The organism is Proteiniphilum sp. X52 (assembly GCF_003712195.1).
Classification (GTDB): Bacteria; Bacteroidota; Bacteroidia; order Bacteroidales; family Dysgonomonadaceae; genus Proteiniphilum.
Genome location: NZ_RDSD01000007.1, coordinates 1 through 115,343, shown reverse-complemented (window position 1 = coordinate 115,343; position 115,343 = coordinate 1). Strand labels below are relative to the sequence as shown.

At 46.2% G+C, this 115,343-nt stretch carries 95 protein-coding genes (1 of these 95 running past the window's edge); 67 read left to right on the top strand and 28 right to left on the bottom strand.

Going from position 1 to position 115,343, the window contains the following annotated elements; genetic code table 11:
- From ald to gcvP, 8 genes are all read left to right on the top strand, one after another.
- Positions 1–314, top strand: partial view of an alanine dehydrogenase gene (gene ald / locus D7D25_RS07720; protein WP_122968398.1) — the end only. 796 nt of this gene lie to the left of the window's left edge; 314 of the gene's 1,110 nt are visible here — the last part of the coding sequence; its start codon lies off the left edge, out of view; the stop codon is at positions 312–314.
- Between the two features lie 301 nt (positions 315–615).
- On the top strand, positions 616–924 hold the full coding sequence (locus D7D25_RS07715) for a DUF3467 domain-containing protein (protein ID WP_122968397.1): 309 nt from the start codon (positions 616–618) through the stop codon (positions 922–924).
- Positions 925–1,001: 77 nt separating this feature from the next.
- On the top strand, positions 1,002–2,564 hold the full coding sequence (locus tag D7D25_RS07710; protein WP_122968396.1) for a cytochrome ubiquinol oxidase subunit I: 1,563 nt from the start codon (positions 1,002–1,004) through the stop codon (positions 2,562–2,564).
- Positions 2,565–2,601: 37 nt separating this feature from the next.
- Complete coding sequence (gene cydB / locus D7D25_RS07705; RefSeq protein WP_122968395.1) at positions 2,602–3,756, top strand: cytochrome d ubiquinol oxidase subunit II; 1,155 nt, start codon at positions 2,602–2,604, stop codon at positions 3,754–3,756.
- Between the two features lie 151 nt (positions 3,757–3,907).
- Positions 3,908–4,813 carry an RsiV family protein gene (locus D7D25_RS07700; RefSeq protein ID WP_148038882.1) on the top strand — a complete coding sequence of 302 codons (906 nt, stop codon included), beginning with the start codon at positions 3,908–3,910 and terminating at the stop codon, positions 4,811–4,813.
- Positions 4,813–5,436: a 16S rRNA (guanine(527)-N(7))-methyltransferase RsmG gene (rsmG, locus tag D7D25_RS07695; protein WP_122968393.1), complete on the top strand. Its 624-nt coding sequence runs from the start codon at positions 4,813–4,815 to the stop codon at positions 5,434–5,436. The genes D7D25_RS07700 and rsmG overlap by 1 nt, the downstream gene beginning before the upstream one ends.
- Before the next feature lie 179 nt (positions 5,437–5,615).
- Positions 5,616–6,263: an MBL fold metallo-hydrolase gene (locus tag D7D25_RS07690; RefSeq protein ID WP_122968392.1), complete on the top strand. Its 648-nt coding sequence runs from the start codon at positions 5,616–5,618 to the stop codon at positions 6,261–6,263.
- 117 nt (positions 6,264–6,380) lie between these two features.
- Positions 6,381–9,230, top strand: coding sequence for an aminomethyl-transferring glycine dehydrogenase (gene gcvP, locus D7D25_RS07685; protein ID WP_122968450.1), 2,850 nt, complete (start codon positions 6,381–6,383; stop codon positions 9,228–9,230).
- 141 nt (positions 9,231–9,371) lie between these two features.
- On the opposite strand, the gene D7D25_RS07680 is transcribed toward gcvP, so the two are convergent.
- Positions 9,372–12,287, bottom strand: coding sequence for a pitrilysin family protein (locus D7D25_RS07680; RefSeq protein ID WP_122968391.1), 2,916 nt, complete (start codon positions 12,285–12,287; stop codon positions 9,372–9,374).
- A 190-nt stretch (positions 12,288–12,477) separates the two neighbouring features.
- On the bottom strand, positions 12,478–13,080 hold the full coding sequence (locus tag D7D25_RS07675; protein WP_122968390.1) for a hypothetical protein: 603 nt from the start codon (positions 13,078–13,080) through the stop codon (positions 12,478–12,480).
- Positions 13,081–13,403: 323 nt separating this feature from the next.
- Here D7D25_RS07675 and D7D25_RS07670 point away from each other — a divergent pair, with 323 nt between their 5' ends.
- The 6 genes from D7D25_RS07670 to panB all read left to right on the top strand — a co-directional run bounded on the left by D7D25_RS07670 (position 13,404) and on the right by panB (position 20,065).
- Positions 13,404–14,249: a DUF4382 domain-containing protein gene (locus tag D7D25_RS07670; RefSeq protein WP_122968389.1), complete on the top strand. Its 846-nt coding sequence runs from the start codon at positions 13,404–13,406 to the stop codon at positions 14,247–14,249.
- A 215-nt stretch (positions 14,250–14,464) separates the two neighbouring features.
- A complete protein-coding gene (locus D7D25_RS07665; protein ID WP_122968388.1) occupies positions 14,465–14,977 on the top strand; it encodes an SPOR domain-containing protein in 513 nt (170 codons plus the stop codon).
- Between the two features lie 114 nt (positions 14,978–15,091).
- Positions 15,092–15,850, top strand: coding sequence for an MBL fold metallo-hydrolase (locus D7D25_RS07660; RefSeq protein WP_122968387.1), 759 nt, complete (start codon positions 15,092–15,094; stop codon positions 15,848–15,850).
- A gap of 222 nt (positions 15,851–16,072) precedes the next feature.
- The gene (locus tag D7D25_RS07655) at positions 16,073–17,428 is read left to right on the top strand and encodes a hypothetical protein (protein WP_148038881.1); all 1,356 of its coding nucleotides are present in this window, start codon (positions 16,073–16,075) and stop codon (positions 17,426–17,428) included.
- A 30-nt stretch (positions 17,429–17,458) separates the two neighbouring features.
- Positions 17,459–19,036, top strand: a complete 1,578-nt coding sequence (locus D7D25_RS07650) for an OmpP1/FadL family transporter (protein WP_122968385.1) — start codon at positions 17,459–17,461, stop codon at positions 19,034–19,036.
- A gap of 192 nt (positions 19,037–19,228) precedes the next feature.
- On the top strand, positions 19,229–20,065 hold the full coding sequence (panB, locus tag D7D25_RS07645; RefSeq protein WP_122968384.1) for a 3-methyl-2-oxobutanoate hydroxymethyltransferase: 837 nt from the start codon (positions 19,229–19,231) through the stop codon (positions 20,063–20,065).
- Between the two features lie 48 nt (positions 20,066–20,113).
- On the opposite strand, the gene D7D25_RS07640 is transcribed toward panB, so the two are convergent.
- Positions 20,114–20,566, bottom strand: a complete 453-nt coding sequence (locus tag D7D25_RS07640) for a type I restriction enzyme HsdR N-terminal domain-containing protein (RefSeq protein WP_122968383.1) — start codon at positions 20,564–20,566, stop codon at positions 20,114–20,116.
- Positions 20,567–20,631: 65 nt separating this feature from the next.
- On the opposite strand from D7D25_RS07640, the gene D7D25_RS07635 reads away from it, so the two are divergent.
- Positions 20,632–21,408: an AMP nucleosidase gene (locus D7D25_RS07635; RefSeq protein ID WP_122968382.1), complete on the top strand. Its 777-nt coding sequence runs from the start codon at positions 20,632–20,634 to the stop codon at positions 21,406–21,408.
- A 173-nt stretch (positions 21,409–21,581) separates the two neighbouring features.
- Positions 21,582–22,604, top strand: coding sequence for a DNA polymerase III subunit delta (gene holA, locus D7D25_RS07630; RefSeq protein ID WP_122968381.1), 1,023 nt, complete (start codon positions 21,582–21,584; stop codon positions 22,602–22,604).
- Here holA and D7D25_RS07625 read toward each other — a convergent pair.
- Entirely contained in the window at positions 22,601–23,098 is a 498-nt protein-coding gene (locus D7D25_RS07625) for a glutathione peroxidase (RefSeq protein ID WP_185140236.1), read from the bottom strand. The two genes, holA and D7D25_RS07625, sit on opposite strands and share 4 nt — an antisense overlap.
- A gap of 960 nt (positions 23,099–24,058) precedes the next feature.
- Between D7D25_RS07625 and D7D25_RS07620 the strand changes: the two genes are divergently transcribed.
- The 7 genes from D7D25_RS07620 (at position 24,059) to ung (ending at position 30,855) form a co-directional block, all read left to right on the top strand.
- On the top strand, positions 24,059–24,514 hold the full coding sequence (locus tag D7D25_RS07620) for a helix-turn-helix transcriptional regulator (RefSeq protein WP_122968379.1): 456 nt from the start codon (positions 24,059–24,061) through the stop codon (positions 24,512–24,514).
- A gap of 264 nt (positions 24,515–24,778) precedes the next feature.
- Positions 24,779–26,116 (top strand): APC family permease, encoded by a 1,338-nt coding sequence (locus tag D7D25_RS07615; protein WP_122968378.1) that lies wholly within the window; start codon positions 24,779–24,781, stop codon positions 26,114–26,116.
- Between the two features lie 45 nt (positions 26,117–26,161).
- Positions 26,162–26,695 carry a cyclopropane-fatty-acyl-phospholipid synthase family protein gene (locus D7D25_RS07610; RefSeq protein ID WP_122968377.1) on the top strand — a complete coding sequence of 178 codons (534 nt, stop codon included), beginning with the start codon at positions 26,162–26,164 and terminating at the stop codon, positions 26,693–26,695.
- A gap of 424 nt (positions 26,696–27,119) precedes the next feature.
- Positions 27,120–27,887 carry a dihydroorotate dehydrogenase electron transfer subunit gene (locus D7D25_RS07605; protein ID WP_122968376.1) on the top strand — a complete coding sequence of 256 codons (768 nt, stop codon included), beginning with the start codon at positions 27,120–27,122 and terminating at the stop codon, positions 27,885–27,887.
- A gap of 92 nt (positions 27,888–27,979) precedes the next feature.
- A complete protein-coding gene (locus tag D7D25_RS07600; RefSeq protein WP_122968375.1) occupies positions 27,980–28,891 on the top strand; it encodes a dihydroorotate dehydrogenase in 912 nt (303 codons plus the stop codon).
- 136 nt (positions 28,892–29,027) lie between these two features.
- Positions 29,028–30,065 carry an aspartate--ammonia ligase gene (asnA, locus tag D7D25_RS07595; RefSeq protein ID WP_122968449.1) on the top strand — a complete coding sequence of 346 codons (1,038 nt, stop codon included), beginning with the start codon at positions 29,028–29,030 and terminating at the stop codon, positions 30,063–30,065.
- Positions 30,066–30,192: 127 nt separating this feature from the next.
- Positions 30,193–30,855, top strand: coding sequence for a uracil-DNA glycosylase (gene ung / locus D7D25_RS07590; protein WP_122968374.1), 663 nt, complete (start codon positions 30,193–30,195; stop codon positions 30,853–30,855).
- A 34-nt stretch (positions 30,856–30,889) separates the two neighbouring features.
- Here ung and sufB read toward each other — a convergent pair whose 3' ends face one another.
- Positions 30,890–32,341 carry a Fe-S cluster assembly protein SufB gene (sufB, locus tag D7D25_RS07585; protein WP_122968373.1) on the bottom strand — a complete coding sequence of 484 codons (1,452 nt, stop codon included), beginning with the start codon at positions 32,339–32,341 and terminating at the stop codon, positions 30,890–30,892.
- A gap of 301 nt (positions 32,342–32,642) precedes the next feature.
- Between sufB and D7D25_RS07580 the strand changes: the two genes are divergently transcribed.
- Positions 32,643–33,212: a YceI family protein gene (locus D7D25_RS07580; RefSeq protein WP_122968372.1), complete on the top strand. Its 570-nt coding sequence runs from the start codon at positions 32,643–32,645 to the stop codon at positions 33,210–33,212.
- Positions 33,213–33,395: 183 nt separating this feature from the next.
- On the opposite strand, the gene D7D25_RS07575 is transcribed toward D7D25_RS07580, so the two are convergent.
- The 3 genes from D7D25_RS07575 to pheS all read right to left on the bottom strand — a co-directional run bounded on the left by D7D25_RS07575 (position 33,396) and on the right by pheS (position 36,846).
- Positions 33,396–34,265, bottom strand: a complete 870-nt coding sequence (locus tag D7D25_RS07575; RefSeq protein ID WP_122968371.1) for a DUF3298 and DUF4163 domain-containing protein — start codon at positions 34,263–34,265, stop codon at positions 33,396–33,398.
- 81 nt (positions 34,266–34,346) lie between these two features.
- Complete coding sequence (locus D7D25_RS07570) at positions 34,347–35,426, bottom strand: DUF4831 family protein (protein ID WP_122968370.1); 1,080 nt, start codon at positions 35,424–35,426, stop codon at positions 34,347–34,349.
- 400 nt (positions 35,427–35,826) lie between these two features.
- Positions 35,827–36,846 carry a phenylalanine--tRNA ligase subunit alpha gene (pheS, locus tag D7D25_RS07565; RefSeq protein ID WP_122968448.1) on the bottom strand — a complete coding sequence of 340 codons (1,020 nt, stop codon included), beginning with the start codon at positions 36,844–36,846 and terminating at the stop codon, positions 35,827–35,829.
- Between the two features lie 147 nt (positions 36,847–36,993).
- Between pheS and tilS the strand changes: the two genes are divergently transcribed.
- Both tilS and D7D25_RS07555 read left to right on the top strand, forming a co-directional pair.
- Positions 36,994–38,331: a tRNA lysidine(34) synthetase TilS gene (gene tilS, locus D7D25_RS07560; protein ID WP_122968369.1), complete on the top strand. Its 1,338-nt coding sequence runs from the start codon at positions 36,994–36,996 to the stop codon at positions 38,329–38,331.
- A 293-nt stretch (positions 38,332–38,624) separates the two neighbouring features.
- Entirely contained in the window at positions 38,625–39,413 is a 789-nt protein-coding gene (locus tag D7D25_RS07555) for a family 16 glycosylhydrolase (RefSeq protein WP_122968368.1), read from the top strand.
- Here the strand turns inward: D7D25_RS07555 and queF are convergent.
- Both queF and queC read right to left on the bottom strand, forming a co-directional pair.
- The gene (queF, locus tag D7D25_RS07550; RefSeq protein ID WP_122968367.1) at positions 39,370–39,849 is read right to left on the bottom strand and encodes a preQ(1) synthase; all 480 of its coding nucleotides are present in this window, start codon (positions 39,847–39,849) and stop codon (positions 39,370–39,372) included. The two genes, D7D25_RS07555 and queF, sit on opposite strands and share 44 nt — an antisense overlap.
- Positions 39,850–39,930: 81 nt before the next feature.
- On the bottom strand, positions 39,931–40,605 hold the full coding sequence (gene queC / locus D7D25_RS07545) for a 7-cyano-7-deazaguanine synthase QueC (RefSeq protein ID WP_122968366.1): 675 nt from the start codon (positions 40,603–40,605) through the stop codon (positions 39,931–39,933).
- Positions 40,606–41,015: 410 nt separating this feature from the next.
- On the opposite strand from queC, the gene D7D25_RS07540 reads away from it, so the two are divergent.
- A complete protein-coding gene (locus tag D7D25_RS07540; protein WP_122968365.1) occupies positions 41,016–41,717 on the top strand; it encodes a response regulator transcription factor in 702 nt (233 codons plus the stop codon).
- 117 nt (positions 41,718–41,834) lie between these two features.
- Positions 41,835–43,592, top strand: coding sequence for an ATP-binding protein (locus D7D25_RS07535; RefSeq protein WP_122968364.1), 1,758 nt, complete (start codon positions 41,835–41,837; stop codon positions 43,590–43,592).
- Between the two features lie 204 nt (positions 43,593–43,796).
- On the opposite strand, the gene D7D25_RS07530 is transcribed toward D7D25_RS07535, so the two are convergent.
- The 6 genes from D7D25_RS07530 to D7D25_RS07505 all read right to left on the bottom strand — a co-directional run bounded on the left by D7D25_RS07530 (position 43,797) and on the right by D7D25_RS07505 (position 53,369).
- A complete protein-coding gene (locus tag D7D25_RS07530) occupies positions 43,797–45,347 on the bottom strand; it encodes a hypothetical protein (protein WP_122968363.1) in 1,551 nt (516 codons plus the stop codon).
- A gap of 91 nt (positions 45,348–45,438) precedes the next feature.
- On the bottom strand, positions 45,439–46,206 hold the full coding sequence (locus D7D25_RS07525; protein ID WP_122968362.1) for a hypothetical protein: 768 nt from the start codon (positions 46,204–46,206) through the stop codon (positions 45,439–45,441).
- A gap of 9 nt (positions 46,207–46,215) precedes the next feature.
- A complete protein-coding gene (locus tag D7D25_RS07520; RefSeq protein WP_255417231.1) occupies positions 46,216–46,989 on the bottom strand; it encodes an endonuclease/exonuclease/phosphatase family protein in 774 nt (257 codons plus the stop codon).
- Positions 46,990–47,012: 23 nt separating this feature from the next.
- Positions 47,013–48,788: a RagB/SusD family nutrient uptake outer membrane protein gene (locus D7D25_RS07515; RefSeq protein WP_122968360.1), complete on the bottom strand. Its 1,776-nt coding sequence runs from the start codon at positions 48,786–48,788 to the stop codon at positions 47,013–47,015.
- A gap of 162 nt (positions 48,789–48,950) precedes the next feature.
- Positions 48,951–52,331, bottom strand: a complete 3,381-nt coding sequence (locus D7D25_RS07510) for a TonB-dependent receptor (protein ID WP_122968359.1) — start codon at positions 52,329–52,331, stop codon at positions 48,951–48,953.
- Between the two features lie 9 nt (positions 52,332–52,340).
- Positions 52,341–53,369, bottom strand: a complete 1,029-nt coding sequence (locus D7D25_RS07505; protein ID WP_158602571.1) for a FecR family protein — start codon at positions 53,367–53,369, stop codon at positions 52,341–52,343.
- 292 nt (positions 53,370–53,661) lie between these two features.
- Between D7D25_RS07505 and D7D25_RS07500 the strand changes: the two genes are divergently transcribed.
- Both D7D25_RS07500 and nfo read left to right on the top strand, forming a co-directional pair.
- On the top strand, positions 53,662–54,258 hold the full coding sequence (locus tag D7D25_RS07500) for an RNA polymerase sigma factor (RefSeq protein ID WP_158602570.1): 597 nt from the start codon (positions 53,662–53,664) through the stop codon (positions 54,256–54,258).
- Positions 54,259–54,320: 62 nt separating this feature from the next.
- Complete coding sequence (gene nfo, locus D7D25_RS07495; RefSeq protein ID WP_122968356.1) at positions 54,321–55,163, top strand: deoxyribonuclease IV; 843 nt, start codon at positions 54,321–54,323, stop codon at positions 55,161–55,163.
- Between the two features lie 20 nt (positions 55,164–55,183).
- Here the strand turns inward: nfo and D7D25_RS07490 are convergent, their stop codons facing one another.
- On the bottom strand, positions 55,184–55,831 hold the full coding sequence (locus D7D25_RS07490) for a hypothetical protein (protein WP_122968355.1): 648 nt from the start codon (positions 55,829–55,831) through the stop codon (positions 55,184–55,186).
- Between the two features lie 398 nt (positions 55,832–56,229).
- The gene (locus D7D25_RS07485) at positions 56,230–56,985 is read right to left on the bottom strand and encodes a copper homeostasis protein CutC (protein WP_122968354.1); all 756 of its coding nucleotides are present in this window, start codon (positions 56,983–56,985) and stop codon (positions 56,230–56,232) included.
- 219 nt (positions 56,986–57,204) lie between these two features.
- Here D7D25_RS07485 and D7D25_RS07480 point away from each other — a divergent pair, with 219 nt between their 5' ends.
- The 10 genes from D7D25_RS07480 to D7D25_RS07435 all read left to right on the top strand — a co-directional run bounded on the left by D7D25_RS07480 (position 57,205) and on the right by D7D25_RS07435 (position 68,936).
- Positions 57,205–58,113: a glycerophosphodiester phosphodiesterase family protein gene (locus tag D7D25_RS07480; protein WP_122968447.1), complete on the top strand. Its 909-nt coding sequence runs from the start codon at positions 57,205–57,207 to the stop codon at positions 58,111–58,113.
- A gap of 256 nt (positions 58,114–58,369) precedes the next feature.
- Complete coding sequence (locus D7D25_RS07475) at positions 58,370–60,355, top strand: urocanate hydratase (RefSeq protein WP_122968353.1); 1,986 nt, start codon at positions 58,370–58,372, stop codon at positions 60,353–60,355.
- The gene (locus D7D25_RS07470) at positions 60,356–61,039 is read left to right on the top strand and encodes a hypothetical protein (protein WP_122968352.1); all 684 of its coding nucleotides are present in this window, start codon (positions 60,356–60,358) and stop codon (positions 61,037–61,039) included.
- Between the two features lie 24 nt (positions 61,040–61,063).
- Positions 61,064–61,960: a glutamate formimidoyltransferase gene (gene ftcD, locus D7D25_RS07465; RefSeq protein WP_185140235.1), complete on the top strand. Its 897-nt coding sequence runs from the start codon at positions 61,064–61,066 to the stop codon at positions 61,958–61,960.
- Positions 61,961–62,062: 102 nt separating this feature from the next.
- Complete coding sequence (gene hutI / locus D7D25_RS07460; RefSeq protein ID WP_122968351.1) at positions 62,063–63,307, top strand: imidazolonepropionase; 1,245 nt, start codon at positions 62,063–62,065, stop codon at positions 63,305–63,307.
- Positions 63,308–63,493: 186 nt separating this feature from the next.
- On the top strand, positions 63,494–64,645 hold the full coding sequence (locus D7D25_RS07455; protein WP_122968350.1) for an integrase core domain-containing protein: 1,152 nt from the start codon (positions 63,494–63,496) through the stop codon (positions 64,643–64,645).
- A gap of 157 nt (positions 64,646–64,802) precedes the next feature.
- A complete protein-coding gene (locus D7D25_RS07450) occupies positions 64,803–65,162 on the top strand; it encodes a four helix bundle protein (protein WP_122968349.1) in 360 nt (119 codons plus the stop codon).
- 130 nt (positions 65,163–65,292) lie between these two features.
- Positions 65,293–65,919, top strand: a complete 627-nt coding sequence (locus tag D7D25_RS07445; protein ID WP_122968348.1) for a cyclodeaminase/cyclohydrolase family protein — start codon at positions 65,293–65,295, stop codon at positions 65,917–65,919.
- A gap of 6 nt (positions 65,920–65,925) precedes the next feature.
- Positions 65,926–67,425, top strand: a complete 1,500-nt coding sequence (gene hutH, locus D7D25_RS07440) for a histidine ammonia-lyase (protein WP_122968347.1) — start codon at positions 65,926–65,928, stop codon at positions 67,423–67,425.
- A 107-nt stretch (positions 67,426–67,532) separates the two neighbouring features.
- Positions 67,533–68,936: an MFS transporter gene (locus D7D25_RS07435; RefSeq protein WP_370453847.1), complete on the top strand. Its 1,404-nt coding sequence runs from the start codon at positions 67,533–67,535 to the stop codon at positions 68,934–68,936.
- Between the two features lie 56 nt (positions 68,937–68,992).
- Here D7D25_RS07435 and D7D25_RS18255 read toward each other — a convergent pair whose 3' ends face one another.
- Complete coding sequence (locus tag D7D25_RS18255) at positions 68,993–69,220, bottom strand: aldo/keto reductase (RefSeq protein ID WP_221407978.1); 228 nt, start codon at positions 69,218–69,220, stop codon at positions 68,993–68,995.
- A 353-nt stretch (positions 69,221–69,573) separates the two neighbouring features.
- Here D7D25_RS18255 and clpB point away from each other — a divergent pair, with 353 nt between their 5' ends.
- Positions 69,574–72,162, top strand: a complete 2,589-nt coding sequence (clpB, locus tag D7D25_RS07425) for an ATP-dependent chaperone ClpB (RefSeq protein ID WP_122968346.1) — start codon at positions 69,574–69,576, stop codon at positions 72,160–72,162.
- Between the two features lie 63 nt (positions 72,163–72,225).
- Here the strand turns inward: clpB and D7D25_RS07420 are convergent, their stop codons facing one another.
- The 7 genes from D7D25_RS07420 to tig all read right to left on the bottom strand — a co-directional run bounded on the left by D7D25_RS07420 (position 72,226) and on the right by tig (position 83,236).
- The gene (locus D7D25_RS07420; RefSeq protein ID WP_122968345.1) at positions 72,226–73,692 is read right to left on the bottom strand and encodes a TrkH family potassium uptake protein; all 1,467 of its coding nucleotides are present in this window, start codon (positions 73,690–73,692) and stop codon (positions 72,226–72,228) included.
- A 62-nt stretch (positions 73,693–73,754) separates the two neighbouring features.
- Positions 73,755–75,092: a Trk system potassium transporter TrkA gene (trkA, locus tag D7D25_RS07415; protein WP_122968344.1), complete on the bottom strand. Its 1,338-nt coding sequence runs from the start codon at positions 75,090–75,092 to the stop codon at positions 73,755–73,757.
- Positions 75,093–75,122: 30 nt separating this feature from the next.
- On the bottom strand, positions 75,123–77,084 hold the full coding sequence (gene dxs / locus D7D25_RS07410; protein WP_122968343.1) for a 1-deoxy-D-xylulose-5-phosphate synthase: 1,962 nt from the start codon (positions 77,082–77,084) through the stop codon (positions 75,123–75,125).
- Positions 77,085–77,141: 57 nt separating this feature from the next.
- Positions 77,142–79,340 carry a DNA helicase RecQ gene (recQ, locus tag D7D25_RS07405; protein WP_122968342.1) on the bottom strand — a complete coding sequence of 733 codons (2,199 nt, stop codon included), beginning with the start codon at positions 79,338–79,340 and terminating at the stop codon, positions 77,142–77,144.
- A gap of 262 nt (positions 79,341–79,602) precedes the next feature.
- Positions 79,603–80,847 (bottom strand): ATP-dependent Clp protease ATP-binding subunit ClpX, encoded by a 1,245-nt coding sequence (gene clpX / locus D7D25_RS07400; protein ID WP_122968341.1) that lies wholly within the window; start codon positions 80,845–80,847, stop codon positions 79,603–79,605.
- A gap of 3 nt (positions 80,848–80,850) precedes the next feature.
- Positions 80,851–81,525 (bottom strand): ATP-dependent Clp endopeptidase proteolytic subunit ClpP, encoded by a 675-nt coding sequence (gene clpP / locus D7D25_RS07395; RefSeq protein WP_122968340.1) that lies wholly within the window; start codon positions 81,523–81,525, stop codon positions 80,851–80,853.
- A gap of 178 nt (positions 81,526–81,703) precedes the next feature.
- Positions 81,704–83,236: a trigger factor gene (gene tig / locus D7D25_RS07390; RefSeq protein WP_122968339.1), complete on the bottom strand. Its 1,533-nt coding sequence runs from the start codon at positions 83,234–83,236 to the stop codon at positions 81,704–81,706.
- Positions 83,237–83,421: 185 nt separating this feature from the next.
- On the opposite strand from tig, the gene D7D25_RS07385 reads away from it, so the two are divergent.
- The 5 genes from D7D25_RS07385 (at position 83,422) to D7D25_RS07365 (ending at position 87,231) form a co-directional block, all read left to right on the top strand.
- Complete coding sequence (locus tag D7D25_RS07385) at positions 83,422–84,342, top strand: CPBP family intramembrane glutamic endopeptidase (protein ID WP_158602569.1); 921 nt, start codon at positions 83,422–83,424, stop codon at positions 84,340–84,342.
- 53 nt (positions 84,343–84,395) lie between these two features.
- A complete protein-coding gene (locus D7D25_RS07380; protein ID WP_122968337.1) occupies positions 84,396–84,974 on the top strand; it encodes a DUF3109 family protein in 579 nt (192 codons plus the stop codon).
- 195 nt (positions 84,975–85,169) lie between these two features.
- Complete coding sequence (locus D7D25_RS07375; RefSeq protein ID WP_122968336.1) at positions 85,170–85,772, top strand: TetR/AcrR family transcriptional regulator; 603 nt, start codon at positions 85,170–85,172, stop codon at positions 85,770–85,772.
- A gap of 39 nt (positions 85,773–85,811) precedes the next feature.
- On the top strand, positions 85,812–86,558 hold the full coding sequence (gene fabG / locus D7D25_RS07370; protein WP_122968335.1) for a 3-oxoacyl-[acyl-carrier-protein] reductase: 747 nt from the start codon (positions 85,812–85,814) through the stop codon (positions 86,556–86,558).
- A 4-nt stretch (positions 86,559–86,562) separates the two neighbouring features.
- On the top strand, positions 86,563–87,231 hold the full coding sequence (locus tag D7D25_RS07365; protein ID WP_122968334.1) for an RluA family pseudouridine synthase: 669 nt from the start codon (positions 86,563–86,565) through the stop codon (positions 87,229–87,231).
- Positions 87,232–87,311: 80 nt separating this feature from the next.
- Here the strand turns inward: D7D25_RS07365 and D7D25_RS17970 are convergent, their stop codons facing one another.
- Positions 87,312–87,458, bottom strand: a complete 147-nt coding sequence (locus tag D7D25_RS17970; protein WP_158602568.1) for a hypothetical protein — start codon at positions 87,456–87,458, stop codon at positions 87,312–87,314.
- A gap of 373 nt (positions 87,459–87,831) precedes the next feature.
- On the opposite strand from D7D25_RS17970, the gene D7D25_RS07360 reads away from it, so the two are divergent.
- The 16 genes from D7D25_RS07360 to carB all read left to right on the top strand — a co-directional run bounded on the left by D7D25_RS07360 (position 87,832) and on the right by carB (position 107,688).
- Positions 87,832–87,987: a glycosyltransferase gene (locus tag D7D25_RS07360; RefSeq protein WP_122968333.1), complete on the top strand. Its 156-nt coding sequence runs from the start codon at positions 87,832–87,834 to the stop codon at positions 87,985–87,987.
- Between the two features lie 26 nt (positions 87,988–88,013).
- Entirely contained in the window at positions 88,014–88,496 is a 483-nt protein-coding gene (locus tag D7D25_RS07355) for a hypothetical protein (RefSeq protein ID WP_122968332.1), read from the top strand.
- A 55-nt stretch (positions 88,497–88,551) separates the two neighbouring features.
- Positions 88,552–89,385, top strand: a complete 834-nt coding sequence (locus D7D25_RS07350; protein WP_122968331.1) for a hypothetical protein — start codon at positions 88,552–88,554, stop codon at positions 89,383–89,385.
- Between the two features lie 23 nt (positions 89,386–89,408).
- On the top strand, positions 89,409–89,897 hold the full coding sequence (locus tag D7D25_RS07345) for a hypothetical protein (RefSeq protein WP_122968330.1): 489 nt from the start codon (positions 89,409–89,411) through the stop codon (positions 89,895–89,897).
- Between the two features lie 1,055 nt (positions 89,898–90,952).
- Complete coding sequence (locus tag D7D25_RS07335) at positions 90,953–91,855, top strand: sugar phosphate nucleotidyltransferase (RefSeq protein ID WP_122968329.1); 903 nt, start codon at positions 90,953–90,955, stop codon at positions 91,853–91,855.
- A gap of 23 nt (positions 91,856–91,878) precedes the next feature.
- Positions 91,879–93,192: a hemolysin family protein gene (locus D7D25_RS07330; RefSeq protein WP_122968328.1), complete on the top strand. Its 1,314-nt coding sequence runs from the start codon at positions 91,879–91,881 to the stop codon at positions 93,190–93,192.
- 129 nt (positions 93,193–93,321) lie between these two features.
- Positions 93,322–94,407 carry an aldose epimerase family protein gene (locus tag D7D25_RS07325; protein WP_122968327.1) on the top strand — a complete coding sequence of 362 codons (1,086 nt, stop codon included), beginning with the start codon at positions 93,322–93,324 and terminating at the stop codon, positions 94,405–94,407.
- Between the two features lie 61 nt (positions 94,408–94,468).
- The gene (locus tag D7D25_RS07320) at positions 94,469–95,809 is read left to right on the top strand and encodes an MFS transporter (protein WP_122968326.1); all 1,341 of its coding nucleotides are present in this window, start codon (positions 94,469–94,471) and stop codon (positions 95,807–95,809) included.
- A gap of 25 nt (positions 95,810–95,834) precedes the next feature.
- Positions 95,835–96,983, top strand: coding sequence for a galactokinase (gene galK, locus D7D25_RS07315; RefSeq protein ID WP_122968325.1), 1,149 nt, complete (start codon positions 95,835–95,837; stop codon positions 96,981–96,983).
- 392 nt (positions 96,984–97,375) lie between these two features.
- Positions 97,376–98,746 (top strand): TolC family protein, encoded by a 1,371-nt coding sequence (locus D7D25_RS07310; protein WP_122968324.1) that lies wholly within the window; start codon positions 97,376–97,378, stop codon positions 98,744–98,746.
- 131 nt (positions 98,747–98,877) lie between these two features.
- A complete protein-coding gene (locus D7D25_RS07305; RefSeq protein ID WP_122968444.1) occupies positions 98,878–100,074 on the top strand; it encodes an efflux RND transporter periplasmic adaptor subunit in 1,197 nt (398 codons plus the stop codon).
- Between the two features lie 32 nt (positions 100,075–100,106).
- Positions 100,107–100,856, top strand: coding sequence for an ABC transporter ATP-binding protein (locus D7D25_RS07300; RefSeq protein WP_122968443.1), 750 nt, complete (start codon positions 100,107–100,109; stop codon positions 100,854–100,856).
- Positions 100,857–100,959: 103 nt separating this feature from the next.
- Complete coding sequence (locus D7D25_RS07295) at positions 100,960–102,183, top strand: ABC transporter permease (RefSeq protein WP_122968323.1); 1,224 nt, start codon at positions 100,960–100,962, stop codon at positions 102,181–102,183.
- Positions 102,176–103,360: a sensor histidine kinase gene (locus D7D25_RS07290; RefSeq protein WP_255417230.1), complete on the top strand. Its 1,185-nt coding sequence runs from the start codon at positions 102,176–102,178 to the stop codon at positions 103,358–103,360. Before D7D25_RS07295 ends, D7D25_RS07290 begins: the two co-directional genes overlap by 8 nt.
- A 12-nt stretch (positions 103,361–103,372) precedes the next feature.
- Positions 103,373–104,095: a LytTR family DNA-binding domain-containing protein gene (locus D7D25_RS07285; protein ID WP_122968322.1), complete on the top strand. Its 723-nt coding sequence runs from the start codon at positions 103,373–103,375 to the stop codon at positions 104,093–104,095.
- Positions 104,096–104,475: 380 nt separating this feature from the next.
- Positions 104,476–107,688 (top strand): carbamoyl-phosphate synthase (glutamine-hydrolyzing) large subunit, encoded by a 3,213-nt coding sequence (gene carB / locus D7D25_RS07275; RefSeq protein ID WP_122968320.1) that lies wholly within the window; start codon positions 104,476–104,478, stop codon positions 107,686–107,688.
- A gap of 11 nt (positions 107,689–107,699) precedes the next feature.
- On the opposite strand, the gene D7D25_RS07270 is transcribed toward carB, so the two are convergent.
- Positions 107,700–109,352 (bottom strand): AMP-binding protein, encoded by a 1,653-nt coding sequence (locus D7D25_RS07270; RefSeq protein ID WP_122968441.1) that lies wholly within the window; start codon positions 109,350–109,352, stop codon positions 107,700–107,702.
- Between the two features lie 240 nt (positions 109,353–109,592).
- Here D7D25_RS07270 and D7D25_RS07265 point away from each other — a divergent pair, with 240 nt between their 5' ends.
- The 5 genes from D7D25_RS07265 to D7D25_RS07245 form a co-directional block, all read left to right on the top strand.
- Positions 109,593–110,072 (top strand): DoxX family protein, encoded by a 480-nt coding sequence (locus D7D25_RS07265; RefSeq protein ID WP_122968319.1) that lies wholly within the window; start codon positions 109,593–109,595, stop codon positions 110,070–110,072.
- A gap of 12 nt (positions 110,073–110,084) precedes the next feature.
- A complete protein-coding gene (locus tag D7D25_RS07260; RefSeq protein ID WP_122968318.1) occupies positions 110,085–111,752 on the top strand; it encodes a Gfo/Idh/MocA family protein in 1,668 nt (555 codons plus the stop codon).
- A 234-nt stretch (positions 111,753–111,986) separates the two neighbouring features.
- Entirely contained in the window at positions 111,987–113,456 is a 1,470-nt protein-coding gene (locus D7D25_RS07255; RefSeq protein ID WP_122968317.1) for a Gfo/Idh/MocA family protein, read from the top strand.
- Positions 113,457–113,571: 115 nt separating this feature from the next.
- Complete coding sequence (locus D7D25_RS07250) at positions 113,572–114,456, top strand: DUF1080 domain-containing protein (RefSeq protein ID WP_122968440.1); 885 nt, start codon at positions 113,572–113,574, stop codon at positions 114,454–114,456.
- 73 nt (positions 114,457–114,529) lie between these two features.
- On the top strand, positions 114,530–115,343 hold an 814-nt coding region (locus D7D25_RS07245), incomplete at its 3' end, for a sugar phosphate isomerase/epimerase (RefSeq protein WP_148038879.1).

Genomic DNA, 115,343 nt, shown 5'->3' with positions numbered 1-115,343 from the left:
TGGATGTTTCCGTAGATCAGGGCGGATGTTTCGAAACTACACATCCTACCACACATGCCGATCCAGTTTTTGAGGTGGATGGCATTGTTCACTATTGTGTCGCCAATATGCCCGGAGCCGTTCCTGTCACCTCCACACGCGCGCTTACCAATGCCACGCTGCCTTATGTGGTAAAGCTGGTTGAGATGGGATGGGAGGGAGCTTGCAGGCAATATCAGGATTTACGCCACGGATTGAATATCGTAAAAGGGGACGTAGTGTTTAAAAATGTGGCCGACTCGCTGGATTTGCCTTACACTCCATGGGAATTGTAAGCGATACAGAATATCTTCTCCCCGGAAAATAGAAAATTAGTCCGCTGATTCTTGACTGTGACATTTGGCTCATCGGTAGTTGATGAACGGAGAATGCAAAAAGCAAAGAATTTTCTTCTTTTCTTTTGTAGATTGGAGAAAATTAGTTTTCTTTGTTTAAACTATTTTAATAGTTCACCGGGATTTTTCATGCCTGATAAAAAGAAAAGCGCTGTTTGTTTGATAATCAGGCATACACTGCATTTCTACGTATCCAAACGGTGATATTATGTGCCGGAGTTATTAAATTCACAGTCAAACAATGGAAAATTTCAATAAGAACAACGAAATACAGATAGAATTGAGTGATGAAATCGCACAGGGGATTTACTCCAACCTGGCAATCATATCGCATTCCTCATCGGAATTCGTTGTGGATTTTGTCCGTATTGTCCCGGGCGTGCCCAAGGCGAAAGTCAAATCGAGAATCATACTCACGCCTGAGCATGCGAAGCGGTTGCTGATGGCGTTGAAAGATAATATCGATAAATTTGAACAGCAGAATGGGGCGATCAGGATGCAGAACGATCCCGGTTTTCTGCCACCCATAGGGGGGATAGGGCAGGCGTAGGTGCGTATGGCGCTGTGTGGTGAACGCTACCAGCAGGCGCTGTCAATGGAATAACCAAGATTAAATATTCAAAATTTATGGATCTGTTAAGTGTGTCTACAGTCAATTGGTCGAGGGCACAATTTGCTCTCACTGCCGGCTATCACTGGATATTTGTCCCGCTCACTATTGGGCTGGCGCTTATTATGGCCCTCATGGAAACCATGTACGTGAGGACGGGAGATGTAAAATGGAAAAATGTCACCAAGTTCTGGCAAAAGATCTTCGGTATCAATTTCGTGATCGGTGTCGCCACAGGTATTATCCTGGAGTTTCAGTTCGGCACCAACTGGTCGAACTACAGTTGGTTCGTGGGTGATATTTTCGGTGCTCCCCTCGCCATTGAAGGGATCGTTGCATTTTTTTTGGAAGCCACATTTATTTCCATCATGTTTTTCGGATGGAACAGGGTGAGCAAGAAAGCGCACCTTGCCTCTACCTGGTTGGTGTTTGCCGGTGCTACTTTATCTGCCTTCTGGATCCTGGTCGCCAACGCCTGGATGCAATACCCCGTCGGGATGGAGTTCAACCCCGAGACGGTACGGAATGAAATGGTCGATTTCTGGGCTGTGGTGCTTTCCCCTGTGGCATATAATAAATTCCTGCATGCCATCTATTCCAGCTGGGCTATCGCAGCCGGTTTCGTGGTGGGTGTCTCTGCCTGGTACCTGCTGAAAAGGAGACATATCGATTTTGCCCTGAAAAGTGTAAAGGTCGCTGCCATAATAGGGCTGGTTGCTTTTGTGATGCTGGCGGTTACCGGTGACGGTTCGGCCTATCAGGTGTCACAGAAACAACCCATGAAACTGGCTGCAATGGAAGGCTTCTATGAAGGTAAAGAGGGTGCCGGATTGGTGGCGATAGGGATGCTGAACCCGGCCAAACAGGTCCATGACGATGACGTGGATCCCTTTGTCTTTAAGCTGGAGATACCCAAACTGTTGTCGTTCCTGGGATACAGGAACATGAACGCGTTCGTGCCGGGAATCATGGACCTTGTGAATGGAGGTTATACGCTTCATGACGGCGCCACCGCCCTCTCCTTTGAAGAGAGGAAAGCCCGCGGGAAGATTGCCATCCAGGCGCTGGCCGATTACCAGACGGCAAAGGCGGAAGGACGCGACGCCGATGCCGCCAATCACGAAGCCATCCTTAAGGAAAATTACGCACATTTCGGCTACGGTTATCTTGAAACCGGGGAAGAGCTGATCCCGGACGTGCCCCTTACTTTCTATAGTTTCCGCATTATGGTGATAATAGGGTTCTATTCTATTTTATTTTTTGCAATAGTGCTCTATTTCATTTATAAAAAAGATTTGCGCGACACGAAATGGCTGCTATATGGGGCCCTGTGGAGCATACCCTTGCCCATTATCGCCGGTCAGGCAGGATGGATAGTGGCTGAAGTGGGACGACAGCCATGGACTATCCAGGATATTCTCCCGGTAGAGATGGCTGCATCCGCGATATCCGCCGGCAATATTGTCACTACGTTTGTCATTTTCACGGTATTGTTTACGGGAATGTTGATCGCGGAGGTGGCCATTATGGTAAAACAGATCAAAAAAGGGCCGGATACTGTTGCCGGAGAAGAAACCTGATCTTATACATGGTTAAACAGACAAAAAGAAAAAAATAATGATAACTTACGACTTTCTACAGAAATACTGGTGGCTTGTAATGTCGCTTCTTGGCGGAATACTGGTGTTCCTGCTTTTTGTGCAGGGGGGTCAGTCCATGTTGAACTCTCTCGCGAGGAAAGAAGATGAGAAGAAACTTCTTGTCAACGCGCTCGGACGCAAATGGGAATATACCTTTACCACGCTGGTTGTTTTCGGAGGCGCCTTCTTTGCGTCGTTTCCCCTGTTTTACTCGACCAGCTTCGGGGGAGCTTACTGGGCATGGATGATTTTGCTGTTCTGTTTTGTATTGCAAGCCATATCCTACGAATACCAGTCCAAGCCGGGGAATATTTTCGGTCCGAAAACCTATCGCGCGTTCCTGTTTCTCAATGGTGTGCTGGCTACCTTCCTGTTGGGCGTGGTGGTAGCCTCTTTTTTTACCGGATCGGAATTTACTGTCGCCAAAGGGAATATTGCCGGGCTGGGGGCTTCAGGCTTTACCATCAGCCAGTGGCAGAACCCGCTCCACGGGCTTGAGTTGTTGGCAAATGTGAGAAATCTGAGTCTCGGCTTGGCGATACTCTTCCTTGCCCGTACCCTGGCAAGCCTCTTCTTTGTGAACCGGCTCGATCACGAGGTGCTCGAAAACAGATCCCGTAAATTTACCCTGTATAACGGAATACCTTTTGTGGTTTTCTTCCTCGTCTTTTTGATCTGGACGCTGGTCGCTGAAGGCTATGCGGTGAATCCTGAAACAAAAGTGATATATATGGAAAAGATGAAATACCTTCATAATTTCATCGATATGCCGATGATACTGGTACTCTTTGTGCTGGGAGTATTGGCCGTTTTGTATGGTATTTTCAATACGGTTTTCAATGCGGGCTTTAAAAAAGGAATCTGGTTCGCCGGCGCGGGTACTATTGCGACCGTGACCATGCTCCTGCTCGTAGCCGGTTATAACAATACCGCCTATTATCCTTCCTTGGTGGATCCGCAGAGTTCACTCACCCTGCAAAACTCCTCATCGAGCTATTTTACGCTTTCGGCCATGGCGATAGTTTCGCTCCTCGTGCCCTTCGTGATTGCCTACATATTCTATGCATGGAGAGCGCTGGAGAAAAAGAAACTGAGCCTGGACGATCTGGAATCCGACGGACACACTTATTGATAGTCGAAATTCCCAGGATTGACGAATTTCTGACCGATAAACGAGGATGCGGGTTGACCGTATCCTCATCTATTTGTAAAAAGTGGAAGACGGCAAGGCTATTCCCGATAAAATATGTATTTTTGTGCCTGTTATTTTAAAGTCTTTCGTTATGGGGATGTATCATAGAATGTGGGCTGTCTTGCCATCCCTGGTGGCATTGCTGTTTTTCATCTCCTGCAACCAGCAGGGAGGCAGGAGCATGTTCAGAGCGGAGAATGACGTTGACTTCGATACTGTCAACCTGGTTGCCCGGCACCATCTCGACGGGGATACGGCAAATCCTTATTGTAACATAGAGGTGGATTTCATTTATCCCGTCAGCAGCGGTAAAATGAATCTTGACATGTTACAGCAATTCTTTATCCGCAATACGTTCGGTGCGCCGTATGATACTTTGGCGCCGCCTGATGCCATACAGGCTTATGTGCGGAATTACATCGAAAACTACACCGCCGATGCACAAACATACCGGGAAAGTGCGGATGAAATCCGTGAACTTAACAATCTCATCACAGGTGTCGATGTCGCCGACAGTGAGCATTATACCCAAGCTTTTTTCTATTCCTACTATGAAAGTCTCTCCGATTCCATTGTGTACAATTATCACGGAGTCCTCGCGTTCCAGGTGAAACAATCCAATAACAAGGGTGGGGCGGCATCTTACGACTCCTACCGCAATTATGTGTTGAACCTGAATACAGGCAGACAAGTCACCGAGAATGATATCTTTAATGCCGGATACGATACCGCTCTTCAGCGTCTTATTATCGCGTCTCTACTGCAACAGAGTGGCGCAGAAAGCGTGGAAGAACTGGAAGATCTCGGTTTCTTCGGCGTGCGTGAGATTGTGCCTAACCAGAACTTTTTACTGACCGATAAAGGGATTGTTTATACCTATAACAAGGGTGAATATTCGGCTTACCAATTGGACGCGCCGCAGGTCTTTATCCCTTACGAGATGATATTCCCCCTGTTGAGGGAAAACAGTATTGCCGTTAAATTAGCCGATTTATAGTGAAGAGCATTGAAACCTATTTTCCGTCGCTTACCGCTCAGCAGAAGCAGCAGTTCGAAGCACTGTCCGATCTCTATGCCGGCTGGAATGCCAAAATCAATGTGATCTCCCGGAAGGATATCCATAATCTCTATCCGCATCACGTGCTGCACTCTCTGGCTATTGCACGGTATGTCCGCTTTACTCCGGGTACCACCATTATGGATGTGGGCACGGGAGGTGGATTTCCGGGTATCCCGCTGGCCATTTTTTTCCCTGATGTGCGGTTTGTGCTGCTTGACAGTGTCGGCAAGAAAGTGATGGTTGCGAAAGAGATCTCCGACGCGGTGGGGTTGAAGAATATAGAAGCAGTGCACGCGCGTGTGGAGGCTGAAAAAAGGAAATTCCATTTTATTGTCAGCCGGGCGGTGATGCCGCTGCCCCAACTGGTCAGGATCGCAAGTAAAAATATTTCCTCGGAACAGATGAACGCCTTGCCTAATGGACTTATCTGCCTGAAAGGGGGAGACCTTACGGCGGAGTTGCATCCTTTCCGACGGGTCGCCGAGTTGGTTTCTTTGTCGGATTACTTCTCCGAACCCTTCTTCCAGACAAAAAAACTGGTGTATGTCCCGTTAAGTTGAATTGCACTTTGGCATGTGGAAATTAACAATCGGGGAGTGAAGGCGACTCAAAACGACGAATGTAATATAGAATGATTCCTCCCTATTTTCTGTAAATCCAAAAGAAAGCGTTATTTTTGTGCTAAATGAAAATACCACGGGAAAAGGTATGGATTCTTTCCCTATAAGAATGTGGCAAGATGAATATAAAAACATTTGAATTCAATCCGTTGGGAGTAAACACATACGTGTTGTCTGACGAGACCAGGGAGTGTGTCGTAATTGACCCCGCCTCTTTTTATCCCGATGAAAAAGAGTTGTTACTCAGTTATTTGATCGACAATAACTTTAAGGTGAGGCATCTGTTGAATACTCATCTGCATTTTGATCATATATTTGGGATCAATCTGCTCGCCTCTGAATTCGGGCTTAAGGTGCAATGCCATCGCGACGACCTCTTCCTGTTGGAGGATATAGCGGCACAGATGCAGCTGTTCGGGTTGCCGGGCGGTAACGCCGATTTCAGGCCGGAGATCGGTAATTATTTGAACCAAGGCGATATGATCACTTTCGGGAACCAATCGCTCAAAGTGTTTCATACTCCCGGACATTCGCCCGGCAGTGTGGTATTCTATCACGAAGCGGAGGGTTGTGTTTTCAGCGGCGACCTGCTCTTTTATGCCGGCGTGGGAAGGACAGACCTGCCGCGGGGAAGCTACGAGGATCTGGTAAACAGTATTGAAACCAAGATGTTTACCCTTCCCGACAGTACGTTGGTCTATTCCGGACACGGCCCTGCCACCACCATCGGATTTGAAAAAAAGAATAACCCTTTCGTCGGGAAATAAAAATATAGGCGGTGGAGGCAATTATCCCCCGGCCGATTTTTTCACGTGCAATTTTTTCACGTGTCCTGAAGAGAAAAAAGATTAATAATAAGAAATTTACCCTTAGCGCGTGTTATGATAAAAATGGAACAATTTAAAAACCGGCATATCGGTATTACCGAGGCCGATAAACAGAAAATGCTCGAAGCCATCGACCTCTCGTCAATGGATGAACTCATCGATCAGACAATCCCTTCAGATATCCGTTTGACGGAACCTCTTTCTTTACCCAGGGCATTGTCGGAACACGAGTATGCTGAAGAGATTGCTCATATTGCATCGCTGAATCAGATCCACACTTCTTATATCGGTATGGGTTGGTATGATACCGTCACTCCCGCGGTGATTTACCGGAACGTGTTTGAAAATCCGGTATGGTACACCTCTTATACACCCTATCAGGCTGAGATATCGCAGGGACGGCTGGAGGCACTGCTTAACTTTCAAACGGTAGTAAGCGAACTTACCGCATTGCCGCTGGCTAACAGTTCGCTGTTGGATGAAGCGACCGCCGCTGCCGAAGCAGCCACGATGATGTACGGGTTGCGCGGCCGTGAGCAGGTGAAAAACGGGGTGGAAACGCTGTTTGTGGATGAGAACATCTTTCCTCAAACATTAGCAGTGCTTAAGACGCGGATGTATTATGCGGGAATAGAGGTGGTTGTCGGTGATTATAAAACTGTCACTTTCGATAAACCCTTTTTTGGCGCTATCATTCAATATCCCAATAGCGACGGAAATGTGGAGGATTATACCGACTTCACTGAAAGGGCGTGCAAGGTTGAGTGCAAGGTGGCTGTGGCCACCGATCTGATGGCGCTCACATTGCTTGTCCCTCCGGGTGAATGGGGTGCCGACATAGCTTTCGGAAGCAGCCAGCGTTTCGGTATCCCCATGTTTTACGGGGGGCCGTCCGCCGCGTTCTTTGCCACCCGCGATGAGTACAAACGCTTCATGCCCGGGCGTATCATCGGCATCTCCAAAGATGCCTACGGCAGGGAGGCGCTTCGCATGGCGCTACAGACGCGCGAACAACATATCAAACGTGAAAAAGCCACTTCCAACATCTGTACGGCGCAGGCTTTGCTGGCTACTATGTCTTCCTTCTACGCCGTCTACCATGGACCGGAAGGTCTCAAAAATATTGCCCGCCGCATTCACTCCATCGCCTCCCATGTAAGTGAGGAATTGAAGGAGATGGGTTATAAGCAATTGAACAGCAGCTATTTTGACACGCTCAAGATCCGTCTGCCCGAGGGCATATCGGTACAGGATATCCGTGATAATGCCGAAATACGCAGTATCAACCTGCGTTACTTCGAAAGTGGCGAGGTAGGGATCAGTATCGATGAAACTACCAATCCTTACCGGGTACATGAACTGCTGGCAGCATTCGCGATGGCGGCAGGCAGTTCGAAGGTTTACCTGCTCGAAGAGTTACCCGCGAAGAGCACCTTGAAAGAGTCACAACTCAGGAAATCTGATTTCCTTGCTCATCCCACTTTCAACAGTTATCACACCGAGACGGAACTGATGCGTTATATCAAGCGGCTCGAACGGAAAGATATCTCGCTGGCACATTCCATGATCTCACTCGGCTCATGTACCATGAAGCTGAATGCGGCCTCTGAATTGTTGCCGTTGGGACTTGCCGGCTTTCAGCGCATCCATCCCTTCGCACCGTTGGAACAGGTGGCAGGATATACGCAGATGATCAGTGAACTGGAAGAGATGCTGGCTCAGATCACAGGATTCGCCGCCACCAGCCTTCAACCCAATTCGGGAGCGGCAGGTGAATATGCCGGACTGATCACCATTGCCGGCTATCTCGAAAGCAATGGCGAAGGACATCGCAAGGTGGTGCTGATCCCCGCGTCGGCGCATGGAACCAATCCCGCCAGCGCGGTACAGGCCGGATTTAAGCCGGTGACGGTTGCCAGCGATGCCAACGGCAATGTGGATATGGATGATCTGCGGGCCAAAGTAGATCAGTACAAAAACGACCTGGCAGCCTATATGATCACCTATCCGTCGACGCATGGCATCTTCGAGACGGAAATCAGGGAGATGTGCCGTCTGATCCACGAAGCGGGCGGACAGGTTTATATGGACGGCGCCAATATGAACGCGCAGGTGGGATTGACCAATCCCGGCACTATCGGTGCCGATGTGTGCCATCTCAACCTGCATAAAACATTCGCCATTCCGCATGGAGGAGGAGGACCCGGTGTGGGGCCTATCTGCGTGGCCGAACACCTTGTGCCTTTCCTGCCCGGACATCCGGTGACTATGTCGACCGACAAGAACACTGTTTCGGGTGCAGCTTACGGTAGTGCGGGCGTGACAGAAATCACCTATGCCTATATCCGTATGATGGGAGCTGAAGGTCTGAAAGAAGCTACTGAAGCCGCTATCCTTAACGCGAATTATGTGGCGGAGAAGCTGAAGGACTCTTACGGTATTGTATATCGGGGTGCCAGAGGCAGGGTGGGGCATGAGCTGATTCTTGAGTGCCGCGGCCTGAAGGAGGTGTCGGGCATCACCGAAACCGATATTGCCAAACGCTTGATTGACTACGGTTACCACGCCCCCACGCTCTCTTTCCCAGTGCATGGCACGCTTATGGTGGAACCCACGGAAAGTGAAAGTTTGGCCGAACTGGATCGTTTTGTGGAAGTGATGAACCAGATCCACGAAGAGATCATAGAGGTTTCGCGGGGTGAATACCCGGCGCAGGATAATGTGCTGGTGAATGCGCCGCACCCCCAATATGAGATCACTGCCGACGAGTGGAAGCATGCTTATCCTCGTAGTAAAGCTGCTTACCCGCTGCCGTTCGTGGCCGACAACAAGTTCTGGGTCAATGTAGCCCGTGTGGACAATGCCTATGGCGACCGGAATCTGGTCTCTTGTCTCTGTCGGCAATGAATATCTTGCAGCGAGAAGTGAAAATTGTCCCTCCATGATACCCGGCCGCTTTGTCAACACTTTGTCATAAACCCGAAGACAGAAGGGGCTGCCCGTAGGGACAGCCTCCTGTTTTATCTGCACGTAAACCGTGGCGGTATGTCAAAAGCCGAAAATATCCTCCTGTGAGAGCCGTATGAGAGGACCATAGGTCTCGAGTTGTTGCAGGTCGAGTTCTTCCTCGTTGCCCAGGATGCAGTAAGCATAGGTGCGGTTCTTGACCCATTTTTCCTGGAATGCTTTCACATTGGACAGTGTCATGCTTTGTGCTTGTTGATATAGTTCTTTCCGCCTGTCGGTATTTAATCCGAGATCCTGCGCGTTGACATAAGCCCAGAGTATATTTTCCTTGGTGATGCGATCGGTACGCAGCCGGGTGATCAGGCCCTCTTTTGCCAGATTAAAGGCATTTTCCGATTCGGGCATCTCATCCAGTATCTGGTGGAATGCTTTCAGCGCATCGTCCATCTTATCGTTCTGCGTGGCAATAAAAGCCCGTAAGATATAGGGGCGATTCAGTTTCGAGGGAGACATCAGGTAGGCATAGGCCGAATAGGCAAGGCCGCGCGATTCCCGCATCTCCTGAAATACAATGGAGTTCATGTTGCCGCTGAAGTATTCATTGTACATCTCCCGGATAGGCTCGATGGCCGGATCGTATACAATCCCGTCATTGGCCACCATTGCCATATATATCTGTTTGGCGTCGTATTTGGCGAGGTATACCTTCTTCTCCCTTATCGGCTCCTGTTTGAAGCGGTCGTCTTTCGGTACGGGAGTCAGGGTATCGGGAACACGGTGCAATTTATCGAGAGTGCTAAGGAATTGGCTCTCGCTGTCCGGCCCGTAATAGAGGATGCGATGTTCAAAATGATTGAGTCGCCTGATCCTTGCCACCAGTTCTTCGGGATCCATGGTATTGAGCTCTGCCTCGGAAAGGACATTCTTGTCGGGTGAATCCGGCCCCCAGATGGCGTAGTGCAATAATTTGTTGAAGTTCTGACCCTGATTCAGTTTTGCATCGTTACGCTTTTTAAGGATATCTTCAGTCAGGTTGGCATAGGCCTCGGGATTCACCTGGGCGTCGGCCAGCAGTTCTTCAAAGAGGTCCAACGCTTGGTTCATGTTTTCAGCCAAACCGCTGAGCATAACATATACCCGTTCACTGCCGGGATATACTCCGAAAGAACATGCCAGGTTGTAAAATGCCGTTTTGATCTCTTCGGGCGATTTGGTCGAAGTGCCGAGATATCTCATGTATTCGAACGCCGTACCGATGGCTTTATCGGTATTATTCCCCATGTCGAAGACATAGATCAGGCTGAAAAGGCCGTTGTTCACATTTTGTTTATACAGTACGGGGATATCTGATCTGGCTTCCAGCTTCTTCAGGTCTTTTTCAAAATCGAGAAATACCGGTTCGATGGGTTTCACTTCCGACTGTTGTACCCCGAGTAGGAATTGACTGCGGGCATCGCGGTTCATCACGATAGGGGTGATCTGCGGCTTGGCGATCTTCAGCTCGTTGGGATCCTTGCCTTCGCGTTTGTAGATCACAGCGTAATTCTCTTTAAAATAGGCATTGGCAAAATTAACCACATCTTGTTTTGTGATCCGTGCGAGGCGGTCTAAACGGTCGACTTGGTCTTTCCAGTCCAGTCGGTTGATAAAAGTGCTCACGAACCAGTTGGCACGCCCCGCATTACTCTCTATCCGTCGCATCTGGCTTAATTTCAGGTTGTTGACCGATGCGGAGATAAGTTCTTCCGAAAATTCCCCCTTCTTCAGTTTATCGATCTGTCCTAACAGTAAATCGCGGGCTTCCTCCAGCGTTTGTCCCTGTTTGGGATGGGCACCCATGACGAATGCGCAGTAATCGCTCATGCTGTAAAGCCCGGCATAAGCCGAGAGCACTTTTTGTTGCTGGATCAGGTTCAGGTCGACAAGGCCTGCCTGTCCGTTGTTCATGATCAGGCTGATGATGTCGAGCAGGTCTTTCTCCTGGCTTGCCGATCCGGGGAAGCGCCAACCCAGCGAAACGTTGGCCGCTTCCAAGCCGAGCACTTCAACCGAGACCGGTTCCGTAGCTTCTTGTGCATGAGTGACAGGCAGAGGTGGCAGGTTCCTGTTGGGTTTCATGCCGCCGAAATGGGTGTCGATGATCCTGATCATCTCATCAGGATCGAAATCACCGGCAAGGCAGACAGCCATATTATTGGGTACATAATAGGTTTTGTAATACTCCTTGATGTTGGTGATGGAAGGATTTTTCAAGTGCTCCTGCGACCCCAGCACTGTTTGGGTGCCATAGGGGTGGTGGGGAAAGAGCGTGGCCAGCATTTTTTCATAGACTTTGCGACCGTCTTGCGTGAGCGACATGTTTTTCTCTTCATACACGGTTTCGAGCTCGGTATGGAATCCCCGGATCACACTGTTCTGAAAACGTTCCGCCTGTATCTTCGCCCAGTTCTCCACCTGGTTCGATGGAATGTCGTCTGTGTAGACGGTCATGTCGAAACCGGTGTAGGCATTGGTTCCCGTGGCCCCGATAGCCGACATCAGTTTATCATACTCGTTGGGAATAGCCAGTTTCGACGCTTCGTACGAAACACTGTCTATCTGCTGGTAAATAGCTCTACGTGCATCTTCATCCGTGGTGTTGCGATATACTTCGAAGAGACGTTCGATTTCGTCGAGCAGCGGCTTTTCCCTCTCATAATCCAGTGTGCCGAATTTATCGGTTCCTTTAAACATGAGATGTTCAAAATAATGTGCCAGCCCGGTTGTCTCGGCAGGGTCATTTTTACCCCCTACGCGGACAGCAATAAAGGTTTGTATGCGAGGTGTTTCCCGGTTCACACTCATATACACTTTCAGTCCGTTGTCCAGCGTATAAATACGCGTGTTGATCGGATCATTGGGAACGCTTTCGTAGCTGTACGATACGTTCTGCGCCAAAAGAGTTGTAGCGAAAAAAAGCGCAACAACCGACGCGAAGAGTTTTGCTGATTTTTTCATTGGCTTAAATTTTTAATGAATTCTCTAATAGATTTTCTTCCCTGTTATTTTTTGAAAGAAATACGATTGTGTCGTACAAAGATAGATGAAGTTTTTGCTGAATGTATAAATATTACGAAATAAAAAGACAGTTATATAGGAGATCGATCTGATTGTTTTGATGTTGCTGAAATTTTCAGGCTATACTTTTTCACATTAAATCCGGCAGATTTCCCTGTTCGAAAATCACCAGGGGAGAGTTCACCACGTCTTTCTGGAACAGCCGGATGGTTGTATCGTCAACTTTCGTGAGGAGCACTTTCACCCGATTTTCCATCACGTCGGGATAGGCACCGGCAAAACGGCTCATCAGTGGATGATCTTCAGGGATAGTGTTGTTCATCAGAAAAGCGTCGATACGATCCATCACCCGCATCATCTGGCGGTAGGAATATTCTACGGTCTCCACCTTAAAGTTGTCCGTTCCGAGGATCTCCGACAGACGTTTTTTGTGTTCCTCCCGGTTGCCGGTTACCGCAACCACAAACATGCCGTTGTTATTGATAAAAGCCCCACCGTAATATTCCGGATAGAGAGTGGGATCGGCTTCCCTTTCCATCCAATCGTCGCCGAAGGAAGCCAACAGGCGGTCGAACAATTCTTCGGGGGATTGCTGCGGTGGAATACTTGAATTCTCGGTTTCAGATTGGGAAACGTTGTTCCCGTCATTCTTTTTACGCTGTTGATCGCATGCCGTCATAAAAAAAATCACCAGAAAAGAAATAAAAAAGAGGAATGTGTCAGTTTTCTTCATAAGATTGTTGAACTTGGAACTTGGAACTTGGAACTTAGAACTTAGAACTTAGAACTTGAAATTTAGAATTTAGAATTTAGAATTTAGAACTTGGAACTGGAAAGTGAAGAAATTTAAAAGTCTTGGTTCTTGGCTCTTGAATCTTGGTTCTAATATTTACTTTCACTTTTAGATTCCCACTTTTCCACTTTCCCCATTCATATAACAGATATGAAAAAGATTTGTTTTTGGGAAATTCATGAAAATTAATTGTTTTTTGTGGCCTCGGGATGGGGATTTGTGTAATTTTGTGGTTCAAGTATCATTAAAAAGGAGTTGACAATATGCGCCACAGGCCTTTTCGATATATTCTGCTCACCACAGTGCTTTTATTTTCATTTTCATGGCAGGCATGTGAGAGTGACGATCCCAGCGCCAATGCTTCCCGCCTGCGTCTCAAATTGACGGATGCTGCTTCACTGGTAATAAAGGAATTTTACGTGGATATCAGGGAGGTGTCAGTTTTTCTGGTGGATACTGCCAGTCAGGAAGGGAAGTGGGTCTCCCTTAAGTTTTCCGGAAGCAGATATGATGTTCTTAAGCTAAGGAATGGGAAAACAGTGCAATTGGTAGATCAATATGTCCCCGCAGGTACGGAATTACAGCAAATCAAATTGGTATTTGGAAATGACAATCTGCTAAGAACCAATACCGACTCGATCATACCGTTGCATATCCCCTCTGAACTGGAAGAAGGAGTGATTATTGATGCTGTGAAAATGGAAATGCGGCTCAACACTATCTCCAGTATGGTGATCGACCTCAATGCCGCCCTTTCCGTGGTGAAGACGGAAAAGGGTGACAATTATCTCTATCCGGTGGCAAGAGCTTTTCCCGAGGTCTTTGGTGGAAAATTGCGGGGGTATGTGGCCCCTCTTGAAGCCAATCCATACGTGAAAGTCATACAGGAAAAGGATACTTTTCTCTCCCTTCCCGAGAGGGAAAATCTCGGCGACCAAATGCTCATGTTCCAGTTTATGGGGTTAAAAGAGGGCGATTGGGAAGTACACTTTGTTCCCGATCCGCAGGCGAACTTCAGCGATACGGTAGTCGTCGTCACCGTTAAACAGGGAGAGACCTTCAACATCCCTACCAAACCGATCCGGTTAAAGCGTCTGTCAGGGGAGTGATTTAATTTATTTTCACACAGACAAAGGTGCAATCATAGGCATCTTTATTATCTTTGTTGCAAGATTTCGTGATAATACAAAATTATACACGAATAGCGAGTTGATTTGAGAAATGAACTATTTCGTTAAGCAACGGCGGAAACAAAGTTTGCTTTGATTATGCGATCACAGAAATAGTCTAAAGGTAATTGAACAATTTAATAAAGCGAACAGGCATGAAAAAAATCCATTACGCATTGGTTTTAGTAACCCTGCTGCTTCTCGGGGTATCCTGCAAACCCAAGCAAAGCGCTTATAAACAAGTGTATGAAGCAGCCAAAGAAAGAGAAATGCAACAAACTGCGTCTCAGCCCACCACAGTGGTAAAAGATGCCAGTCCCCTTCCTCCTGTAGAGGTTTCGGTAAGAAAAGAGAAGGTGGAACCGGTTTATCCGACCGATGCCGCGGGATTGAAGAAATTTAGTGTGGTGATCGCCTCACTGAGTGTGAAGTTGAACGCCGAGTCATTGAAAAATCGCATGGAGAATGAAGGACATTCGGTAATCCTGGCACAGAATGAACAAGGGATGTACCGCGTGATCGTTGCCAGCTATGATGACAAGGCACAAGCGGCAGCCAGACGCGATGAGATATACCGCGCTTACTCGGCCAAAGGAGATACGGAATACCTGAAAAGAACCTACGGAGTGCCTTTCAACGATCTTTGGATTTTGGAAAGAGAATATTGATCTTTTGGCTTTACACTTTATATTCACTCCTGCTTTGTATTGAATTGATATAATATACAAACCGAAAGCTGCCCATTTCAGAGAATGAGGCGGCTTTTTTCTTAAACTTGTCATATGAAAGTGAGATTTCTGGGTACGGGTACCTCCACCGGTGTCCCGCAAATCGGATGCGGATGTGAAGTCTGCCATTCAGCTGACCCGAGGGACAGGCGACTCCGCACATCGGTGAGGATCGAGATTGATCACAAAATGCTGATGATCGACTGCTCACCCGACTTCAGACAGCAGATGCTACCCTTCCCGCTCGAAAAAATAGATGGGATCCTCCTCACGCATGAGCATTATGATCACGTGGGAGGAATTGATGATTTACGTCCGTTCTCCGTTTTCGGGCCGGTGGACCTCTATATGGAGCGACGTCTGGAGAAGGCTCTCAGAGAGAGATTACCCTACTGTTTTGCGGAATATAAATACAGTGGAGTGCCCAACCTTACCGTCAGGCCGATCAGTGCCGACAAGGATTTTCAGATAGGAACAGTTACTGTGACCCCTATCCGGGTCATGCATTACAACTTGCCTATCCTGGGATTCCGGATACGGAATTTCGCATACCTGACTGATATGAAGTCGATGGAGGAAACTGAACTGAGGAAACTGGAAGATGTGGATACGCTGGTGGTGAGCGCACTCAGGAAAACAGAACATATTTCACACCAAACTTTGGATCAGGCATTGAAAATGATAGACAAGATAAAACCGAAAACCGCTTATCTGACACATATGAGCCATGAAATCGGCACCCATGCCAAAGTGGAGGAGGAACTCCCGCCACAGGTCTTTCTGGCATATGATGGTTTGGAAATATCAGTCTGATCAAACTGGCAGTTTTGTTTTTTTAACCTAAACGGGTGCAGCGTTTTTTTACCGTATACATCTTTATTGCGAGACATTTGCTATATTTGTGTATCAGTGTGCTTCGGAAGGGACCGAATAGACTTATTTGAGCGCACCTGTTTTTAAACTTTTCCGAAGTTTCTGAGTCATAGATGATGACAGATAAAATTATTTACAAACAAATATAAAGAGGGAGAAACGATGAAAACTATAAAAAACTTACTAACGGTTTTGCTGGTTGCTGTACCATTGTTCGGTTTCGCCCAGGAATGGGATGATATTTATGCTGATCCTACTCAAAAAGAACCGGTAACGGTTCAGAAGAAAGCCGAAGAACCGCAAAAGAAAAAAGTGGTGATCGTGCAGGGTGACGCGTCGCGCATGGAAGTGAGGGCCAACGGCAGGGATATCGATGAGTATAATCGTCGAGGTCGCGGCAACGTGTTAGCAACCGATACTGTCGATGAACAGGATCAGGATAATTATGAAGAGTATGCATACACCGACCGGATCGTCCGGTTCCATGATCCGGAATCGAGCATCAAGATCACCGGCGCGGATGAGGTGATTGTCTATGTGGGCGATGATCTCTATCGGAATTATAACCACCGCGGATGGAATACCCATATATACTATGGTATGGGATGGGGTTCCTCTTATTATCCTTGGTATGACCCATGGTACGATCCCTGGTATTATGGTTATGGCGGCTGGTACGGCTGGGGTAGTCCCTGGTATTATAGCAGATGGTACTCACCCTGGTATTACGGCTGGCATAGCCCGTGGTACTACAGCAGATGGTACTCACCGTGGTATTATGGCGGTTGGTATGATCCCTGGTATTATGGCGGATATTGGGGCGGCGGTTACCATCACGGCTTTTATGACGGATATTACAGCAGCCTGACCCATAACCGTACCGGAAGAAGTACCGGTACTTACAGAGGGAGTGCCGCGACCAATAGAAATGCCTCAATGGCAAATGTCTCGGGCAGGTCGTCAAGAAGTGGTACCCGTAGCGCTGTGTCAGGAAGAAATACTACGACCGCATCTTCTAGAAGTGCGGTTTCCGGAAGAAGTAGCGCCGGCGTGGGCAGAAGCAACGCTACTACTCCAAGAACAAGAATCGTCGATAGCTCAGGCAGAGTATATGATTCCAGAAATGGACAGGTAATCAACCGTTCGGCTACTACCGGCTCCAGGTCAAGTTCGATCGACCGGAATACCCAATCTACCCGCTCGTCAGATACATATAACAGCGGCCGAAGCTCATCGAGGAGTTACGAAAGAAATGCGGTTACTCCTTCAAGAAGCAGTTCGACTTATCAAAGAAGTACGACAACACCGTCGCGTTCCTCTTATCAAAGCACTCCCAGCCGGAGCAATGACAACTATTCAACCCCGTCGACAAGCAGTTCGACGACCCGGAGTTCTTCCACCTATTCCACGCCCAGCAGGAGCAGTTCTTCTTCCGGTTCCTTTGGAGGCGGTAGCAGTAGCGGGCGCAGTTCCAGTGGGAGTAGTGGAAGTAGCGGACGTAGTGGAGGTCGCAGATAAAATGGTGAAATAATTAAATGCTAAATCATTATGAAGAAGATCACTTATATTCTTTTTTCATTATTCGTGTTCACGGCACCCCTGTTTGCCCAGAGTGAGATCGACGCCTTGCGATTTTCACGGGAAGATCTCCACGGGACCGCCCGCGCTATGTCGATGGGGGGAGCCTTCGGCGCCTTGGGGGGCGACATGACCGGTGTCTCCGTTAATCCTGCCGGCATAGCAGTGTACCGTAGCTCCGAAGTGACGGGTACGATGAATCTGATGAAAGAGGGTTCGGTTGTGGGAGACCAGAAAGCCAATAGAACCGATTTCAACATAGATAATATCGGATTTGTGGGTTACTTCCCGTTGAGAAACGACGTGATGCCGCTGATCAACTTCGGATTCTCTTACAATAAGTTGAAATCGTTCGATAAAAAGGTTTCAGCGAGGGGAGACTCCCGGGGTACCCTGCTCGATTATATTTACAATGACTACCAGGGAAAATTGAATGATGGGATTATCAAGAGTCCGGATGACCTGAAATGGATTGAAAATGAGTATGACCCGTTCTTGTCACAGCCATGGTTGCCGGTGCTTGGACGTAATGCGTTCCTTCTTAATCCCGATCAGGGTGGGAGAAATCTTATTCCGTTGAATATGAAGGGAGAGAGAGCGTTCGCCGGGATCGACACGCGTGAAAGAGGTTATATAGATAATTATGATTTCACCGTGGGAACTACTATCAATCATGTGCTGAACCTCGGTGTGTCGCTTTCTATCAAGGACATATTTTATAGTCTCGATTCGCGTTTTGATGAAGATTTTAACGATGGTGGATACACCTTGAACAATTGGATGACTGTCAAAGGTGCGGGAGTGGGTGCCAAGGTGGGAGCGATCTACCGGCCGGTGCACTCTTTGCGGTTCGGCCTGGCTTGGCATACACCTACCTGGTATGCCTTGTCGGAGACTTATCAGGCCGAAATGCTGGAAAATATCGAATCATATCTCCCCTCTTATGACGTGGGTTATGAAGAAGGGGGTATCCATTCAGCCAACTTTTATAACGATTACGATTTGAAGACCCCCGGAAAGATAGTAGCCAGCGTGGCAACCGTCTTGGGTAATAATTTTATTGCCAGCCTGGATTATGAATTGGTGGATTACAGTAAGATGAAATTGAAGCTTCCTTCCAACTCTTCGAACGATCCTGCCTGGTATGATGGCGATAACGAAATCATTTCGAAGGATCACAAGATGGCATCGACCGTGAAAGCGGGGATGGAATACCGTATTACTCCCCAATTCTCCGGCCGGTTGGGATATGCATGGATGCAAAACCCTTATGATGCTGATCTGGTGAGACTCGGTGATGCGCTCATTGCCGGTTCAAATACTATACACCGTATAGAAGGCGACACTCATTACTTTACCGGAGGATTGGGATACCGTTTCAACAGGAATTTCTATCTTGATATGGCGATTGTCTATAAAACGCAAAAAGACGATCTCTATCCTTTCCCCAACTATTATATCAATGACGCGCTTGAAGTGGATGCGGCTCCCTTCTCCCTGAAAAACAATTCTATCAGAGGATTGCTTACTTTAGGGTACAGGTTTTAATAAATAATGAATTTCTGTCAAAAGAGGCCGGGACAATATTCAGTCTCGGCTTTTTTTGTCGCAGGTTAAAAGCATGGATGGATCCGCACATTTTGAAAACAGGTGGAAAATGTGAAAAGAATCTGTAAAAGCACTACCTTTGCCATAGAAAACGTGAGGCTCATTTTCAAGTAAACCATTAAAACTGTAAAGATGTCAGAAGATAAAAAAGGGTATCTTACCACTTCCAACCAAAAGAAAGTAACTACATACCGTTTGCGGGAGATGAAGCAACAGGGCGAAAAAATATCGATGCTCACAGCCTATGACTATTCCATGGCATCAGTGATCGATCAGGCCGGTGTGGATGTGATCTTGGTAGGGGATTCGGCTTCTAACGTGATGGCGGGAAACGTTACCACCTTGCCGATGACGGTAGAGCAGATGATTTATCATGGAAAGTCGGTGATGAACGCGGTAAAGCGGGCAATGGTAGTCGTGGATATGCCTTTCGGCAGTTATCAGGGAGATCCTTACCAGGCGGTTGGCAACGCGGTGAAGATCATGAAGGAGACGCAGGTCGATTGCCTGAAGTTGGAGGGAGGGAAAGAGATCCTTGAATCGATCAAGGCCATCCTGAATGCCGGTATTCCGGTAATGGGTCACCTGGGGCTGATGCCGCAATCGATTAACAAATACGGAACCTATGCCGTACGCGCCAAAGAAGAAGAGGAAGCCGCCAAGCTGATGGAGGATGCCCGTCTCTTACAGGAAATAGGATGCTGCTCCATCGTGTTGGAGAAAATTCCGGCAGGACTGGCAGGCAAAGTCACGGCCGAACTGGCTATCCCGACCATAGGGATTGGAGCAGGGGCTCAAGTGGACGGGCAGGTACTGGTGATGCATGATATGCTGGGATTGAATAAAGGTTTCTCACCCCGTTTCCTGCGCCGCTACGCCAATCTCTTTGATGAGATCACCGCTGCTGTCCAGCAATACATAAGCGATGTCAAATCAAGCGATTTTCCTTCGGTAGAAGAGAGTTATTGATCGGCGAAGGTGGATTTTCTTCACTTTTCACTCTTCATTCTTCATTCTTCACTTTAATTCCTGGTAAGTGGGGATTTCTGTAAGGTACCGATAAGACCGCTGTTCATAGTCCATGTGGCAACAATGGTGTACTAACCCATTCGACACAACGATATAGGGAACTTTTAATACGCTGTTGTATCGTGTGATCTGGTCGAATACCTCTTGTGTTATGATTACGTCCGGCCTTTTGTATTCCACGATCATTAGGGGTTCAAGCTTACGGTTGTAGACCACCGTGTCACATCTTTTTGAAAGCGAGTTCAGTTTGATTCCCGCCTCGTTGGCTATCAGCGAGCCGGGAAATTGTTTCTCAGAGATCAGATACTGGACAAAATGCTGGCGTACCCACTCTTCAGGAGTCAACCTCACATATTTTTTCCGTAAAGGATCGAAGATCTCCAGTCCCTCGCCCTTTTTACGGATTTTTGTATCGAAAGATGGCAAATTTAAATCGCACATTTGTATCTTTGTTTGCAGAATAACGGCATAGCCCGCACAAAATTACCTTTTTTATGTGAGATGGTATGAAAACAAAACAGGAAATTGTGGAGAATTGGCTCCCCAGATATACGAAAAGGTCACTTGACGAATTCACCAAATTTGTTTTGTTGACTAACTTTCAAAAGTATGTCGAGATTTTCGCCGATCATTTCAATGCTCCCATAGTCGGTTTAGACGCCAATATGCCCAATGCCTCTGCCAACGGTATCACCATCATCAATTTCGGGATGGGTAGTGCCAATGCCGCCACCATCATGGATCTGCTGAGCGCGGTATCGCCTTCGGCAGTGCTCTTCCTGGGAAAATGCGGCGCATTGAAGTCGAGGAGCGAACTGGGTGATTATATTCTGCCTATAGCCGCTATTCGTGGCGAAGGCACATCAAATGACTATTTCCCGCCCGAAGTGCCCTCTCTACCGGCGTTCAGCCTCCTGAGGGCGGTTTCTTCCAATGTGCGGGACTTTCACCGTGACTACTGGACAGGTACGGTCTATACCACCAATCGCCGCGTGTGGGAATATGACGATGATTTTAAGAATTACCTGAGGCAGATACGTGCCATGGCGGTAGATATGGAAACGGCTACCCTTTTTACCTGCGGCTTCGCGAATCGCATCCCTACGGGAGCACTACTGCTCGTGTCTGACCAGCCGCTGATCTCTACCGGTGTGAAAACCGAAAAGAGCGACCAGCATATTACCGAGAATTTTGTGGAAGAGCATGTGAAAATAGGGATCAAATCGCTTTCATCCATTATGAACAGAGGCTCTACCATCAAACATTTGCGCTTCGACTGGTAATAATGAGCGGCTAATGAAGAATGAAGAATGAAGAATGAAGAATGAAGAATGAAGAATGAAGAATGAAGAGTTAAGAGTTAAGAGTTAAGAGTTAAGAGTTAAGAGTTAAGAGTTAAGAGTTAAGAGTTAAGAGTTAAGAGTTACACCAATTAGCATATTCATCACATCAACCAATGGCTGCATCCACACAATCATCTTTTCATGCTATTCGCAACGCTATTCTGCAACGTCGGTTCAAACCGATTTATCTCTTTATGGGGGATGAATCCTATTTCATAGATGTGCTGACCGATTTGCTGTGCGATACGGTACTGACTGAAACGGAGAAAGATTTCAATATGCTTACTTTCTACGGAGTGGATACCGATGTCAACCTTATCATCTCCTCGGCACGCCGTTTCCCCATGATGGCCGAGTATCAGCTTATTATTGTGAAAGAGGCCCAGAATCTCGACAAATTCGACTTGCTCGATCTCTATGCCAAGAATCCGATGCCTTCCACTATCCTGGTAATCAATTATAAGCACGGCACGGTCGATAAGCGGAAAGGGATAGTGAAAAGCATACTTAAAACGGGGGAGCTATTTGAATCCAAGAAATTGTATGAAAACCAGATACCGGCATTTATCCAGTCCTGGCTGAAAGAGAAAGGAATAGCTATCGATGAAAAGTCGGCACAGATGCTGACTGATTTTGTGGGAAACGACATCAGCAAGTTAATCCCTCAGCTTCAGAAATTGGAGGTCTCCCTTCCCGAAGGGGAACGGCGTATTACATCCGCATTGATAGAGAAAAATGTGGGTATCAGTAAGGATTACAACAATTTTGAACTACAAAAAGCCATTATCTCCAAAAATGTAGTGGCAGCCAACCGGATCGTGGATTACTTCGACAAGAATCCAAAAGAGAACCCGATGATGGCCACCATCGCCGTGTTGTTCAATTATTTCAGTAATCTGCTGGAATGCTTCTGGTTGCCGCGTAAAGATGAACAAAGCATTATGAACGCACTGAATATGAGGTCAGCCTATTTTGCGCGTGATTATATGACAGGCCTGCATAACTACACCGCTCAAAAAGTGATGGAAATCATTTCAGACCTGCGTACATTCGACGCCCGCTCGAAAGGTGTGGATAATGTGTCGGCTTCGCAGGGAGACCTATTAAAAGAGCTGGTATACAGGATTATGCACTAATCCTGACTGCCGGTGATCCAATTCAGTATCTTGTCGCTCATAGGGCTTTCCTTCGGCATCACCACATCCACCAGATGTCCCTCTTCATCGATCAAGAACTTCTGAAAATTCCAAGTTACCTCTTGATCCATCACTCCATTCTCTGATTTCTTCGTAAGCCACTGGTACAAAGGTGCCTGATCCTTACCTTTCACACTGATCTTTTCCATCATGGGAAAGGTCACGCCGTAATTGACGGTGCAAAATTCTTTGATTTCAAGATTGGAACCCGGTTCCTGTCCCATAAAATTGTTGGCCGGAAAACCGATAATTACAAAATTCAGATGGCGGTATTTCTCATAAAGCTCCTGCAGTTGTTCATATTGGGGAGTCAGTCCGCATTTTGAAGCTACATTTACCACCAGCACTTTTTTCCCTTTCAGGGAGGCCAGGCTGAAATCGTTCCCATCTATGTCCTTTACGGTGAAATCGTGTGACGTTTTTCTCGCTTCCATACGCTGATTATTTCCCGCGTTTTCCGCTGTTTGCAGGGTTTTGTTTTGTCTTCCCTGAGCGTTACAGTGTATAGCGGTAAAAGTTAATATTAAGACGATCCAAAATTTTGTGGTAGAGAATTGCATGTTCGATCTGTTGAATAATTACATTGGACATTTTCTATGCTCGCTATAGTCAAATAAGTTTTTTTTCCGTGTTTATTTATCGATATTACCCCATTATTAAACAAGGATGGACACCAAACAGTTCATCCCTTTCAATATTTTTTTCAGAAGTAAATTATATACACGAAAAATAGGATTGAATTATCTATTTGTCAAATAGATATACAATTTTAAAGTATCCAGGAGCAGTCCCTTTTGCCTTTTGCCGCAATTCCGTACGGATTTATACGATTCTCACGGAAAATAGCTTTGTGAATTCAGCAGATAATAATTTTTAACAAACAATTGTGTACTGTGAATGATCAGGTGTGGTTTACAAAAGTAAATAACGATGACCGGAACATTTGTTCGTTTCATAGATTGTTCATAACTAAATTGCGATTACATTTCTATATTTTGAGGATTAACTATTCAATGTTGGATTATATAATCAAGATATGTGCCTATGAAAAAGATAATTATGAATGATTCATGAACTTAAAAAATAGATGCGTTCGCAATATGCAGCCATTCAGCTCATATTAATGTTAAAAACAAAAATAATTTTATGATTATATATATAAATATGAGTTTATTATAAATATAAAATGAATAAATAGTTTAATTCTTTCTCTGGGTGTTTCAAGAATCAATTCATTGTTGGAGTATAATTGTAAACTGTTGCATGAACATTTGTAATTTACAATTATATCGCAAAACAATTTTCATTTGTGAATGATTTGTTATACATTTGTATCGTTGATTTTGTGATAAAATAAACTGCCATCGTTTTAATAATACCTAAAAGATGATTGTATGAAGGATCGTATCAAACTGATCATGGAAAAAGAAAACCTGACACCTGCAAAATTTGCAGACAGGTTACAGATCAACCGGGCTATCATTTCTCATATCCTCAATGGTAGAAATAACCCCAGCCTCGATGTTGTCACGAAGATCCTGAGTGAAATGAACTATATCAACACCGAATGGCTGATCAATGGTACCGGCAATATGTACAAAGAAGGATTGAATGCTACCTCTCCTTTGGCCGGGCCGGATTTATTCAACCAGGATGGACGGAATGCGGCCATAGTGCCGGAAACTATCGAAAAATCGAAAGAAATAGGGTTTAAACAGGTTGATAATGGGAATCAATCATCAGAAAACAAACCTGTTGCGCCTTTAAAAAGCAATGATCGAAAAATTACACAGATAATTATCTATTACGATGACAACACTTTTGAGGTTTTCGGACCTCATCTGAAATAGGGATATCTGTCCTTTAATGGAATAGGATGAGAAGACAAATAGACTCGTAGTTTCTTTTCGAAATTGCTTCATAAAAAAGTTAAACATTTAAAAAGGATACTTTTCTTTGCTGTGAATATTCATATCTTTGATTTTCCGGTATTTGTATACTGGGCATATTGCTCTCGATGAAGAAAGGCGAACCGTTTCCTGTTTTTGACAGGGCATGTGCAGGAAGCCTTTCGTTTATGTAACCACCGGACATACTTTACAATGTGTTGCCCGATGAAAGAAAAAGATCGACTTACAGACCTGGCCGCGCCAGCACCCGCGTTGCGACTGATTGATGCTATAGTCCTTATTGTGGGAATTGTGATTGGTGCGGGAATTTTCCGGACTCCTTCGGTCGTCGCGGCCAACTCCCCCGATCAATACTGGTTTGTTGCCGCGTGGTTACTGGGAGGTGCCATTTCTCTGACCGGCGCCCTTTGTTACTCCGAACTGAGTTCAGTTTTCCCCAATGCCGGCGGCGATTATCACTTTCTGAAAACCGCCTTTGGAAAGAGATTCTCTTTTTTGTTTGCCTGGTCCCGCGTTACGGTCACGCAAACAGGATCCATTGCCCTGCTGGCCTATATCGCGGGTGACTACCTGGCCGAAGTTCTCCCCTTGGGAGCCTATTCTTCCGCCTTTTACGCCGCGGGCATTGTCGTTTCCCTCACATTGGTGAATATATTGGGCATCCGTTTTGGTACAGGTTTCCAGAAGCTATTCATGGCATTACAGATTGTCGGGATTCTGATCATTGTCCTGACCGGATTTTTAGTAGAACCAACCACAGCGGTGCCCTCCCCAACGCCGTCTGTGGATACCGGTATCTCATCCAACGCATCGACAGGTCTCGCGCTTATCTTTGTACTGTTGACATTCGGCGGTTGGAATGAAGCGGCATACATTTCCGCCGAATTGAAGACCGGCAGTCGGAAGATGGCGCTCGTGCTGATTGTCAGTGTTTTAATTGTCACGCTGATCTATCTGCTGATGAATCTTGCCTTTTTGAATGTGCTGGGGTTAAGCGCAATGGCAGCTTCAGAGGCGGTGGCAGTGGATATGATGCGGGCTACGCTGGGTGAAAAGGGGGTGATATTGATCGGCCTGCTGGTCTCCCTTTTTGCCCTTACCTCTCTTAACACGACCATCTTTACAGGGGCCAGATCCAACTATGCGTTGGGAAAGGATTTCTCTCCTCTGGCATTCCTGGGAAAATGGAACAAAGAAAAATCATCACCTGTCAATGCATTGATATCGCAGGGAGTGATCGCTGTGGTACTGATCGTTTTTGGCGCGTTTACCCGCAACGGTTTTGAAGCTATGGTCGATTTTACCGCACCCGTCTTTTGGTTCTTCTTTCTTTGTACCGGTGTGAGCCTGTTCGTCCTGAGGAAAAAACATCCGGATGTTCCGCGCCCTTTTAAGGTACCGTTATACCCGGTTATCCCCTTTCTGTTCGTCGCCCTTTGTGCCTATATGCTCTATTCCAGCCTTTCTGTCACCGGAACAGGCGCGCTGGTGGGAGTAGCCGTCTTATGGGTCGGATGGGGCGTCTCTTTCTTTCAAAAATAAAAGGCGGAAACGCCCTGATATGTGAAATTTTAAAAGTCAAAACCTATGAAATCAATGAATTATCTCATCACATTGCTATTCCTGTGCGGCGCAATGCGGCTGAACGCGCAACAAATTGAGCTGGATGTGCCTTACGTACCCACACCACAGAATGTGGTGGATGGTATGCTCGACCTTGCCAATGTGGGCAAGGGAGATGTGGTTTACGATCTGGGATGCGGAGATGGCCGCATTGTAATCACTGCGGCAAAGAAATACGGTGCCACCGGGATTGGAGTAGACCTTAATCCGGAAAGGATTAAAGAGGCCAATGAAAATGCCCGGGAGGCAGCCGTGGAAGACAAGGTGACATTCCATGAGGGCAATCTTTTTGATTTTGACTTCAGTAAAGCTTCGGTGTTGACACTTTATCTGCTGCCGGATGTGAATCTGAAGTTGATGCCGAAGATTCTGTCTGAGATGAAGCCCGGTAGCCGCGTGGTTTCTCATGCTTTTGGTATGGGTGACTGGAAACCGGATGGACAAATTTCGGTGGATGGTAAATCTGTTTTCCTCTGGATAGTTCCGGAAAGAGAATAACCGGTTTATAAAAGTAATTGTGACCACCCCCAAAAGTTTTTCGTTTGACTTTTGGGGGTCAAATGTTATCAATTGTCATACAGCCTTGGCGTTGAAAATAAGAAGCTGTTTTGAATTTTTCATCCATTGTTTTTCAGCCATTTTTTGATGGATTTGGATTTTCATTGATTGAAATGTGGCGGGCCACTTAAAAGAAATGAAAGTTCAAAGGCGCGAAAAAGAATATGAAAGAGTGGAAAAATAAGGGTGAAATAATTACTCGTAAAATTCAAAACAGTTTCTAAATATTGTTGTATGAAAATTAAGATGTATTTTTGTGCTTAATAAAGGAAATTATCCCGAGTAAGGGGTGTCCCTATCCGTCGTGTCAGTGGAAGGATCACTTTTGATGTTATGGATTTAGAGAAAGGATTAAACAATTCACATGCAACTACTTGATTTTACCGTTCGCTCCAACGAAGCCCTGAACGACCAGAATCATCTGATAAAGGTAGCACCTTCTGGCAACGAAATATTGCCTGAGATGCAACCCGGACAGTTTGTGCAGATACTGGTCGATAATTCACCCCATGTCTTTTTAAGGAGGCCCATATCGGTCAATTTTGTCGATAAGGAAAAAAACGAGATATGGCTTTTGATCCGGAAAATAGGTGAAGGGACGGAGAAGATCTGTAGCATTCATCAAGGAGAGATTATGAACCTGATCTATCCGCTCGGCAACTCGTTTACCCTGCCTGAAAGGAATGGCAAATACCTGTTGATAGGCGGAGGAGTGGGGACTGCCCCGATGCTTTTTCTGGGTAAGAAAATCAAAGAGGGCGGTATCGAGCCCGAATTTCTGTTAGGCGGACGATCGGCAAAAGATATCCTGCAACGGACCGATTTCGAACGGTACGGTAGGCTCTATTGTACTACCGAAGACGGTTCGTTCGGCGAGAAAGGGTTTGTCACCCATCATTCCGTGCTGAAAGAAAAAAAATATGATTTTATTTATACCTGCGGTCCGAAACCAATGATGGTCGCCGTGGCAAACTATGCCCATGAGCATGGCATCGAATGCGAGGCTTCACTCGAGAATCTGATGGCATGTGGTTTTGGCGCCTGCCTCTGCTGTGTGGAGAAAACAGTCCGGGGAAATATCTGCACCTGTACGGAAGGACCTGTTTTTAACATTAAAGAACTATTTTGGTAAGTTGAATGACCAAAGGAGCTGCGAGGGTATGCCATGACCGGAAGTGAAAATCGAGGAGCGAAGGCGACTCAAATAGTGAAAATCAAACTAATATGACTGGATTAGAAGTATATATAGGAGATTTAAGACTGAAAAACCCGGTGATGACCGCTTCCGGCACATTCGGATACGGCACGGAATATGCCGATTTCATTGATTTGGGACGCCTGGGAGGCATTTTCGTGAAGGGTACCACTCTTGCTCCCCGGCAGGGGAACGATTATCCCAGAATGGCTGAAACGGCGTCCGGAATGCTCAACGCGGTCGGCCTTCAGAACAAAGGGGTAGATTATTTTGTGGAGCACCTCTACCCCGTCATAAAGGACTACGATACCCATATGATCGTGAATGTCTCGGGATCTACTGTGGAGGATTATGTCGCTTGTGCGGAAAAACTGGCGGATCTTGACAAGATGCCGGCTATTGAGCTGAATATCTCCTGTCCTAATGTGAAGGAAGGCGGCATGGCATTTGGTACTTCCTGTCAATCGGCAGCACAGGTCACAAGGGAAGTGCGTAAAGTATTTCCCAAGACGTTGATTGTGAAGTTATCACCCAACGTGACCGATGTCACTGAAATTGCCCGTGGCGTCGAGGACGAGGGAGCGGATGCCGTATCGCTTGTCAACACCTTCCTGGGGATGGCTATTGATGTGGAGAGCAGAAGACCGAAACTTTCCACCATCACGGGAGGACTCTCAGGCCCTTGTATCAAGCCGATTGCCGTCCGCATGGTATGGGAAGTGTTCCATGCCGTGAAGATCCCTGTCATCGGAATGGGAGGGATATGTAACTGGCAGGATGCCATAGAATTCATTCTGGCAGGTGCCACGGCAGTACAGGTGGGCACATACAATTTTATCGACCCGACGGCATCGGTGAAGATGGTGGAGGGTATTCACGACTATCTCGCGCGGCATCATATCGCCTCGGTAAAAGATATTGTGGGGAAAATGATTGTTTAACGGGTGATTTTTGTGATAATTGCTCCCTTTTTAACCGGAAATCTGTCATAATGATGTTTTTATGCGGTTTTTATTTGACAAAATGAATAAAAATCATATCTTTGTGGATTCAAAATCGAAATCACATTCAAGTAATATGTCAAAACTGCAAATTCCTGCCGGTTACGCACCGCTTCTGAACCTGAAGCAGACGGAACTGGGAATTAAGAATATCAAAGATTTTTTTCAGGTCAACCTCTCATCCGAATTGCGGCTTCGTCGTGTCACCGCGCCTCTGTTCGTGGAGAGTGGAACGGGTATTAATGACGACCTGAATGGTGTGGAGCGGCCGGTACGGTTTCCGATCAAAGATATGGGTGACCGGAGTGCGGAAATAGTGCATTCGCTGGCAAAGTGGAAACGGTTGACGCTGGCCGATTACGAGATAGAGGAGGGTTTTGGCATATATACCGATATGAATGCCATCCGTGCCGACGAGGAATTGGACAATCTTCACTCGCTCTATGTGGATCAATGGGACTGGGAATTAGTTATCGGAGAGAAAGACAGGACAATAGAGTTCCTGAAGCAGGTGGTCAGACGGATCTATGCCGCCATGCTCCGCACCGAGTATCTTGTGTATGAGTTATTTCCCGTGATAAAACCACAACTGCCCTCCCAGATATCATTCATTCATTCCGAAGAGTTATTGCGGAAATATCCGGGCTTGGACGCCAAACAGAGGGAAGATGCTGTCACACGGGAGTATGGCGCTGTCTTTGTGTTAGGTATTGGCGCGCCATTGTCCGGCGGGGAACCGCATGACGGACGGGCGCCCGATTACGATGACTGGAGTACCCCGAACAGTGACGGCTATTTAGGGTTAAACGGTGATCTGCTGGTCTGGAACCCGGTGTTGGCGAAGTCGGTAGAGTTATCTTCCATGGGTATCCGTGTGGACCCTGTGGCGCTGAAACGGCAATTGGCGTTGTGCGGCAAGGAAGACCGCCTGTCGCTCTATTTCCATCGACGATTGATGAATGGGGAATTACCCCTGTCCATCGGGGGGGGGATAGGACAATCCAGGCTGTGTATGTATTATCTTCGCAAAGCACATATCGGAGAGATCCAGGCCAGTCTCTGGCCGCGTGAAATGAAAGACGAAGCCAGAAGACAGGGCGTTTTCCTTATCTGATGGCTTCCCCTCTTGGTTGTATTCTTCCATTCCCTTTTCTTTACTTTTAAATTCTTATTACCTTAGCACTCTCATTCTGATACAAACGGAATGGGCGAGATCACTCAAGTCAATCAAAAAACAGCATATGGATGTAAAAATAGAGGAAAGCTGGAAGGTGCACCTTCAGCAGGAGTTTGAAAAACCTTATTTCAGCACATTGACCCATTTCGTGCGGGAAGAGTATATGGCCAAAACCGTATATCCGCCGGCAAGGCTGATTTTCAACGCATTCAACAGTTGTCCCTTCGACAAGGTGAAGGTGGTGATAGTGGGACAGGATCCCTATCATGAGCCGGGACAGGCGCATGGGTTGTGCTTCTCCGTGAACGATGGAGTACAGATCCCCCCTTCATTGGTTAATATCTTCAAGGAGATAGAGGATGATTTGGGAATCCCCGCGCCCCGCTCCGGAAATCTGACGAGGTGGGCGGAACAGGGAGTGCTTCTGCTGAATGCCACCCTGACGGTGCGGGCGCATCGGGCGGGATCACACCAGGGAAGAGGATGGGAAGAATTCACCGATGCCGCCATCAGGTGTTTGGCTGAAAAGCGCGATCATCTGGTTTTTATCCTTTGGGGGGCTTATGCCCAGCGAAAAGGGGCAAATATCGACACGAACAGGCATCTTGTGCTCAAGTCGCCGCACCCTTCGCCACTGTCAGCCCACCGGGGATTCTTTGGTAATAAGCACTTTAGCAAAGCCAATGAATACCTTTCGGCTCATAACATGGAGCCGATCCACTGGTAGGGTCGGGGAGGGTGTCGGATAACCTGTCAAGGAGCTATCCGACGCTTCCTTCCAGACTGATCTGAAGTAATTTTTGCGCCTCCACGGCAAATTCCATTGGCAGCTTATTCACCACTTCCTTCACATATCCGTTTACGATCAGCCCGATGGCTTCTTCTTCCCCTAAACCGCGTTGGTTACAGTAGAAAATCTGGTCTTCACTGATCTTGGAGGTGGTCGCCTCATGCTCAAGTACCGCCGTAGGATTGTGGATATCGGTGTAAGGGAAAGTGTGTGCCCCACAATGGTCGGTCAGCAGCAGGCTGTCGCATTGCGAGTGGTTACGCGCGTTTTCCGCTTTTTGGGTTACCTTCACCAATCCCCGGTAGCTGTTCTGGCTATTGCCCGCGGAGATCCCTTTGGAGACGATGCGGCTGCGGGTGTTTTTCCCTATATGGATCATCTTGGTGCCGGTGTCGGCCTGTTGATAGTGGTTGGTCACCGCGACGGAGTAAAATTCACCTACCGAGTAGTCTCCCGCCAGAATACAGGAGGGGTATTTCCATGTGATGGCCGATCCGGTCTCCACCTGTGTCCAAGCGATTTTGGAGTGGATCCCTTTACAAATACCCCGCTTGGTGACGAAATTATAGACACCCCCTTTTCCTTCTTTATCGCCCGGGTACCAGTTCTGTACCGTGGAGTACTTCACTTCGGCATGATCGAGAGCGATGATTTCCACGATCGCCGCATGCAATTGGTTCTCGTCACGGATGGGAGCGGTACACCCTTCCAGGTAGCTCACGTAAGCATTGTTTTCTGCCACGATAAGTGTGCGTTCAAACTGGCCGGTATTGGCCGCGTTGATACGGAAGTAGGTGGAAAGTTCCATCGGACAGCGCACACCTTCCGGAATATATACGAATGAACCGTCACTGAACACGGCTGAGTTCAGCGCTGCATAATAGTTATCCTTATAGGGGACAACCGTTCCCAAATATTTCCTTACCAGATCAGGGTGATGCCTTACCGCTTCACTGAACGAGCAGAAGATAATCCCTTTCTCGGCAAGCACCTCCTTGAAAGTGGTTTTGATGGAAACACTATCCATCACGGCGTCTACCGCGACACCTGTAAGCTGCTTCTGTTCTTCAAGCGGGATTCCCAGACGTTCAAAAGTCCTCAATAATTCCGGATCCACCTCGTCCAGGCTTTTCGGACTTTTCTTCTTGGTGGGATCGGCATAATAGATGATGTCCTGATAATCGATCTCGGGGATTTTCAGATGCGGCCAATCCGGCATTTCCATCGTCAACCAGTGGCGATAAGATTTCAACCGGAATTCGAGCAACCAGTCAGGTTCCCCCTTCTTTGCCGAAATCAACCGGATGACATCCTCATTCAGTCCTTTCTCAATCACTTCAGTTTCCACATCGGTGGTGAAACCGAATTTATAATCCTGAGTAGTTAACTCGCTTAATATTTGATCTTGGTCTAATTCCTGCATAACTCATTATATTTATTTGTATTGGACTTTTCCCGCGATAAACGAACAGGGTGACGAAAAAAGCCCATTTCCGGCCGGTCAGGCCCGATTCATCACGGGAGACAAAGCCTCCGGCTTTTACTAACAACCCAGCCGACGCTTTTGTTGTACAAAGATAGTGGTTTTTCTCCAATTCCTTTGAATGGGTCACCTGGGTAAAGATTGAACAATCATTCCTTTCCGTATGTTAATCAGTATATCAATTCAATGAATACCCCCGCCGCGAGCGGTAGGAGTATCATGGAGGATTTAAAAATAACGTATGAAGAGAGGATTATTTTTTTCGATCATCTTTACCGCCTGTTTTGGCGTAATGGCGCAATCCAATTATAAAGTGGATCCGGCACACGCTTCGGTGAATTTCAAGGTGAAACATAACGGTATCACGTTTGTCCAGGGCCGATTCGACCAATTCGACGGTGCCATTATTGGTAGTCCGGGCCAGTTGGAGTCGGCAAGGGTCTTTTTCAATGTGGAGGTGGAAAGTATCAATACCGGCATACCCATGCGTGACGACCATTTACGGAGCGCTGATTTTTTTGAAGTGGAACGGTTCCCTATCATGTCATTTGAAAGTACGGGTATCGAAAAGGTGGAAGACAACAACTACAAGTTACATGGTAAGCTCCAGATCAAGGATGTTGCCAAAGATGTCACCTTTGACGTGGTCTACGGTGGCGCCGTGAAAGGGGAAGACGGAACGGAGGTGGTCGGTTTTACCGCCAAGCACCAGATCAACCGCCTGGATTACAACATCGCTTTTGACCCTGACGGGGCAGCTATCGGCAAAGAGGTATTTATTACCCTTTTCCTTGAATTCAAGAGCAATTGATTCCTGAATAAAGTGGAACTGAATATCTGAAAAATGGAAAATCAAGTCCCAGAATTGAAGATTTGAGATTATTTCAGAACAGGGAAGTATCTAAAGGGAGGGTGCACCGCATTGTGATGCACCCTTATCAATATTATCATGTTCAATGAGAAGTATAAGTGAAATCAGGGAAAAATCTCCAGTTTATTTTTTCAGAAAATACTTTGAAATAGCACCATCCGGCAATAATATATCCGACAGTTGGGTATAGGGTAGCGATACATCAATAACTCCCATAGCATAAGGAGCGATCTCATACTGGTTGTAGGAGTAATGAATATTTTCGGCATCGAGCCAGAAGTTGTTGTTAGGCACAATATCTTCAAGCGTGAAGAACCCCCTCATGAGAAGGGAGTCAGGGACATCCGCGTCGTAATTCCTCATCAACTGGGCCACAATTTTTTCCGTAAGCGGCTTGAAATAGCCCGGCACGAACAGATCCTCTTCCGTGAGGGTGACCAGCTCATTCAGGTCGACATTGGTATAGGTGATCCGGTAGGAGCCATGCGCGCCTCCCTCATAGTCACTGTACTCGACGGCATAACTCAACAGCGAATCGTGTTGGAACAGTATTTTATTGCTGTTATTCATGATGTACCAGTACCATGAGGGCATCTTTCCTTCTATGCGTGCTTTGTCTTCGTAATAGTGGTTCGACAATGATTGATACCGGTCTGTGTAATCCTTAAGATATTGATCTACCGATTCTTGTGGAGAGAAAGAGTCGTAATTGCTGTCGCCGAAGAATGTCCCCTGGAATATTTGTCGTAGACGCGCCAAGCTTTCACTATCCCTGAATTTCACAGGGTAAGTATAAGAAATATTCACATCCGCATAGGGCAGGGTGGTATCGTTCTCCTGCAACAGCGGGATATGCCGTGCCACCACAATACTGTCAAAATCTATCCTGGATGATTTTTCACCTCCTCTTCCGGTACAGTTGGTAAATAATCCCAATCCGAGGGAAAGAAAAATAATAGTCACAGATAAGGCCGATTTAGTCTTGATTGTCATAAAATTCAGTTTTAGTCTTTAATTATATACAGATTTATTGAACGTTTTCGTTGAGCGCGGGCGACTCAAAACGACTCACCTCTATTGAATAATCTGCTTGATAGCACCTAACTCCGGGTAGAAATATACTTTGATCGGCTGCTTGGCGTTGTCGAACATCCTCCTTACAAGGACATCCTGGGTACCGTATTGTGCCACGTCTACCTCTTTGTTTGCCAGTGTCGTGTTTTTGAATTCAATGGTCAAGGTGGCTTTTCCCGGAACATTGTAGACAATCCCGTCACTGAGTTTATTTTCTAATCGTTTCAAATCGCGCTCGGATAATGGCATCTCCACCTTTGGGGTTTTATTCACCAGAGAGAGGTAAATGGGTTCTCCGGCAAGGTTATCTGCATCCACAGGTCCCAGTTTCTCGGAAAAACGGCCTATCACCCTGCGATCAATATCTCTCTCATCGGGAACAACCGTATAGCTGTGAGTAAAGTACTCGACCTTTTCGCTGCCTGCAAATAACTCCGTCAGTGTTTTCTCCTGCAGATTGATTTCATCCATCACTACCTTGTATGCATTCCCGTCAGGAGGCATGTTTTCCGCTTCTCCGGTCAATATGTCTGTTCTGCTGGCGCGTAGCCCGAATATCTGCCGGGCCACCAACTCGGCCTGCTTTGCCGTAGAGCCGGCCATCAGGGCTTCCTGGGAAAGATAGTTGCGCGGATTACCCGACGGGACCTTTCCTTCGGGAATTGCTAAAGCCTGGGTAGCCTCAGGATCGGGATCAGCATTGATGGTGACGATCACTCCGTCTTCCCGGAGATGGACGAAAGGTTCTAACGAGTTGGCACGGAATGCTACCATAAAAGAGTTATTCTTGTCGGCTATCCCCTTATTCATTATGGAGATATCTTCCAATGTGTGCACAATTTTGTCCTCAGTGACAGGGTTTTCTATCCCCAGGTAACGTTGTGCGTAGGGGTAGAACTCCCCTTTCCGGTAAGTCGTTTTCTTCACTAATAACGTTACCTCGAACGAGGTCTTTGGCAATGAATAAATGACACCGTAGTTATTGGCCTTGATAGCATTTACCCGGGTTGTCTTCTGTGCGGATACACCGAAGGCGATCGTAAGAAAAGACGCCAGAATCAAATATTTTACTCTCATCATTGTTCAATAGTTATGCAATTGTTGTTCGATTGTTATTCAGTAGTTGTTCAAATTTACTCCGTCAATTTAGAAACTGTTTTGAATTTTTTGATCCATATATCGAAATAAAAAATAAAATAATCATATGAAAGAGTGGAAAAATAAGCGTGAAATAATTACTCGTAAAATTCAAAACAGTTTCTTAGATCTTTTCTTCGCCCGCTAGAGTGAAAAACTCGTTTTCACCATGCGCGCATTTATCGAAAACCTCCGGCTGTTGTTAATAATCAAGTTTCGCATGTAAGTTTGAAATGTATGCACTAAAAGTCTCCGCTTTAGTTGCAATCATGTCACTTGCGGAAGTTGAGTGAATAACAAGAAGTGAACAACCGCGTAAGCCGAATAACGTGCGTGGCACGGGTCAGTGGGCTGATTGAAATTGTTCCAAAAAGCGGACGTCATTCTCAGAGAACATCCTCAGGTCTTTCACCTGATATTTGAGATTGGTGATGCGTTCAATCCCCATCCCCAACGCGTAACCGGAATAGACTTTACTGTCGATACCGCAGTTTTCGAGCACGTTGGGATCTACCATGCCACATCCCAGTATCTCCACCCATCCGGTGTTTTTACAGAACGGGCAGCCCTTCCCACCGCAGATATTACAGGAGATATCCATCTCCGCGCTGGGTTCGGTAAAGGGGAAATAGGAGGGACGCAACCGTATTTTTGTTTGCTCTCCGAACATCTCCCTGGCAAAGAAAAGCAGCGCTTGCTTCAGATCGGCAAACGACACATCCTTATCGATATAAAGCGCCTCCACCTGATGGAAGAAGCAGTGGGCACGGTAGGAGATCGCCTCGTTCCTGTACACGCGTCCCGGGCAGATGATCCGGATCGGGGGATCTGACTTTTCCATCACACGGGTCTGTACGGAAGAGGTGTGTGTACGCAATACGACTTGTGGATCGCTCTGAATGAAGAAGGTGTCCTGCATGTCGCGCGCGGGATGATCGTCTGCGAAATTCAAAGATGAAAACACATGCCAGTCATCCTCCACCTCCGGACCTTCGGCAATGGAAAAACCGAGCCGTTTGAAGATATCACAAATCTCCTCTTTGACGATCGAAAGAGGATGACGTGTGCCCAAAGGTATGGGATAAGCCGTGCGCGACAGGTCAATATCACTGTTGGCCGCACCGCTGTTTTCGAATTGCTTCCTCAATAATTCTATTTTTTCGGTCGCTTTCTGTTTCAGCTCATTCAGCCGCATACCTACTTCGCGTTTCTGTTGCGGGGGAACAGTGCGAAAATCATCCATCAGGGAAGATATGCTCCCCTTTTTACCCAGGTATTTTACACGTGCCGTCTCTGCCTGTTCCGGGGAAGAGACCGTCAATTGCTTTATTTCAGAGAGCAGAGCTTCTATCTTTTCTATCATTCTGTTGAATCTTATAAACCTGTTATACACTACAAAAATAGACATTTTATTACTATTTACGCCAGTTTTCAGTGAAAGATTTGTTTGAAATGGCAATAGGATAAAGGTTAAATTAGTAATTTTGCCGGATAAACCATTTTCAGGAAAATGATCGACAGGGTACACAGATTCATTGAAAAAGAGAAACTACTGACGCCCGACGCCACAGTGGTGGTGGGGTTGAGCGGCGGGATGGATTCGATGGTGCTGCTCGATCTGCTTACCTTGCTGGGATATCAGTGTGTGGCCGCTCATTGTAATTTCCATTTGCGCGGCGAGGAATCAAACCGTGACGCGGAATTTGTGAAAAGGTGGTGCAAAGGCATCGACATACCCTTTACATCCATCGATTTCGATACTACCCAATATGCGGGCGACAAAAAGATATCCATTGAAATGGCGGCTCGGGAGTTGCGTTACCACTGGTTTGAAATTATCCGCCGCCAGTATGATGCAGAGGCTGTGGCCGTAGCGCATCACAAGGACGATTCGGTGGAAACTGTCTTGCTGAACCTGATCCGGGGTACCGGCATCAAAGGGTTGACAGGCATCATGCCCAGAAACAGGCATGTGGTGCGCCCCCTCCTGTGTGTGACACGTGCCCAGATTGAAGAATATATCATTGGGCGGGATATGCCTTACGTGTTCGACAGCACTAACGATGACGATATTTATCTGCGGAATTCGCTCAGGTTGAATATTATTCCTCAACTCGAGAAACTGAATCCGTCGGTGAAAGATGCTATTTGGCGTACTTGCCGTAACCTTTCCGAAGCGGAAAAGATTTACGCTGCTTCTATGCGGGACATGATAAGGGAACTGTTCCGCGAAGATAAAATCGATATCGCAATGCTTCGCAAGACCCCCTCGCCCCGGTCGGTACTGTTTGAAATTCTCTCACCCCTGGGTTTTGGCGCGCCGGTTATCGATGATATTTACCTTGGTATGGAGAGCGCTCCCGGAAAAGTTTTCCATTCAAAGGCTTATCGTTTGATAAAGGATCGTGATTTTTTTATCCTCGACCGGATAGCGGATGCTGGTGCCGGAGAAGAGGCTGTTTATATCGATTCGCGGACGGAAGAGATCATCGAACCCCTTCATCTGAAAATCCGGAAAGAAAAGATGCCTCTCACCATAGAGAAAGACCGGCGCTTTTTGTATGCCGATGCCGGCAAGTTGTTGTTTCCTCTGATATTGAGGAGGTGGAAAGAGGGTGACTGGTTTATCCCTTTCGGGATGAAGGGCAGGAAGAAAGTGAGTGATTATTTCACCGACCGTAAATACAACCTCAAGGAGAAAGAAAACGCATGGATACTGCTTTCGGGGGATGAGATCGTATGGATCGTGGGAGAACGTCCCGATGAACGTTATAAGGTGACGGAAGAAAGCGGGGACGTATTTATAGCGGAAATGATAGATCATGACCATGCAATTCAAAAAAAGTGAAAATTTTTCAGGATTGATGCAACCTTTTTCTCGTTTTTGCATCTATAATATTAAGAGTGAAGAATGAAGAGTGAAGAATGAAGAGTGAAGAATGAAGAATGAAGAATGAAGAGTGAAGAATGAAGAGTGAAGAATGAAGAGTGAAGAATGAAGAATGAAGGATAAAGGACAAAGGGCGCTTTACAGACTTTTTGAATGATTAACACTTATATTGTGGCCGGATAAACCATATGAAAAGGATTATACCTAAGTTTGTGCCTTGAAATTAAAAAAAGAGAAAAGAAAAAAGAAAAATGACACGTAACACGATCTTAGTAGCGATTTTAGCACTCGCGGCCGGATTCGTCGCTTGTACGGGACAAAAAAGTGATCCGGATAAGTTCAGAAAAGGATGGGCGCTGGCTTGGGAGGATGATTTTGATGGTAAAACCGGACTGGATGCCTGGTCGAAGATACCCAGAGGGAAACAACCCTTGAGCCGCCATATGAGTGACAACGAGGCGCTCTATGTCTTGGAAGACGGACTACTTGTACTCCGGGGGGTGGAGAATGTGGCGGATGGCGCGGAGATACCGTTCCTCACGGGAGGTATAAGACGGCAAGGGGTGAAAAAGAACAGTCTGGGCAGGGTTGAAGTAAGGGCTCGCATGAATCCGGTAGCAGGAGCTGTGCCGTTCATTTCATTGCTCCCTTCGGATGGAACCGCAAATATCGCTATCGATATCATGGAGCGGTATGGTCATGACGAGTTCATCTACCAGTCAATCACCTCACGATATACCACCACGGAGGGGATGCCGGATAATCCGCCTTCCAGCGCCTTGGTCGGCGTAAATCCCAATCAATTCCACACTTATGGAGTGGAGACCTATCCCGACAGTATCGTGTTTTTTGTGGATAACAACCGTACTAAAAAATACCCGCGTATCTTGACTGATATGCCGGGACAGTTCCCCTTCAATGACATGGATCTTGATCTGTTTATTGGGATCCGGCTCAATAAAGATGCTGACTCTACTGAATTGCCGGTAGATATGTTTATCGACTGGGTACGCTATTACGAACCGGAAACGAATAATTAAAAAGTCGCTCTTCGGCTAGTTTTTCGTACTTGGTACCCTTCCGCCCGTAATTGGCATACGGATAGATACTGATGCCTCCACGGGGAGTGAAGATACCTCTCACCTCAATATATTTGGGATCCATCAACCGGATCAGGTCTTTCATGATGATGTTCACACAATCTTCATGAAAGGCGCCGTGATTGCGGAAACTGAAAAGATAGAGCTTGAGGCTTTTGCTTTCCACCATTTTTATGTCGGGTATGTAGTCGATGCGGATGATGGCAAAATCGGGTTGGCCTGTGATAGGACAGAGGCTGGTGAATTCCGGGCAGTCGAATGTAACCCAATAGTCGTTTTCCGGATGTTTATTGTCGAATGCTTCCAGCATTTCCGGCGCGTAATCTTGCTTGTATTCTGTCTTGCCACCCAGGTGGCTGAGTCCTTTGTGTTGCATAACCGTTGTTGTTTCTCGAAAAATCGAATGTAATTTAAAAAGATAGGATTTAGGGTCGGCAGTGTATATCCTTCCAGGTAATCACAGGTTGTTTCCCCGTTCTGCCAAATATTCCTGTAAACCCTTGTTCCGTAACCGGCAAGCGGGACAATGACCGCATCCTTCGGCCAGAATTCCGTTATAGCAGGTAAGGGTTTCATTTTTTACAATGTCGAAAACATCCAGCTCATCAGCCAATCGCCATACCTCTTTCTTATTGCGCCACATAAGCGGCGTATGGATCACAAACTGGTTATCCATCGCCAGGTTGAGTGTGGCATTGGCTGAGCGGATGAAAGTGTCGCGACAATCGGGATAACCGCTGTAATCGGCTTCTGACACCCCTGTCACTAAATGTTTGACTCCCTGTGCATAGGCGAGGGTGGCCGCAAAAGTGAGGAACAACAGGTTTCTGCCCGGAACAAAAGTATTAGGGTAAGAGCCGGCCGGTTTCCCTTCATCCATCTCCACGGAGAAATCGGTCAGTGAATTCGGTGCCAATCGGGAGATGATACCCGCATCCAATACTTGAAACGGAGTGCGGGCCATGTCAGCGATCCGTCGCGCATTTTCCACTTCCTGGGAGTGACGCTGTCCGTAGATGAAACAGAGCGCGTAGGTGTTTCTGAATTGTCGTTTTGCCCAATAGAGGCAGGTCGTGGAGTCCTGTCCGCCCGAGAAGAGCACAAGGGCATCCTGTTCTTGGTAATCTTTCATTGTTCTTTGTTTTTTAGGTGGTACCTAAGCTACACGGAAAAGCGTTGCTTTTCATTGCAAAGGTACGAACGTTTTCGTTAAGTAAGCGCGGAACAAAATTTATTTGACTTTGTGTTTTTCCTTCGCGCCTCACCAAGACTCAAACAAGTTTCGCAGTCAAGCGGCGAATCCCTGAACTGCAATCTTAATAATTTTGTAACATTTTTGTGACGGCATTGTCACATCCATGTCGTATTTTTGTGCAAAATATCCGCAGGAGGACAATTTTATTGATGCGACGATTTCCAGACGATTTCCAGTTGATTTCGGAAATTGTACCGACACAGATAAAACCGCCTTCTGATCTGGTGCGGGGATAATCGTAACATCAAAAAACCGGCAGCCGGTGAAAAATCAGGAGATGAAGACAGATGATAGATAGAATTTTAATCGTTGACGACGAAAAGGACATCTGCGATATCCTGCAATTCAATCTGGAGAACGAGGGATATATCGTAGATGTAGCCCATTCAGGAGAGGACGCATTGGAGATGATCACTGGGGGGCATGGGGTTGTTATCCTTGATGTGATGATGGGTGGAATCTCCGGGTTCAAAGTGGCCGAGAAATTACGAAAATCGGGAAATTTCGTGCCGATTGTTTTCCTGACGGCCAAGAATACGGAGAACGATATGCTCACCGGATTTTCATTGGGGGGAGATGATTATATAGCCAAACCATTCTCGGTGAAAGAAGTGCTTGTCCGTGTAAAAGCATTGCTCAAACGTAGCGCGCTCGCTAAAATGGCGCCGGCCGAGGCTGTGCCGACCGACTGGAGCTATAAAAGATTGAATATTGATCTGCAGGGCAACCGTGTGACCGTCGACGGAAATGAGGTGTCACTCACTAAAAAAGAGTTTGAAATCCTTTCTCTGCTGGCACGGACGTCGCCTAACCTGCTTACCCGTGCCGAAATACTCAACAGCGTATGGAGTGAGAACGAGTTTGTGCTCGACCGTACTGTCGACGTGCATATCACCCGCCTGAGAAAGAAGCTGGGAGATTACGCGGGTATTATTGTAAACCGCTCCGGATTCGGGTATTATCTGAATGTCGACGCTAAAGAAGACTGATTCAATGATTTGATAATTAACCCATGTGCGAATGTCCCAATATCAATTTGGATAATTAGTAATTAGTAATTTGTAATTTGTAATTGGTAATTTGTCCCGGCTCTAATTTTTAGTCGTATGAGACGAAAAGTATCTTTTAAAACTCGTATCTTACTTGACTTCTCAGTGATGATAGGGCTTTTCACTGTGGGGGTTATCCTTTTTGAACAGCAACAGTTCAAAACGGAACGCACACTCAGTCTGGAACGTACACTTGAGAATAATGCCGATATTGTGTGCCGGTATCTCAACCAGAATGGCATTGATGTGCAAAAGGAGCCGGAGCGGATGGGGGAACTGTTACGCTATATGCCCTCTGAAGCGCGTTTTACCATTATAAACCGGGAGGGACGAGTGCTCTATGACAACTTTTTGGATGTTGGCAAGATGGAGAACCATCTGAGACGTCCCGAAGTACGGAAATCGATTAGTTTCGGACATGGGTCGAATATCCGTGTATCGGATAGTGATAATATCAAATATCTCTATTATTCAAAAAAATACGATGAAGGTTGTTTTATCCGGTTGGCGGTTCCGTATAATGTGCAACTGCAATCATTTATCAATTCCGGAAGTTCGTTTATCATCTATATCCTTCTCTTTTTCGTGGCGTGTATATTGATGATGCTCTATTTCTCCAACCGATTTTCCAGATCGTTGAGAGAGTTAAGAGAATTTTCGATGAACCTGAGAAATGATGTCAAGATACCGGCCAGTTTTGTTTTTGCCGATGATGAGGTGGGAGAGGTGAGTGCCGATATAGTGGAAAACTACAACCTGTTGCAGGAAAATCGACGTAAATTGGCGGCTGAGCGTGAGAAACTGCTGCAGCATTTTCAACTTTCCGAAGAGGGAATCGCCATTTTTTCAAAAGATCGGAGAGAGATCTATGCCAATTCCCATTTCCTGCAGTTCCTGAATATTATTCTCGACAATCCCACATTGGAGCCCGAACTGCTTTTCGATGATCCTGTTTTTGGAGAGTTTGTCGATTTTATCGATGTGCATCCGAGGGAAGGAAACATGTTCTCGAAACGGATTGAGAAGAGCGGCAGACAATTCAATGTGCGGATCATCATTTTCGAGGATGAGAGTTTCGAATTTTATATCAGTGATATCACCAAATCGGAGAAAACACGTCTGCTCAAGCAGGAAATGACCAATAATATAGCGCATGAGTTACGTACCCCGGTCACCAGTATCCGCGGTTATCTGGAAACCATTCTCAATCTTTATGATTATGATGGGGACAACAGTGAACGTATTGGTGGATTTCTCGACAGGGCTTATACACAGACTATCCGCCTTTCGGAATTGATACAGGATATCAGTATGCTGACCAAGATCGAAGAGGTACCCGACCGGTTCGAACTGGAACAGGTGCGGATGAGTGAGTTGTTGAACGAGTTGTCGAATGATCTGGCTGACAAGCTGAAGGAGAATAAGGATAATTTCCTGGTGAATGTAAACGATACCGTGGTGATCTACGGTAGCCGTACGCTCCTCTATTCCATCTTCCGGAATCTGATCGAAAATGCCATCTCCTATGGCGGGGAAAATATCGATATCGTGGTGCGTTGCTATAACGAAAATGAGAATACTTACTTCTTTGAATTTTACGATACCGGTATCGGTGTTGATGAAAAACACCTTGTACGTATCTTCGAACGCTTTTACCGGGTGAACGAGGGGAGAACCCGTAAGACCGGCGGCTCGGGACTGGGACTTTCCCTCGTAAAGAATGCCGTATTATTCCATAAGGGGAGCATTGGGGCAAAGAACCGTCCCGATGGAGGACTGCACTTCCTGATGACTTTTCCGAAACTCATGAGATAAACCTAAAAAGTAATTATTCGGATTAAGTAAACCTGTGCAAGTTGTATAATGTATTCGACGGGGGAGGGGGCTCATAATAAAGTAATCGTGCGGATATCAATAAACCCCAAAAGTTAGAAAAACTCTTGAGGTTTATTTCAATATTATTCCTGCTGTTTTGAATTGATAGCTTTTCGGGAACAATATGTTATCTATAACATTGCATTATTGCTGTACAATTATTTTCAATTTAGTGGTTCTGCCGTAGAGTTTGGTTACTCCTTCGTATACAAATCCCGGCAGATTAGGGCCTGTGTAATGGGCAGAGGCTCCGGGAGTAGTACCTCCGGTGATTGGATCGGCTATCTTGCAACCGTCATTATCGGTTGCATCCGTGTCGTCCGCGGCCTCAATAACTTTCATGATACCCAGTTTATCCTCCGATCCTTTAACTACCCGTCTGAAAGCAATGTATGTACCGGAGGTGATTTCCAGGCTGCAATTTCCGCTGGCTCCGGCATTAGTCCGCTGTCTCAATACTCTATTGGCATCATTGTTGGCCATAGCAGGAGTAACATAACTATCCAAAGCGGATAAAGCTTCGAATGTTTCCCAGTTTCCGGTGGTTGTTTCAAAGAAATTATCCAGATCAAGGGTCGCAGCTTCTTCCTGGGAAAGGATTCTAAATCCAATGGCATTTTTTGTCATGCCGCCGAGCCAATCCGTATCAACCTGTCGTCCTACCGGGCCTCCACTTAAACGAGCAGCACTGACGTATGCGAAGCCCCTGCTGCCAACCGGTACCCGACTGGAATTTCTCCAGATATTGACAAAAGCAAAGTCAATACTTCCGGAAGGAGCATCCACTGCTTCTTTCAGTGTCACTACATTTTTTATCTGATTACCTACTTGAATTCCTTCTATTGAGAACAGGTAAGGCTGTGTAGGGATTACTCCGGCGTTAGACATAATTTCCCATTCAGGAGCCATTTCAAAATCCTCAAATATAAACGCCCTGCCTTCCGGTATGCCGGTGATTGATTTGATGTCTGTATACGCCGTTGTTTTAAATCCCTCTTTATCGGTCACAACCACACTGATAGCATCTGCCCTCTCATCGTCCACCGTGATATCGAAACTGAAGCTCTTCTCTGTTTCAGAGGAACCAACTTCAATTATCCCGGGTGTAGACAGTTCCAGATAAGGGGTTTTCCTAACCAATGCATAGGTAATGGATGCCAGATCTTCGGCGGATGAAGCGGTTCCTTCGATAGTTAGGGACTCATTAAGTTCAATCTGGTCGATTTCCGATGGGTTGAGAGTAACCCTTGGCGGTATTCCTTTGAGTTTTTCTATCACGATAGGAGTAATGGTGGTTTTTGTATAAATATCGGTAGCAAATACGCCTATCGCTGTTGTCGACGCATCGGAGAGAGATATATTCAGAGAGAAATCCAATTCATGGGGAAAACTATCGAGTATTTGAAAGACCCTGTTATTTCTGCTTATTTCTTCATATCCCACATCAGCATTGCCTTTGAGCAATGTAATATAGATGTCGCGTAATCCATTGCGGGATTCAATACTCCCTGTCACCCGCTGGGTTTGTTGGAATAAGGCTTCTTCCAATGATGTGGGAGAGGTAATATTTACTGCCGGCGGCGGGTAAGCATTATCGTCGGTATAATCCACAGCGACCTCCCCATCGCTACAGGTGGCAAATATAGCCAGACTCAATGCCAATAGCGTATAAATTATCTGTTTACACCTTTTCATATATGTTTGTTTTTAAATTGTTTATATTCTACTATTGTAAGGCTTGGATAACCATGATCCGATTTGTATTATCCTATTGATGGTTTTTACATTATAGGAACTCCACCTGTAACAGAAAGTGTTTTATATTTCCGCTGACCGACCCCTCGGTGAAATCCCGGAACTTCCATTTCATGGAGCCGAACAGATAAATAGCATATTCACTATTCTTGGCGGAATTCTCTATTATTTCCAGTGTATATGTGCCGTCGGTCAGTGTGGAAATTAGGGATTCCAGAGTAGGCACGAGGTTTCTCCTGATCGTACCGGTCACCAAGGTCGAAGATGTTTGGGCCGATCTGAAAAGGTTCGCAGAAACTGATATCTGATTTTCGGAGTCAAAAGAGAGGAGCGCCGTACGAACTGTAAGACCTTGCTTAATTTCAACAGTAATCGGTATCATTCTGCATGCATCTGCGACAATTGTTTGTTCCATTTCTGGGACAGGTTTCTCATATAATAGAACGCTCCCTCTGTATTCCGTTTCTGTTGTTGAAACAGGAACGAAAATAGGAAATCGTTCAGCTAAAACGGCAATATTGGCTCCCGGGTTAATCCGTGGCGTTCCATAAGTTACATTGGCCCTGTCCAGTATAACAACATGGCTGTCGTTTCCTTTTATTGCCGAACTCACTGCATTGTAATTGTGGGCAGTAAAAGGATTATTTCCCGTTAAATCGGAAACAAACGACACTCTTGCCGTTCGCGTTTTATCCCATTCTGTCCCGGGCTCCGGCTCTTCATTATCGTTTCCTGAGCAACCGGATATTAGAAAACAGAAGAATGATGCAATCAGGTATAAATTGATTTGTTTCTTCATAACATTTCCTTATTGAAGTTCAACCTCTGCTAACAGGGCACAATGGTCTGTTATTGCCGCGCTATTGGATAATACCTGGTATGATTTTACATTCCATTTATCGGTTGGTTGGGCGAAGATGTAATCTATCTTACGGGACGGATTGGAAGCCGGAAATGTAGCGAAATTATTACATACCCTTTTCCATGATGCCATCCCGGTACTTATTGCCGTCTCACTGGGAAATGCGTTGAAATCACCTGCCAGTAAAGTGGGAAAAGAACTTCCGATAGCCCCATTCAATTGCTGCACCATAGATTGTCTTACACCGTCGGTCGAGTGATCCAGGTGGGTTACTGCCATACGTATTTTCTCACCTGTATCGGGTAGGATTACATCAATAAACAAGACAGTGCGCATTTCTTTCATTTCGCTGGCGTTGCCGGTCAGTTGTGTATTGGATATTTTTTCAATAGGGTATTTGGAGAGGATGGCTACTCCATATTCTCCCTGGGAATATGCGATTGCGCGTCCAAAAGCTGAAAAATATCCAGTTTCCGCTGCCAGTTCCGTCGTAAAATCACGGAATCCGTTTCGTGCTGTTTTGTAATCTATTTCCTGTAACATCACGAAATCAGGGTTATACTGTTCAATATAATCTGCAAAGGGGGCAGCATTGTATCCGACCATTTGTCCGGACATGCGGGTATTGATGTTCAATACCCGGATAGTGGTTTGCGATGTCAATGTCCCAGATGCTAGTAATAACAATAAGGAACACACTATATATTTTAATTTATTCATTATCGAGTGCTATTTTTGTTTGATTAGTCCTCCCATCCAGGGTTATTTGGCCGCAGATTCGGATTCAGTTCCATTTGTCTGTAGGGAAGGGAGAATAGGTAATTTTTAGGATTTTCAAAAACACGGGAATCATCAAAAATAAGAAATCCATTCTTGTCGAATTTCTTGCTGGATGTAAATACTGACTGATCATAGGCATAATCCTTGCGGATACCTTTCAAAATTCCCATTTCCTGCCGCTCTGGAGTTTGAGATTTGTCCACTCCCAATTCATATCCTTGTTCCCATCTTACCAGATCGAACCAGCGATGCCCTTCCATGAAAAGTTCCACACGGCGTTCACGTTGTAATTCCGTTTTCAGATCCAAGCCATTGGCATCCAGTTCGCTCAGTACCATTTTTTTCATACCCACTCTGTCTCTAAGGAGATTGATGGTTTCGTCTATTACGCTTTGATTAAGGCTCCCCAGATTATACATAGCCTCCGCATAATTCAGAAGTACTTCTCCGTAACGAATGAGAATAATATCATTATCATCCTGATTGTAAATCGAAACTCTTGAAGGCTCACAATATTTCAGGCAGTAATATCCTGTGTTAGTTACGGCACCTCTACCGTCGTTATTGAATTTGGGAGATCTGAAAATGTTCGTTCTGGAAGCGTTTTCGTCAGGATTGGTTGTGCCTCTACCGTCCACTTTTCCGTACCATTTGTCGTAGCCGGGATATACGATGGATTGTTTGAGTCTTGGATCACGGTTTACAAATACACTGTCGTAAGCGCTGTAGGCCGGTGTATAGGTGCCGTTTCCTTTATATAATGGCGATTTGTCGATCGGTAATCCGTCAATACACAAGTAGCTGTCGACAAGAGATTTTGTCGGATTGAAACGAATGATCTGATCGGGTACCTGTAGTTCCCTACTTAAATTATGCCGGGTTGGGTTGGAGAGTTCAAAATTATATACATACGACAAAATGGCTTCTTTGTTGTTCGCATTTCTGGAGGCCCTTCCTATAAACGTAAACAGATCAAAATAGTCCTGGTTCGGACGACCTGTGGAATAAAGTTGATGATAGGCGAATCGCCCGCCGGGCATCAATTCTTTGGCGGCATCCCTTGCTCTTTCCCAGCGTTTGTTTTGTAATGCCACACGCGACTCAAATGCCTTTGCTGCGGCACCAGAGATACGCCCGAAGTCGGTAGTTGCAGGGTTGATATGTGGGGGTAAACTTTCGGCTGCTTCTTTTAACTCATCCAACATAAAGTCGACGATGGTTTCCCTCGATGTCCGAGGAGCCATCATGGCGTCATCTCCAGCATTTACAGGTTCTGTCACAAAAGGAACATCTCCCCAGAAACTGGTAAGATAGAAATAGATGAAAGCCCTTAGAAAACGGACTTCCCCGGCATAACTCTCTAATATTGCGGGATCTACCGTGGTAGCTCTCGTGTAATTTTTAAGGAAGTGGTTACATCTTCTTAGCTGCTTGTAAGAATCCCGGAAACGGGTATTCAACGTACTGAAATCGGATCCGTACAATCCACTACCAACTTGTCGCCACCCACTCATCGTATACCAGGGAGCATTGTCACTCAGCCCTTCCGACATGTTGATGGGCAAGTCCTTTCCTGACAAAGCCCAATAACAGGCATTAGCGGCATTCTTTACCTGTAGTTCCGATTCCCAGAAGTTTTCGTCAGAGAGTTCATCCAAAGGAGCTCTTTCCAGAAAACTGTCGTTACAGGAAAAAAGAAACGGGAATAGAACCAGTATTAATAATGTATTCTTTTTCATACGATATTCATTTTATTTTTTCATTATTTTTTCATTATGGTGTATAGAACCCGAACGAATAATTAATTTAACGATTTATTTGTCTATTGATAATTACCGAATTGTCACATTGTAACATCATCAAATTGATTTATGCTTATTCCATATTGAGGTTTATTTGGTTTAGTGAAGTGTTATATTCACACCGAACACAAATGTCTTGATTTGCGGATAGTTTCCTCCGCCCTGCACTGGTCTTTCGGGATCGGCCGAAGAAAAATAATTTGTAAGCGTGAGTAAATTGTCTGCAGATGTATATATCCGGCACCGATCGACATTGATTTTCTGAGTTAGTTTGGTAGGAAGCGTATATCCTAATTGTAAATTCTTTAACCGGAGATAGGCGGCATTTTCCATCCAGAAAGTAGAAAAGCGCTGGTTGTAGTTCTGATTGTATGTGAAACGCGGATAAGCTGCATTGGGATTGGGATTGGATGACTGATACCGATCGGCATGGAACCATTGTGGATAGGTTGACTGATCGGTGAACGCATGGCGGGCAGGCCCGTAAATATATCCGTCTACTTTTCCTACTCCCTGAAACAGGAAGCTGAGATCGAATCCCTTGTACCCCATGTTCCCTTTAAAAGAGTAAGTACAGCGGGGAATGGAACTACCTACCACTTTCCGGTCATTATCAAGATCAATGACACCGTCACCATCCAGGTCCTTATACTTTATATCACCTGGTTGTACCAATCCGGCGTCTCCCGACATGATGGGGAATTTCGGATTTTCATATTTCCCTGAGACAGGATTGTATTTTTCAAAATCGGTGGGCACGGCAATTCCGTCGGCAACCAATCCGTAAAGAGCCTTATCGGGATAACCGACCATAGTGATATTATCAGATCCGATAATGGCACCTTCCCATTCGGTGATTTTATTTTTCACATCTGCCAGCATAAATGTGGCTCCGTAGGTGAAATCGGTTCCTATACGGTCTTGCCAGCCAATCTCAAGTTCCCAGCCTTTGTTTTGCATTTCTCCTCCGTTTTCATCCATGACCGAAGGAAATCCACCTACGGCGGGCAACTCTCTCTGGTATATCATTCGCCGGGTTTTACGTATATAGTAATCTCCGGTAAAAGATAAACGGTTGTTCAAGAAGTTGGCGTCAATCCCGATATTGGTTGTATGCAGCATTTCCCATAACAGATTGGGATTGCCGATATAGGTTTCGGCGTACCCGTCGTTGGCCACACCTCCTATGGTGGGAACAGTGACACTGGCGATACGGGACATGTATGGGTAATTGTCGGATCCGGTCGAGAATTGGTTCCCCAATATACCCCATGAGGCACGGACTTTCAATTGATCTAGATAATCCTTTGTAGAGCTCATAAACTCTTCTTCGGAAATACGCCACGCCCCCGAGAATGAAGGAAACCATTCCGCCCTGTTCCTTTTGATGAAGCGGGAGGTAAGATCATACCGCAGGTTGGCTTCCAATAAATAACGTTCCTTGAAATTGTAATTGATCCGTCCAAATCCGGAACGCATTGCCCAATGGTTCGCGGTTGCGCTGTTAGCTTGAGAATCAGGTGAACCAAAGTCAAGGATTGGGTCTTTTTCCGTGATCAGGTTTCTTCTGAGAGCATTGAACTGGTCGGCTCTCTGCCATTCCTGTTGAAACCCAAGCATCGCGTTGAGAGAGTGATCGCCGATATTTAATTTATAATCGGTTTGCGCGAACAGGGTTTGACTAAGGGTCCGATAATCTTTGTTTTCTATTGAGTTAGGGGTGTTCGTTGTGTACCATATATCGTTCGTTTCCGGATAATAGAAATGGATAGTCTTACTTAACAGGTTCCTGAAACTGTTTGACTGGCGTGTAATATAATTGGCAGAAGCCGTCCATCCTTCGAGAATATCCATCTTTACAGAGAAATTGCCCGTAAATTCCTGTGAGGAAAACTGCTGTCCACCTCCGTCGGTAAGATAAGCCACCTGATTGGTTTGTCCGCCCCCGTAACCCCATCGACCATCAGTAAAACGTACTGGTACGGTGGGTCTTGTCCGCATAGCGTTATACAACGCACCTCCGGTAAGGTCGAAAGACGCATTAGGTGCAGAGAATTGGCGGTCAATATAGCCCATATTCGCTGTAATGTCGAAACGGTTGGCTACTCTTGTATTGAGTTTTAACCTGATATTGTGCCGGTTTGTATGTGTAGATTTGCCCACGGTCAAACCATCCTGATTCAGATAGCCGTAAGAAAGCAGGTACCCCATATTTCGTGCTTTGCCGTCGACACTGGCATTCAGGTTGTATTGCGGAGCTGACGATAAGAATGTTGCGTCAATCCAATTGGTGTTAGCATAATAGTTGGGATCTGTTCCGTCAATGGCTTTCTGAATATCCTCCGGTGTATAATTCTGAATGCCTCCCACATTTGCCTGAGCCTCATTTTCCCATGCCATGAATGTAGGGCTGTCAGCCATTTTGGGGAGCTTGGTGGGTGTTTGCACGGCATAATATGTGTCAATGCTGATACGTGGCGCGCGTTCGTTCCCCGATATGTTTTTTGTGGTAATCAGGATAACTCCGTTGGCGGCCCTGTTCCCATAGATGGCTGCAGAAGCAGCATCCTTTAATACTGAGATGCTTTCGATATCATTCGGATTGATGATGTTCATATCTCCTTCCGCGCCATCGATCAATACAAGGGGATTATTGTTGCCTCTTGAGCCAACACCCCGGATTTGTATAGTAGCATTGGATTGCCCCGGTAATCCTCCGTTTGCATTGGCTGTAACAGTCATCCCCGGAACAAGTCCCTGTAAACCGGTAGACACATTGGCTATCGGTCTCTTTATCAGGTCTTCAGATGAGATCACACCTACAGACCCCGTCAAATTAACTTTGCGTTGTGTACCATAGCCAACCACAACCACTTCATCGAGCAATTCGGAATCTTCATTCAATACGACGTCTATCGTGCTCCGCCCGTCACGAGGTATTTCTCGGGCAGTGTATCCAATATAAGAAAACAAGATCACCGCATCGGCAGGAACCGATAAAGAGTACCGCCCCTCTATATCGGTCACGGTCCCGTTGGAAGTCCCTTTTTCCACAATATTTACGCCGATAAGAGGCTCGTTTTGCATGTCCGTCACACGTCCGGAGAGAACCGACACCGGCTGTGTTTGTTCCGGTTCAGGCTCCGCCTGCTTGTTTCGAACAACGAGGTAATGGTTATTATTCCTCTTCTCATATGTGAATTCCGATTCGCTCAGTGATTTGTACAACCACTCTTCCATATTGTTGGTTTCAGCATCAAATGCGGGAGCTTCTTCATTCTGAATCTCGGTAGCGTTGTATGACACGGATTGCCCTGTAGTCTTTCCAATTTCATTGAGTCGCTCCAACCTGTGTATCATCGACTCGGCAGGAAAACTACTTGCATTCTGCACGGTAGCGGACAAACTCCCAAGGCCCACCCAGCATAATAGGGCGACTGAGAGAGTGATCCTGCGCATTCCATCCATTTTAATTCCCATAATTTTTTCTTATTTAATCAATTCAACTCTGTTATTATTTCTCTTATAATGCACATTATATAATTTACATATTGTGGTAAGTATTTCTTCCTGTGGCGTGTTTAAAGTGAATGATGTCACTATCCTTTGGTTGTCATTCACAGCATGATCGTAGATCAGGGTAATATTAAATGTCTGTTTCAGCCTGAAAGCCACTTCCCTGATGGTCGCCTGTTCCAGCATGATGGTTCCCGACCGCCATGCGGCCATGTTTCCGGCATCTGTTTTACCACCTACAAACTCGTTATTCCCGTTTTTGACAGAGACTTTATAATCCGGATCCAGGATGATTTTATTCTCTTTTTCATCGTATACCTGTACACGGCCCGTATTGACCGAGATCACCTGTTCTTCGAGTTGGGCATACGCCCTTATATTGAAAGAAGTGCCTAATACCTGTGTACGGATCCCATTGGGAGTATGAACGATAAACGGCCGGCTTGCCTCTTTTTTTACATCGAAGAATGCTTCTCCCTCATCCAGCCATATTTCACGGGTATGAGCGTTGAATTTTCCCTGTCGCAGGCTGATAGTCGTCCCCTGATTGAGGAAAATGGTAGAGCCGTCGGCCAGTACGATCTTTTTCATATCGTTGCCGGTTGTGAATTGTTTCTCAATCGCGGGAAATTCCGACGATATTGCTGTTGTGCCTGTAAGAGAGGTATCTTTGGTGAACGGGAATGTCAATAAGATAAGAAGCAAGGCTATTGCGGCGGCGCTGCTTCCTATAAATAGAGGAATCCGCCGTATAGTCTTTCCTTTGGAATATCGGGGGGACCCGATCCTTTTCATGATTTCTCTCCGGTTCCTTGTGATAGCTTGCTTTAACTCCTTGTCGGTTAGCCTTCTCGTTCCCCGAGCCGGCTCATAAGACTGCTTTAATAATTCTATGACATTTTTCTCCTTTTGAGTGGTTTCGTTGTTATGAATGCGCCGAAGAAAATATTTTAATAAAAATTTTTCTTCATTATTTTTTTCAGGCAAATTATCTTTATCCATATTCATTTTCGGTTCTTTCTTATATATATTACGGAATGAAGGGATTGTTTTTCCCTGACTTTTTGGTTAATAAAGCTTAATGCGCTTTTTGGTCTATCTTAGAATGTTTATTATTGTGACGTTTGTGAAGCGACCATTTTTCGATGAATAAAAAAAAGTAACATTTTTGTAATTTTTTCGCAGTAAAAACTTAATTTGGCTTATGGGCCTTTTTATGGATGAAATAATGTTTCTTTGTAGTGAAATCAGATGCAGTTAAGGAGACCGTATGATTAAAAAGTCGGATTATTTTTTGCTTGGGTTAATTTCGGAAAAAGATCGGAAAGCTTTTGCTTTGCTTTATGACCGTTATATCAAACTAGTCTATAAGTTTGTTTACCAGGCATTGAACGATCAGGAGCGGACAGACGATCTTATTCAGGAGTTCTGGATGAAGGTGTGGGAAGATCCCTCTTTCCTGAAATGCAACGAGCAGGGTTCAGTACAATCCTATATGTTGAGATACCTTCGTTTCAGAGTGTTGGATGTATATAGGGAAACATTGAAGGATATGGTCTCCATAGATCAATTGGAAGAAACCATGGCGTTCAACTATCAGGATATTACTGCTGCACTGGATGAAAAAGAGTTATTACTGGTAATCCGTGAAGCATTGGATAAACAGCCCTATGTGGTGCGGAAAACATTCTGGTTGCGGATTAATGACTGGTCGGTGGAAGAAACCGCGAAAGTGTTGTCCGTGAGCAAAAAAACAGTATATAATAAATATTCGGAATCACTGTCGATTGTCAGGTCGCATCTGAAAAACAATCATCCTGAACTGATCGAAGATTTTAATTCGGCCTTAAACGGTAAAAAGATATTTTCATTGCGTACCCTCTTTTTCTGACGGTTGCTCTTTTGCTTTGAACCTTTATCGTCGTATCTTTGTCCATTAAAATATAAATAATCATGAAATTTATCGGAGCTCATATCAGCGCGTCGGGCGGTGTGGAAAACGCCCCCCTTAACGCGTATGCCATCGGGGCAAAAGCGTTTGCCTTCTTTACCAAGAATCAACGACAGTGGTTTGCCTCACCCTATACCCAACAGAATATCGACCTTTTCAAATCACGTTGTGAAGAATGCGGTTACTCCCCCAATCATATACTGCCTCACAGCAGTTACCTGATCAACCTGGGACATCCCGAAGAGGAGGGACTCAACAAATCGAGAGCCGCTTTTAATGATGAGATGAGGCGATGTGAACAGTTGGGAATCAACCGGCTTAACTTTCATCCGGGAAGCCACCTGAACAAGATGCCGATCGACGCCTGCCTCGACAGGATTGCCGAGTCGATCAATATAGCGCTTGAAAAGACTCATGGAGTGACAGCGGTCATCGAGAATACCGCCGGGCAGGGAACCAACCTGGGATACACATTTGACCAGATTGCCCATATTATTGATAAGGTGGAAGACAAAACTAGGGTAGGGGTTTGCCTTGATACCGCGCATACACTGGCCGCCGGTTACGAGATCAGAACCAGGGACGGTTATGACATGACAATCCATCTGTTCGACCAGATAGTGGGTTGGCATTATTTAAAAGGGATGCATATCAACGACTCGAAGAAAGAACTGGCTTCGCGCGTGGATCGGCACGACAGCCTCGGAAAAGGCTTGATGACCATGGATCTGTTCTCATTTATCGTGAACGACCCCAGGCTCGACGACCTGCCGTTGATCCTTGAAACCCCCGATGAATCGCTTTGGGCAGAAGAGATAAAATTGCTTTATTCGCTTCAGAAATAATTTTGAAATGAGAATATTGCCTATGGTTTTTTGAAATAAGTCTCTTTTTTCACATATACCAAAGTGTCATTTGCTTTCAGTTCGCCTTTAAGATAATCGAGATCGAGGTAATTGGCGTCTGTGCTGCCCCTTGTAATAGTTGAAGATTTGATGAAAATATTATAGGTGGATAGGAAAAATCCTCCTTCGATGAGTTTACCTTGCAAAGTGGCATGAAGATCCGCTTCTTTTCCGCTTACAACAGCAAGTCCCATTTCGGTATAGGGGGCAAATTTCACCACCTCGCTCAGATTTTTCGGTATTAAAAAGAGGCTGTCGTTTTTCACATTTATTTGCATGGAGGTGTCCAGGCAAGTTGGGCAAACAACTCTGGCCGTATTTCCTTTTCCCAGAAGAATGGTGGTAAATCGTATGGTGGGTTCTCTCAGCACATCTACCCTGGGTTCCATGTCTACAATATAAATATTGCCCATCTTACCGGCAGGGCCGGTTATTTTTATTGAACTTCCGTCAATTTCCTTGTTATCTGTAAAAGCATAAATGTCTGAAATGACCTGTTTATAAGGTTTGTATATTCCAGGCTCATAAGCGGGATTCGAATGCTCCTCGCTACAGGAAGATATTATCACTGCAACCAAGATTATAAAAACAAAATGTATATTCTTCATATGATTAAGACTTAAAAACTGTTTTGAATTTTACGAGTAATTATTTCACGCTTGTTTTTCCACTCTTTCCTATTGTTTTTTGCCCTTTTTCGCGCCTTTGAACTTTCATTTCTTTTAAGTGGCCCGCCACATTTCAATCAATGAAAATCCAAATCCATCAAAAAATGGCTAAAAAACAATGGATGAAAAAATTCAAAACAGCTTCTTAATTATTTTCGATGTGATCCATGATCTGTGAAAAATAATATTCGACCTGAAAAATGTATCATGGTACAAATATAATAATAACATCTAACACTATGAACTATATGTATGTGTTTTTTATCTGTTAGACCTCAATATTTTACAGAAAACGGTTACATTAGCCGTTCCCCGAGTTTACTGTGGTAAGACCGGCATTATTGTTTCAGCTTTTCCAATGCAGCCACTGTTTTGCGGACCAATTCGGAATGGGTGACCTGTTGTTCGTATTCCTCGATCATCACCATGGTACCCCCCATTTTAATATTGGGATTGCGGTAGATCATGCCACTTTCCACCGGCTTTCTTGCCGAAAGATGAAATTCTTTAGCGCCGGTCTCCCTTGCAATAGCGGCTATATTATCCATATTGATGCCACTGCCGGGCATAATGATGATACGATCTCCCGCATGTTGTACCAACTCTTTCAGCAGCGGGATACCTTGCTCCGCCCGTGGCCGTTGTCCCGAAGTGAGTATCCTGTGACATCCTAACGAGATAATTTTCTCCAGACTGTCGAATGGATCGCGGCACATGTCGAATGCGCGGTGAAAGGTGACACTCATGCCATCGGCAGCTTCGATCAACTCCCGGTTACGCCCCATGTCTACGTCCCCCTCTGCCGTCAGACAGCCGACCACTACACCGTCCACCCCTAATTGGCGGGCTATCTCGATATCTTTCAACATGATTTTATGTTCCAAGGACGAATAAAGAAAGTCGCCGCTTCGAGGACGGATGATCACGTTGAGTTTGATATCCAATAACTCTCTGGCCATGGCCATGTCGCCATAGGAAGGGGTCGTTCCCCCCTCGGGGATGGCTGCGCAAAGTTCCACACGATAAGCGCCCCCCCTTTGTGCTTCCAAACAACTGGCGACAGAGTTGGCGCAGATTTCCAATTTATAATTCATATTTCAAAGACTTTTATCCCGGTGTTATCGGATTGTTTGGTAAACATTCTATTGACATATATAAAACATTTCAAAGATACAAAATTAACGGGAGCCCGGCGATTGTGTTTCCCACAATACGGCAAAAAACATACTCTATTCCGCTGTGCGTATTATTATTTTTTCTACCTTTATGTTGTCCTTTTGGGAAATGAATACTTTATTAAGATAATCTATAAAATGGCTGCTATAAAAATCAACATCAACCTGTTTTTTGTAATTTCTCTTTTATTGGTTTCAGCGCCTTTCTTGCACGGTTGTAAGACCAAGGAGGGTGAGGAGAATTATATTAAATTTAAAAAGCTTGGGGATACGCGTCAATATTTTGCTTACAAAGGAGACAGTTCAATACTCTTAAGTGGGCACAGAGGCGGGCGTGAGGCCGGATATCCGGAAAATAGCATTGAAGGATTCCAGCATGTGTTGAACCAAATGCCTGCTTTCTTCGAGGTCGACCCCCGCCTGACCAAAGATAGTGTTATTGTACTTATGCATGACGCCACACTGGACAGGACTACTGATGCAACCGGCAATCTCTCCGATTACACCTTTTCCGAGTTACAATCGGTAAGGTTGAAAGATCATGAAGGAAATGTCACTTCCGCCAAAATACCCACCCTCGAAGAGGTGATCAAATGGAGTAAAGGCAAGACCGTTGTCAATCTTGATAAGAAAGATGTACCGCTTCATATGATTGTGGAGTTAATCAAGAAGCACAAGGCGGAAAAGCATGTAATGCTTACAGTACACACCGGAGCACAGGCAAGATATTATTCCGACAGATTACCGGGAATCATGTTGTCAGTGTTTGCAAGGACGGATGAAGAATTGGCAGATATGGCTATTTCCGGTGTCCCCTGGGAGTGCATGATTGCTTATGTGGGACAGACGATCAACGACTCCAACAGACATATTGTCGAACAGTTGCGGGCCAAAGGTGTCAGATGCATGGTGTCATACGCTCCATCACTCGATCGGCTAAAAACAGCCGAGGAAAGAGAATCTGCCTACAGACAAGCAATCAGGTTAAGTCCCGACATCATTGAGTCAGACTATCCGGTGGAAGTATGGAAGGTCCTGAAGGATTGAGTTGCCGGTATCCCTGCTGACTGACGCCCCGGATCTCTTCCGTGGCTTCTATTTTTTCCTGAGGAAGCGGGATCTGCGGGATGGCCAGGCTGTTCTTATACCGGTGCGGGGCATCGATCAGAAGGCATTTCCGCCCACAAGCTCTTTAACGTTTTTTTTGACATTTAGGTGAGATCAATGTTTGTTTAAAATGCAGCCAATTGCTACTTTTGTGAAGAAGTAGGTTGAGCTACTTCCGGCATCAAAATTTACAGCAATGCGAATAACCTTACCTAATCAATTGCCTTCATATCCCGTATTTTACGAAGGAATCCGTCGTGCCCCTGACCGTGGGTTCAGCCTGACAAGCCGCCAGACAAAAACAGCATTGGAAAATGCGCTGCGTTATATTCCCTCCGAATTGCACGCGGAGTTAGCACCCGAATTTCTGGAAGAGCTGAAGACCCGAGGGAGGATTTACGGCTATCGCTATCGCCCCGCAGGGGACCTGAAAGCCAAACCCATCGATCAGTATAAAGGAAAATGCGTGGAAGGAAAAGCCTTCCAGGTGATGATCGATAATAACCTTTGTTTCGATATCGCGCTCTATCCCTATGAATTGGTCACCTATGGTGAAACCGGACAGGTATGCCAAAACTGGATGCAATACCGGCTGATCAAAATGTATCTGGAGGAGTTGACCCAGGAACAGACATTGGTGATCGAGAGCGGGCATCCGCTGGGACTGTTCAGGTCGAGGCCGGATGCTCCCAGGGTGATCATCACCCACTCGATGATGGTGGGCATGTTCGATAACCTGGCCGATTGGGAGGTAGCCGCGCAGATGGGTGTGGCCAACTATGGGCAGATGACTGCCGGCGGATGGATGTATATCGGGCCGCAAGGCATCGTCCATGGGACATTCAATACGCTGTTGAACGCGGGCCGGTTGAAGTTGGGTATTCCGCAAGACGGTGATCTGAGGGGACGATTGTTTGTCTCCTCCGGTCTGGGCGGGATGAGTGGCGCTCAACCCAAAGCGGCGGATATTGCGGGCGCGGTTTCGATTATTGCCGAGGTGGATGTTTCACGTATTGAAACACGTCATTCACAAGGATGGGTGCGACGCATCACCGGCGATTTGCCCGAGGCATTCCATTGGGCGGACGACGCGATTAAACGCAAAGAGCCACTCTCCATCGCTTACCACGGAAATATTGTCGATCTGCTGGAATACGCGGAACAACACAATATCCATATAGAACTGCTGAGCGACCAGACTTCGTGTCATGAACCCTATACGGGTGGTTATTGCCCCGTCGGCATCACCTTTGAAGAGCGTACCCGCCTATTACATAAAGATCGGTTGACATTCAGGGAACTGGTCGATGCATCGCTCCGACGCCATTTCGATGTGATCCGCAAATTGGTGGACAAAGGCACTTACTTCTTCGACTATGGCAATTCTTTTATGAAAGCGGTGTATGATGCTGGAGTGAAGGAGATATCGAAGAACGGCAGGGACGAGAAAGAGGGATTTATCTGGCCTTCGTATGTGGAGGATATCATGGGGCCTGAACTGTTCGACTATGGTTATGGCCCTTTCCGTTGGGTATGCCTGAGCGGAAAGCAGGAAGACCTGGCCAGAACCGACCGGGCAGCGATGGAATGCATCGACCCCAACCGACGGGGACAGGATCGTGATAACTGGATATGGATCCGTGATGCGGAGAAAAACCGGTTGGTAGTCGGTACCCAAGCCCGTATTCTTTATCAGGATGCGGAAGGACGGCTGAAGATCGCACTGAAATTGAATGAAATGGTGCGTAACGGTGAGATCGGGCCCGTGATGCTGGGACGCGATCATCACGATGTGAGCGGTACGGATTCTCCATTCAGGGAGACTGCCAATATCAAGGATGGCAGCAACGTGATGGCCGACATGGCGGTGCAGTGCTTTGCCGGCAATGCGGCCCGCGGCATGAGCCTGGTGGCGTTGCATAACGGTGGTGGCGTGGGTGTCGGGAAAGCCATCAACGGGGGCTTCGCTATGGTGTGCGATGGTAGCCGGCGGGTGGATGAGATACTGCGTTCAGCCATGTTATGGGATGTGATGGGAGGTGTGGCGCGCCGTTCATGGGCGCGTAATCCTAACGCCATCAGTACCGTGAGTGCGTTCAACCGGTCACATGAAGGCGATTACCATATCACCGAACCCAATCTTGTGGATCAAAAGGTATTCGATGCGTTAGATGGCCTTTAGATGCTGGATGATTCCAAACGTGGGACGACCGGAAAAAAAGGAGAGAATGGTGAAAGTATATCGAAAAAATCTTTAGGAAGCATGAAAGAAAGATTTGTTTTACTGTTTATTGTGGTTTTTTTTGCCGGGACAATTCACCCGGATGTATGGGGGCCGCCTTCCATCAAAAGCTACAAGTCTGAAAACGGCCGGTTTTTATTGAAAGTATACCCTACCCAAATTCCTGAGAATTATTCTAAATGGCGTTCGGCTAAACCGAAAAAGAAGAGTAAGTTTTCAGCGGAAGACACCACTATCGTACATTGCCATGCCATATTATATGAAATCTATAATTCCGATACAATAAAGATATGGGATAAAAAATTGATAAATAGGGTTGCCCCGAATTTTGTAATTGTTGCGAATGATGGAAAATCAATTGTTACTTTTGATAATTGGAGTTCACTCGGATATGGGGTTGATGTTATGGTTATTTATGATGAATCCGGAAATATGGTTAAAAGATATAATTTAGAGGAATTTTCTCCTTTTCCGATAAACAATTATTTTTTATCGATGACTTCAATAGGGTGGTTATGTGGGGCAAAGTATATCAGTCATGACGAAATTGAAATCTGTTTTTCAGATGATAAAGACCATACCGGAACAAGAATATATAATTTATCAACCAAAGAGTTTCGGTAAATGACCTTCAAAAATGATATGTATATGAACAAAATCATGGAGTGTGTGCCCAATTTCAGTGAAGGGCGAGACAAACAAAAGATCGAGAAGATTGCGGATGCATTCCGCGGCAAAGAGGGTGTGAAACTGTTGGATTACAGTGGGGATGCGGATCATAACCGGTCGGTGATTACCCTGGCAGGTGAACCGGAAGCATTGAAAAACGCGGTGATTGAAGCGATAGGAAGAGCAGTGGGGTTGATCGACCTTACACGACACCGTGGCCAGCACCCCCGCATGGGGGCGGTGGATGTGGTGCCGTTTATCCCGATTAAAAATGTGACCATGGAGGAGGCGATCGCCCTATCGAAAGAGGTTGCACAAACGGTGGGAGAGCGGTTCGGCCTGCCGGTCTATCTTTACGAGAAATCGGCTTCGGCAACGCATCGTGAAAATCTTTCGACTGTACGCAAAGGCGAATTTGAAGGATTGTCCGATAAGATGAAACTGCCGGAATGGACACCCGATTTCGGCCCTTCCGAACCACATCCCACGGCAGGAGCGGTTGCCATTGGGGCACGTATGCCGTTGGTGGCTTATAACGTGAATCTGGGAACAAATAATGTGGAGATCGCGACCGCCATCAGCAAAAAAGTACGCCATGTAGGCGGAGGATTGCGGTTCTGCAAAGCGATGGGGGTGGCGTTGGAAGATCGCGGCATCACGCAGGTATCGATGAACCTGACCGACTACACCAAAACAGCCATCTACCGGGCCCATGAGCTGGTGCGCATCGAAGCGCAACGTTACGGAGTGACTGTGGTGGGCGCCGAAGTGATCGGACTTGTTCCGATGGAAGCATTGGTCGATACGGCCGCATACTATCTCGGTCTCGAGAATTTCTCCGTCAATCAGGTACTTGAAACCCGTTTAATGGAATGATAGGAGTCCATGAAAAGCAATAGTGAAAAATAACAGACAGATGAATGCCAAGTTTTGCTCCATTCACCGGAGGTTTGATGGTGATAAATGTAAAAGGGAGAGATGAATAACCTAATCATAAAAAATGCCGACCAGGTGGTCACTTGCAGCGGTTTTGAAGGAAAACGGGGCAGGGAGATGTCTGATTTGCACGTGATTGAAGGCGGAACGGTGATCGTGACCGGCGGCATCATATCTCATGTGCTTCATCCCGGGGAAGAGATCCCTGTAAGCGAACGGGATTACACCCTGATCGATGCTGGCGGCAAGGCATTGCTTCCCGGATTTGTCGATCCGCATACCCATTTCGTGTTCGGCGGATACCGTGAGGAGGAGTTCTCCTGGCGGATGCGGGGCGATAGCTACATGGATATTATGAACCGCGGAGGAGGTATTGTAAATACGACCCGAGCTACACGTGAAGCGACGGAAGAGGAGTTGATGGAATCCGGCAGGCAGCGCCTCGACGCGATGATGCGGCTGGGTATTACCACTGTGGAAGGGAAGAGCGGATACGGGCTCGACAGGGATACCGAACTAAAACAGCTCCGCGTGATGCGCCGCCTGAATGAAACCCATCCGATGGATATCATACCAACCTTTATGGGAGCTCATGCCATACCGGAGGAGTGGAAGGGGAAAGAAGACGAATTTGTCGATTTCAATATCCGTGAGATGTTTCCTCTGGTGGCGGGAGAAAAGTTGGCCGAAGCGGTCGATATCTTCTGCGAGAAAGGTGTTTTCTCCGTGGAACAATCGCGCCGCTACCTGGCAGCCGCGCGCGAGCATGGATTCCTGTTGAAGATGCATGCTGATGAAATAGTGCCAATGGGAGGAGCCGAATTGGCGGCAGAGCTTCGTTGTCTCTCTGCGGACCACCTGTTGCAGGCATCAGACGAAGGAATCCGGGCCATGGCCCAAGCAGATGTGGTAGCCACACTATTACCCCTTACTGCCTTTTCATTGCGGGAGAAATATGCCCGGGGCAGGGAGATGATCGATACCGATTGTATGGTAGCGCTCGCTACCGATCTCAATCCCGGAAGCTCATTCTCCGCATCGGTACCGTTGCTCTTCGCCATTGCTTGTATTTACATGCGGTTATCGCCCGAAGAAGCAGTCTCCGCTTTCACCATCAACAGTGCGGCAGCCATCAACCGGGCTGACTACATCGGCAGCATCGATGTCGGTAAGCAGGCAGACCTTATATTGCTCCAATTCCCTTCCTATAAATTCCTGCCTTATCATGTGGGGATGAATATCGTGGAGACGGTAATAAAACGAGGAAGGATTGTGGTGAAGAATTAAAAATTAAAAATTAAGAATTAAGAATTAAGAATTAAGAATTAAGAATTAAGTGATAAATTTCACCAGATCGTTGACACTTTTGTTTCAGCACATCGTTGACATTTTAATTGTCAATCTGTGTCATCAGATCGTTTACAATAGAAAAAGAGTTCTTTGAAATATTGCCAACTTTGCTGTCAAAAAAATATGAACAGCGAAGAAAAATTAAGACAAGAGGCAGTACAATTACACCTGCAGGATGAGTCAGCAAGTTCGATAGCCACGCAGCTTTCAAAAAGCCGTCAATGGGTTTACAAATGGGTTTCAAGATATCAAAACACCTCCGATCCGGAATGGTACAGGGAGCATTCAAGGGCTCCCCATAAACAGTCCGGGGAATTACCGGCGGATGTTGAACACTCCATTATTGAAGTACGGAAAAGACTTTCACAAAAGCCTTATTCCCAGAAAGGGGCGGTAAGTATCCTATATGAGCTGAAGCGGTTAGGGATACAATCCCCTTCTGTTTCAACCATAAACAGGGTTCTAAAAAAGAACGGATTGATAAAACAGTCCAAAACAACTATCGGCAAATCCAAAGAATATCCGGATCATTACCACGATGTCCAACAAATGGACTTGATCGGGCCGCGATATCTGAAGGGTGGTTTCAAGTTCTACGTTTTCACTGTCATCGACAAAAACAACCATATGGCCGGAACTTATCCGATTGCCAACAAGTCGGCAAAGAGTATCGTTCCCGGAATAGTTGATTTTTGGAGGCTTTACCAGATGCCGGACTATCTTCAAATGGATAATGAATTATCTTTCCGGGGTAGCAACCGGCACCCCAGGGGACTGGGTCTGTTATTGAGGACAGCCATCAGTTGCGGGGTGACCCCTATCTTTATACCGCCTGCGGAACCCTGGAGAAACGGTGTGGTGGAAAAGTTCAATGATACGGTCAAAAACCATTTTCTTAGCGCCCCGTTTTCTTCATTGGATGAAATGCAAAGGAAGTCAAGGGAATTTTCCGATTTCCATAATTCCCATCACAGGTATTCATCGCAAAACAACAAGACTCCTGATGAGCTGTTGAAAGAAATGAAATATCTCTCAAAACTTACAAGGGAAATGGATTTGACGAAAAGGCCAATTATCGAAACGGGCCAATTGATTTTTATCCGTTTCATCAGGAGTGATTTGAAACTCCATCTTTTGAACAGCACCTTTACGGTCACTGAAGATCTGGTCTACTGCTATGTGGAGGCTATTGTTCAAATAGATAAACATCTATTGGTGGTAAAACACAAAGGGGTCGTTTATCACTATTTTGAATTTGTGATGCCCTTGTCTTAAAATGCAATATGTCAATGATCTCTTGATATTTTGCCTTCTTTAGAAGGCGCAAACCCTATAGGGTTTGTCAACGATGTGGTGATACGTCTAAGAAACTTAGAACTGTCAACGATGTGATGATATGTAACAATTAAGAATTAAGAATTAAGAATGAAATATGGCTGATTCAGTATTGAAAATAAAAAGTTATCAGTTTGCTCTTCAAATAATTCAACTGGTGAAGAAATTACAAAAAGAGCAAAATGAATATATTTTGAGTCGCCAGATAATGAGGAGCGGAACAGCTATTGGAGCTTTAATTAGAGAAGCGGAATTTGCACAAAGTAAGTCTGATTTTGTTCATAAAATGAGTATCGCTTTGAAGGAAGCCAATGAGACTATTTACTGGATTTCTCTTTTGAAAGATTCATCCTATATTGACAATGATACCTTTATACCGATGAATTCTAACTGTAATGAATTAATCGCTTTACTCGTCACGATAGTGAAAACATCAAAGAGAAATTTAAAAAACTGAACATATCATTCTTCACTCTTCACTCTTCATTTTTCACTCTTCATTTTTCACTTTTCACTTTTCACTTTTCATTTTTCACTCTTCATTCTTCATTCTTCATTCTTCATTTTTCACTTTTAACATTCAAAATATGAAACTACAAGATTTGACTTTGAAAGGATTTCTTGAAAAAACCGCAGCCAATGAAGCTCTTCCAGGCGGCGGCAGTTCTTCGGCATTGAATGCCGCCATCGCTTCGGCATTGACAGGGATGATGGCTAACCTGACCGTGGGCAAGAAAAATTATGCCGGTGTGGAGGAGCAAATGAGGGAAATCGTGGAAGAGATGGAAGAGAACAGGCTGCATTTCATCGACGACATCGATCGTGACGCTGATGCCTATAGTTTGGTGATGGATGCCTACAAACTGCCCAAAGAGACGGATGAACAAAAAAAACTGCGTGGCGAAAAAATTCAGGAAGCCATGAAGGTCGCTTCGCTCGTCCCGATGGAAGTGGCGGAACGGGCACATAAAATGTTAGATACCATCATTGAAACGATCCGAAAGGGAAATAAAAATGCCGTGACCGACGGGATGGTCGGCCTGATGGCTTGTCGTACCGCCATTATGGGAGCTTTGCTCAATGTCCGTGTCAACCTGGGAGGTATCAACGATACCGTGTTTGTGGAAGAACTCAAAGAAAAATGCGAAAGGATTGAAAAAGACACTATTACCAAGGAAAACGAAATGACTGATTGGGTGAAATCTGTAATTTAATGGAGTATGAAAAATATCTATTATATAGGGGAAAAAGAGCTCACATTGGATGACCTGAAATGGATCATTACCGAGAATATAAAGCTGGAACTGGCTCCCCAAGCCAAGGAGCGGATACAAAAATGCCGGGATTACCTTGATAAGAAAATGGAAAATCAAACAGGACCGATCTACGGCATCACTACCGGATTTGGTTCATTGTACAACCGTACGATTTCGAATGACGACCTGAGCACACTTCAGGAAAATCTGGTGAAATCACATGCTTGCAGCGTGGGTGAAGAGGTGCCTCCATTGATTGTCAAGCTGATGTTCCTGCTTAAAGCACATGCCCTCTCATTGGGTTATAGCGGAGTGCAGGTGGTGACGGTGCAACGGATGCTCGACCTGTTCAACAACGATATCCTACCCGTCGTGTACGATAAAGGTTCACTGGGCGCTTCAGGCGACCTTGCACCGCTGGCCAATCTCTTCCTCCCTTTGATCGGAGTGGGGGATGTTTTTTACAAAGGAAAAAAACAGGATATAGGCGTGGTGCTCGATGAATTCGGCTGGAAGCCGATCCGGTTGAAGAGCAAAGAAGGACTGGCGCTGCTCAATGGTACACAGTTTATGTCGGCCCACGGAGTCTATGCCATTATGAAAGCGGAGCGGTTATCCAAACGAGCCGACCTGATCGCCGCCATGTCGCTGGATGCATACGACGGCCATATCGAACCGTTTGAAGAGAAACTACAACTTATACGGCCTCATCAGGGACAATTGGAAACAGGGAGGAATATACGCAGATTCCTGGAAGGAAGCCACATCATCTCAGCAGAAAAGAAACATTTGCAAGATCCTTATTCCTTCCGTTGTGTGCCACAGGTGCATGGCGCGACCAAAGATGCTATTAATTATGTGAAATCGGTGGTGATGACCGAGGTCAATTCCGTGACCGACAACCCTACCATTTTCCCGGATGATGACCAGATCATTTCGGGTGGTAATTTCCATGGACAACCCCTTGCCGTGGCTTTCGATTTCCTGGCCATTGCCCTGGCGGAACTGGGGAATATCTCCGAACGGCGCACCGCCCAGCTTATCCTCGGCAAGCGGGAACTCCCGGAATTTCTGGTGGCCAATCCCGGTCTTAACTCAGGTTTTATGATCCCTCAATATGTGGCCGCGTCGGTGGTAAGCCAGAATAAGATGTATTGTGCTCCGGCAAGTACCGACTCGATCGTCTCGTCCAACGGTCAGGAAGATCATGTGAGCATGGGCGCCACTTCGGCTGTCAAACTGCTCAAAGTGATGGATAATCTGGATATCATCCTTTCCATTGAACTGATGAATGCGGCGCAGGCGATGGAATTCAGGCGTCCCCTTAAATCATCCCCGTTAATTGAAAGGATACTGAAATCCTATCGCAAAGAGGTTCCCTTCATCGATGAAGATATTGTGATGTATAAAGAAATACGCAAGACCACTTCATTCCTTAACCGCCTGGAGGTGGAGGGGCTGTAAAATAAGATTAAATCATCCCTTTATGGTATATTGTTTCCGGATTTCGTATCTTTGCCACTTAAAAAAATAGAACGAAGAATAGTTTAATGCTCTAAACATATATTTAAATCGTGGAAAAAATTCATAACACGCTTCGTGATTCGCCTGTGGCCAGATGGACCGCATTGATCCTGCTTGCCCTTACCATGTTTTTTGCTTACATGTTCATCGATGTCTTGGCACCGTTGAGCACCCAGTTGGAAACTTCCCTTAAATGGTCTCCCGACACGTTTGGGGCAGTCGCCGGGTCGGAATACTTTTTAAATGTATTCGCCGCGTTTCTGATCTTTGCGGGAATTATCCTGGATCGGATCGGGGTGAGGCGGTCGGCAATCCTCTCGGGAATACTTATGGTGGTAGGTGCTTCCATAAAACTGTATGGTATCAGTGATCAATTCAACGCCGGAGGATTCGGATATGATTTCTTTCATTCATTCTGGACCGGTTTCCCCGCTTCAGCAAAAGTGGCGTGCGTGGGTTTTGCTATTTTCGGCTGCGGAGTTGAAATGGCCGGAATCACGGTTTCGAAAGGAATTGTCAAATGGTTTGCCGGAAAGGAATTGGCCTTGGCAATGGGGTTGGAAATGGCTATCGCCCGATTAGGTGTATTTTCCGTATTCCGTCTGTCGCCTTATTTGGCCGAACAAGGGGGCATAACGCTTTCGGTGGGAGTAGGCACGTTGTTGCTATTGATAGGATTGCTGTCGTTTTCCGTTTATTTCTTCTTCGATAAAAAACTCGATTCCCAGACCGATAGCCTTAGAACCGCTTCAGATCCCGAAGAGGAATTTAAGGTAAGCGATTTGAAAGCTATCTTTACCTCCAAGACATTTATGGTGGTTGCCGGATTATGTGTCCTCTTTTATTCAGCCATTTTCCCGTTCCAGAAATTTGCTACGGGTATGCTGGAGAGCCGGTTGGGTATGACGACCGTGGAAGCGGGAAACTTATTCTCCTATTTTCCCATCGGAGCGATGATTCTAACTCCCTTTCTGGGTTGGTTTATAGACCACAAAGGGAAAGCCGCGACAATGTTGTTCGCCGGTTCATTGCTGGTAATTATCTGCCATTTGATTTTTGCCATGACCCCGGTAGAGAATTTCACCTTTGCCGTGGCTTTGGGGGCTATTATTCTGTTGGGTATTTCATTCTCCCTGGTGCCGGCCGCTTTGTGGCCTTCAGTACCCAAGCTGGTAGATAACAAAGTGTTGGGATCGGCTTACTCCATTATTTTCTGGATACAGAATATAGGCTTGATGCTGACACCCATCCTGATCGGATGGTCATTGAAAGTATCCAATCCCGGTGTGGCAGAACGAATTCTGGCAGGAGAAGATATAAAATACAACTACACGGTTCCGATGGTTATTTTTGCCGCGTTTGGAGTGGCCGCGTTGGCGCTGGCTTTTTATCTCAAAGTGCTGGACAAGAAAAAAGGGTACGGATTGGAATCACCCAATATCCGGAAATAGGAAATAGGAAATTTCTCACATCAATACTGTCCGGCCATATATTGGGTAATTCTCCGCTAAACCCCATTTCCGGAAGTTCGTTTATTTGTTTCCATTTCTTCTTCGGACAATTCAAAATCAAAAATACGGATATTCTCTTCAAATCTTTGAAGCGTACTTGATTTCGGAATTACAATCACTTCGTGTTGAATTACCCAACGCAAACAAATCCGGGAAACGGACTTATTGTGCTTTTCGGCAATTGCTTTTAATACTTCATTTCCAAAAACCTTTCCTCTTGCCAAAGGAGACCATGACTCAACAGTAATGCCATTTTTTGTACAAAAATGATGTTAACTCAGGTTGCCGGTAACCAGGGTGAAATTAATCCCCAAGTTGGAATGATTTTACTTTATCCGACACTTTTTGCTCTTAGGTACTTGCAGCCAACACACAAATATATGTAATCATATTGAAAAACAGGAATTTATTATGATAAAACTAAAATGGCTGCCAAAAAGTCAGATTATATGCTTTGGCAAAGATTTTGACCACAATCTGATATAAATCAGCGTGAGGCGGGTTGGGAATCCAGTATTCTTTGGAACTTTTGGGCCGGCCGCCACGTTTAACAATAAGATAAGAAAGGAGACAATATATGAACTTTAATAACTTTACGATAAAAGCGCAGGAAGCGGTACAAAAGGCTATCGACCTGGCACAAGGGAACAATCAGCAGATGATTGAGCCGGCACACCTGCTCAAAGGGGTGATGCTGGTGGGCGAAAATATAACCGGATTTTTGTTCCAGAAACTGGGTGTGAATTCTCAAAACCTGGAGAGAGTGCTCGACAAGGAAATTGAATCGTTCCCCCGTGTGTCGGGAGGAGATCCGATGCTGAGCCGTGAGACCAATGCCATCTTCCGGAAAGCTGTTGATTTTACCGGCAAGATGGGCGACCAGTTTGTGTCTCTGGAGCACTTGCTGTTGGCTATCCTGGATGAAAAGAACAGCGCGTCGCAGATGATGAAAGATGCGGGCATATCACTGAACCAGTTGCAGGAAGCTATAAAAGAGTTGCGCAAAGGGGAAAAAGTGACCAGCCAGTCGGCGGAAGATACCTACCAGTCGCTGGGTAAATATGCCGTAAACCTTACCGATCGCGCCCGTAACGGTAAACTCGATCCTGTGATCGGCAGGGACGAAGAGATCCGCCGTGTCTTGCAAATTCTAAGCCGTCGCACCAAGAATAATCCCATCCTTATCGGTGAGCCGGGAACCGGCAAGACGGCTATTGCCGAAGGGCTGGCATATCGTATCGTGCGGGGTGATGTGCCGGAAAATCTCAAGAGCAAGCAGATATACTCTCTCGACATGGGAGCGCTCATTGCCGGAGCAAAATACAAGGGAGAATTTGAGGAACGGTTGAAGTCGGTGATCAACGAAGTGGTGAAGTCGGAAGGGGAGATCATCCTTTTCATTGATGAGATCCATACATTGGTAGGCGCGGGAAAAAGTGAAGGAGCGATGGATGCCGCCAATATATTGAAGCCGGCCCTCGCGCGCGGCGAATTGCGTGCCATAGGAGCTACTACGCTGGATGAATACCAGAAGTATTTCGAAAAGGATAAAGCGCTGGAACGCCGTTTCCAGACAGTGATGGTGGACGAACCGGGTGAATCGGATACAATCTCGATCCTTCGCGGTCTGAAGGAGAGGTATGAGAATCACCATAAGGTGCGCATCAAAGACGAGGCGATTATCGCTGCCGTACAGCTTTCGAGCCGTTATATCACCGATCGTTTCCTGCCCGACAAGGCGATCGACCTGATGGATGAGGCAGCGGCAAAACTGCGTATGGAGGTAGACTCCGTGCCGGAGGAACTGGATGAGATCATGCGCAAAATCAAGCAGTTGGAGATCGAGCGGGAGGCAATACGTCGTGAAAAGGATACGCAAAAAGAGGAGCTGCTTACCAGGCAGATTGAAGACTTGAAGGCTGAAGAATCGGAATACAAGGCCAAATGGCAGTCCGAAAAGGAAATAATCAATAAGATACAACAGGATAAGATTGACATAGAAAATGCCAAATTCGAGGCTGAGCGCGCCGAACGTGAGGGTGATTACGGCAAGGTGGCTGAATTGCGTTATGGTACGATCAAGGAAAAAGAAAATGAGATAGAAGAGTTGCAGAAGCAACTGCATGAACGCCAGGGGGGCCGTGCCATGATCAAAGAGGAGGTGGATGCTGAAGATATTGCCGATGTGGTATCGCGGTGGACCGGTATTCCTGTGAGCAAGATGCTGCAGAGCGAAAGGGAGAAACTGCTTCATCTTGAAGAAGAACTTCATAAGCGTGTCGTCGGCCAGCAGGAAGCTATCTCTGCCGTGGCTGACGCGGTGCGCCGTAACCGTGCCGGATTGAGCGATCCGAAACGTCCTGTGGGTTCCTTCATCTTCTTGGGTACGACGGGTGTCGGTAAGACGGAGTTGGCGAAAGCGCTGGCAGAATACCTATTCGACGATGAGAATATGATGACCCGTATCGATATGAGTGAGTATCAGGAGAAATTCAGTGCTACCCGGCTGATTGGAGCGCCTCCGGGATATGTGGGATACGATGAAGGTGGACAACTCACTGAGGCTATCCGCCGTAAACCCTATTCAGTGGTATTGTTCGATGAGATTGAAAAGGCCCATCCCGATGTGTTCAATATCCTGTTGCAGGTGCTCGACGACGGTCGGTTGACCGACAACAAGGGTAGGGTGGTGAATTTCAAAAATACCATCATCATCATGACCTCTAACATGGGGTCGAACCTGATCCGTGAGAATTTTGAAAGGATCACGCCTTCGAACCGCGAGGAGATCATCGAAAACACCCGGATTCTGGTGATGGATATGCTGAAAAGAACTATCCGTCCGGAGTTTTTGAACAGGATCGATGATATCATCATGTTTGCCCCGCTGAAGGAAGAGGAAATCGAACAGATTGTACGCATCCAGCTCGGTGTTGTAGGGAAGATGTTGTCGGAGAACGGCGTCGAACTGAGGTACACCGATGAAGCGGTCAGAAGTATATCGGTGGCAGGTTTTGACCCTGAATTCGGTGCGCGTCCGGTAAAACGGTTGATCCAGCGCAAGGTGTTGAACCAGCTTTCGAAAGACCTGCTGGCAGGAAAAGTGGATAAGACAAAACCAATCATTATCGACGCGATTGACGATACGGTCTACTTCAGGAATTAATTATGAAGAGTGAAGAGTGAAGAATGAAGAGTGAAGAATGAAGAGTGAAGAGTGAAGAGTGAATCACCTTTTCCAGAAACCGGGGATAAACAACGAGAGTAGGGTGAATATTTCAAGGCGCCCCACCAGCATAAGGAAGCAGAGGTAATATTTCATGAAAGGCGTCGCTGATTCGAACGTGCCGCTGGGCCCGTAAGAGCCTAATCCGAAGCCGTAGTTGCTGATGGTGGAAAGGGAAACCCCGATCGATTCTTCGAAATTCATTCCGGTAAGCCCCAATATCACGGCACTGATCACCGTGAGGGTGATATACAGGAAGACAAAAGCAAATAGGCGGGACATGGTTTCGCCGGTGATCACTTTCCCGTTCATCTTCACCACATAAAGCGCGTTGGGATGTACCTGCCGCTTGAAAACCAATAGCGCGTTTTTGGAAAGCACTATCAGGCGCGAGATCTTCATCCCGCCCGAAGTGGAGCCTTCACTGCCACAGAAGAGGATCATCGTCAGGAAAAGAAGCCAGTAGCCGGAACCCCACAACTGGAAATCGGTTGTGGCAAATCCTGTGGTGGTGATTGCCGCCACCACCTGGAAGAGCGCTATCCGGAAAGTTTGCTCCAGGTCGCCCATCTGCCCTGAAGTCAACAGGCTTGCTGTGATCCCCACGGTGAAAAGGATGATAATCAGGAAATACCATTTGAACTCTTCATCCCTGATAATAGTAATCTTGAAGCGTGTGACAAGCGCCGAGATGAGAAGGAAATTGGTGGCACCCAGGAACATGAGCAGGGTAATCACATATTCCGTATAGGGAGAATTGAAAAAGGCGATGCTTGTCTGCTTGGTGGAAAACCCCCCTGTGGAAATGGCTGTGAGTGTATGGCAAGCTGCATCGAACGCGTCCATCGGGCCTGCCCAAAGAAAGAAAAATCCGACAACCGTAAGGCCGAGATAAGTAAGTGCCATCTGCTTGGTGATCTCGCTGATACGCGGGCGGAACAGCTCCTCTGCGATGCCGGTGGCTTCTGCCTCATAGAACTGGCCTGAGATCCCCCCGAAGATAGGCATAAACGAGAGGACGAAGATGATGATCCCGATCCCTCCGATCCATTGCGTGAAACTACGCCAGAAATGAAGTGATTTGGGAAATGCTTCAATATTGACCAAGGTGGAACTGCCGGTAGTGGTGAAACCGCACATGCTCTCAAAAAAGGCGTTTGTAAAAGAGGGAATGGCGCCGCTGAACAAGTAAGGTAATGTGCCGAACAGCGTCATCATCAACCATGAGAGCGTGACGGTAAAGAAAACTTCCCGTTTGGTGAGGTTACCCGAGGTACGCTTCCGTTTTCTTCCCAGAAATGAGAGGAGCACTCCGGAGCCGAAGCTGGTGAGCGCCGAAAGATAAATACTCCTTACGGCCGTTTCGTTGTAATACTCGCCCACGAGTGCGGAAAAGAGCATGAAGACCGCTTCAATTATCAGGAGCAGACCTATGGTGTTCAATACAAACTGATAGTTAAATCTCTGCATGCGTCGTAGTGGAGCCGGGGACATATGCATGGGCAGGGATGCAATATCTGCCCCGACACAATTTAATTAAATAATTTTTCGATACTTTTCAGTGATTTATTCAGGAAAAACACCACTACCTGATCATAGGGTTCAATCAATGTGTCTCCATCCACCAGCATGGGTTCTCCGTTTCTGATAAGCGCTCCGAAAGTGATGTCAGAGGGCAGGTTCAAATTCCTGATCAGTTTTTTCGTCACTTTGGAGTTGGGCTTGGCAATGACTTCCCCCACATTCGCGTCGGCAATGGTAAGGCTCTTTATATTGGAAGCATCGGCTTTCAGCAACAATTCATAGATCTTGCTGGCGGCAATCAGCTTCTTGTTGATCACTGTTCCGATATCGAACCGTTCCGCCATCGAAATGTAATCTATATTCTCTACTTCGGCCACTGTCCTTTTCACCCCGTACTGTTTAGCCATTATACATCCCAGAATATTGGCCTCGGAATTGCCGGTAAGGGCGAGGAAGGCGTCGGTATCGGCGATGCTTTCCCGCAGAAGAAATTCGGTATTCCTCCCATCTTCCACAAAAACAGTCACATTGGATGGAGCCATTTCGACTAACATCTGGGCACGTTCCTTATCCCTTTCAATGATCTTTATGCTGATGTTCTGAGGAAGTTGTTGAATTGTTCTCATCGTGATACGGCTACCTCCCATGAACATCACTTTTTTTGTTTCGAACGATTTTTTCCCGAACAGTTCGGGAAGTGAATCTATATGTTTCCTGAGCGTGGTGAAATAGAGAATATCATCAGGGAGTATCTGGTCGCTTCCTTTAGGTATAAGGGTGTGTGTGTTACGCTTGATAGCCACCATGTGGAAACGCTTGTTTGTCTGTGTGAGATCGGACAGATAGGTGTTTACAATAGGAGCGTTTTCCCTTACTTTGGCGGCGGCAAGGATCACCGTGCCGTTACATAACTCCCACCAGAAGCGGGTCCATGGTGTTTTAAGCGACATGGCGATCTCCCTGGCCGCGATAAGCTCCGGGTAGATCATGGAGTGGATCCCCAACTTCTCAAAGAATTCTTTGTTCTTGGGCAACAGGTATTCATAATTATCTATGCGCGCAAGCGTCCTTTTCGCTCCTAAATTGGAGGCAAGCATGCAGGAGGTCATGTTTTTGGACTCTTCAGGAGTCACACCGATATAAAGATCGGTATTGGCCGCGCCTGCCTCCGTGAGATCTTTGAGTGACATGCAATTCCCGACAAAGGTAAGTATGTCGCTGTTGTCGCGTATAAGGGCAAGCCGGTCTTTATCGGCATCGATAAGTGTTATGTCGTGATTTTCCTGTCCGAGAAGTTTCGCCAGATGGGTTCCGACGGCGCCCGCACCTGCTATCAAAATCTTCATTGCATCTTTTGCAGTTAATGATTCACTATCTCAACGGTCTCGTATCGGTACGACAGGGTTTATCCTGTCATGCGGTGGCAGCAGATGTGCATGCATTCCCCGGGCCTCCTGGTGCACACGCGTAATATGTCCCAGAATACCCTTTTCATCGATTCCGGTGATCTGCTGAAGTTCCCTGACTGATCCGTGGGTGACGAATTCATCGGGGATACCTATGCGGAGCAGATGCACATCAGTATAGTGGTTTTCCGCGAGGAATTCGAGGACGGCGCTCCCCAATCCTCCTTTAATGACCCCGTCTTCCACGGTGATGATATATCTGAATTTCTTTGCCACCTGGTGCAGCAACTCCTCGTCGATGGGCTTGAGGAAGACCATATCATAATGGGCCACGCTGATGCCCGATTTCTCCGCTTCGTCGATTGCCCTTGCCGCATTATTGCCGATCGCGCCAATGGAGAGGAGGGCTATATCTTTTCCCTTTCTTAGTTTTCTCCCTTTACCGATAGGAAGGATATCGGGTTCGTTTTTCCATTCGATCAACTCACCTTGGCCGCGGGGGTACCTGATCGCGAAAGGTCCTTCGTTCCCATATACGGCCGTATGCATCAGGTCGCGCAGTGCGTGTTCGTTGTAAGGAGCCGAGATTACCAGATTGGGTATAGGACGCAGGTAGGCCAGGTCGAACACGCCATGGTGGGTGGGACCGTCGGGCCCCACCAATCCGGCCCTGTCGAGGCAGAATATCACTTTGAGGTTTTGCAGAGCCACATCGTGGATCACCTGGTCGTATGCCCGTTGCATAAACGATGAGTAAATGTTACAAAACGGGATCAATCCTTCTTTTGCCATGCCGGCGGAAAAGGTCACGGCATGTGCTTCGGCAATACCCACGTCGAAGGTTCGTTCGGGAAACTTATCTGCCATAAACGTCATGGAACAACCGGTGGGCATGGCCGGAGTCACTCCCACGATTTTCTCATTTTTCTCAGCCATCTCCACCAGCGTATGACCGAAAATATCCTGGTAAAGCTGGGGTTGGTTTGCATTATCCTTCAGGATCCGCTCGCCGGTCTCTTTATTGAAAAGACCCGGTGAATGCCAGATGGTGGCCGATTTTTCAGCAGGCTTAAACCCTTTGCCCTTGACGGTTTTGATATGGAGCAACTTCGGACCCTGCATATCTTTGATATTATGGAGTATACGGATCAATCCCGGCAGGTCATGCCCATCCACAGGTCCGAAGTAGCGGATATTGAATCCTTCAAACAGATTCTGCTCTTTGGTTATCAGGGATTTGACGCTGTTATTGAACCGAAGCACGAGGTTCTTTTCTTTTTCCGAAATCAGATTTCGTTTTTTGAAACCCTGGTAGAGATTGTTCCGCACCTTATTGTATTTTGCAGAAGTGGTCAGTTTTACCAGGTAATCCTGCATTCCCCCCACATTGTTGTCGATCGACATGTCATTGTCGTTGAGGATGATCAACAAGTTATTGGGTTGCGAACAGGCGTTGTTGATCCCTTCGTAAGCCAATCCACCGGTCATGGAGCCGTCGCCGATGATGGCAACGATATGCCGGTCTGTCTCTTTGCGGAGATTGGCGGCCACGGCCATACCCAGCGCGGCAGAGATGGAGGTGGAGGCATGGCCGGCGGCAAAAGTGTCGTATTCGCTCTCATTCGGGTTGGTGAATCCGGAAAGACCTCCCAGCTTGCGGTTGGTTGAAAACCGGTCGCGCCGGCCGGTCAGTATCTTATGGCTGTATGCCTGGTGTCCCACATCCCAGACCAGCCGGTCGTAGGGGGTATCATAGAGATAATGCAGCGCCACGGTCAACTCCACTGTTCCCAAGCTCGACCCAAAATGACCCGGATTGTTGGAAAGCTGCTCGATGATGAATTCCCTCAGTTCGCCGCAAACTGTTTCCAGTTGTTCCATGCTGAGTTTTTTCAGATCGTCGGGACTGTTTATATGTTGTAAATATCGCATACGCTTGTTGTATTTAGAATAAGGGGGAAAGAAATAACACTTTCCCACTTTCCCACCTTAATTCGCCATATCGGAGAAGAACTTGATGCGAACCAGGCGTATTTCGGTTTCTGTATAATCTGACAATTCTTCCTGCGCCTTCTCCAGATCATCTGTCTCGGTCTCTTTGAAATAGGAGTAGATATCCTGCAGTACATCCTGATCCATCACTTCATTGAGGAAATAATCGATATTGATCTTGGTTCCCGAATATACAATGGCTTCTACTTCCGACAGCATTTCGTTGAAATCAATACCTTTTGATTCCGCTAAGTCGTCAAGCGCCACCTTCCTGTCAATGGCCTGTACGATAGACACTTTGAGTTTCGATTTGTTGGCGACCGTCTTCACGCGGAGATCTTCGGGACGGGTGATGTCGTTTTCCTCCACGTGTTTCTTTATCAGATCGACGAATTCTTTGCCATAACGTTTTGCTTTTCCGGCACCCACTCCGGGAATATTTTGCAATTCCTCCAGTGTGATGGGATAGGAGGTGGCCATGGCTTCGAGTGACGAAGGCTGGAAAATAACATAAGGAGGAACGTTCAGTTTTTTCGACAGTTTTTTCCTCAGGTCCTTCATCATGGAGAAAAGCACGGGGTCGGCAGCTCCACCGCTTCCACCGGCAGAGATCACATCCGAATCATCGCTTTCCGGATCGCTCATGCTGTCCTCATCCTCCTCATCTTTCGTTATCTTAAAGGAGACGGGGCTTTTCAAGAAGTCTTTTCCCTTCTTGGAAATCTTGAGAATGCCGTAGTTCTCGATGTCTTTTTTCAGATAGTTGTCGAGTAATGCCTGACGGATAACCACCTCCCAGGTGCTTTCTTCTTCATCGGCTCCCGATCCGAATTCCTCCAGTTCATTATGCCCGTACGTCTCTATATCAGATGATTCTTTTCCTATGAGGAAATTTATAAGATAATCGGCCTTTTGTTTTTCTTTGAGAGCGGTAATCGCTTCCAATACAGTAATAAGTAACTCTTTCGCTTCCACTTTCTTCTTGGGATTTAAACAATTGTCGCAATGTTCACAATTCGGTTCGTTATACTCTTCGCCAAAGTAGTGCAGCAGCACTTTCCTCCGGCATACGGATGTTTCCGCATAAGCGGCTGTTTCCAGCAGCAGTTGTTTTCCGATCTCCTGTTCCGAGACCGGTTTACCTTGCATGAAACGTTCTAATTTCTGCAGGTCTTTTTCTGAATAGAATGCGATGCATTTTCCCTCACCCCCGTCGCGTCCGGCACGGCCGGTTTCCTGATAATAACCCTCAAGGCTCTTGGGAATATCATAATGGATCACATAACGTACGTCAGGTTTATCGATCCCCATGCCAAAGGCAATCGTCGCCACAATCACATCCACCTTCTCCATGAGAAAAGCATCCTGATTATGGCTGCGCGTGGCGGCATCCATTCCGGCGTGGTAAGGTAATGCCCTGATATCGTTTGCTTGCAGGATCTCTGCAAAATCGTCCACTTTCTTCCTGCTCAGACAATAGATAATTCCTGATTTTTTGCCCTGGGAGAGAATATACTTGATGATCTCCCTGTCTATTTGCTCCGTCTTATTCCGAATCTCGTAATAAAGGTTGGGACGGTTAAAAGATGATTTGAATACCACCGCGTCAGTCATCCCGAGATTCTTCTGGATATCGTGCTGTACCTTTGGTGTGGCCGTCGCGGTCAAAGTGATGATAGGCCGCAGGCTGATCTCACTGATGATAGGCCTGATGCGCCGGTATTCCGGCCGGAAATCGTGGCCCCACTCGGAAATACAGTGTGCCTCATCCACAGCATAAAATGATATGGGAATATTCCGGAGGAACTCCACGTTTTCGGTTTTGGTGAGCGACTCGGGGGCCACATACAGCATCTTTGTCCTGCCGGAGAGCACGTCTCTTTTCACCTCTTCTATCTCCTGCTTATTGAGGGAGGAGTTGAGAAAGTGGGCGATACCGTTTTCTTCACTATGGTTGCGCATGGCGTCCACCTGATTTTTCATCAGTGCGATAAGCGGTGAAATGACAATCGCCGTTCCCTCCATCAGCAGCGCGGGGAGTTGGTAGCAGAGTGATTTTCCGCCACCGGTAGGCATTAATACAAAAGTGTCTTTTCCCGACAAGATATTTCTAATTATAGCCTCCTGGTTACCTTTAAAAGTATCGAATCCGAAATATTTCTTTAACCCTTTGTATATTGAATCTTGTTTTTCCATTGAGCAAATCACTCTGTAATCAAATCTGCCTTTTTCCGAAAGGCAAGCACAAATTTAGGAAAGTATTTTATATTTCCAAATAAGATTATTGTAATACAAAATGAATATCTGTGGTTGTGCTGTAAATCCGTATAAATTTGATGACGGACGGCCGGATGGACACATGAAAAAAACGCAAGCTGAACATGCGTTTTTTTTTGATTCACACGCAACCGGCTTTCACCGGCCGGGCAATTCCTATATCTGGTGAATGGAATAGGTTTCAGGCGACTCTTAAATGATGGAGATCCGAATTCTCCAACTGTTGAGCCGCATATTCACGCGTGACGTGCATTTTTTTCTTCTCAGTGGAAGATGGAAGGGTGAACATCGCCTCAATCATGATAGCTTCTACGATAGAACGCAATCCGCGCGCTCCCAGTTTAAATTCGATCGCCTTGTCGACGATAAATTCGTAAGCTTCGTGGTCGAAAGTGAGCGTTACGTTATCCATCTCAAATAACTTCTGATATTGTTTGATGATCGAATTTTTAGGCTCTACCAATATGCGCAGCAGTGCATCCCGGTCGAGCGGCTCCAAGTAGGTGAGCACCGGAAGTCGCCCGATGATCTCCGGGATCAGCCCGAATGACTTCAGGTCGAGCGGAGTGATATATTTCATCAGGTTATTCCGGTCGATTACCGAACTTTGATTGCTGGCGGCATAGCCCACCACACGTGTGTTGAGGCGTTGGGCGATTTTTTTCTCTATCCCGTCGAAGGCACCCCCGCAAATAAACAATATATTTTTGGTATTTACGGCGATCATCCTCTGTTCCGGATGTTTTCTGCCACCCTGGGGCGGGACGTTCACCACCGAGCCCTCGAGCAGTTTCAGTAATCCCTGCTGTACTCCTTCTCCACTCACATCGCGGGTGATAGAAGGGTTGTCGCTTTTACGGGCAATCTTATCGATTTCATCGATAAAAACGATCCCTCTTTCCGCGGCGTTCACGTTATAGTCAGCGACCTGAAGCAGACGGGTGAGAATACTCTCTATATCCTCTCCCACATAGCCGGCTTCAGTAAGCACAGTGGCATCCACAATGGTAAAGGGAACCTGCAACATCTTCGCGATAGTTCTGGCCAGTAATGTTTTACCCGTGCCTGTGGCACCTACCATGATGATATTCGATTTTTCAATCTCCACATCATCCTTGGTATTCTTTTGCAAGATACGCTTGTAGTGATTGTAGACCGATACCGACAGAAAACGTTTCGCACTCTCCTGTTTGATCACGTACTGATCCAGAAACTCTTTGATCTGTGCCGGTTTGGGAAGTGAGGAGAGGGACAATCCGATGTCTGACTTCTTGTTGCTTTGGAACGAGTCGTTCACGATTTCGTGTGCCTGCTCAGCGCACATGTCGCAGATAAAGCCGGTCATCCCCGAAATAAGCAGATTTACTTCCTGTTCGCTTCTTCCGCAGAAGCTGCAATGATTGCTGCTATTCGCCTTTTTAGCCATTGTTTATTTCTTTTTTGTCAGGACGTCATCCACCATGCCGTATTCTTTGGCCTCGGCTGCCGTCATCCAGAAATCGCGGTCGGAATCTCTGGCCACCTCCTCAACGGGTTTACCCGAATGGGTGGATATGATGGCGTAAAGCTCCTGTTTGATCTTTGCGATTTCACGGGCGGTAATTTCTATGTCCGAGGCTTGTCCCTGCACACCTCCCAACGGCTGATGGATCATCACGCGGGAGTGGCTCAGGGCGAACCGTTTTTTCTCGGTACCGGCTACCAGTAATACGGCTGACATTGAAGCCGCGACACCGGTGCAAATGGTGGATACGTCGCTTGAGATGAATTGCATGGTGTCGTAGATACCCAATCCCGCGTAGACTGACCCGCCGGGAGAGTTAATGTAGATAGAGATATCTTTTCCCGGGTCGGAAGAGTCGAGATAGAGTAACTGAGCCTGGATCACATTGGCCGTATAATCGTCGACCGCGGTGCCGAGGAAGATAATACGATCCATCATCAAACGGGAAAAGACATCCATCTGTGCCACGTTGAGCTGACGCTCCTCGATGATGGTGGGGGAGATGTATCCTCCCTGGCTGGTGATATTCATGTAACTATCCAATCTGGAGCCGTTCATGCCCAGATGCTTCACCGCATATTTTCTAAAATCGTTATGCATAAAATTTGATTTGATCTTTATAATTCTAATTATTGCCAATAAAGCAACAGCAAACAGAGTGCCAAATTTACAGTCAGCCACATTTGCCGGTATTGGAATTATACAACAAATATATAACCAATTATCGAATTACAAAACAAAATCCTGGTAAACAATCGATAGGTTGCCCGGCAGCTATTTATTTTTTTGTCGATGTTTTTCTTTTTTTTGCCGGTTTTTCGGTTGACTCCGTACCCTCTTCCCTGGCAGGTGCGTCGGCCACCTCTTCTGTCACGCTGTTGTCGGAAACGATTTCCTCCACAACATCTTCATCCTGAGCGTGCTCTTCTGTGTGTTCACCGTGTTGATGCATGTGTCCGCTCATTAATTCGCTGAAATCTTTCGATGAGATCTCTTTTTCAATCAGGGTCACATTTTCTTTTAGCCAGTCGATAAGTTTGTTTTCGGTAGCCCGGTCGTACAGGTTACGGACTGTTTCTTCTTTTTCGAGCAGGCTCTTGGTGTAATTTTGCAGCACATCTGCCGGCAGGTTGGTCATTCCATATTGGGCAAACTGCGCCCTTGCCACTTCTGTGGCAAGCGCTTCAATATCTGTGAAGTCGACTTTGATCTCATTTTCTTCCACGATTTTTTGTCTTGCCACATGGAATTTCAGGTCATCCAGGATTTTCGGAAAATCTTTTTCTATCTCTTCGGCTGTGCGTTTCTCATCGGCTTCGCGCAACCAACGCTTCAACAGTTCGTCGGGGAATGTCACGGTTTCCATCATCTTTACAATGAGATCCCGTGCTTGGTGAATGAACAGATGGTCGGTGTCCGGTTTGAATTGTTTCGCCAGTTCTTCTCCCACCTTTGTCCTGAACTCTTCTTCCGTAGTGGCTGCTCCTTCACCCAACACTTTGTCGAAAAGTTCCTGATTCATTTCCGCTTCCTTATAGCGGGTCACCTCTTTGATATCGAACCGGAAATCGGAATTCATCTCCGCCACGTTTTCTTTAGTGGTTTGCAGCAGTGACGCGATTTCGGCTTCGTTATTGTCGTAGGCCTTTCGGGGATTGAGTAGCACGCTGTCACCTACTTTGGCTCCGACAAAGCGGTTTTTAGTCTCCTCATCCTTCATATAGGAAGGCATCAGGATGGCGTTTTCTATTACCTGGCCGTTCTCTTTTTCCTTGTCAGCATCCATTTCTACGAGGATGCCTTTGATCAGGTCGGTATCTTTCGCTTCCTCTTCCACGGAAACATAAGTGCCGTAATTCTGTTTATAGGCATCCAACTGCCGTTCGAGGAGTTCCGGTTCCAGTTGCACGTTATATGAGGTCAGTTCAACACTTTTGTCGAGCTTCAGGTCGAATTCGGGAGTAAGCGCCACGTCAAATGAGAATTTGAGTACTTCGTCTTTCTCCAGATCTATCTCTTCATCCAGGTTGTCAGCCGGCAGGGGTTCCCCAAGAACTTTAAGTTTATTGTCGCGGATGAAATTCCCTATCTCGTCGGAGACTATTTTATTGATTTCGTCGACCAATATAGCTTTCCCATATAATTTCCGGATCAGGCTTTTGGGTACTTTTCCCTGACGGAATCCGGGAATATTGGCCCTTTGACGGTATTGATTCAGTGATTTATCCACCTTTTCCTGATAATCTGTTTTTTCCAGTTCAATGACGATGGTTCCATTCACATCGTTCGTTTTGTTCAGTGTTGACTTCATTATAATATGTGAAAATGATTGTTTTTTGTTGAAAGTGCGTAAAATTCAACCGTTTGAAACATCCTTAAAAATAAGATTGCAAAATTAGTGTTATTCTTTTAATCTGCAAAAAATATTTTATTGCACCCGCTCCAATTCTGGTTCCGGATTATTGTACTACCTTTGCACTTTAAATGACAGCGGCAATGAAACCCTTATTTTCGTCCCTCACACCCGGCTATAAGATAGCCTGGCTTTTTTTGTTTCTGCTGATTGGTGTAATCACAGCCGGTATCCTGACAAATCTTATTCTGATGATACCGGGAGTGGACGGCGGAGAGGGAGTGACTGCCATTTATGTGGGCTCGGTGATGCAATCGGTGGTGGGCACCGCTTTGCCGGCATATTTTATTGCTGTTTTGACTCACCCTGCCCCGGTGCGTTACCTGAAGATGACCGCCAACGGCCGGATGGGCGAAAAAATGATATTCGCCGTGCTGGCTTTTATCTTCTCTTACTGTTTGGCCTCGTTTCTGTCACAATGGAACAAAGGGATGGAGCTTCCTGCGTTTATGGATGAAGTGGAGCAGGTATTGCGCTCCATGGAAGATGCTGCCCTCGAGACCACCGGTTTGTTGCTGTCGGGTAAGACCATCGGAAGTCTTATCCTGAACCTGATTATTGTGGCAGGGTTGGCAGCAGTGTCGGAAGAGATGTTTTTCCGTGGAGCCTTGCAACAGTTTATTCAGGAGAAGTTCCCGAACGGACATCTGGCTGTCTGGATCACGGCACTGGTATTCAGTCTGGTCCATTTCCAGTTTTGGGGATTTTTACCGAGACTCCTTTTGGGCGCTCTGTTGGGATATCTCTTCCTTTACACGCGGAATCTGTGGGCTCCTATCCTGTTCCACTTTGTGAATAATGCTTTCATCATTGTGCTGCATTATTTCTGGGGCGGCACCCGGTGGATGAGCGCGATTGAGGAAATGCCGGTCGACGGGTGGTTTGCTCTCGTGGCCTCCGCCAGCGCATTGTGTACCGTTCTTTTATTCGGGAGATACAGGAGGGCTTTAAGAGTGGGAGAGCAGCAGGCTGCGGGACTCGGTGAATGGGCGAATGAAGAGTGAAAAATTAATTTCCCAGTTCTCAATTTCTCAGTTCAAATTTCAAATTAACAATAATGATACAAATTCAGCATACGCTCTTGTCTGACGAGATACTCGAGGAACAATTTATTTGTGACCTTTGTAAATGTAAGGGAGAATGTTGCGTGGAAGGAGAATCGGGCGCGCCTATTACCAGAGAGGAATTTCAGGAGATAGAAGGTATTCTGCCCGAAATATGGGATGATCTTTCCCCAAAAGCACAGGAGGTGATCAACAAGCAGGGGATCGCCTATACCGATTACGACGGTGAACTGGTTACCTCCCTTGTAAACGGAAAAGAGTGTGTGTTCACCTACTTCGATGCCGAGGGTGTGTGCAAATGCGCCATCGACAATGCTTACCGGCAGGGGCGGATATCCGTCCGCAAACCGGTCTCGTGCCATCTTTATCCTATAAGATTGGCAGAGTACAGAGATTTCACGGCTGTCAATTATCATCGTTGGTCAGTATGTGAGCCGGCCGTGAAGCTCGGAAGAAAAGAGGGAGTTCCTCTTTACCGCTTCCTGAAAGAACCTTTGATCAGAAAATTCGGAGAGGAATGGTATAATGAAGTGTGCGAAGCCGCCAAGTTATTGGATAAAAAGGAGGAATAAAAACGAAAAAATAAAACCGGTTTGTTGCTGAACTTGCCTTATAGATTGTCGTCCTTAGCTTCGGTATGTTCTCGTCCTTACTCTCTCTATGTTTTGGATGTTAAATATCTATTTCATTTTTTTGTGTTATTTACTTTTTAAATTTGGAATCTTGTACTATTTTTGCACACACGTACGTAAAATGTGCATAGTGCTATGGCTTCAGCAATTTCTAAGACAAGGAAAAATTTAATCGATGTAGCCCAGCAGCTTTTCGCCAGGAAAGGTGTTGAGAATACAACGATGAATGATATTGCCGAAGCATCACAACGTGGCCGACGTACTCTCTATACCTATTTCAACAGTAAATACGATATTTACAAGGCAGTTATTGAGTCGGAGCTCAATGTGCTGTACAACAGACTCGAGGAGGTAATCAAGCGTGACATCCCTGCCGATGAGAAACTGATTTTGTTGGCTTTCACCCGCCTGAGCGCCGTTAAAGAGGTGGTTACCCGCAATGGTACTTTGCGTGCCAATTTTTTCAGGGATATCTGGCAGGTGGAAAATGTCCGTAAGGAGTTCGACAGGAAAGAGATCAGTTACCTCGAAGGGATTATCCAGGACGGTTGTAATAAAGGTATTTTCGGACTGAGGAATGTAAAGCAAACCGCGGTAATATTGCATTATGCTTTCAAAGGGCTGGAAGTGCCCACCATCCGGGGTACATTAAGGCTTGACTATAATAAAAAAGAAGACCGGGAAATTATTTCTGATATTCTCTTTAAGGGATTGTATAGAGTGAAGAGTGAAGAATGAAGAAATTGATAATTGGTAATTTATAATTGATAATTGAAAATGAAGCTATTAGAAGGAAAAACAGCATTAGTGACCGGAGCTGCCCGCGGTATCGGGAAGGCTATCGCGATGAAATTTGCTTCGGAAGGTGCGAATATCGCGTTTACGGACTTAACCATAGATGAAGTGGGAGCGGCTACCGAACACGAAGTCGCCTCTTTGGGTGTGAAGTGTAAAGGCTATGCCTCCAATGCCGCCAATTTTGAAGAAACACACAAGGTCGTTGAGCAGGTGATGCGGGATTTTGGCCGCATAGATATCCTGATCAACAATGCCGGTATCACTAAAGACGGCTTGATGATGCGGATGAGCGAACAGCAGTGGGATGCGGTAATCAATGTGAATCTCAAGTCGGCATTCAACTTCATTCATGCGGTGACCCCCATAATGATGCGCCAGAAATCGGGCAGCATTGTGAATATGAGTTCTGTGGTAGGGGTATCGGGGAACGCCGGTCAAGCCAATTATTCTGCCTCTAAAGCCGGAATGATCGGACTCGCGAAATCGATGGCCAAAGAGTTGGGTTCACGCGGTATCCGTGTCAATGCGATTGCTCCCGGCTTCATCATTACCGAAATGACCGGACAGTTGTCGGAGGAAGTGCGTAACGAATGGGCAAAGCAGATTCCGTTACGACGCGGAGGCACACCGGAAGATGTCGCGAATGCGGCTCTTTTCCTTGCTTCCGACCTCTCTTCGTATGTAAGCGGGCAAGTGATGAATGTCTGCGGTGGGATGAATACCTGATTCGATGACAATTCTTTACGAGGATAACCACATCATTATTGTCAACAAGGCGCCGGGCGAGATCGTGCAGGGCGACAAGACGGGCGATCAACCGTTGTCGGAGATGGTGAAGGAATATCTGAAAGAGAAGTACAATAAGCCCGGCAACGTTTTTTGTGGTGTGACGCACCGGCTCGACCGTCCGACGAGCGGGGCGGTGGTGTTTGCGAAGACCAGTAAAGCGTTGTCGCGGCTCAACGATATGTTTCGCAATGGCGAGGTGGACAAGACCTATTGGGCCATTGTGAAAAATCGTCCTCCAAAGGAGGAAGATCAGTTGACGCACTATCTGATCAAGAATGAAAAAACCAACAAATCCACCGCGCACACTCTTGAGAAACCACATACCAAAAAAGCGGTGCTGCATTACCGGCTGATCGCCGCTTCACAGAATTATTATTTGCTGGAGATAGATCTGGAGACCGGTAGGCATCACCAGATCCGGGTTCAATTAGCCAAAATAGGATGCCCGATCAAGGGAGATCTCAAATACGGCGCGGCCCGTTCCAATCCCGACGGGAGCATCAGTCTTCATGCACGTACCATCTCGTTTGTCCATCCTGTTTCCCAAAAAAAGATACACGTCACCGCGCCCGTGCCGGAGGATAATCTGTGGAAAGCGTTTGAAGTATGAGATGTAGATTTTTTCGTGGCTTGCCGGCTTTTATTGTTCTCAGCCGTTTTTTTTAACCTATTCTACAGCAACGAGACGATTCAAAGCAAAACCAATCCTTCCCCATAGCATATCGATTTGTTCGCACCATCGGGCTGATCATACCGTAATTTCGACAGGTACTCTTTGCCGCTATAGCTTGCAGCCGCCATTTTGGCAAGGCATGGTTTCTCTATCAGTTTTTGCAATCCTTCTGTTATGATTGGGGAGCCTTTTGACAAAAATCCGATTAAAGTTAAAATACATGAAATGCAAGATGAGTCTAAGAAATATTTTTTTATTTTGCAAACAATTGAGTGGATTGTTTTGTATAACACACTGTGAATCAGTGAATTTCTAGGAGAATGAGCAAATTTTAACCAATTGTTACGGTGGATAGGACAGATTTATATGATTTTTTACTTGTCGGAGCAGGATTATTCAAAGAAGTGTCTTGTCGTGGAAAAGAGGAGCCATTGAGGAGGCAATCTGTATTGCCGCGCTGTTGAAGGGGGGCAGGTTCACATGAAACAGTGGAAAAGGCACTGAATTTGTTTGCGACAATTAATTAACACTGATGGCATGGAAGAGGGAATTTCAGTTATTATGCCCACATTTAACCAGGCGGGATTTATCCGCCGGGCAATATTCAGTTTGTTGGCCCAAAATTATCAAAAATGGGAGCTTATTATTATTTGGCTTTATACTGAATTGGCAAATCTTTCGGATCAATATTAATTGAGAATAATTTTAATCAAGAAATTATGAAAATATTTAGAATTTTTCGTGTTGCAATCTTATTCATTGTCTTATTTAATTTTCCATCATCGTTATTTGCACAGGAAGATGTTTCGGTGGAATTCTCTTTTAATAAACCAGGTGAATATGTTTGTGAAATTCGAAATATGACAGATTCCTGGATGACCATTTGGCTTAACAAGGAAGAAGCTGACATACGTAGTAATTTGTATTTCTATGCTTTAAACTCAATTAATGATACCGTTCCTATATACTATGAATTATGGAAAGATCCAAAGAAGTTAATTTTACATCTAGATGCGGGGGAGACGTATACAAATTCGTATAAATTTATTCACCCTGAACGGTACGTCAAGGCACGTGTCGTTATTAAATATGTGGTAAAATCTCTCCCTCGCAAAGGGGGGTCTTATGAAAGGATATTTAATTTGAGAGAGGTTAGAAACAAGGCGTATATCCCTCAAGTATTAAGGGAAGATGAGGAATAGAAGTTTTTATTATGAGTGATGAAAGAATGAATTTATCAACATAAAATCCAACCGTATGAAAAAGAAATTAACAAGAAGCAGTTTCAGTGCTTTAAGAGAAACAGCGACCCTCTTGAACGAACAGGAACAGAGGGCTGTAATAGGCGGCGATTATTGGGATGACCACGGCTATTGGACCACAGATTCATTTGGAAATATGTATTGGACAAGAACTTCCCAGGGAGATGGATATTATTACGGTGATAGCGGTTATTACGGTGATAGCGGTTATTATGGTGGAAGTGGTTACTACGGTAGTAGTGGTTATTACGAATATTATGGCGGTAGTAGCGGTCTGGGTAATATTCCTATAACAAACAGTCAATTCATGTTAAATCAAATGATATGGGAAAGTTCAAAATCTACGTTCTTTAACCAGGCATCCATATTGTTTAACATTGATTTATCTCAGATGAATATTATTGTCTCACCGATAGGTAGACCAGCTAATGCATGGATAGGAGGCAATGGAGAAGTTTTCTTAGAAGATCGTTTTTTTAATTTACCATCAAATAGGCAATTAAGGGTTTTAGTTCATGAACATACTCATATAACAGAAGACCTGTCATGGAATCCGACAGTAAAAAGTATTCATACAACACTTCCTGAACCTCCTCCGCATATAAAATCATATATTATGAATGTTTTATCTGGAGGTGATGAATTTTCTTATATGCAAAATATGAATCATTCAACTTTACGTGATCCTCAGTATTATAGGAATGAAGTTAATGCTTATATGAAAGAAAAACAATTATTTACAAATCTTTCACCAGAAGAGGCCGCAGAATTAGATTATCGCATCTGGTATTATTCAGAATTAGCAAACCTTGCTGATCAGCATTATTGATAATAACTTTAAACAAAAGGATAATGATAACAAATAAAATTTTGCAATTATCAATGATATTGGTGATGCTGTATATATTTCCGATGACACTTTTTACACAAGAAGACGTATCGGTGAAATTCTCTTTTAAAAGACCCAATGAGTTTGTTTGTGAAATACAAAACATGACAGAATATGAGATGAGTATTTTACTTAGTAAGGAAGAGGCTGAGGGACATAGTGATTTGTACTTCGATATTGTAGGGCTTAGGAACGATACGACTCGGAATGTATATTATGGATTAATGCAGGATGTGAATAATCAAAGTCAGATATTACGCCTAAATTCCGGAGAGAGTTATACAATCTCATACAAAGAATACTTTCGATTTATCAAAGCCCATGTTTATATAAAATATGGAGTAAGAAGTCCGACACCAATATTTGTAGCACATTATAGAAAAACATTTGACTTAAATGAGGTTAGAAGAAGGGCGTATTGCCGGCCGGTATTAAAGGAAGATGAGGAATAGAAGTCTTTATTATGAGCGATGAAAGAATGAATTTATCAACATAAAATCCAACCGTATGAAAAAGAAATTAACAAGGAGCAGTTTCAGTGCTTTAAGAGAAACATCGACCCTATTGAACGAACAGGAACAGAGGGCGGTGATTGGTGGCGATTATTGGGAGCCGTGCCGACAATGCGTTGTCTACGGCAAGCCAGCCGCCAGGCTTTAGGCCTGTCGGCTGGCGGAGGGATTTGGTCCCGCGGACCACCTCGTCCTTCATCTTCTCCCTTGAAGGAGGAGTGCCGCTGTTCTTGGAATTCTTGTCAGGTTTCTGATATTTGGAAAGGCGGTCCCCAAAGAATCAAGATTGCTTAAACGGCATATCTCAATATGCTGTGATTCCATGGTCTTGCGCATAGACTTTATCTCATCAGCCATGGACTGAAGCGGGGAGGATATGTCCGTAACATTGCTTTCCATACTACAAAGGTGCGAAAAATTAATGACATACGAAAACAAACAGGTTATTTATGTTACCGAATATCAAATAATTATGAAAACCAGGCGCTGATAGTGTGGGGACGGACACTTTACAATTATCCAAATCTCAGAAAGTTGTCTTACTAAAAAAATAAGCGGAATACTAAGGCTAAATAGTTACATAATAGATTTATAAAAGTTAAATAATGTAAAATAAATAAGGGGGAGATGAAAGCATTTCTGCTGTTTTAATGATGGCTCATTTTCCATGAGGTGAAGGAGTCTGTTATTCTGATATTGAATTTTACATCTTCTTAAAAGAAAAAGAGACTTTCCCGGTTGATGATTGGGTGTGTCAAGTCCATCCTGTAGTGATGTATTTTGAATTAACTCCGCGGGAATTTGATTTTATCCATAAAGTCGTGAATGAATTTTAAGATAAAAATCTTACATTTGCATCTCGGTGAGTGATCCCGACTTATTTATAAAGGAAAAAGTGCAAATCTACAAATCAACAAATCAATAAATGAAATGAGCATTTGACAAGAAGAAAAGAAGACATGTGACTTTATTCTTTGCTCTTTATTCTAAAAAAAATGAAACCGACTTTATTTGTATTGGCAGCAGGCATGGGAAGCCGCTATGGGGGACTGAAACAGCTGGACGGATTGGGTCCGAACGGCGAGACCATTATGGATTATTCTATCTACGACGCGGTAAATGCCGGCTTTGGGAAACTGGTCTTCGTGATCCGCAAGTCGTTTGAAAAGGACTTCAGGGAGAAGATCGTCAGTAAATATGAGAAGAAAATACCGGTGGAACTGGTATTCCAGGAACTGGACAAATTGCCGGAAGGCTTCACGCCTCATCCCGACCGTGTGAAACCATGGGGTACCAACCATGCTGTGATGATGGGGAAAGAGGTGATTCATGAGCCTTTCGCGGTGATCAATGCCGACGATTTTTACGGACGCGAGAGCTATAAGGTGCTGGCCGATTATCTTTTCACCCTGGGAGAGAGTGAAAACAAATATTGCATGATGGGTTACCGTGTGGGAAATACCCTTTCGGAAAGCGGCACCGTAGCCCGTGGGGTTTGTGAAACCGATCAGGACCGCAACCTTACCGGCGTGGTGGAACGTACACAGGTGATGCGTGTGGACGGAAAAGTGAGCTATAAGGATGAAAACGACCAATGGGTCGCCATCGACGACAACACTCCGGTCTCCATGAATATGTGGGGTTTCACACCCGATTATTTTGAATACTCCGACGATTACTTCGTGCAATTCCTGAAAGAAAATGCCGAAAATCTCAAAGCAGAATATTTTATACCGTTACTGGTCAATCACCTTATCGTTACAGGAAAAGCTTCCGTAAAAGTGCTCGACACGCCTTCCGGATGGTTTGGCGTCACTTATGCGGAAGACCGGCCCGGAGTGGTGGCAAAATTGAAAAGTCTGGTCGATGAGGGAACTTATCCCTCTCCCTTGTGGTGAGATGATCACAGAAATAGCCTGCTATGTGGATAGATGTCATTATCATTCTTTTACTGATCCTTTTTAACGGTTTCTTTGCTTTGTCGGAGATCGCCATCGTATCCACGAAGAAGAACAAACTGGAGGCAGAACGAAAGAAAGGTAAGTTAGGAGCCCGGCGAGCATTGAAATTACGTTCCGATCCCGGTAACTTCCTGTCCTCGGTACAGGTGGGCATTACCCTGATCGGTATCATCAACGGCGCTTACGGGGGGCAGGCTTTTACTGTGTATCTGGTGCCTTTCTTTCAGCAGTTTCCGGCTGTCGCCCCTTTTGCCGAAGCTGTTTCCATGGTGGTTGTGGTGTTCCTTATCACTTATGTCTCCATCGTGATAGGTGAACTGGTGCCAAAGACCATCGCGCTCAACAATCCCGAAAAAATGGCGATTGCCGTGGCCCCTACCATCCATGTGGTGAGTATCATTTTCTATCCGTTCGTAAAACTGTTGTCGGTGTCGACGAACTTTGTCAACCGGCTGATAGGTTTGAAACCGAAAGTGGAAGTGGTGTCGGAAATGGAACTGAGGGCTATGTTGAAAACCGCTTCCCATCAGGGTGTTATCGATGCGGAAGAAAATATCATCCACGAGCAGGTTTTTTATTTTTCCGATAAACGGGCTATCCATCTCATGACACACCGTACCGATGTGGAATGGGTGGATATCAGCAAGAGCAGAGGGGAGATCATTGAGGACCTGTTGCAGACAAAACACAGTAAGATACTTGCCTGCAGAAAGGAGATCGACGACTTTGTAGGTACCATCTCCATGAGGGATTTCCTGTTACGGCTCAATGAGGGGGAATTGTTTTCGATTGAGGAGCTGATCATGGAGCCTATTATTGTCCCTAATAACCAACTGGCGCAAAAAGTGCTTGAAAACTTCAAGAACAACCATAAGTTTGTGGCTGTGGTGGTAGATGAATATGGGAGCCTCGACGGAATCATCACTATTCACGATATATTCGAGAATCTGGTAGGCGCCATTCCGGAGGAGACCGAAGATGAACTCTCTGATCCGCTCATATTCATCCGTGACGACCATTCTGCCCTGGTGAGCGGAGAGGCGCCTATAGAGATATTGTCGCAGATGGATGAGGATTTTATTGTGGATTTCGACAAGATCGATTATTCTACTGTGGCCGGCTTCGTGTTTGAATGCATCAATAAGATCCCGGCGGTGGGAGATCAGTTCGATTACGAGAATCTTCATTTCGAGATTGTGGATGTGGATGGAAACAAGATTGATAAACTTTTAGTGACAAAAAAATTAAAAGAAGTTGATGATGGGTTTCTCTGATAATTAAAAATTTTATGTTATATAACACAAAATTTTTTCATGCCACATCGAAAATAGGTGCTAATTTTACAGCAGATTTATAGAGAATCAATCTTCATCAATATCTTAATTTTAAACCCAGAAAATTACATGAACAAATTGTATGGCAAATCCGGTTTGCTTGTCGATGCTTTTCAGAAAACGGTAGATGGCAGGCAAACCGGGTTATACACTCTGACAAACAAAAATGGATGCGAACTGGCAGTCACCAATTACGGGGCCAAAATAGTTTCGCTGATGGTGCCCGATAAAAACGGAACATTGGTTGACGTTGTATTGGGACATAATACGATCGATGAATATCTGACTTCGGAAGAAGCCTATTTTGGCGCCGTTTGCGGCAGAACGGCCAACCGGATCGCCAAAGGCCGTTTTACGCTTGATGGGAAAGAATACCCATTGGCGGTGAACAATGGCCCCAACTCGCTCCATGGTGGTGTGAAGGGGTTCAATGCTGTGGTATGGGAAGTGAAAAAAGTGACTGACCAGGGTATCGAGCTGTTTTATCTCTCCCCCGACGGGGAAGAGGGGTTTCCCGGTAATCTCGCCGTTACAGTGACTTACACTTTGACGGACGATAATGCCCTGGACATTCATTATAAGGCCACTACCGACAAAACGACCATCCTGAATCTCACCAATCATTCTTATTTCAATCTTTCCGGACAAGGGGATCCATCCATCAGTGACCATTGGTTGATGATCAATGCAAAGAGTTATTTGCCTACCGACAATACGGCCATACCTTATGGTGAACCGGCACCGGTAAAGGGAACACCGTTCGATTTTACCGTACCCCATACCATAGGGGAGCGGATCGATGACGATTTTGAGCAACTGCATTTTGGCAAAGGATACGATCATACTTTTATTTTGGATAAAAAGAGTATGGATGAATACGTGTACGCGGGTTACTGTCTTTCGCCGAAAACAGGAGTCAAAATGGAGATCTATACTACCGAGCCGGGTATGCAGCTCTATACCGGCAATTGGATGACCGGCAATTTTGCCGGGAAGCATGGAAAACGCTATCCCGCAAGATCGGCTGTGTGTTTCGAAACACAACATTTCCCCGATAGCATCAATAAGCCGGAATATCCGTCGGTGATCCTACGCCCGGATGAAACGTTTGCATCAAGGACAACCTACCGGTTTTTGATGGGAGACTCAAAATAATTTTGTATTAGACCATTGACAGTTAATAGAATAATAATTAATAATTAATTAATCAAAAAGTATGAACACGACTACTGATCAGAACAAGAATCGGATTGTGCCAATCATCATGATGATCGCGCTTTTCGGAATGATCTCATTTGTCACCAATTTGGCGGCACCGATGGGACAAGTATTAAAAGAACAATTCGGCGTTTCTAATTCTCTGGGATTGCTGGGGAATTTAGCCAATTTTATTGCTTACGCCGTGATGGGAATACCCGGAGGCATGCTTTTACAACGTGTGGGGTATAAAAAGACGGCCCTGATCGCTATCGCCGTGGGTTTCATAGGTGTGCTGGTGCAGTTTCTCTCGGGACATTCCCCCCAGGAATCCGCTTTTGTCATTTACTTGCTCGGAGCGTTTATCGCCGGTTTTTCCATGTGTCTGTTGAATACCGTGGTCAACCCCATGCTGAATACATTAGGGGGCGGTGGTAACAAAGGCAACCAGTTGATCCAGGTCGGTGGATCCTTCAACTCCGTGATGGCTACATTTACTCCCGCGTTCGTGGGTATTTTAATTGGGGAGGCCGCTAAAGCCAATATCAAGGATGTATTCCCCGTGATGTACATCGCGATGGCTGTTTTTGCTGTTGTGTTCTTTGTAATGATGGCGGTAAGAATTCCCGAACCACATGCCACAAAGACAAAAGAACCTATGGGTAAGCTAATGTCAGGTGCGTTGAAGTTCAGGCATTTTGTTTTGGGCGCCATTGCTATTTTTGTGTATGTGGGAGTGGAAGTGGGCACACCCGGTGTGATGATATTATGGTTGTCCGACACACCGGTCGGTAAGACAACCGCGGGATTTGTCGCCGGGATCTATTGGCTTTTCATGTTAGCCGGCAGGTTGATCGGAGCTTCCTTGGGAAGTAAAATTTCCAGTAAGGCAATGCTTTCCACAGCCTCGCTGGTAGGATTGTTATTGATCCTGGCTGCCATCTTCTCTCCGACAACCATCGAAGTCACCTTCCCGGCCTTTACCTCGGAAGGCGGCCTTTCGTTCGGGTTGGTGCAGATACCCATTAATGCAATGTTTATGGTGTTGGTCGGTTTCTGCACATCGATTATGTGGGGAAGCATATTCAACCTTGCGGTAGAAGGGTTGGGCAAGTTCACACCGGCCGCCACGGGAATATTTATGACCTTGGTATGCGGTGGTGGTATCCTTCCCTGGATCCAGGGGGGTATAGCCGATTCGGTTAGTTATCTGGCAAGCTACTGGGTGATTGCCATCGGCTTGGCTTATCTGTTGTTCTATGCCCTGGTCGGATCGAAAAACGTGACCACCGGCGTCTCCGTGACCGATGAAGAAGTGCCGGTAGATACTGCTTCCCTGAGTGCACCCGTGGAAGAATAATGTGTCGGTTTAATAATTAATTGTTATGACGAAAGAAGAAGTAATAAAAATATTTTCCGGGAAATTCGACAGCCGGACCCCGGAGGTCTATGCCTCACCGGGACGTATCAACTTAATAGGGGAGCATACCGATTACAATGGAAGCTTCGTATTCCCCGGCGCTATCGATAAAGGCATGATTGCCGCTATCGGGTTCAATGGAACCGATAAAGTGAGGGCCTACGCGATTGACTTGGATGAAAGTTCCGAGTTCGGGCTCAATGAAGAGGACCTTCCCAAAGAGGGTTGGGCCAAATATCTGTTTGGTGTATGCCGTGAGATCATCAAAAGAGGTGGTACGGTGAAGGGCTTCGACACCGTATTCGCGGGCGATGTGCCCCTGGGCGCGGGCATGTCATCTTCAGCGGCATTGGAAAGCACCTATGCTTTCGCGTTGAACGACCTGCTCGGTCTTGGCATCGATCAGTTCGAACTGGCGCGTATCGGTCAATCCACCGAGCACAATTATGTGGGTGTCAAGTGCGGCATTATGGACCAGTTTGCTTCCATTTTCGGCAAGAAAGGCAATCTGATCCGTCTCGACACCAAATCGATGGAATACGCCTATTTCCCGTTTGATCCCAAAGGATATAAACTGGTGTTGCTTGATACTGTTGTGAAACATGAACTGGCCTCATCGGCATATAACAAACGGCGGGAATCGTGCGAACATGCCGCCAGAACCATTGCAAAGCGCCACCCCGAGGTGGAGTTCCTGCGTGATGCTTCTATGGAGATGCTCGACGAGGTGAGGAATGAGATTTCGGAAGAGGACTATCTGCGTGCCAAATATGTGATCGAGGAAACCCAGCGGGTACTCGATGTATGTGACGCGTTGGAGAAAGGCGATTATGAGACCGTCGGCCAGAAGATGTATGAAACGCACCACGGCATGAGTAAACTCTACGAGGTGAGCTGCGAGGAACTCGATTTCCTGAACGATGTGGCCTGTGAGCATGGTGTGACCGGTTCGCGCGTGATGGGAGGCGGCTTTGGTGGTTGTACCATCAATTTGGTGAAGGATGAGTTGTATGATTCATTTATCGCCGATGCCAAAACGCAGTTCAAGGCCAACTACGGCCATGAACCGAAAGTCTATGATGTGGTGATCAGCGACGGAGCCCGCAAGCTCTAAAGTCATTATACTTATATTGTAAGGTTGGAAGGCGGGGTTTCAATAACCCCGTTTTCCAACCTTTTTAATTAAGAGAAATGCCCCCACTTTTATGGCATTGTTCCTACTGGCGGCGGCTTCGTCCGCTCAATTCCGCGCCAGAGTGAATCACACCTGGTTATGTAGTGAAACCTTTCAACGTACCTTAGGGGATCAGTTCATCCGGTATTAGGGGCCCGAATCGTTCAATGTTAGGGGCTCTAATCGTTCGATCTTAGGGGATGATGCCGTATCCCACACGCAGGCTTATGTCGGCTGATTCCTTTTTTTGGTCGATAAATACCCAACCTTCGTCGAAATATTTTTCTTGGCTTGTCGGGCAACGCTACTTTTGCCTGAAAAAAGGATTATTTATGAGGTACATTTTTTATCCATTCTTTCCCGTAAGGACAAATATTGCTTCTGTTTGTATCACGGCAGCAGTATTCCTTTTGTCAGGAATATCGGCCGCGTATTCGCAAGAAAAAGCCTTGCCTTCGCAATGGGATTTACAAGCGTGTATCGATTATGCACTTGAAAATAATATACAAATAAAGAAGAGTGAAGCCAATAAAGAAACCGGATTGGTCGATACCAAACTGGCGAAAGCGGCCATGCTTCCCTCACTCTCGGCATCTATTGGTCAAAACCTGACCAATTACCCGTTTTCACAAGAAAACACATCTTCCGGAACATCCTCCCTTTCCACATCCGGAAGTTACAGCCTGAACGCGTCGTGGACCATATTCGACGGCGGTTCACGCGTTACCGGTATCAAACAGGCCGAATTAAACAACCGGATCGCCGATTTGGAAATTGAAGAGAGTAAAAACAACATCAAATTATCCATCATACAAAACTATCTCCAAATTCTTTATGCCAGCGAGGCTTTGAAAGCATATGAGGATGCCGTGGAATTAAGCAAAGCCCAATTGGAGAGCAATAAAATAAAATTATCTGTCGGCTCGGTGGCCAAAAGCGATGTTTCTCAATGGGAATCACAGTTTGCGGCGGATAATTACAATTTGGTGAATGCCCAAACCACCCTGGAGAATTATAAATTACAATTGAAACAACTTCTGGAACTGGACAGTCTTGACAGCATGGATTTGACCCTCACACCACCCGGCGAGGAAGATGTATTATCCCTGGTCCCCGATAAACAGACGATTTATCAGACGGCTTTACATGTGATGCCACAAATAAGAAACAGCGAGCTTAACACTGAATATGCGCAACTGGGTATTGAAAAAGCCAAGGCCGGTTTTTATCCCACTGTCAGCTTACAGGTGAATACCGGAACCGCCAACCTATATAATCAGTCGGGATACTCTTTCGGCTCACAATTGAAAAATAACTGGAATAACATGATCGGATTGTCGGTCAGTATTCCCATCTTTTCCAACAGGACTGTCAAAAGCGCCGTGGAGAAAGCCGGCATCAATGTCTATTCATCGCAATTGAATGAATTAAGTATACGGAAAGAACTGTATGCCGACATTGAAACGGCTTATTTAAATACCCTGGCTTCACAAGCCCAGTTCGTGGCGGCCGAAGAGAAAGTCAAATATAGCCGGGAGAGTTACGATGTGATGAACGAACAGTTTACATTGGGCCTCAAGAATACGATTGAAATGTTGACGGAAAAAAACAGATTGATAACGGCTCAACAGGAATTGCTGCAGGCAAAATACAAGGCTTTGCTGAATATTAAAGTATTGGAATACTATCAGGGCTTGATTTGAGGGAACTATTTCGTTAAGCGAGGGCAGAGGCAAAGTTTGCTTTGATTATGCCGCGCGTGGAATTGAAAACCGATGAGCGAAGGCGACTCAAATGGTCTAATGTAATTGAAATACAGAAAATAAATAATCATATGAAGACGAAGAACAACAATTCAAAAAGGCATGTCAGGTTATCTTTTATGGCTTTTATCCTGCTCGCGGGAATTATGATGACATCCTTTTACTCCTGCAAGGACAATAAAAATGATAAAATAGAATGGCTTACCGGGAGCGTGCAAAGACAAGATATATCCAATATGGTGACATGTACCGGAACACTGGAGCCTATCACCAAAATTGATGTGGGAACACAGGTAAGCGGAAGAGTCGATAGAATTTATGTCGATTACAATAGCATAGTTTCACAAGGCGAATTGCTTGCCGAACTCGACCAGACCGTGTTAAAGGCAACCTTGTCGTCGGCAAAGAGCTCGATGGCGACCGCCAAAAGCGAACTGGAATACAAGGAGAAGAATTATGAGCGTTTTAAAGTGTTGTACGAAAAACAACTGATAAGCAGTTCCGATTACGAGGAAGCCCTCTATTCTTACCAAAAAGCCCGGAATGATTATAATGTAAGCGTAAGCAGCTATCAGACAGCCGAAACGAATCTGGGATACGCGAAAATATATTCCCCCATCGACGGGGTTGTCTTAAGCCGTGAGGTGGAAGAAGGCCAGACCGTTGCTGCCAGTTTCGAAACGCCGACACTGTTCACTATAGCCAATGACCTTACCAAGATGCGTGTAATGGCGGAAGTGGATGAAGCGGATATGGGTGATATCGCCATCGGGCAACGGGTGATGTTCACCGTGGATGCTTTTCCTTACGAAGAGTTCACCGGCACCACCACCCAGGTTAGGCTATCGCCTACCACCACCAACAATGTGGTGACTTATGAAGTGGTGGTGGAGGCGCCTAACGGCGAACTGAAACTCAAACCGGGTATGACGGCCACCTGTACCATCTATACACTGGATAAACCGGATGTGCTTGCCGTCCCATCCCAGGCCGTTAATTTCAATCCCGGAAATGAGATGATGAGCGAAAAAGACACGGTTGTATGGGTGCTTGATGAGAATAATTTCCCGGTCCGCCGACAGATAAAAACAGGGAACAGCAATAACATGTATACTGAAGTGATATCGGGGCTGTCCGAGGGAGAAAAGGTGATCACAGGAAAGAATAGCCAGGCGCGCGATCTCACGCCCCCATCGGATAGTGGAAACGAATCCAGTCCTTTCATGGCGCAACCGCCGCGTCGCGGGGGCGGGGGTGGAAGAAGATAACCGGAATACGAATGAATCCAAAAGTTGAAGAAATGAACAATAATCCTGTTATCATCGACATATCGGATATCCGTCGTGATTTCATTGTGGGGGCGGAAACCGTCCATGCCTTACGGGGCGTGACCTTCAGTATCAAGGAAGGCGAATTCGTCACCATCATGGGAAAATCGGGAAGCGGGAAAAGTACCCTGCTCAATATTCTGGGTTGTCTGGATACCCCTACCGGCGGCTCCTACCTGCTCGACGGCATCTCGGTACAGAAAATGAACAAAGACCAGCGCGCCAGAATCAGGAATACCAAGATAGGGTTCGTTTTCCAGAATTATAACCTATTGGCCAATACCACGGCTGTGGAGAACGTGGAACTTCCACTGATGTATAATTCCGGCATCTCCTCATCCCTGCGCCGGCAGAAAGCTGTCGATGCGCTGGAGAGGGTGGAGCTTGGCGACCGCCTGTCGCATAAGAGCAACCAGATGAGTGGTGGACAGATGCAGCGTGTTGCCATAGCCCGGGCATTGGTGAATGATCCGGCAGTGATCCTCGCCGACGAAGCGACCGGAAATCTGGATACGCGCACATCATTCAGTATCCTGAAGCTGCTCCAACAACTCAATCAAGAAGGAAGAACCATTATTTTCGTGACCCATAACGAGGATATAGCCCGCTACAGCACCCGCAATATCGTATTGAAAGACGGGCGGATCATTGAAGATACGTATAATCAACACATCTTGTCGGCTGCCGAAGCTTATGAGAAATTGCCCAAAGAAGAGGTGTAGGGCTATTGGGTGATTCATGGATCTGATGATGAAGGTGATCCCACGATTCGGAACGAGTAGTGGCGATTGGTTAGGTACACCATAAAGAATAGAAAAAAATCAAATGAATACGGAGAATTTATTCAAAATAGCATTGGTCGCACTGTCCCGAAATAAAGTGCGGGCATTGCTGACTATGCTGGGTATTATTATCGGGGTGGCATCTGTCATTACCATGTTGGCGATAGGAGAAGGCTCCAAACGAAGTATCCGCAAGCAGATATCGGAGATGGGATCGAATATGATCATGATACATCCTTATTCCGAACGGGGTGAGGGTGGGGCGCGCATAAGCATGTCCAATCTGGAAACCCTGAAAAACAGGGATTATTTCGACATAAGGGATAAAGCTGAATATGTTTCGGCAGTCTCCCCGAATGTAAGCAGCAGCGGACAGTTCATTTATCAGAATCAGAATTATCCGAGCAGCATCAACGGCGTGAGCCCCGAGTACCTGACCATCCGTCAGTTGAAAATTCAATCCGGCTCCATGTTCACCCAAGATGATGTGGAGACGAACAATAAAGTCTGCATCATCGGGAAAACGATTGTCGATAATTTATTCACCAAAGGCGAAGATCCCATCGGCAAGGTTATTCGTTTCAATACAATCCCTTTCGAAGTGGTCGGGGTACTGGAAAGCAAAGGATATAACACAATGGGGATGGATCAGGACGATATCGTGCTGGCTCCCTATACCGCTGTGCAAAAAAGGATTTTAGCGATCAACTATTTACAGGGGATCTATTGTTCGGCCGTGTCGGAAGAGGCGACTCCCGACGCTGTCGAAAGCATCACGACCATTCTGGCGGAGAATCATGGCATATCCAATCCCGACAATTATGATTTCGAGATACGTTCGCAGGAAGAATTAAGTTCGATGCTCACCACCACTTCCGATTTGATGACGATTCTTTTGGCGTGTGTGGCCGGTATCAGCCTGGTAGTGGGCGGTATAGGAATCATGAATATCATGTATGTCTCCGTCACCGAACGTACCCGTGAGATAGGATTGAGAATGAGTGTGGGAGCCCGGGGAAAAGATGTGTTGATGCAATTCCTCATTGAAGCGATCCTCATTAGTGTGATTGGAGGAATTATTGGTATTTTTGTGGGCGTGGGCGCTACTTTTACAGTAAACTGGGTGGCTTCGTGGCCGGTATTCATTCAATCGTGGAGCGTGTTGCTCTCATTCGGCGTCTGCTCGATAACCGGCATTTTCTTCGGATGGTATCCGGCGAAGAAAGCGGCAAAACTCGACCCCATCGAAGCAATACGGTATGAATAGGGAACTGTTGAAAGGGAAGACGATGGATCAGAAAAAAACAGAGATACCGGACGGTAAGCCAAATTGGGAGATAAAACCTGATAAACCCCGGTATGGGCTGCCTTATACGAAATTGGCAGACAATATATTTATCCATATTGCGGTATGGTGCATAATCTTCGGACTACCCCTGTTTTTTATGAACCGGGGAGATTTTTCATGGCTGAATTTTCTCTTGTTTATTCCCGTTCCGGTTTGTTTTATGATCGTATTTTATAGTAATTACTTCTATCTTATCGATCGTCTCTTATTTGAAAACAGGAAGAATGAATTTCTTATCATCAATATCCTGTTGATTTTGGGAATAGCCTTGCTCATTCATCTCTGGCATGAATTTTCCTTTACATTGAATCTACACGGTGACATGCCGCCATTTGGCGGGGGAAAGCCTCCGGAAGACCTGCTCCAGCCGGAAAGAAACAGATGGGTGCCGATTCTGATTTTTATCCTTCGGGATGTGATTCTATTGGCGTTGGTGGTCGTTTTGAGCACAGCCATCAAGATGAGCAGCCGATGGAGCAAAATCGAGGCCCTGCAGAAAGAAATGCGGGAGGCGATGATAGAAGCCGAATTGAAAAACTTGAAAAATCAGATTAATCCGCATTTTCTGCTCAATACGCTGAATAATATCTATGCATTGGCTCAACTCAATTCGCCGAAGGTGAAACCGGCTATTATGGATTTAAGCCGGTTACTGCAATATGTGTTATATGAGAATAATAAGATGTTCGTGCCATTAAAGGAAGAGGTGAATTTTATCGGTAACTACATTGATCTGATGCGCCTGCGTTTGCCTGCCAACACCCATCTCAGCGTAAAATTCGATATCCGGGAAAATAGTGAGGTGATGATCGCTCCGCTGATTTTTATTTCGCTGATAGAAAATGCTTTTAAACACGGCATCAGCAGTGATGACTATTCATTTGTCGATATCTCTTTGTCGGAAAAGGAGGAGGGGAAGATCGAATTTTTGTGCCGCAATAGTTATTTTCCGAAGGACGCGTCGGATAAAAGCGGTAGCGGCATCGGCTTGCAACAAGTGAAGAAGAGACTGGAACTGATTTATCCCCACCGCCATGTGTGGCATAAAGAAATTGAGGGTGATGTCTATTCAACCGCATTGATCATCGAAACCTGAAAAAAGAAGAACATGAGTAAACGACTGACCTGTTGGATTATTGACGACGAGCCCTTGGCTTTGAGTCTTTTGGAATCGTATATACACGACACGCCCGGCCTTTTATTAACAGGAAAATACAATAACCCCGCTTTGGCGATGCAAGACCTTGTGAACAAAAAAGTGGATTTGATTTTTCTGGATATCCAAATGCCGCGTGTCAACGGTATGGAATTAGCCCGCCTGGTGCCCCCTGAGACAAAGATCGTCTTTATTACGGCTTTTAAAGAGTACGCGTTGGAGGGATATCGCGTAAATGCCTTCGATTATTTGTTAAAACCGGTCTCTTTTGACGAATTCCTGGTGACATGCAAAAAAGCGCAAGACTGGTTTGACGCTGTAACCAAGACTGGTCCGACGCGGAAAAATGTTCCTGAAACAGATGTGATTTTCGTGAAGTCGGACCAGCAGATCATTCCCATCCCTTTGAAGGATATCCTTTATATCGAAGGCCTGCGGGATTACATAAAGATTTACACCGTAAACCGGAGTCGACCCCATGTTATTCTGGAGTCGATGAAAAATATGGAAAAGATGCTTCCCGCCCATTTATTCATCAGGGTGCATCGCTCTTTTATCGTACAAAAAAACAAAATCGAGTCCCTCAACAGAAACCGGCTTATGGTGCCCAATCGGGAGATACCCATCGGGAGGACTTACAAACAACGCGTGTTGAGTTTTATCGGCAGTAAATAGTGACGTCCGGCTTCAATGCGAAAACACGCTCGACAGGGTACCGGAGATCAACTCAATGTCAATAAGATGTCCTGATCCGTGGCCCTTGATTCTTTATCCAATAATAAAATAATAGAGGATTTCTGAAATTAGTTGCGTTATTTCCGGAATTTTTCTAACTTTGTGTCCTAATATCATACAATTATCAACGCTGCAAATAATGTAACGCACTATGCACAGATACAAACCGGTGCGATTGATCACATATCCTAAAATCGGAAATTACGGAGTTCCCGCTCACGGCGAAACAGACGGAATTTCCGATTTTTTTGGGTCTGAGCGTGTCAATCTCAATCAACATGTCAACAAATCAGCCAATCAACAAATAAACAAATCAATTCATGGACAAATCAATTAAAAAAGTTATCTTATTGGGTTCCGGCGCCCTGAAGATCGGACAAGCGGGTGAATTTGATTATTCCGGTTCGCAGGCTTTGAAAGCCATGCGTGAAGAGGGAATAGAAACCGTGTTGATCAATCCGAATATTGCTACCATCCAGACCTCGGAAGGTGTGGCCGACAGGGTTTACTTCCTGCCAATCACTCCCTATTTCGTGGAGAAGGTGATCCGGAAAGAGCAACCCGATGGCATCCTCCTGGCTTTTGGCGGGCAGACGGCGTTGAACTGCGGCGCCGAGCTATACCAAAGCGGGGTACTCGATAAATATGGCGTGCAGGTATTGGGGACGTCGGTTGAGGCGATCATGATCACCGAGGACAGGGATTTGTTTGTGAGGAAATTGGATGAGATCGATGCCAAAACACCCGCATCGCGGGCGGTGGAAAGTCTGGAAGACGCGCTGGCGGCAGCCCGGGAGATTGGATTTCCCATTATGGTGCGTTCGGCATACGCGTTGGGCGGACAAGGTTCGGGCATCTGCGCGAATCAGGAGGAATTCCTGGAGCTGTGCAAGAGTGCCCTCTCTTTCTCTAACCAGATACTGGTGGAGGAGAGCCTGAAAGGGTGGAAGGAAATTGAGTTTGAAGTGATCCGTGACAAGAACGACCACTGCTTCACGGTCGTGCCGATGGAAAACTTCGACCCGCTGGGTATCCATACCGGTGAAAGCATTGTGGTGGCACCCATCATCACCCTCAGCAAAGAGCAGATTCACATGCTCGAAGAGATCGCGCGGCGTGTGGTGCGCCATATCGGCATCGTGGGAGAATGCAATATCCAGTATGCTTTCAATGCGCGGACCAACGATTACCGCATTATCGAGATCAATGCCCGTTTGAGCCGATCATCCGCCCTCGCTTCCAAAGCATCGGGATATCCCTTGGCTTTTGTGGCGGCAAAACTGGCGTTGGGGTATACGCTCGACCAGATAGGGGAGATGGGAACACCCAACTCCGCCTATGTGGCACCCACGGTAGACTATATGATCGTGAAGATCCCTCGTTGGGATCTCAATAAATTCTACGGCGTCAGCCACCAGATCGGCTCCTCCATGAAATCGGTCGGTGAGATCATGTCCATCGGCCAATCGTTCGAAGAGATCATCCAGAAAGGGTTGCGTATGATAGGGCAGGGGATGCACGGCTTTGTCGGAAATCGGGAGATGACTTTCGACAATGTGGAAGAGGCGCTTTCAAAACCCACCGACATGCGTATTTTCGCTATTGCCGACGCTTTTGAAAAAGGATATTCGGTCGAACAGGTTGAGGAATTGACTAAAATCGATCCCTGGTTCCTGGAGAGGCTGGAAAATGTGTATAATTATTCAAAAGTCCTTCACTCCTATGATAAGATTGAAGATCTGCCGCAGGATGTGCTCAAAGAGGCAAAACGCCTTGGTTTCTCCGATTTCCAGATCGCCCGCTTTGTGGAAGATCCCCAAAATACGGTGGAGGATGAACTGATCAGGGTGCGCGACCATAGGAAGTCGTTAGGCATTACACCCAGTGTGCGCCGCATTCACACGGTCGCTTCCGAAAATCCCGATAAGACCAATTATTTATATTTCACCTATGACTCAGACAAAACTTTCGCACCCGGCAAAAGTGAAAAAGAATCGGTGATTGTATTGGGATCGGGAGCCTACCGTATCGGCTCATCAGTGGAGTTCGACTGGTGCTCGGTCAACGCGGTGCAGACCGCCCGTGAACTGGGGTATGAATCGGTAATGATCAACTATAACCCCGAGACGGTATCGACCGATTACGATATGTGTGACCGCCTCTATTTCGACGAACTGACCTTCGAGCGGGTGCTTGACGTGATCGATATCGAAAACCCAAAAGGGGTGATCGTTTCGGTGGGGGGACAGATCCCCAACAACCTCGCCATGAAGTTGTACCGACAGAATGTATCCATCTTGGGCACCTCCCCCTTGTCGATCGACCGGGCCGAGAACCGCCATAAGTTTTCCGCCATGCTCGATGAATTGGGCATCGACCAGCCCCGCTGGAAAGAGATGACCAGCTTCGCCGAGATTGACGCGTTTATCGATGAGGTGGGATTTCCCGTGCTGATACGTCCCTCTTATGTGCTTTCGGGCGCCGCCATGAATGTGTGCTACGATAAGGAACAGATGCATGCTTTCCTGAAGATGGCGGCCAATGTGTCGAAAGAGTATCCCGTGGTGGTCTCTTCCTTTCTTCAGAACGCCAAGGAGATTGAATTCGATGCGGTGGCCCGTGAGGGAGAAGTGGTGGAATATGCCATTTCGGAACATGTGGAATTTGCCGGCGTCCATTCAGGTGATGCCACCCTGGTGTTCCCCGCGCAGAAGATCTATTTCGAGACCATGCGCCGCGTGAAGAAAATATCGAAACGCATCGCCAAAGAGTTGAATATCAGCGGACCGTTCAATATCCAGTATCTGGCAAAAAACAACGAGATCAAGGTGATTGAATGTAACCTGCGGGCATCGCGCTCCTTCCCCTTTGTCTCCAAAGTGTTGAAACAGAATTTCATTGATACCGCGACCCGCGTCATGCTGGATGCGCCTTTCAACAAACCCGACAGCTCGGTCTTCGACCTGGAATACATCGGAGTGAAAGCGTCGCAGTTCTCTTTCTCCCGTCTGCAAAACACCGATCCGGTACTGGGAGTGGATATGTCCTCTACTGGCGAGGTGGGATGTATCGGAGAAGATTTCTCGGATGCGATCCTCAAGTCGATGCTCTCGGTAGGATACAAAATACCCACAAAAGGTATACTGATCTCTTCGGGAGAGATGAAGTCCAAAGTCGACCTGCTGGAGGCGTGCAAGCTCTTGGGTGAGAAAGGCTATGATCTCTATGCCAGCCACGGCACGCGGAAATTTCTGGAAGAAAACGGAATCAAGGCGACCGATGTGAACTGGCCGGACGAGAATGGGGAAAACAATATCAGGCAGATGATCGTTGACAAGCGGTTCGACCTGATCATCAATATTCCCAAAAACGTCACCAAACGGGAGCTTACCAACGGATATATCATTCGTCGCGGCGCGGTCGATTTTAATATCCCGCTCATCACCAATGCCCGGCTTGCCAGCGCTTTTATCACTGCTTTCTGCACTATGGATCAGGATGATCTCGAGATCAAGAGCTGGGACGAATATTAGCGGATCGATATCTAAACATATTTGAACCGCCGGATGCTTCGTTTGGGCGTTTTTTCAAATTCCTCTTCCTGAAGACGGAAAGAGGCAATCTTGCTGTAGGAAGGCAATTGATTGTTCACCTCTGTGATCACCTTCTGGAAGAGGGTATTCATATCCTGGTCAGTCAATCCGCTTTCCTTCAAGGCTTCCCTGTCGGGCACGATCAGGGCGATGATCTTCTGATCTTCGCTGATTGCCAGCGATTCGCCTACGAACGGAGAACTGTTGATCTTTTCCTCAATCTCTTCGGGATAGATATTTTGTCCGGAAGGGCCCAGTATCATATTTTTATTTCGTCCTCTGATAAAGATGAAACCGTCACTGTCCATGGTTCCCAAATCTCCGGTTTTTAACCAACCATCCTCTGTGAATGCCTCTTTGGTGGCCTCTTCGTTTTTATAATATCCCAGCATCAGGTTGCTGCCCCGGGCAAGGATTTCACCCACGATGTTCCGCGGCTCGTCGGAATCGATCTTCACCTCCATCCTGTCCACCACCTTTCCGCACGAGCGCTCTTTGTATTTGGTCCAGTAGGCGTACGAGATCAGCGGTCCACATTCGGTCATCCCATATCCCACGGTGTAAGGGAATCTGATTTTTCTCAGGAACTTTTCCACGTCGGGATTGAGCGCCGCGCCGCCAATCACCACTTCCACCAGTTCTCCGCCGAAGAACCCGGTCATCGAGCTCCGCACCTTACTATGGACAACACTGTTCAGCAAGGGTATTTTGACAAGGGTCTTTGTGGCTCCCTGCTGCAGTTTCGGGAGTACATTCCGGTTGACGATCTTTTCGATGATAAGAGGGACAGCCAGCACCAGTTTAGGTTTTACTTTGGAAAACATTTCAATCAACACTTGCGGCGAGGGGGTTTTTCCCAGGAAATGGATATGGCACCCCATCGAGATGGAGTTGAGTATCTCGAAAGCGAGGCCGTAGGCATGTGCCATCGGCAGCATGCAGACAATATTGTCACCCGGGTGGATGAACCAGAGGTTGTCGTTGGCGAATTTGGTGTTTGACCACAGGCTTCTGTAAGGTAGCATCACCCCCTTGGGGCTACTGGTGGTGCCGGAGGTGTAATTGATCACGGCCAGTTCTTCCGGCTTGTCGGTGCGGAAAACGATATCGTTCACAAAAAAGCCTTTTTCATATTTTTCCGCGAAATAGGCCGGAGCATCTGTGTCGAACTGCCTTAACTTGTCTGAAGCCGATTTCAGCAACAAAAAGTTTTCGAGGGAAAAAACGGTTTCCACTTTCGGGATGGTTTTCTTGTCAATTTCGTTCCAAATGCTCTCGTCCACGAATAACATCCTTGAATCGGAATGATCCACGATAAACTGTACGCTGGCCTTGTCGAACTCGTGAAGGATACTTACCGCCACGGCTCCGTAAGAGAGCGTGGCGAAAAAGGAGATCGCCCATCTTGCGGAGTTTTTACCGCAGATCGAGATTTTATCCCCCCGCTGAATGCCGGCAGCCTTGAAATAGTCATGCAACCGGTCAATTTCACGGGCAAAATCCTTGTAATGGAAAGTCTTGCCTTGGAAGTCGCTCATGGCCGGCATTTCCCAGTGATTGCGAATACTTTGTTCAATCAAGCCCAGAAAGGTGTTTTGATTCATCTTTTCAATATTCAATAAATTAACATTCAGAGTTTTTATATTTTAGAAACAATCGGTTAAACGATTTGTTTGCTCATATCTGTTACAAATGTCGGAATTTTTTCTTTCTTAGAAATAAAATATCTAATTTTACTCAATTACTGTGATAAAATTTCATTTTCAAAAATATTTGTTTTACTTTTACAGATGCATTTTACACCTGAATGAGGGAATGGGGTGGAAATTTTAGTCAGATAAGAGATGCAATCAATACATTATAGTAAATTACAACGATACGCGCTGTTTATTCTGCGTGTGCTCATAGGATGGTATTTTTTATATGAGGGTTTGGCAAAGGTATTTACCCCGAACTGGTCGGCATTTGGCTACCTGATGGATTCAAAAGGCCTGTTCGCGTCGTTTTTCGCGCGGCTTGCGGAAAATCCCGCGTGGCTTGAAGCCGTCAATTGGATCAATATCTGGGGATTGACAATCGTTGGCTTGATGCTGGTTTTAGGGCTTTTCACCAATATCGGCTACATAGGGGCCATGATCTTTTTGCTGCTCTACTACCTCTCACACCCTCCTTTGTTATTTGCGGAATATATTCTGCCCTCCGAAGGATCTTATCTATGGGTGGATAAGAATCTGATTTTATTGGTGACAGTAGCGGTATTGATGTTGTTTCCGGCCTCCAGGGCTATCAGTTTTGACAGCTTGCTATTTCGTAAAAGTAGGTAGAGGATTATTTTTATGAAGGAAGAAGAAAAAGAGATTAACAATCAAAAAGAAGATAAGACCCCATCGGCAAAAGAGGTCTCCCAGGGTCGCCGTGACGCCCTGAAGGCTATGGTTTCCGTGCCGGTGTTGGGAGCCATGGCTTATGGGGTTTACAGGAAGAGAAAAGCGGAAAGTACCCTCCGTGACGCCGCGGAGATGTCCCGTTTCCGTACGGATGTGGTGCCTTACTCGCCACCCTCTCCCGACGCGGAAGTAATCCGGATAGGTATCATCGGTTTCGGTATCAGGGGAACACAATTGGCGCAGGGATTGGGCTTTGCCACTCCCGAATATGTGGATGGCCTGATCCAACAATCGAAAATAAATCCGGAGAATACCCGTTACCAAGATTTTATGGAGCAGGATGACCTGCGGGTGATGATCACCGCGGTGTGCGATATTTTCGACACGTATGGTGAGGAGGCTGTGCTTGCCGGAGCCAATATCCACAGGGAGGGAGTGGGAGGGACATTAGGCCCTAAACCCAGGCGTTACCGCCACTACAAGGAATTGTTGGCGGCGCCCGATGTGGACGCCGTGGTGATTGCCTCTCCCGACCATTGGCACGGTACCATGGCGATGGATGCTCTCAGGGCCGGCAAGCATGTTTACCTGGAAAAGCCGATGACATGGACGGTACCCGAAACTTACGAGCTTCGCGCTTTGGCCAGAAGCAATCCCCAACTGGTGTTTCAGTTAGGACATCAAAACAGGCAGATAGAGGCGTACGAGAGGGCGCGGCAGATCATCGAAAGGGGACTGTTGGGCAAAATCTCGCTGGTGGAGACCGGCACCAACCGTAATGACCCCAATGGCGCGTGGGTTTACCCCATACATAAGGACGCCAATCAAAAAACCATTGACTGGGAGCAGTTTGAAGGAAATCCGGACAGGATTAAGGAATATATGGACTATATGACTTCGGCGGGACTGTTGAAGTATGTGGGGCCTGAATCCCGTGAGAAGTTCAGCCTGGAGAGATTTTTCCGCTGGCGCTGCTGGTGGGATTACAGTACCGGCCTGAGCGGCGATCTGTTGACACACGAGTACGACGCGATGAACCAGATCCTTCGTCTGGGTATTCCCTCGTCGGCATCCTCTTCGGGAGGAGTTTATTTCTTTAAGGACGGCCGTACCGTGCCCGATGTATTACAAACGGTGTTTGAGTTCGGAGATAAGGAAATCACCATGTTGTATTCGGCCACGTTGGCCAACCAGTTCAGTCGCAGCCGCAAAATCATGGGCCACGATGCGACCATGGAAGTGGGCAACACCCTCAAGGTGACTGTGGACCCGCAATCGGAACAGTATCGCAGGCAGATCGACCAGGGTGTTGTGAAATTAGACGAACCGTTCTATACCTACCTTCCGGGGCAGAGTGTGGATGCCGTCTCTACCGCCACCGAGAGATATTTTGCCGAACGGGGACTTCTCTATTCATTCATCAGCGGAAAACGTTACAACACTACTTTCCTGCATCTGAAAGAATGGCTCGATTGCATCAGGAACGGTAAACAACCCTCTTGCGGTATCGATCAGGGATTCGAGGAAGCTATCACCGCCCATATGGGAACGCGGGCGTACCTTGAGGGAAGGACAATGTATTGGGATAAGGATAAAGAAGAGATAACCAGAGAATAAGAAGCTGCTTTGAATTTTTTCATCCATTGTTTTTTAGCCATTTTTTGATGGATTTGGATTTTCATTGATTGAAATGTGGCGGGCCACTTAAAAGCAATGAAAATTCAAAGGCGCGAAAAAGGGCAAAAAACAATAGGAAAGAGTGGAAAAATAAGCGTAAAAATAATTACTCGTAAAATTCAAAACAGTTTCTAAATATCAAAAACGTTAAAATTTAATCCAAAAAAAGTAGTTATGTCATCAAAAATTTCAAGAAGAAAATTCTTAGAAACCGGCGCGATTGCGGCAGCTGGTCTCACAGTCGTACCTTCTTCGGTACTGGGAAAGAGTATGGGCTACAAGGCACCGAGTGATAAACTCAACATTGTGGGTGTGGGTGTGGGAGGCATGGGCAATGCTAACCTGAACCAGCTCCAGAGTGAGAATATCATCGGGCTTTGCGATGTGGACTGGAAATACAGCAAGCGGGTATTCGACAAATATCCCAATGCCAAGAAGTATTATGACTACAGGAAGATGTATGATGAGTTGGGCAAATCCATCGACGGTGTGGTGGTGGCCACCGCCGACCATACACACGCGATCATTGCCGCGGACGCCATGACGATGGGCAAACACGTCTATGTACAGAAACCGCTTACACACAGCGTCTACGAATCGCGCCTGTTGACAAAACTCGCGGCCAAGCATAAAGTGGCTACCAGCATGGGTAACCAGGGTTCTTCCGCTCCCGGTGTGCGGCAGGTGATCGACTGGATCAGGGACGGGCAGATCGGTGAAGTGACCAAAGTAGAGGCATTTACCGACAGACCTATCTGGCCGCAGGGATTAATGACTCCCAAGCAAGCCCATAAGGTGCCTTCTACCTTGAACTGGGATCTCTTCATCGGCCCGGCTAAAAAACGCCCCTTCAATGAAATCTATCATCCTTGGAACTGGCGCGGATGGTGGGATTTCGGAACCGGCGCTCTGGGTGATATGGCTTGTCATATCCTTCACCCCGTATTCAAGGGATTGAGCCTGGGATACCCCACAAAAGTACAGGGATCGTCCACCATGCTGCTTAACGACTGCGCGCCTAATGCGCAGATGGTGAAATATGTGTTCCCGCAACGCGACAACCTGCCCAAAGTGGCCATGCCCGAAGTGGAGGTGACCTGGTACGACGGAGGATTGACGCCCATGCGTCCGGAAGGTGTTCCCGCCGGCAAAAACCTCAATGATCAGGGTGGCGGTGTGATATTCTACGGCACCAAAGACATCCTTATCTGCGGATGCTATGGCGTGAATCCGTGGTTAGTTTCCGGACGTACTCCCAACTCTCCGAAGACACAACGTGAGGTAACCCTCTCTCACGAAATGGATTGGGTGCGCGCTTGTAAGGAATCTCCCGAAAACCGTGTGGAGACAGCCTCTCCTTTCTCCGAAGCAGGACCTTTCAACGAAATGGTGGTCATGGGTGTGCTCGCGGTAAGATTGCAGGGCTTGAATCAGGAATTGCACTGGGATGGTGAAAACATGAAATTCACCAACATTCCCTCCGACGCGACTGTCAAAACCATCATTGAAGACGGTTTCAAGATCACCGACGGACACCCCACATTCGACAAGACGTGGACTGAACCGGTGAATGCCACCGCGTATGCCGAAGAGATGATCAAGCATACTTATCAGAATGGCTGGAAATTGCCGGATATGCCCTAACCAGGCGGTAGTGAACAGTATTGAAGGGAATGACGGCGGCGTTGTCCGTCGTTATTCCCCATTTCAACAGAAGTTAATTATCAGTTTAATTAAAAGGAAAATAGTTATGAAACGAATTAAAAAATCAATTTACGGATTAAGTTGTTGTATGCTTGCAAGTGTATTGATGGCTTGCGGTCCCGGTGGAAAAAAGACCGACGCCGCCGCAGATAATGGAGCCGATTCCGCTCCGGAAAGTGCAGTTCCTGAATATACGGTATTGGATAAACCCCAGGTGGACCTGTCTCAGTTCCAGACAGATAAAGACGGATATATCGTTATCTTCAACGGGAAGGACTTCACAGGATGGAGAGGTTATGGGAAAGATGACGTTCCCGGTAAATGGACTATCGAAGACGGCGCGATCAAGTTTAACGGCTCCGGTGGTGGTGAAGCTCAGGACGCTGACGGCGGCGATATCATCTTTGCCCATAAGTTCAAAAATTTTGAACTCGATTTCGAGTGGAAAGTGGCCAAAGGCAGCAACTCAGGCGTATTCTATCTTGCGCAGGAAGTGCAGACCAAAGATCCCAACACCGGCGAAATGAGGATGGAGCCAATTTATATCTCTGCTCCCGAAGCTCAGATACTTGACAATGAAAATCATCCCGACGCGAAATTGGGTAAGGATAACAACCGGCAGTCACTCTCCTTGTACGACATGATCCCGGCCGTTCCCCAGAATTCAAAACCGTTCGGAGAATGGAATACCGGTGGGGTGATGGTTTTTAAGGGAACCGTGGTGCATAGGCAGAATGGTGAAAACGTGGTTGAATACCACTTGTGGACACAACAGTGGACAGACATGTTGCAGGCAAGTAAATTCAGCCAGGATAAATGGCCGTTGGCATTCGAATTGCTGAACAACTGCGGCGGTGAGAACCGCGAAGGTTATATCGGTCTGCAGGATCATGGCGACGATGTCTGGTTCAGAAACATCAGAATCAAAATATTGGATTAATTTTGTCAAACAACCGGAAAGGATATTTCCACTGAAGGGTGGAGATATTCTTTTTCTTTAAACAAGCAATACAATGAAAAAAGGTGCATTTTTATTAATGGCTCTGCTTTTGGGCGGTCTGTTTATTTTACCGGCCTGCACCCCGCAAAGCCGGAAAAAAGAGATTTATCTTCAGCTTTATTCAGTGCGCGACGATATCAAAGCCGACTATAAAGGCACTGTCGCCAAAGTCGCTGAGATGGGATACACCGGAGTGGAGGCGGCCGGTTATGGCGATGGACGGTTCTATGGCTTGTCACCGGCCGAATTCAAGGAATCCATCGAAGAGGTGGGTATGGAAGTGCTCTCTTCCCATACCGCAAGACCATTGGCCGACAGTGTGGCCGCAACCAACTGGGATGAGGTTTGGGCCTGGTGGGATACCGCTATTCAGGCGCATAAAGAGGCGGGTATGAAATATATTGTTAACCCATGGATGCCCACACCTGCCACGTTGGCCGACCTGCAGGCCTATTGTGAGTATTATAACCAGATCGGTGAGAAGTGCAACGCGGCCGGCATCCGTTTTGGTTACCACAACCACGATTTCGAATTCAAGGAGATAGAAGGCCAGTTGATGTATGATTACATGCTCAACAATACCGATCCCTCCAAGGTGTTCTTCCAGATGGATGTCTATTGGGTGGTGAAAGGCGGTAAAAATCCGGTGGATTATTTCAACAAGTATCCCGGCCGTTTCGAGCTGCTTCATATCAAGGACGAGCTCGAACTGGGTAGAAGCGGCGAGGTCGATTTCGGGAGCATTTATGACAATGCCGAAACCGCGGGAGCCAAATACATGATCGTGGAGGTGGAAAGATACACCCAAGGATTAAGTCCTTTTGAAA

What these genes read in the sequence shown, in the direction of transcription:
- D7D25_RS07540 (WP_122968365.1), top strand. Translation starts at nt 41,016, where the DNA reads ATGATAGATAGAATTTTAATCGTTGACGACGAAAAGGACATCTGCGAT.
- D7D25_RS07505 (WP_158602571.1), bottom strand. Translation starts at nt 53,369, where the DNA reads ATGGATAAAGATAATTTGCCTGAAAAAAATAATGAAGAAAAATTTTTA.
- D7D25_RS07380 (WP_122968337.1), top strand. Translation starts at nt 84,396, where the DNA reads ATGATACAAATTCAGCATACGCTCTTGTCTGACGAGATACTCGAGGAA.
- clpB (WP_122968346.1), top strand. Translation starts at nt 69,574, where the DNA reads ATGAACTTTAATAACTTTACGATAAAAGCGCAGGAAGCGGTACAAAAG.
- dxs (WP_122968343.1), bottom strand. Translation starts at nt 77,084, where the DNA reads ATGCGATATTTACAACATATAAACAGTCCCGACGATCTGAAAAAACTC.
- D7D25_RS07365 (WP_122968334.1), top strand. Translation starts at nt 86,563, where the DNA reads ATGACAATTCTTTACGAGGATAACCACATCATTATTGTCAACAAGGCG.
- D7D25_RS07605 (WP_122968376.1), top strand. Translation starts at nt 27,120, where the DNA reads ATGCAACTACTTGATTTTACCGTTCGCTCCAACGAAGCCCTGAACGAC.
- D7D25_RS07420 (WP_122968345.1), bottom strand. Translation starts at nt 73,692, where the DNA reads ATGCAGAGATTTAACTATCAGTTTGTATTGAACACCATAGGTCTGCTC.
- D7D25_RS07615 (WP_122968378.1), top strand. Translation starts at nt 24,779, where the DNA reads ATGAAAGAAAAAGATCGACTTACAGACCTGGCCGCGCCAGCACCCGCG.
- D7D25_RS07285 (WP_122968322.1), top strand. Translation starts at nt 103,373, where the DNA reads ATGAGTAAACGACTGACCTGTTGGATTATTGACGACGAGCCCTTGGCT.
- pheS (WP_122968448.1), bottom strand. Translation starts at nt 36,846, where the DNA reads ATGATAGAAAAGATAGAAGCTCTGCTCTCTGAAATAAAGCAATTGACG.
- D7D25_RS07690 (WP_122968392.1), top strand. Translation starts at nt 5,616, where the DNA reads ATGAATATAAAAACATTTGAATTCAATCCGTTGGGAGTAAACACATAC.
- D7D25_RS07255 (WP_122968317.1), top strand. Translation starts at nt 111,987, where the DNA reads ATGTCATCAAAAATTTCAAGAAGAAAATTCTTAGAAACCGGCGCGATT.
- D7D25_RS07450 (WP_122968349.1), top strand. Translation starts at nt 64,803, where the DNA reads ATGGCTGATTCAGTATTGAAAATAAAAAGTTATCAGTTTGCTCTTCAA.
- D7D25_RS07485 (WP_122968354.1), bottom strand. Translation starts at nt 56,985, where the DNA reads ATGAATTATAAATTGGAAATCTGCGCCAACTCTGTCGCCAGTTGTTTG.
- D7D25_RS07580 (WP_122968372.1), top strand. Translation starts at nt 32,643, where the DNA reads ATGAAGAGAGGATTATTTTTTTCGATCATCTTTACCGCCTGTTTTGGC.
- D7D25_RS07310 (WP_122968324.1), top strand. Translation starts at nt 97,376, where the DNA reads ATGAGGTACATTTTTTATCCATTCTTTCCCGTAAGGACAAATATTGCT.
- D7D25_RS07665 (WP_122968388.1), top strand. Translation starts at nt 14,465, where the DNA reads ATGAAAAAAATCCATTACGCATTGGTTTTAGTAACCCTGCTGCTTCTC.
- D7D25_RS07295 (WP_122968323.1), top strand. Translation starts at nt 100,960, where the DNA reads ATGAATACGGAGAATTTATTCAAAATAGCATTGGTCGCACTGTCCCGA.
- D7D25_RS07650 (WP_122968385.1), top strand. Translation starts at nt 17,459, where the DNA reads ATGAAGAAGATCACTTATATTCTTTTTTCATTATTCGTGTTCACGGCA.
- D7D25_RS07660 (WP_122968387.1), top strand. Translation starts at nt 15,092, where the DNA reads ATGAAAGTGAGATTTCTGGGTACGGGTACCTCCACCGGTGTCCCGCAA.
- D7D25_RS07610 (WP_122968377.1), top strand. Translation starts at nt 26,162, where the DNA reads ATGAAATCAATGAATTATCTCATCACATTGCTATTCCTGTGCGGCGCA.
- D7D25_RS07345 (WP_122968330.1), top strand. Translation starts at nt 89,409, where the DNA reads ATGATAACAAATAAAATTTTGCAATTATCAATGATATTGGTGATGCTG.
- D7D25_RS07575 (WP_122968371.1), bottom strand. Translation starts at nt 34,265, where the DNA reads ATGACAATCAAGACTAAATCGGCCTTATCTGTGACTATTATTTTTCTT.
- D7D25_RS07535 (WP_122968364.1), top strand. Translation starts at nt 41,835, where the DNA reads ATGAGACGAAAAGTATCTTTTAAAACTCGTATCTTACTTGACTTCTCA.
- D7D25_RS07325 (WP_122968327.1), top strand. Translation starts at nt 93,322, where the DNA reads ATGAACAAATTGTATGGCAAATCCGGTTTGCTTGTCGATGCTTTTCAG.
- D7D25_RS07445 (WP_122968348.1), top strand. Translation starts at nt 65,293, where the DNA reads ATGAAACTACAAGATTTGACTTTGAAAGGATTTCTTGAAAAAACCGCA.
- D7D25_RS07375 (WP_122968336.1), top strand. Translation starts at nt 85,170, where the DNA reads ATGGCTTCAGCAATTTCTAAGACAAGGAAAAATTTAATCGATGTAGCC.
- D7D25_RS07700 (WP_148038882.1), top strand. Translation starts at nt 3,908, where the DNA reads ATGGGGATGTATCATAGAATGTGGGCTGTCTTGCCATCCCTGGTGGCA.
- D7D25_RS07480 (WP_122968447.1), top strand. Translation starts at nt 57,205, where the DNA reads ATGGCTGCTATAAAAATCAACATCAACCTGTTTTTTGTAATTTCTCTT.
- D7D25_RS07270 (WP_122968441.1), bottom strand. Translation starts at nt 109,352, where the DNA reads ATGAATCAAAACACCTTTCTGGGCTTGATTGAACAAAGTATTCGCAAT.
- panB (WP_122968384.1), top strand. Translation starts at nt 19,229, where the DNA reads ATGTCAGAAGATAAAAAAGGGTATCTTACCACTTCCAACCAAAAGAAA.
- D7D25_RS07670 (WP_122968389.1), top strand. Translation starts at nt 13,404, where the DNA reads ATGCGCCACAGGCCTTTTCGATATATTCTGCTCACCACAGTGCTTTTA.
- hutH (WP_122968347.1), top strand. Translation starts at nt 65,926, where the DNA reads ATGAAAAATATCTATTATATAGGGGAAAAAGAGCTCACATTGGATGAC.
- clpP (WP_122968340.1), bottom strand. Translation starts at nt 81,525, where the DNA reads ATGCATAACGATTTTAGAAAATATGCGGTGAAGCATCTGGGCATGAAC.
- nfo (WP_122968356.1), top strand. Translation starts at nt 54,321, where the DNA reads ATGAAATTTATCGGAGCTCATATCAGCGCGTCGGGCGGTGTGGAAAAC.
- D7D25_RS07530 (WP_122968363.1), bottom strand. Translation starts at nt 45,347, where the DNA reads ATGAAAAGGTGTAAACAGATAATTTATACGCTATTGGCATTGAGTCTG.
- tilS (WP_122968369.1), top strand. Translation starts at nt 36,994, where the DNA reads ATGATCGACAGGGTACACAGATTCATTGAAAAAGAGAAACTACTGACG.
- D7D25_RS07710 (WP_122968396.1), top strand. Translation starts at nt 1,002, where the DNA reads ATGGATCTGTTAAGTGTGTCTACAGTCAATTGGTCGAGGGCACAATTT.
- D7D25_RS07455 (WP_122968350.1), top strand. Translation starts at nt 63,494, where the DNA reads ATGAACAGCGAAGAAAAATTAAGACAAGAGGCAGTACAATTACACCTG.
- D7D25_RS07675 (WP_122968390.1), bottom strand. Translation starts at nt 13,080, where the DNA reads ATGAAGAAAACTGACACATTCCTCTTTTTTATTTCTTTTCTGGTGATT.
- D7D25_RS07475 (WP_122968353.1), top strand. Translation starts at nt 58,370, where the DNA reads ATGCGAATAACCTTACCTAATCAATTGCCTTCATATCCCGTATTTTAC.
- trkA (WP_122968344.1), bottom strand. Translation starts at nt 75,092, where the DNA reads ATGAAGATTTTGATAGCAGGTGCGGGCGCCGTCGGAACCCATCTGGCG.
- queC (WP_122968366.1), bottom strand. Translation starts at nt 40,605, where the DNA reads ATGAAAGATTACCAAGAACAGGATGCCCTTGTGCTCTTCTCGGGCGGA.
- holA (WP_122968381.1), top strand. Translation starts at nt 21,582, where the DNA reads ATGGCTGCATCCACACAATCATCTTTTCATGCTATTCGCAACGCTATT.
- D7D25_RS07320 (WP_122968326.1), top strand. Translation starts at nt 94,469, where the DNA reads ATGAACACGACTACTGATCAGAACAAGAATCGGATTGTGCCAATCATC.
- D7D25_RS07305 (WP_122968444.1), top strand. Translation starts at nt 98,878, where the DNA reads ATGAAGACGAAGAACAACAATTCAAAAAGGCATGTCAGGTTATCTTTT.
- D7D25_RS07680 (WP_122968391.1), bottom strand. Translation starts at nt 12,287, where the DNA reads ATGAAAAAATCAGCAAAACTCTTCGCGTCGGTTGTTGCGCTTTTTTTC.
- D7D25_RS07350 (WP_122968331.1), top strand. Translation starts at nt 88,552, where the DNA reads ATGAAAAAGAAATTAACAAGAAGCAGTTTCAGTGCTTTAAGAGAAACA.
- D7D25_RS07360 (WP_122968333.1), top strand. Translation starts at nt 87,832, where the DNA reads ATGGAAGAGGGAATTTCAGTTATTATGCCCACATTTAACCAGGCGGGA.
- asnA (WP_122968449.1), top strand. Translation starts at nt 29,028, where the DNA reads ATGTCAAAACTGCAAATTCCTGCCGGTTACGCACCGCTTCTGAACCTG.
- ftcD (WP_185140235.1), top strand. Translation starts at nt 61,064, where the DNA reads ATGAACAAAATCATGGAGTGTGTGCCCAATTTCAGTGAAGGGCGAGAC.
- D7D25_RS07300 (WP_122968443.1), top strand. Translation starts at nt 100,107, where the DNA reads ATGAACAATAATCCTGTTATCATCGACATATCGGATATCCGTCGTGAT.
- ung (WP_122968374.1), top strand. Translation starts at nt 30,193, where the DNA reads ATGGATGTAAAAATAGAGGAAAGCTGGAAGGTGCACCTTCAGCAGGAG.
- D7D25_RS07640 (WP_122968383.1), bottom strand. Translation starts at nt 20,566, where the DNA reads ATGTGCGATTTAAATTTGCCATCTTTCGATACAAAAATCCGTAAAAAG.
- recQ (WP_122968342.1), bottom strand. Translation starts at nt 79,340, where the DNA reads ATGGAAAAACAAGATTCAATATACAAAGGGTTAAAGAAATATTTCGGA.
- D7D25_RS07515 (WP_122968360.1), bottom strand. Translation starts at nt 48,788, where the DNA reads ATGAAAAAGAATACATTATTAATACTGGTTCTATTCCCGTTTCTTTTT.
- D7D25_RS07655 (WP_148038881.1), top strand. Translation starts at nt 16,073, where the DNA reads ATGAAAACTATAAAAAACTTACTAACGGTTTTGCTGGTTGCTGTACCA.
- D7D25_RS07525 (WP_122968362.1), bottom strand. Translation starts at nt 46,206, where the DNA reads ATGAAGAAACAAATCAATTTATACCTGATTGCATCATTCTTCTGTTTT.
- carB (WP_122968320.1), top strand. Translation starts at nt 104,476, where the DNA reads ATGGACAAATCAATTAAAAAAGTTATCTTATTGGGTTCCGGCGCCCTG.
- hutI (WP_122968351.1), top strand. Translation starts at nt 62,063, where the DNA reads ATGAATAACCTAATCATAAAAAATGCCGACCAGGTGGTCACTTGCAGC.
- fabG (WP_122968335.1), top strand. Translation starts at nt 85,812, where the DNA reads ATGAAGCTATTAGAAGGAAAAACAGCATTAGTGACCGGAGCTGCCCGC.
- D7D25_RS07570 (WP_122968370.1), bottom strand. Translation starts at nt 35,426, where the DNA reads ATGATGAGAGTAAAATATTTGATTCTGGCGTCTTTTCTTACGATCGCC.
- D7D25_RS07620 (WP_122968379.1), top strand. Translation starts at nt 24,059, where the DNA reads ATGAAGGATCGTATCAAACTGATCATGGAAAAAGAAAACCTGACACCT.
- D7D25_RS07260 (WP_122968318.1), top strand. Translation starts at nt 110,085, where the DNA reads ATGAAGGAAGAAGAAAAAGAGATTAACAATCAAAAAGAAGATAAGACC.
- cydB (WP_122968395.1), top strand. Translation starts at nt 2,602, where the DNA reads ATGATAACTTACGACTTTCTACAGAAATACTGGTGGCTTGTAATGTCG.
- D7D25_RS07265 (WP_122968319.1), top strand. Translation starts at nt 109,593, where the DNA reads ATGCAATCAATACATTATAGTAAATTACAACGATACGCGCTGTTTATT.
- D7D25_RS07385 (WP_158602569.1), top strand. Translation starts at nt 83,422, where the DNA reads ATGAAACCCTTATTTTCGTCCCTCACACCCGGCTATAAGATAGCCTGG.
- D7D25_RS07555 (WP_122968368.1), top strand. Translation starts at nt 38,625, where the DNA reads ATGACACGTAACACGATCTTAGTAGCGATTTTAGCACTCGCGGCCGGA.
- galK (WP_122968325.1), top strand. Translation starts at nt 95,835, where the DNA reads ATGACGAAAGAAGAAGTAATAAAAATATTTTCCGGGAAATTCGACAGC.
- D7D25_RS07335 (WP_122968329.1), top strand. Translation starts at nt 90,953, where the DNA reads ATGAAACCGACTTTATTTGTATTGGCAGCAGGCATGGGAAGCCGCTAT.
- D7D25_RS07635 (WP_122968382.1), top strand. Translation starts at nt 20,632, where the DNA reads ATGAAAACAAAACAGGAAATTGTGGAGAATTGGCTCCCCAGATATACG.
- D7D25_RS07600 (WP_122968375.1), top strand. Translation starts at nt 27,980, where the DNA reads ATGACTGGATTAGAAGTATATATAGGAGATTTAAGACTGAAAAACCCG.
- D7D25_RS07330 (WP_122968328.1), top strand. Translation starts at nt 91,879, where the DNA reads ATGTGGATAGATGTCATTATCATTCTTTTACTGATCCTTTTTAACGGT.
- clpX (WP_122968341.1), bottom strand. Translation starts at nt 80,847, where the DNA reads ATGGCTAAAAAGGCGAATAGCAGCAATCATTGCAGCTTCTGCGGAAGA.
- D7D25_RS07510 (WP_122968359.1), bottom strand. Translation starts at nt 52,331, where the DNA reads ATGGGAATTAAAATGGATGGAATGCGCAGGATCACTCTCTCAGTCGCC.
- D7D25_RS07470 (WP_122968352.1), top strand. Translation starts at nt 60,356, where the DNA reads ATGCTGGATGATTCCAAACGTGGGACGACCGGAAAAAAAGGAGAGAAT.
- D7D25_RS07355 (WP_122968332.1), top strand. Translation starts at nt 88,014, where the DNA reads ATGAAAATATTTAGAATTTTTCGTGTTGCAATCTTATTCATTGTCTTA.
- D7D25_RS07625 (WP_185140236.1), bottom strand. Translation starts at nt 23,098, where the DNA reads ATGGAAGCGAGAAAAACGTCACACGATTTCACCGTAAAGGACATAGAT.
- D7D25_RS07715 (WP_122968397.1), top strand. Translation starts at nt 616, where the DNA reads ATGGAAAATTTCAATAAGAACAACGAAATACAGATAGAATTGAGTGAT.
- sufB (WP_122968373.1), bottom strand. Translation starts at nt 32,341, where the DNA reads ATGCAGGAATTAGACCAAGATCAAATATTAAGCGAGTTAACTACTCAG.
- D7D25_RS07520 (WP_255417231.1), bottom strand. Translation starts at nt 46,989, where the DNA reads ATGAATAAATTAAAATATATAGTGTGTTCCTTATTGTTATTACTAGCA.
- D7D25_RS07490 (WP_122968355.1), bottom strand. Translation starts at nt 55,831, where the DNA reads ATGAAGAATATACATTTTGTTTTTATAATCTTGGTTGCAGTGATAATA.
- tig (WP_122968339.1), bottom strand. Translation starts at nt 83,236, where the DNA reads ATGAAGTCAACACTGAACAAAACGAACGATGTGAATGGAACCATCGTC.
- queF (WP_122968367.1), bottom strand. Translation starts at nt 39,849, where the DNA reads ATGCAACACAAAGGACTCAGCCACCTGGGTGGCAAGACAGAATACAAG.
- D7D25_RS07290 (WP_255417230.1), top strand. Translation starts at nt 102,176, where the DNA reads ATGAATAGGGAACTGTTGAAAGGGAAGACGATGGATCAGAAAAAAACA.